The sequence below is a fragment of the Cylindrospermum stagnale PCC 7417 genome (assembly GCF_000317535.1).
GTDB lineage: Bacteria > Cyanobacteriota > Cyanobacteriia > Cyanobacteriales > Nostocaceae > Cylindrospermum > Cylindrospermum stagnale.
The window spans coordinates 2,235,515-2,350,857 of sequence record NC_019757.1 but is presented as its reverse complement, the minus strand read 5'-3'; the positions used below and the strand labels follow the sequence as shown (position 1 = coordinate 2,350,857).

Sequence of the window (115,343 nt, the reverse complement as noted above, 5' to 3'; positions counted from 1 at the left end):
AAAGCCAATAAACTAAAGTAGCTTGTAGTAAGGGAATAAAAATTCCTTGAATCGTTAATCCTACACCATCTAGTAGCCAATCTTCACGACTTTTTGCTTTGAGTTGAGTTCGACTAAATTTATCGCTAATTGTCCAAGTAATTAAGCTTAAAAAAGTTACAAAAATTAGAAGCTGTGCGAAGTTTTGCATATTTAATTTCTGATGGTGGGAAAAGAATGTAGAGACGTTTCATGAAGCGCCTCTACAAGAGTTGATGGAAACTGCTGTAATTTTTACCAGATGTCTATTTAGAAGATTACGGTTGAATCCTCAGTGTTAACTGCACTCTACTCGTGAGGGACTGGGAAGGTAGCCAAGCTAAAAGCGATCGCCTAATTGATTTAATTACCGTCTCTTCCTTCACAGAAGAAGCTTGCTCATCTAGCACCAACTGTCTTACCCGTCCCTGAATAACCTGGAACTCAAACACCAAATCACCACCGAAACCAGTAGGTAGTTGAATTAATTGCAAGTATTGAGTCAGCAGAGTCATCACCTGCTGATCCAATCCCGTCACGCTCAAAACCTGTAGACGAGGGACAGAAGATTCTTCTTTCCGTAAGCCTGTTAACTCTTCCAACTCAGCATCTATTTCATCAGACATTAGCAAATTTAGAACTTGACTGCGATCGCCATAACTAACCGTTTCTTCAGAAACTGATAACAACTCTTCAAGTTCACTAAACTCATCAACATCTACAAATCCGATTTCTGGCTCTGATGCTGGAATACTGCGTTCCATCACCAATTCTTGCATTTCTTCAAACCGTGGCTTCGGTTGTGCTGGAGCAGGTGCAGACATCGGGAATGGTGGGGGTGCAGATTGTTTCTTCGCTTGCGGACTTAACATTTGCTGGTTTAACATCGCACCCCCAGGAGCAGCCTGAGCAAAAGCAACATTCCCAAAAATGCCCTCATGGCTGATACCTTCAGGCATTTCCACCGGCACTTGCACAGATACAGAATCCTGGCTGGGATTGACTCTGACATCATCACTGACGGCAACAAAGGCGGTATATTGCGATAACAGTTGATAAGTGAGAGCCGTATCCGTCACAGCTGCCACACCTGACTTTGTATCACCACTCACCATTTGATTCATCAAATCTTTGATGCGGGAACGTCCCCAAAGTTGGGCAATAGCCGGGTTACCTCTTTCCTGAAAGTCCAGGTTAAAACTGTGTTGATAGCGCCTACCACCCGCAGCAATGCCAGTGATGTGCAACTTTCCAGAATGCCTGTCTGGCTTACGTCCAAATAGCACTAAGGGCTGCTCGGCAAACAAATCTGGTGGTGTAGAGGGATACATGATTGGGGATTCGCCATCACCTTCCCATTGCAATTGAATATTAGCAAAAACTGGATTATTGATTTGGCGGAAAAATTTTTCTACCACCTCATCTACAGGTTCATCGTGGCGAATAATCCGAGCAATACCCCGTCCTAATTCCGCAATGCGATTGAGCAAGAAACGATTCACCGAACTACCTGCACCAAAGCTATGAAGGCGGGTTCCTGGCTGGAGACGCTGTTTAACTTCTGCTAAAATTTGGTTTTCGTTACCGATATAGCCATCAGTCAGCAGCACAATACTCCGCAAGCGTCCCGAATTTGTGACAGGAAAGTTTAATACAGTGCGAATACCGCCTAACATTTCCGTCCCACCACCTGCATTTAACCGATTGATATAATTGATTGCTAATGCGCGATTTTGGGAAGTGTTGGGGAGGGGAACCGGTGAAAGTTGCTGTGTGGTATCGGCAAAATCAATAATGCTGAAGGTGTCTTGGGGATTGAGTCCATTGATAAAACGGCGCATCAATTCCTGACATTGCATCAATGGTGCGCCACCCTGAGAACCGGATGTATCAATGAGAAAGACCACATCTTTAGGGACAACCTGTTCTGGGCGGTACTGGAGGGCGGGAATCAGGTACAGGGCGAAATGTCCACCCCGTTCATCGGCTTGGGTAAGGGTGGTTGTTTGGAGATTATTACTAGCGACTTGGTAGCGTAAAATCAAGTCTTTGTTGGGTATTGTGTGTCCACCTCCTAGTTTTACCTGCACTAGCTGTTCTTCACGGATGATTTGGATTTGGTGAGAGGGTGAGCTAATATCCTGAATTTCAACTCCGGCATTAATTTCAAGGGTTACATTAATATCATGGCGCGATCGCATCCCGGCTGGGAGAATGGGACTATTCAAGCGGGAAGCATCTGGGACTAAATCAGTATCTTGATTTAAAGTCATGGGTGCAATGGCTGAACCACCCCCAACTGCATTATCCTCAATGGTAATCCCTGGAATGTAACGGGGGCCAACAACCATCGGGAAGACAAATTCGTAATTCCCACCCTCAAATTTTAGGCTGTCACTGTAGCGAATGATGACATCAATTTGCTCACCTGGTTTGATGTTTGCTAGGGATTGGGTGAAGATGTTGTCTCGTTCTTGTTCGAGGAGTCCGGCTGTGCGTCCTTGCTTTCTGGCTTGTTCATAGATAGCTAAAGCTTCTTGGCGTTTTTTGATGCTGCCTTGAATTGTGCGATCGCCAATCCGAATCAGCATATCATCAACTGCGGCTTCATCGGGTAAGGGGAAGATATAAACGGCTTCTAGGGTTGTCGTAAAGGGATTTTCAAAGCTTTGGGTAACTTCTACCCGTGAGATGTTACCAGCGATTTTGGCTTTTACTTCCGTGTGTTTGAGGGGAAAAGCGATCTGTTGGTTGGAGTTTTGCAGATATAAGCCACTGGGTTGCTGTTCTAGAGTTTGAGTCATCGTCTTTACCTGGCGCTTTTGTTTGCTGTCTCTAGCGTAGGCGTGTTTTTCTGGGAGATATGCTCAGTTTTGTGCTCAGTTATTGGCTCAGTGGGAAATACTACTGTTCACTAGAAGATATACTGAAATAGTGTTGGCTATAGTTCACTGCTTAGTCTAGATAAGAGGTTATATGTCTGAAGACGCTCTCATAGAAGAAATAGACGAGTTAGAAGCAGATGAAAATTCTGTAGCAACTGAAACTCTCAAGGAGCAGTTATTACAGCGTTGCAAGGATGCTCAAATTGAAACTAAAGTGAGAGAGGATTTATTAGATGGTGAAAAAGTTCTATCGATTGGTATTCCAAATGGTAGGGAAAAACGTTGGGTTAATTGCTATAGAAAAGAAAAAATAGAACTATTACTAAATAGTGAATTTGAAAAATATGTTTTTATTGGAGATTATCATGCAATCTGTTCTTACTCTGACGGAATCATAGAATCAATGATTCGTGGGATTGGTTTGCTTAACCCTTCTCTATCAAATCGCCTATTAAATATCCAATATTCTCCTTTGTTAGGTACAGATTTATCAGAAGACGAAAATGGTAACGTTGAGTTAGTTCCTGATGACGATAATTTATCTGTAAGAATTATTATTGGCTCACCCTCAAGGGAAATGATGGTAATTTCGCGAGGATATTTTGAGCGATATAATTCAATGAGTTTAAAAGTTACAGGTTTAAATGTAAAACAACATGATCAGGCACTTTTGCTTTTAAATAAAATTTCAAATTCTTTGTTTTTCCAGATTGATATTCAAGAAGGTATCCCATTAACTCTCTTAAAATTTAGACGAATGAATAGAGTAAGAAGGAAACGTAGTAAAGAAGAAAGTACATTTATTCAATTTCCTAAAACAGAATTTGATGAAGCTCCAATATCCTTATATTGGTACGCAAGAGGTGCTATTGGAATGCCTCTACTACAGTTTTTAGCTTATTATCAAGTAATTGAATATTATTTCCCTATTTATTCACAAGAAGAGGTTAGGAAAAAGATTAGAGCCATTCTAAAAGACCCAACTTTTCGTGCTGATAAGGATACAGACATTGGTCGTATTTTATCTAGCACTAGTGGTCAGAGTAGGGGATATGGCAATGAAATTACTCAACTTAGAGCAACATTAAATGCGTGCATTAATCCTACTGAGCTTAAAGAATTTATTACAGATACAGAAGATAGAAAAAACTTTTTTTCTTCCAAACAAAAGGGGCTTACTGAGCGAAAAATTCCATTGTCTGATAAAGATGCAGATATTCGTAATCATGTTGCCGACCTTATTTATGATATCCGGTGTAAAATAGTTCACACAAAGGGTGAAGGACATGAAGGAGAAGTGGATTTTTTACTTCCTTTCTCAAAGGAAGTAGAGCTTTTATTTCATGATATTGAATTAATCCAGTACATTTCTCGTTCTGTTCTAATAGCAGCAAGCGTTCCTTTGCAAATTTAAACTTGCTAAGTTAAGCAGGTGGGCAGAAAAAAATATAAGATAGACCTAACCCCCAACCCCTTCCCTACGAGGGAAGGGGAGTATGATTAAAGCCTCTCCCCTTGCAGGGGAGAAGTCTGGAGAGAGGTTTTTTATTTAATTTAGCGCATCTACTTAGCATTTTCTTATTGCATTCCTATCCTAATTCTGAAGAAAGGAGTTGAAAGATGAACGCTCATAAGATAGAACTTGTGTTAACTGAAGATGGAACACTGACGCTACAGGGTTTACCCTTTCATGCAGGGGATGCTGTGGAAGTGATTATTCTGGAAGCTAAAATTTCAGATAACCAAGTAGCACTTAAACCCCAATCAGAGACAAATCCTTATCCTTTGCACGACACACAGCCATACCGTTATGAAAATCCAACAGAACCTGTAGCGTTGGAAGATTGGGAAGTTTTGCAATGATTGTACTTGATACTCATATCTGGGTTTGGTGGGTTCAGAACGATTCGCGACTGACCCAAAAACAGCAACAATGGCTACGAGATTACGAATCTGACGGTTTAGGTATCAGCATTCTCTCTTGCTGGGAAGTAGCGAAATTGGTAGAAAAAAACCGACTGATTTTGCCTGTAGATATTGATAAATGGCTAGAAATTGCTTTATCTTATCCGGGAGTACAACTATTAAATTTGTCCTTGCCGATTATAGTTGATTCAACTCAATTAAATGGATTTCATAGCGACCCATTTGATCAAATGATTGTGGCTACTGCCAGGTTTTATAATTGTCTTTTGTTAACTGCCGATGCGAAAATACTTAATTATCCTGATGTGCAAACGCTAAAGTAGTTAAATGTAAGACTATAAGCTTTCCATGATTTATACTTTGTGCTTTTCATCAAACTGGGAAAATTGAAACAACATTTTGGTCAATAACATGAATTTGAAGTACATCAAAGAAAAATTATTCCCAGTCATTAAAGTAGTATCTATAGTGGGGATAACAAGTGCTATTTGCTTGGAAATATGGGATATTCAATCATTAACAACAAACAATCACCTACCTAGTATCTTAAATCCAGTTTTGATAATTGCTCGCTTGGCGCTGGCGGCTCATTTTGTTGAAGGAGTAATTGCGGCTTGTTATGCACCTGCTAAAAATCAGAAGCCAATCAAATATGGAGTTTATACTTTTTTCGTCGGTCTATTTGGTTTGTTAGAATTGTTTGACAATCATTCCCAGATCCCCGACTTATCTAAGCAGTCGGAATCTGAGCCATAGATGTTATGTCAAACTCGCTGAAGGCATCTGATTCAGGACTAGCAATTGTAGACAAATCCCGTCAACGTCTGGGTTGGACTAAAACCAGCACGGCTCGTTGGTGGCAAGATGCCCACACCTCTAGAGCTACTTTACGCCGATTTTGGCAGGGTGAACGCATTCAGCGAGAAATCTTCATCGCTATCTGTCAAGCTGTTGGGATTGGAAACTGGGAAGAAATCGCACAATCACCTGATGCAGACTTAGGATTTATTGCAGACATCCCCACACCTCAGCTAGACTGGAATGAAGCGCCCGATGTCGAAAGCTTCTATGGACGCAATCAGGAATTAGCACAGTTAGAGGAATGGATCACCAGCCAAAACTGTAAATTAGTCACCATTAACGGTATCGCTGGTATTGGCAAAACCTCCCTAGCACTGGCTTTAGTAGACCGGATGCAGTCAAAATTTGATTGCTTGATTTGGAAATCTCTGCAAACTTCTCCATCCCTCATTTCTCTGCTGAATAGTTTGATAAATTCCTTTGACCAAACCGTTGTGCAAAATATTCAACAAGGTACGGCACAACTCATACAGCAGTTACAAAAACGTCGCTGTCTGTTGGTATTGGATGGGCTAGAGGCTATTTTGTCACAACCAGACAACTTAAGCTATAGTCAATTTATTCAACAATTAAGTCGGGAAAAACATCAAAGTTGCATTCTCGTCACTAGCCGGGAACAACCAAACAGCATTGAAATTAACACAAAAACAGTTTGCTGTTTAAATCTCAAGGGTTTACAAAAATCAGCAGCTGTAGAACTATGGCAATCGAGGGGATTTACAGGTAAAGAACTGGGATTATCGGCTTTAATTCAACTTTATCGCGGTAATCCCTTGGCGCTGAAACTGGTAACGCCATTGATTCAGTCTGTATTTGGGGGGAATATTGCGGCATTTCTGAATCAGCATACTCTAGTTGTAGGCGATCGCTTGCGTGTGCTCCTACAACAGCAATTTGAGCAACTTTCTGGCTTAGAGCAAGATATTCTCTACTGGTTGGCAATTTGGCAAGAACCTGTCTCATTCTCTCGATTGCAAACCCATTTGCTGATATCCGTTGACCCAGCTATGGTTTTAGAGGGCATTATGGCCTTAGAAAGGCGATCGCTTTTAGAAAAATGGATCAGCGATTATGAACCCTCATTCACGTTGCAACCCCTGGTTATGAAAGTGGTGACAGATGAATTAGTTGAAAACACTGCTGAAGAAATTCATCAAGTTGTGCAGAATAATGATCTTCGTCATTTTCAGATATTGCGAACCCATTGGTTGCTACGACCGGGTACTGACGATATTGCAGGCGATCGCATTCTAACTCAACTTTGGAAAAAGCTCTGGCGCTTTTATGGTGCAACTCTGCCACAAATCCTGAATCAGATTTTGTTGTTGTTAAAGGGTCAATCTCCTTTAGCAATGGGTTACATCGGCAGCAATTTAGCGATCCTCTCAGGAATAGACTTGGTATGACCTCTATCTGGACTCTTTGGGGTTTTGAAAGACTTTTGGGTATTAAACCCAAAATGTGACTTTAACTGACTGATTTGGCAATAATCGCGGATCTTCTCCACGAGAGATTGCGGCTCTAATTGATTCTACAAATAGATGAATAGTGTCAGCAGGTGTATGAGAAAATTGTGTCCCGTATTTAGCGATCGCATCACCCTGAATCTTCAGAATCTCAATGTCTTGCTGGATAATGTGTTGAGCCGTCCACCACACTAACGGACGTGCTAATTTGTTCCAAATACCGTAGTTATAAGTGACATCGGTATAAACCAGGGTTGAGTTATCGGTTTCGGGGATGGATTGACTGGTAATGAACAAGTGACGATTTTGTGCCATTTTATATTCCACAGAGGTAATATTTGGCAGATAAAAGCGATCGCAATGTTGAATCTCAAAACCTGGGGAATTGAGAAACCGGGTATACCATCCTAGATTACTGGTTTCGTTGTGATACTCCACCAAAACCGCACCATTACAACGTTCTACCGTCATTTCTAACTTTTGTTGGTGAGAGGTACGGAAAACACCAGGATGAACAAAAGCCGTATGGGGAATATCAATAAAGTTCTCTGCACAATTGGTAACGTTATTCGCAAAACGGTTAATTACTCGCACCGTCTCCCATCCTCGTTCTTGATAGTGAGGCATTGCAAAAGGTTCTAAGTCAACACTTGGGGTTTCAGCTAACCGCACATATACATAACCATCCTGTTCTCTGGTTGGGTAATGCTTTGCTTGACGTTGTTGGGAAGGTTTAAAGGAATCTCCTTCAGAAGGAACAGCAATAACGGTACCATTGCGATCGTATATCCAACCATGATAAGGGCATTGTAAAGCGCCGTCGCAGACTTTACCTGCTGATAGACGGCTACTGCGGTGCAAACAGCGATCGCGCAACGCTACAGCTTGTCCATCCTCACCCCGAAAGATCGCTAACCATTCTCCTAATAGCGATCGCGCCAGTACCTTGTTAGGTTGTAGGTGGTCGCTCAGCGCAACAATATACCAAAAATCTGCAAACTGCATAGTAGATATAGTGGTTCTCTATGGATTAGGGATTTCCAAATAATAAATTACTCCATAAAAATCAAGAGTCAAGAATTAATCGGTAAGGATACTGCATAAATCACGATTGTCTTACCGATAAATCAATCAGCATGCCGGTTCTTTGCCATTCAGGAAACAACACCCAGAATTTGAGAAAAAGACCGAATTAGCTATAAAGTTGATAGACCTCACTCTCAACGCCTGGATATCAAACAGAGATAGTGATTGTAGATGCTAGCTAACAATACATCCTTTCTATATCTTTTCGATTTTTTGACTGGCTGACCCTGAATCGTGACACACTTGCTGCGAATATCGCTAGTTTGGGCTTCATTTGGGCGTAATTTTAGTCTAAGTCCCAGAAATATGGCAATTTCAGTATCTAAAGAGTATTCCTACAAAATCGCTCCTATGATTGATCAAGTGGTTAACGAGTTTTGTCACTGGCCTCTCGGTCATGGTATGGTTCACAGGGTGGAGTCAGAATTTTCTTGGATAAAAGCCAAAGAGTCTGCGGATCAAGTTGTATTTCAAAACATGGGGAAATACCTGAGTGATATTGAAATAAAAGTACTTCAGGGTTCCTGGGACGGGAAAACTTATGATGAACTAGCCAAAATTTACGGCTATAGTGCTGAGTATCTTAATAAAGATGTTGGCAACAAATTATGGAACAAGCTTTCAGAGGCATTAAGAGAAAAGGTTAGTAAGAAGAATTTTAAGGAAGCGCTTCTGAGAGCATGGGAGGAACAACAGAATACATCTGCTAGCACCAATGCACCATTACCAGCATCCCCATCTGTGACAGAGTTACCATTTCCAGAGGGGTCAGTAGCTCTGGATTCTCATTTCTATATAGAGCATTCCGGCATCGAGTCTTTCTGCTACGAGACTATTTTGAAGCCAGGTTCCCTAATTCGGATTAAAGCTCCAAAGCTCATGGGCAAAACCTCATTAATGACCAGGATTCTCGCTCATGCTGCTAACCAAAATTGTCAAACAGTGTATTTGGATTTGAGCAATGTAGATCGAGCAATTTTAACGAATTTGGATAAATTTCTCCGCTGGCTCTGTCTGATGGTTGGTCGGCAGTTAAGGTTAAAAAACAAATTAAATGATTATTGGGATACTGATATTTTGGGCAGCAATGATAACTGCACAGTCTACTTTGAGGAGTATTTATTGGCAGAAATAGACTGTCCACTGGTCTTAGGGTTGGATGAAGTGGATCGGGTTTTTCCCTATACCGAAGTGATTGAAGACTTTTTGGGGATGCTGCGAAGCTGGCATGAGAAGGGGAAGATTTCTGAGACCTGGAAACAACTGCGGCTGGTGATGGCACACTCTACCGAAGTTTATATCCCGTTGGACATCAATCAATCTCCGTTCAACGCCGGGGTACCAGTGGAGTTACTGGAGTTTGATGTTAAGCAGATACAAGATTTAGTTCGCCTTCATGGACTGAATTTTCAGGATACCCAGTTAGAGGAATTAATCAAGATGGTAGGGGGACATCCTTATCTACTGCGGTTGGCAATATATGATGTTAGCTCTCTTAAGGTGACGCTGAAGCAACTATTGCAAGAGGCTCCCACAGAAGCGGGAATTTATAGCAATCATTTGCGGCGACACTTAGAAACGTTGCAAAAATCTCCAGAACTGGCTTTGGCGTTAAAAAAGGTTGTTACGTCACCGGAGCCGATTGAATTAGATTCCATGCAGATTTATAAGTTGCACAGTATGGGACTGGTGCGGCGTCAAAATAATTATGTTGTACCCCGCTGCAATTTGTATAAAGAGTATTTTTCCAGGGTTTTAAGTTGAAGATCAAGTCGAGATATTTCCAAGAACTAAGAGGATGTTTTAAAAGTATTGGGCGAATATAATTCGCTACCACACAAGCAAAGTCCGCCTGCGCGGACTCAGTTTAATAAAAAAATAATTGTCGAATGGCACTAAGAGGATGTTTGAAAAGTTTTAGGCGAATATAATTCGCTACTATACAAACAAAGTCCGCCTGCGCGGAAAGACTGAAAAATCAAGGGTTTCAAACCCACGGAGGTGGGTTTTGTCTGTGTAGCCGCGAATTATATTCGCCCATTTAAGTAATAAATTAGACTTTTCAAACAACCTCTAAGATGCCATAGGCTAAGGCATAGTGAATTATTGATGTTGCAGTACTTTCTGCGATAATACACCCTAGGTTTGGACAAAATTGTCAGAATTTCAAAAACCCAATTTATCGTTGTTAATAGCTTGAAGCTGCTGCCAATTTACTCTGGAAGCACCATACAAAACAAAGTTATTTAATAACCCATAGGCACTACCGCAGTTATAACCTTTTTCTTTGGTATTAACTTGATCAGCTACGACACATTTCTTATCTGCTAGCTGATTAACAGCGACGAAGATATCTACTCCATCTGGAAGAGAGGCTTTGTAAGTTTGTAACTTTTCTTGATCGAACGCATCCAGAATGCTTCCTTTTGCATCTCGTGGCGGTAGTGACCACTCTTTTGGATTATTGCTACCTCCTAACTGAATGGCTTCAGCATAAGCCCCATCATAGGCTCCGTTATGTGTTGCGTATCGATTCCATGTGTTATTACGCTCTTCCCCAACAAAGGGGTTAGAAGTATAACCAGCTAGCCAATATTGCGACATAAATTTTAGAAAAGCTTTTGGTTCTACAGCAAGAGAACCTGTACCTGGACTTATACCTGAGCCTGCATAAGGAAAAGGTACTTGTTTCAAATTCCACGACCAATTAATTAAGCCAGTTTTTTTATTTTGCCAACTAGTAAAATCGCAGACTTTTCCTGTCCATACGCAGTGGGGGCGCTTAGTATCCCATGTAGTTCCATAGTATGATTTCCCATTCCAATCGCGTTTTTTTGGTTCGCGATCACCAGGCAAATTTGGTACTAATGAAGTAATAAAAACTCCTTCTGTAGCTGTAGTTTGTACATTTAGCTGAGTTTGAAAAAATATGTCCAAAGCAGAACCTTTATGCGTTTCTGGCTTACCTACTTCAGCACCATACCTTTTAGATCCCATCAGCCGTTCCAAAATAATAGTAGGAAAAGCCGGACTAGTATTGGAGTAGCTATATTTTGTGCCTGGAGAATAGCGCAGACAACGCCCTGCCATTACCAACATATACTCTGATAATGTGGGGTCAGAAATAAAGTAGCTTTGATTTAAGCTTAGTTGATTTTTAGCAGAATTAACGTTTTGATTTCCCCATTCTTGTCTGACTATCTTTTCTTGATTTTCAAAATCTGCTTTCGTTTTTAAGTTGCGAATAACTGGTATGTTAGGAACTATCTCGTCCTCAAAAGATGGGGCGCTGCGTTGCAATCCAGCACGATGAGATAAAAAATTACCTAGTGTAACAGATTGCCACTGTTTATCAGCGTAGCCTGATTTTAAATCAGCACAGAGCGTTTCTTTTTCCTTGTCACCACCATATTTAAAGCTATCTTTTATCGCTACAGGATATTTGACTTTACCCGAAAAGACTTCATACAAATTCTTGGGAATAATTGCGACAGGATAAGATTTATTTGTTCCAGGAATTAAGGGCGGATAATGTTGTGGATCAAATAATTTCAACCCTTCAATTTGCTCATCAGTTAATTCCAGACCACCTTCATCTTTGGCAACCTTTTTTAATGCCCAACGTACCATTGCAAAGGTCGCGGTTTTGCTAATACTACCAACCCGCATAGGTGTATTTGGCTGTACTTGATAAGCCAGAGGAGCTTTCAGATCATCTCCACAAGCTGGGTTCCAATTATCTGTTGGTCTGCCATTCATTCGACCTAGACCCCAAATCCCTACGGGTTTACCTTTAACAGCAACACCCAGTACTGCTGCACCGACACAACGATGGTGCATAAATTCAGTCAGAGATTGCAAAATTGGGTCAAGTTGAGGAGCACCAGAACCTGTGATGGGAATGTTGTTTGGATCTTGAAAATTAGGCTGTGAAAATGCAGGCGCTGAAGGTAGAAATGAACTGGTTGTAATTAAGCTTAAAGCAAATAGGGAGCGGATAGGTGAGTTAGCTTTACGCATTGAACGAGTTAAGAACTTATGCTGTACCATAAATTTGAGACCTACAAAATTTTTGTATATCAGTTAGTACGTAGGAATGAATGGAAATATGCAGTAGGAATAAATCAGTAAAAAAGACAAAGCGATCGCTCTTAGTTCTTTGTAGACTGAGAGAGCGATCGCGCAAACCTATAGTGATAGTGCTGGACGCGATCTGCGCTTGGCAGCAGCGCTTCGCTATCGCGTAGCGTGTCGTAGGCATTAGCTAGAAATGATAATTCCTCTTTTTTGACTCTCCAGAGCGATCAACACGCTGGCAATCACGCTGTTTCAATGTCTCCCCACCGCTTCGTTTCAGATTTTTTTGATGTGTCAAGCACCTTGTTGGCGCTAATAACGTTGGATACCATCCGAGTTCCTGTTGCCGACGGCAGAATCTTGACGCCGACACCACCGACACCGCCGTTCTTCTCAAAGCGGTTATTCATCAACATTGCAGCGTGAGAACCCAGCAAAGCACCACCAATTCCGCTTCCCTCAAAGCGACAACCGGATATCAAATAATCGTTTCCCCACCCCATATTGTTTTCAGGTGGTGGAACCGGGTCATTATCTTTGCCAAAGATTAGAAGACCCCAACATTTTGCTTGATTCAGGATACAGTCGCGAATTCTCCAGTGGAAAGCGTTTCTGTGCATCACAATGTTGAAGTCGTTTTGAAAGATGCTGCTACGGTCAATATATACTGAGAAAGCGAACAAACCAGGACGACTGCCATAGATTCCGGCAAAGAAGCCTGTGATACTGACATCTCGGATGAAGACTTTGTTAGCACGCGAGACATCAATACCGATATTAACTCCACCCCCGAGGCATGCGATCGCTAGATCGCGGATAGTAATATTGGTAGCAGCTTGATCCAAACGAATTGCAGAAACGCCGTCAGGAAGATTATTGAATATGAGTTGACCTTCTCCGTCGATGCCAACGCCTGCAAGAGTAAATCGAGAGGGAATTACCAGTGGTTCAGAGAGGTGGCAAACCTTATCGATAATTAGTGTAGCATTGCTGTATTCGGTGTTTGCTACTGCTTTGAGGAAGCAAGGCAGATTCTTGCAGCCACCAATTAAATCTTCAATTTCACTGAGGAAGTAGAAGCGGGTGTTAATGGGCTTCTTCCCCTTTTCTTCGAGTTGCTGATTGTACTTTTCGAGCTTATCAATGGCTTCGGGACAACCTGGATCGGGATTGGCCGTAATATCTGTAATGTCTGGCCCTTTAAAGAGCGCGAATTTATTTAATTTACAGATTCCGCTATAAAGCGGTAAATCCTTATCAGTGGGTTTAAAAGGGGATGATTCCGTCATCTGTTTCTAGCCTTCTTAGTTGACATTAATTTCTTTTGATTGCAAACTCATCTGTATATTTATTTATTGACCAGGTGTGGCAATGAGCAAACCAATTTAACTTGCTTGCCCCTTAAACTAATCAATAGCTATTGCCGAGAATTTTCCTGTGTAACTTTGGCAAACTTTTCAATCCGAGAACTGATATTTTCTATTTGCCTGACTGAGATTTGTAATGTTTCTTGAGCAGCTTTAATTCCTAAATAAACTCCCGAATCTAAAACTCGGCTCAACTCTGTTTCGGCTCTCTGTTTATTTTCTTGGCTGCGATCGGGAAACTCTTTGGCAATTGATAAAATTATTCCTCCAAGTACCGAGTTGATAATTACATCAAAAACTAAATCAGGAGCCGACTCTGAATTACCCCACCAAGGAGAGACGATATCCTCTATTTCAGTAAGATAAGGAATGAGCCACTGAAGTACTTGCTCTTCAGAAGAAATATTATTCAAGGAATATCTTGCTACATGACCCAGGTATAGTATTCCCTCACGACTCAAGCCTTTTTCAACAGTTCTGGGCGATAATTCCTCTACTAGCGGATAACTCCAACGTATTCCCCATAAGGCTGTTGCAAGTATTGATTTTTGGATTTTTTTAGGAGCCAACCAAACACCAATATTTCGCCAGTAGGTTTTGATATCGTTGTAAACTTTTTTGTCTTTATCAGAAGCATTAAAGCCTATGATATTGATGTTAACGAAGTGATGCCAAGTTGCATCCACCGCAACTCTTCCGACATTAACTTTATGTCCGTCATAAGCTCCCAAGACACCAAAAATTTTGGCTTTTGTTGGCAGACTGGAGTATTCATCCTTGTGACCTCCAATAACTATTGCTTCCGCAATCACTTCTGGTTTTAGGGGTTTACCAGTCTTTGGCAAAATAGGATACTCGGTTATGGTATATCCATCAAAGGGAAAAGTTTTCGTTAAATCCTCATCAACATAGCATTCACCCTCGTGCATATGATCCGGAAGAACTTTGATTACACCGCGAACTTTGGAGAGCAAAGGATGAGGATAGCGTTTTATGAAAATCCCCTCTTTATTCCAATATATAGTTTTGTACATTTTGGGAATAATTTGCTGGGGAATATCATCCGATTGGTCATCAAATTGATATCCGAAATCGTTTCCTTCCCTCAAGGTGTCATGTCTTTTAGAAAAACCTTCACCTTCATCAAGCTCTCCCATTCCAACTGGCGGAGCCACAGGTTCTCCATATAGCCCCTCTTTGGGGAAATACCATTTCCGCATACTTCTGACGCGAGGTATACGGGCGCATAGTCCATTTCCTATATCTTCATGATCTCCTGTAGCAAAAACTCCTCCGCCATTATCCATAAACTGAGAAATAATTCTCAGTTCTTTGTCATTCAAAGATAATGTGCTAGATGTTCGGGACATTCCAAAAAACCAGATTTCATCATAATATTCAGGCTTAAAGTTATCGTCAAATACAAAAGCCTCCTTGTTATCAGCTCCGTTAGCATCCTTAATTCGATGAACTTTAGTTATCTTGAAATCGACATACAAACCAAGATTTACAGAATTAATTTCGAGAGCTTTAATAAATTCTGACAAACCAAAATCACCTTCGCCAAAATCGATTGTGAACTGTGAGTTTTTATCTCCAACTATTAAAACTCTAATCACTGTGGGCGGTAAAGTGTAAGTGTCAATCATTTGACTATCCTTGATTAAGTTATTGGTGTAAAAACGAGAAAATGTTTTGAAAGAAGTAGAAGGTTCCATTCCGGCAATAACTAGGCAAGGGAGAAAGACTCTACAGCATTATTAGAGTCGTCTCCCTAACAGACATTAAGGGATTGAAATGAAGAGAGAAACATCTACATGATAATTGAAGGGGCTAAATTTTTAATTAGCCTTGTTCAAGGTGAGTTTCACAGATGTCTTATCAACCATTTCACAAGAAAGCTTGTTATTATTTTGATGTTTGCATTTGAAAAACCAACTGGTTTTCTTGTCTTTTCGCTTGAATTCCAAAGTTGCATTATTAGGACTCAAAGAAGCAACTACAGTACCACTGTCAAGAATAGAATTATTTTCTCCTATAAATTTCCAGGTTCCTTGCTGGCTTGCTCCCGGGTTTATAACCATTTCGACATCGGTTGATGTATCACCAGTTTGAGAATAAAGATACCCTTTCCATTTACCAACAATCGAAGGTGGGGACGTAATTACGTCCTTAATTTGATGGTGATTAGCCTGTAATGATCGTAAGGAGTTGGCAGAAACTTGACAAGTATAGCCCAAAATTGCCATTGTGGAGGAAAAAGATACCGTCATCAATGTGGCAAGGAAGATGTATTTTACAGGCTGTACAACTGGCTTCGGAATAGCCGTTTCTTGACCCTGAATCGTGGCTTTATCGGTGAGTTTAGTCATAGGATCACGCTCTTCGCACGAAACTTTAAAATTATGCTTAGTTATCTTTTCGTCCATAAGAAACCTCCTCAAAAATTCAGAGCAGTTTTGAAAGTTATTAACGCTTAAATGTTTGTGCTTTTTACTGCACATTCGCTTTCTTTTACCAGTTTCTTGCTAAAACATTGGAGTAACAATGGGGAAAAATCAGGTTTTAACCGAAATAATAAATATCTTGAGTTTCAGAATTTATAGGAGAAAATCAGGTTTTCTGCCTAACCTCTAGACGATCAGAGCGGTTATCGCATAATCAAGCCTAGATATTGGTGCTGGCAATGAGCGGAGAGTATCCAGCAGATAGGGTCAAGTCGCTTTGCTCCAATTAAAAAAAGGTCAATAAAAGACAAAGCGATCGCTTTCATTTCTTTTTAGACTGAAAGAGCGATCGCGGTTTCGACCATTTTGCAGCGGGGGGAGTGAATAATTACTATGCAGAGATGAACACCTGATTGGGGTTGAGATTAGTAATATTTTGGTCTTGCACAACACCAATCAAATCACCCCTGTAGAAGATACCAGTGTCTTGGGCATTGCTACCTTCCCAGTTCGCAAGCCCAAGCGAGTAAGCGTCTGTGAAAATGCCTTGTATCTGGATTTTGTCGCTTTGAGTTAAGCTAAAGTCGGTGATTGTGGCGTAGCTATTTCCGAGGTAGTAAACGCTATTTGCGTCACCCAACGCGAACGTATCCTTTTCAATGCCACCCGTGAGGATGTCGAATTCATTTTGCCCAAAGCCGAAACCAGTAAGTTGATCGTTACCACTCCCGCCCAAGAGACGATCGCTGCCCGTACCGCCAAGTAGAGTATCGTCTAAATCACCACCAATCAGCTGATCGTTACCATAGCCGCCAACTAGATAGTCGTAGCCAAAGCCGCCAACTAGATAGTCATTACCAGCGCCACCATCAAGAACGTCGTTATCATAGCCGCCAACTAGAGTGTCGTCGCCAAAGCCGCCATATAAAGTGTCATTACCGGCGCCACCATTAAGAACGTCTTTACCATAGCCGCCAACTAGAGTGTCGTCGCCATAGCCGCCATATAAAGTGTCATTACCGGCGCCACCATTAAGAACGTCTTTACCATAGCCGCCATATAGAGAGTCGTCGCCAAAGCCGCCATATAAAGTGTCATTACCAGCGCCACCATTAAGAACGTCTTTACCAGACCCACCATATAGATAGTCATTTCCACCAAGACCCAACAAGATGTCGTTGCCTGCATAGCCATAGATTGTGTCAGATCCATCCTTTAATAGTGGTGGGCCATTAGGGACTAGAGTGACTTCCAGATTGGTACCAACTAATTTAGGTCGGAATTGACCATTATTGAAGGTATCGTTGTCATTGAAAGGGGTGCCATGAATAATTGCCATTTCAGTTGCTTCTTGTTTTTCAGAATTTGATGCAAGGGTTACAGCTAGTGCCGCTTGCTATTGCGTTTAACCAACTTAACCTCATATACATTAGTTTCTTCCCAAAAAATGAGAGATACAATGGGAATAAAATCAGGTAATTCAATCAACGAAAAACTGTTTTCCTTAACGAGGAGTAGCAAAAAATCGGATTAAATCAGGCGACTTAAACTCCAAATAGGAAAAAATCAGGTTTTCTAGTCAAACTATAGATATTTAAGGCGATTATCGTATAATCAAGCCTAGATTTTGGTGCTGGCAATGAACAGAGAGTATCCAGCTAACTATGAATATCACTTAGGCGGCAGTCTTCCAGTTGATGCGTCAAGCTATGTAATGCGACAAGCAGACTCAGACTTTTACGCTCTTTTGAAAGCAGGTGAGTTTTGTTATGTGCTGAATTCGCGGCAAATGGGCAAGTCTAGCCTGCGGGTACGGACAATGCAAAGACTGCAAGCGGAAGGGGTTATCTGTGCTTTTATTGACCTAACCGGAATTGGTAAGGAAGATGTTACAGCAGAAAAGTGGTATGCCGGACTTGTCCAATCTCTGGTAAGCAGTTGTCAGCTTGGCAAGAAATTTCAATGGCGGACTTGGTGGAAAGAGCAGCGGGAATTATTGTCACCCGTACAGCGTTTGAGTTTGTTTATTGAGGAAGTTTTATTAGGAGAGATTGAACAAAAGATTGTGATTTTTGTCGATGAAATTGACCGAGTTTTGAGCCAGAGTTTTTCCCTAGATGATTTTTTTGCCCTGATTCGGTTTTTCTATAACCGGCGGGTGGATGAGCCAAAATATCAGCGTCTCACATTTGCTCTGTTGGGGGTGGCGACTCCTTCAGACTTAATTGCGGATAAAACCCAAACACCGTTTAATATTGGTAGAGCGATCGCACTCCACGGCTTCCAACTCCACGAAGTCCAACCGTTAACCGATGGTTTGACGGGAAAGGTGAGCAATCCCCAAGAAGCGATCGCCCAAATACTAGACTGGACAGGTGGGCAACCTTTTCTCACCCAAAAGCTGTGCAAGCTGATGGTTGAGGAATCAGCATTGGGAAATTCCCCATCGGTTGAACAGGTAGTAAAGTCGCGAATTATTGAAAATTGGGAATCCCAAGATGAGCCAGAGCATTTGAGGACGATTCGCGATCGCATCCTGAGAAATCAGCAAAAAGCAGGGCAGTTGTTGGGGTTATATCAACAAATTTTGCAATCCCCCCCTTACAAAGAAAGCGAGAATCTAAAGCCCCCCTTTTTAAGGGGGGTTGGGGGGATCTCTGCGGATGGCAGTTCAGAACAAACCGAATTGCGACTGTCAGGTTTAGTGGTGCAGCAGCAGGGAAAATTAAAAGTTTACAACCAGATTTACGAGCAAGTTTTTAATCGGGGGTGGGTAGAGAAACAATTAAAAAAGCTGCGACCTTACTTTGAGGCTTTTAATGCTTGGCTGGCTTCCACTTATCAGGATGAATCGCGGCTGTTGCGAGGTAAAGCATTGCAAGATGCACTTTTGTGGTCAAATAATCAAAGTTTAAGTCCGCTCGATTATCGTTTTTTGGCAGCTAGCCAAGATTTAAATAGGCGAGAAGTTCAACAGGCTTTAGCTGTCCAAGAAGAAGAAAGTCAGATATTAGCGAATGCGAATGAAACTTTGGTTTTGGCTCAACAACAAGCTAAGGTTAAATTAACTCAAGCCAAACGCAGATCTACCCGTATTGTTACTATCGGTTCTGTAGTTTTGCTAATTTCTGTAATCACAGCAATCTTGATACAATTACAAGTAAAAAAAGCTCAACAGGAACTAGCCGAACGACAAGTAGTCCTGCAAACTTTATTTTCTAAAGCAGCTTTGGTTTCAGATCCTTTTGACGCACTGCTGAAAGCATTACAAGCAGCACAGCAGATGAAAAATTTAGCAAAATCAGCGACCAACGATACACAAATGCAGGTAATGAGGGGGCTGCAACAGGCAATTTATCATGTGAGAGAACGCGATCGCGCCCTTGGTCATCGTAGCGGTATCAGAAGTGTGACTTTCAGTCCCGATGGCCAAATTTTTGCTTCTGGAAGTGAAGATGGTACGGTAAAGCTGTGGAATGCTGGATCGGCTAAATTAATCTCAACCCTGACAGGACATACTGGTAGAGTTTGGAGTGTGAGTTTTCATCCTCATAGCAAGATTTTGGCTTCTGGTAGTGAAGACGGTACGGTAAAGTTGTGGGATGTCACGCACAGCACTTTAATTAAAACTATTAATGCTCATCGTAGCTGGGTGAGAACTGTTAGTTTTAGTCCCGATGGTCAAATTCTCGCTTCCTGTAGCTCTGATGGGACTATCAAGTTGTGGAAAACAGCAGATGCAACATTATTAAAAACTCTTAAAGGACATACTCATATCGTTACCCATATTAGTTTGAGTCCCGATAATCAAACTCTCGCTTCAGCAAGTTTTGATACAACCGTGAGGCTGTGGAATATTGGCAATGGAAGCCTCGTAAATACTCTTAAAGATCATAAAACTCATACCAGAAGTGTCAGTTTTAGTCCCGATGGTAAAATCTTAGCTTCTAGCGATGAAGAAGGCATAGTGAAACTGTGGAATGTAGCAGATGGAACTCTACTGCAAAATCTCCCAACTCATCGCAGAGCCGTCTGGAGTGCAATTTTTAGTCCAGATGGCAAAAATCTAGCCACTATCAGTTCCGATAGTACCGTCAAGTTATGGAATTTAGATGATATAAACGACAACACAATCGAACCGCAAATTCTCAAAGGACATCGCGGGAGAATTTGGAGTATCGGTTTTAGTCCTGACGGCAAAACTCTTGTTTCTGGAAGTATGGATAGTGCAATCAAGTTATGGAATTTAGAAGTTAAGGAACCGCAAACGATTAAAGGAAATAGCACTAATGTTCAAGCTGTAAGTTTTAATCCTGATGGTAAGATGCTTGCTTCCGGTAGCGACGACTCTAAAATAAAGCTATGGAATATTAGAAATGGTACTTTACTCCAAACTCTTAACGGTCATCAAGCTCCGGTGGTAAGTGTTAGTTTTAGTCCAGATGGTAAGACATTAGCTTCTGGTAGTAATGACAAAACAGTTAAGTTGTGGAATGTTCAAGATGGTAGATTACTAAAAACCTTCAATGGTCATCGTGCTTGGGTCAGAAAGGTTCGCTTTAGTCCAAATGGGAAAACCTTAGCTTCTGGCAGTTCTGATAGTACGGTAAAACTTTGGAATGTAGCAGATGGTAGGTTGCTGAAAACCTTTAAACAACCTCGCAGTATTGTAGCCGATTTAAATTTTAGTCCAGATGGAAAAACTCTAGCTGTGGCTTGTTCAGATGGCGATATAAAGATATTAAATTTAAAAACAGCTACTTTAACGCAGAGTTTTCCCGCCCATAGCAGTTGGGTAAATACCATTAGTTTTAGTCCAAATGGTAAAATTTTAGCTTCTGGTGGTTCGGATAGTAAAGTCAAACTATGGAATGCAGAAAATGGCAGATTATTGTTTACCCTAGAAGGACATTTATCTAATGTAACTAATATCAGTTTCAGTCCTGATAGCAAGATTTTAGCTTCCTCTAGCGATGACAGTACTGTAAGGGTGTGGAATGTAGAAAATGGTCTGGAAATATCAATTTTAGAAGGACACCTCGGCAGCGTTACTAGCGTTATGTTTAGTCCAGATGGTAAAACACTGGCTTCTGCTGGTCTTGACAATACTATTAAAATGTGGAAATTAGAACTTGGTTTAGATAATTTTATCAGTCAAGGTTGTTTGTGGCTGGAAGATTACTTTACTTCCCATCCTGAAGAAGCTGGAAAATTTAGCAAAATCTGTCCAAGGCGTTTTGGTAGCAATGATGCGGAAACTTCCGCTAATGTCAAAACTGGAGTTTAGTCTAGTTCCCGGTGCGAAACCCGAAACCTTTATGGGGATTGAGGGACTTCCAAAGAATAAATTAGTCAATAAATAATCATCATCATTGTACGAGGGGGCGATCATCTTAATAGTCTTCACAACGGTGAAACTCAGAAAAGAGGTAAATTGCCAAATTTTGGACTCCACCATCCTTTTGCTGTATTAAAGTACGCCACATCCTGATGTTTCTTATCCTTCCAGGAATCTTTAGCCGAACACCGGAGCATAGTTTTGCTCTGTCCATCCTTGATGTAACTGTACTCCTCCAAAGGTTTTTTGCAGACTGGACAGGGATATGCAGTCTTCTTAACTGAAGGCTTTTGAGAATTTTCATCCTGAGATGTTTTAGTTTTGGGTGCTTCCCAAGCTTTGTTAAAGGCGTTCCAAAACAGCACAATGTTTTCACACCCACTGACACATTTGAGGAAGTATTTCCTTCTAACTTTAGTGCTCGGAATTTTGGCTAAAAAGTTTTTACAATCAGGACAGCGAGTTTTAGAAGTTTCATATTTGCTCGCAACCACACTATTAGTTTTCACTGTAGCTGATGAATTGACAACCACAGTTTTAGCTTTGGAAAGCGCTGGTGCAAAGTAATTTTGATTCCAAGTAGTTAGGTAATGTTGCCAAGAGTCTTTTCCTTCAGAGATGGCGTCTAGTGCATCCTCCATCTTGGCAGTGAATTCTGCTTCTAGTAAATCTGGTAAAGCCTTTTGTAAAAACTCATCAACTTCTAACCCCAAGGCTGTAGGTTGAAGATTGTCTTTTTTCAACTCCACATAATTGCGTTTCTTTAAAGTAGAAACTGTCGGAGCATAGGTACTGGGGCGACCAATTCCTTTTCGTTCCATTAGTTGCACCAGTTTGGGTTCGCTGTATCGTGGTGGTGGCTGTGTTTGTTTTTGCTCATGTCCGGCATTCTCCAAAGTGAGCGTTTGTCCCTGTTGCAATGAAGGTAAAACTGCATCCTTGCTAAGATTAGGCCAGTACCGCGCATAACCGTAGAATTCTATCACCTGCCCTCTAGCTTGCCACAAGAGATTGCCTGACTGAGTGATAACTTGAGTTTTACGGAGTTGAGCCGCACGACATTGAGATGCGATCGCTCTTTTCCAAATGATCACATACAGGTTAAACTCATCAGCAGGCAGTTCTTCACGCAATTGGACTGAAGGACGAAAGACATCTGTGGGACGGATAGCTTCGTGTGCTTCCTGAGCCGTTTTACTACTGCGATGCTTGGTAACTTGCTGGGGTACATTCTGCGGATCATTTTGCTCCAACCATTTACGCGCACTGGCACAAAACTCAGGACTCAACATCACCGAGTCTGTTCGCATATATGTGATTAACCCTGCCTCATAAAGCTTTTGGGCAACCTGCATAGTTTTTTCGGGAGCAAATCTCAGCTTGGAACCGGCAGCTTGCTGGAGGGTGGAGGTGGTAAATGGTGGAGGTGGTTGACGATTAACGACTTTTCCTTCAAAGAGAATAACCTGATGAGGATAACGCCGTGCTTCTTCAACTAACTTTGTTGCTTCTGCTTCTGAGAGAACCCGCTTAGATTCTGGTTTTTCGGTGCTATTACTCGCTGCATCATCGTGAGTTTCAGTTTCTTGTTCTGGTGTTTCTGCGCGAGAATTCACCGTTCCTTTGTAGAATGCCCGGAATCCTTCAGCGTAATCTACCCAAACACTCCAGTAATCTTGGGGGACAAAAGCCAGAATTTCTCTTTCTCGCTGACAAATTAGGTGTAATGTGGCGCTTTGGACTCTTCCTACACTCTTTGCACCGTTATTTAGCGCCCAAACTAGGGGGCTGCCTTTGTAACCTACCAGCTTGTCGAGACAATCTCGACATAATCCTGCACCTATTAAATTGGAGTCAAGTTTTCGGGGATTTGCGAGCGCATTCCGCACCGCTGATGCTGTAATCTCGGTGTAAACAACTCGCTTTGGCTCTTTTAAACCTAACGTTTCTTTGAGATGCCATGCGATCGTTTCTCCCTCCCGGTCTGGGTCAGTTGCTAAGACAACTTCATCAACTTGCTTAACCGCAGCCTTGAGTTGTTGAATTGTTTCTTTCGCTCGTTGGTCGCGGGGCACATAATTGCAGCGTACACTATTGCCATCCATGATGAATCCCAGTGAATCATCACCCTCATTACTGAGTTCTCGAATGTGCCCACAACTAGCGCGAACAATCCAATCTGAACCGAGAATTTGACTCAGTTTTTTGACTTTTCCGGGTGATTCAACGACTAGAAGGCGTTTGGGCATGGCACTCGCTTTTTAAATGCTTTATTACAGCAATATGTTTCGGTTAAGGTTATTGATTAATATTATTATCAATAATTGAACGTAAGAATCAACCTTTTAGCTTTACAAAAGTTGAGATGTTTGGTTAACTGAACCGTGTTGCTTTACATATAACAGATTTTGTTAATTCTGGGAGTAGTCGCAATGCTAGTATTACGTCGCCAGCCTAAGAGGATGTCTGAGAAGGATCAGAATTGATCGAGATCCCCCCTTACCCCCCTTAAAAAGGGGGGAAACAGTTCTTCAAGTCCCCCTTTTTAAGGGGAGCCAGCGCGGTCTTGGGGGTCTCCCCCATGAGCGACTGGCGTGGATTTAGGGGGATCTACGGCCGCTTGATACATCACCAAAAAGTTTTCAGACATCCTCTAAGCAACGAACTGAAAGAGCGTAGCAAATAAAGTGGCAAAAAGTAACAATCTCAGCGTCTATCGCCGTATCAAAGCAACCCTAGTAGTTCTAATCGTCTGGGGTTGCGTGAGTTTACTGCACTGGCTACCAGAGACTCAGTGGTTTATGGTGGGTTTAACGGTCATCCTGACTGTGCAAACGGTACGAATGCTGATAGCAAAACCAGCCGCTGCGGTGATTGAGAGTGATGATTATTCACCGCAAGTATCGATTTTAGTTCCTGCTAAAAATGAAAGCGCAGTCTTAGCTGGTCTAGTTTACAGCTTATTTGAATTGAACTATCCAAGGCATAGTCTAGATATCTGGATCATTGATGACGGCAGTACCGATGAAACCCCCCAGATATTGAGGAAATTACAAACACAATTTCCATCCCTACAAATTCATCAACGACAATCAAAAGGCGGTAAATCAGGGGCGCTGAATGCCGTTTTGCCCTTCACCCAAGGAGAGATTATCCTAATCTGCGATGCTGATGCTCAATTAAGAGCTAATTTTCTACAACAAACAGTTCCCCTGTTTCAGAAGAAAGGTATTGGTGCAGTGCAAGTGCGAAAAGCGATTTCTAATGCTAACACCAACTTCTTAACCCGTTGCCAGCAAATGGAAATGTGCTGTGATAGTTTTCTGCAAACCCATCGAATTGCTGTCGGCGGAATGTCTGAACTTCGGGGAAATGGGATGTTAGTTAGTCGCGAATTTCTAGAAAAGTGTAAAGGTTGGAATGAGGACACAGTTACCGATGATTTGGATCTCTGCTTTAAGCTTTATCTAGCAGGTGCTGAAATTGAGTTTGTCACAGTTCCATCAATTCAGGAAGAAGGTGTAACTACCTGGAGAAGTCTTTGGCGTCAACGCTGTCGTTGGGCTGAAGGTGGTTATCAACGTTATCTAGATTATTTTCCGCAAATATTGTCTTTAGGCTGGGCTAAAGAAATAGATTTATTATTATTTTTTCTCTTGCAATTTATCCTCCCTATCGCCCTCATCCCTGACTTAGTTTGGACAATCTTTTATAGCCATCATCCAATTCTTTTACCACTCCAAACACTACTCAGCATCATTCTGACAGTTGCTTTCATTGCCGGACTTTACCAATATCAAAATCTACGAGGATGGTCTTTGTGTTGGGCAACAATTCAAGGTTCGCTCTACATGGTGCATTGGATTCCAGCGATGATTGTGACAACTTTAAGGATGTGTGTGCAAAGAGAGCGATCGCGCTGGATTAAAACCGAGCATCGTGGTGGAAAAAATCATGATTAAAGAATCAGATAATCTTTTAAAGAAACAGAAAAAATACTTTATGTTGATTGGCATAAGTGTTTATGAAAGCCAAGCAATTGAATATAAGCTGAAAAGTCTTAGTAAATTTATCCCTCTTACACCTGATAATATATTTGCTGACATTACCAAAGATGATTTTTTGGCGAGAGGAAATATTTTAGAAAAAAAAACCCTCGGTTTTATTTTCAATAGTTTAAAAGAAAGGGGAATGTCATTAGATGAGAATGCAGAACTTTTAATTAATAAATTTGTACATGATAGAAATACTGTTATTCATCACCTTGTAAAATTACCAGGTTTTAATCTGAATACAGAGGAAGGTATAGAAAAAGGAATACATTTTTTAAATGAATATAGAAAAACAATACAAGACATCAATGATATTTTTGATCCCATTTTAATTAATTTACATATTTTATTACTTGAGAATGTCGATATTATAGATGAACCAAAAAAATATCAAGAAAGCTTAAATAAGCTACGTTCACTCTTGAATGAGTCATTAACAAGAGCAGGTGGCTCTCTTGAAATAGAGTTTCATAATAATCTTGATGAACATTTTAGTTACCTAGACACAAATTCTTTTAATAAGAATCATTTTTCTACATTGAAACCTCAAGATAAGAAAAAAAAGTTATGGCAAAATACAAAAATACTTAGGGCATTGAGTCGTATTGGAGTAGATATAGCAAATCAAGATGGATGGATATCTTTATCTATTTGTGAACAACGGCTAAAAACAGAATATCCTGAAATAAAACCTGATAATTATGGATTTAAGACTTTCCTGGAAATAATCAAAATATCTAATATGTTTAAAGTTAAAAAATCTAAATGCAAAAAACAGAATAAATATAAATTTTATTTTCGATTTCATCAAGAAAAAAATGATATTTGCCGATAATTATCACAATGGATAATCATGCAGGATTTACTGATTAAAAACGGGTTAATTTTCGATGGTTTAGGCTCTGCACCTGTGCGTGGAGATATTGGCATTCAAAATTGGGTCTTAGCAACTTTTGGTGATCTTGGTTGGGGTAAGGCAGCTATGCTGACGGCTGGTTAATTTTCAACAACAATCATAGCTGCTCAAAAACTTTATACAAGGGTGGAACTCCCTACTGTGTTCTATCGTCACTGAATTCAAGGAAATATCTACCAGTATCATTGTTACCATATATGCCTAGTTCCATCAGTAGTTCTGGCAAAACCGCCGATAAAGCATACGCTTCTTCTAAAGTTGCAGGCGCACCAAATTATCAACTAGTCCCCCTGTTGACAGTGGGTGATGAAATACCGCTATTAACCGCTACATTTAGCAACACCGAAGCCCCTCAAGTTGATGCCACAAAGAAATTTGCCTTTACTGGCATTCCCGATGGCACAGGAGTAACAAAAGTTACTATTAGTGGCAAAATTTACAACTATGTGTGGATTAACCACGAACTAAGTGCTTCTATATCAACTGATATTTCCACTACAGCTACTGCTGAAAAAATCACTGGTGCTAGAGTTTCTCTGCTGGTTTTTGATGAAAACTGGAATGCGATCGGCGGTAAGAACCTGATCGATAAGATAGTAGATGCAACGGGCACTTATACCTTAGATACTTCTACTGGTACATACAAAAATGCCAGTGGAGTTGCCATATCTAGTGCCTTTAGCAGCTTTTCCTCTGCCTATCTCGCCGAGTCTGGTTTCGTAAATGCTGCTGGGCAAGAAGTTCCTATCTACTTTGTTCCTGAAAAAGAGGGTGACACCAGCTGCGGTTGGGTGGTGACACCAGATGGCACAGCTACAGCACTTGATGCTTTGGGTAGTTTTGCCAAGGAAAACGTGGTTGCAGCCTCCCAATATCGGGCGATTGGCTCTAACAAAACCGTCTTGTTCTCTACAGAATTTTCTGAAGACGGTGAACTATATATGTGGGTGGGGGAACAAACCATAGATGACCCCAATGGCTTTAAGAATGGGGATTTGTATGTTCTGAAAGTCGATGGTGCAGAGTTTGAGGGAGAAATCACCACCGAAGGTGTCGAAAAAACAGCAACCTGGACATTAGTTGAGAAATCACAAGTTTCTGACAAAGTTGCTCTTAGTAGCTTTGTCAATAGCACGGGTAAGTCAACCAGCTTCCAACAACTAGGAGACTTTACAGAAGATCCAAATAGCCCAGGAACCTTCTATTTCGTCAGCACTGGCACTAAAAACAAAAAGAACAGTCAGGGGTCAGAAAAGGGAACCACAGAAAATCCTACGGAAGCGGATAACCCCTACGGTAAACTTTACCGCTTTACCTTAGATGCTTCTGACCCCACAGGTCAGATCAAGAACTTTGAACTGTTGTTGACAGGCGGGCCTAATAAAGGCGTCGGCTACGGCAACATTACAATTGACAAATCGGGCAAGATCCTAATTCAAGAAAACGAAACCTTCTTTGGTGCCGACCAGATTAATAAAGAAAACCGGGAAGCTTCTGTATTTTCTTTCAACACCACTACCAAAGCAATTACACGTCTATTTGAACTGAACGAAAGCGCCGCTGGTAGTGTGTTCAACAATGCAGATACCAAGGGTGAGTGGGAAACTTCCGGTATTATCGAAATTAGCGCCAATGCTGTCAAAGGTCGCAGTTCCTACCTGTTTAATGTGCAGGCTCACACGGTAGTAAATGGTACAGATTCCACAACTGCTCTCAATGGGAACCATGCTGAAGGTGGTCAGCTAGTTCTGGCATTACCAGTTGCTTACAGCCGTAACGAGAAAAATGTCTTATCGGTAAATGATTTCGATGATGACGACGATGATGATGATGATGACGATGACAATGATGACGATAAAGGTTCCAAAGGGCAGACTTTCAAGTTTAAGTTAAAATCTCGCGCTAAGTCTCAAGGTGGCGTGCATGAGTATGGTGTCTGTGAGGTTGATGATGATGAAGGGGGTATTGACGACGACAAAGATGATAAGACACCTAATCTGAAACCAGGACAAGCAGGCTATGAGAAAGCAGCCCTTTCCCGAAAGAAGGTGATTTTCTCCACCTTAGCAGATGGACTTGGTGGTGATGGTGTCCGTGAAGTGACTTTTGAGAAGAATAGTCGCCTGGTTTTCTACGAAATTAAAAATTTCAGTAAAAGTACCCAGCAGGTAGTTTTTGGGTCTGGTAGTAGTTCAGAACTTACCGTCATCGATATACAGCAGCAAGAGTCTTTTGCCTCTTCGTTTCAGTGGTCTGATGGTAGCGTTTTTGAATCTGTAACAACCACTGATGCTCCTACGAAAGGTACTAACCAAACAAACAACGCAGCGCTACTCGATCTTACAAGTTTCTCAGGTAGTATATCTGTTAATCTCACTCTCAATCGCGAAGCTGCTTTCAATAACTTTGCCAGTTTTTGTGTGGTTGATGATGCTGATGGCACGATTAACGGTAACACACCAGGTGCAAGCAACTTTGATCGTCAAAAGTACATTAGCGATGCCTTGAGTGTACGGCGTGTGAGTATAGATCTGACTGTAACCAATCTTCAGACAAGTAACATTTCTGGTAGTTTAGAAGGCGGGAAGTTTTTTGCTCCGTTTTTTGTTGCTAATGGCACTTTGTCTCAAGGACTAAGTGGTGGTGCTGCTGTCTATTTCTCCTATGGTGCTGCAAATGCAGATGGACAGTCTCACATTGTCAACTTAGGGAACAATATGTTTGGTTGTGAAGACCTAACTGGTTCTGCTAATGACTTTGATTATAACGATTGTGTGATTCAAGCAGGTTTGTCCTAAGCAGGTTTCCTCAACTATCCAGTAAGATAATTGCAGAGAGTAGGTGTAGCGACCTGCAATACTAATCGCTCAAACCTGCAATCAAGACCTAAGCAAACCAAGGATTATTTGCAACTATAATTGGGTCTTGGCAACCTTTGGTGAGCACCAAAAGTTGCCAAGACCCTCAAAATGGATGGATTGTTGCGATCGCCAAGTTAGGAGAGGTTAGCCGTAGGTTGATAATATTCAATCACCAGCGATGGGCTACGCCCCGCCCGAAGCGATTGCGCGGAGCGCAGCGCCAAAGGCGATCGCAATCTCTGACTTACAAATTAAGGTGGCTGAACTCCAACGAGCTAGGGCACAGCTTGCAGATACTACACGGGAAAAAGTAGCAGTTTCACTCGTGAAGTTTGATGAAGCGAGAACTGATTTTCAGGTAGCCCAGATTGTGGGGGCGAGAGCAGTAGATCAGTTTAAAGTGTTTGAATTGCGCTACATTCGCGGCAATGGCGATACTGAGGGATATTTATTGAAGCAGTCACAGCTTGATAATACAAAAGCCAATACCTACAGCGCTTGGGCAAAAATGAGGCGATAGCGAAGCGCTGCTGCGAAGCGCAGATCGCTATTTGAAATTAAGTTACTGGTGCTGGGTGTCAAGAATGCAGAGTCATAGACGTTGAGCCGGAATGTGTCCCATTTTGCCGTTACCTCAATAGAAACCACATAGTAGAGACATTTGATGAAACATTTCTACTATGTGGTTTCCCTAAATGATATTAGAAGCTACACCAAGGTAGTTGTAAATTTATTCTATTTGAGATAAAGTTTTTAGTGCTGTCGGTCAAAAACGCCGAACTGTGATTTAACACCATTAACAATCACCTTCAACTTTCCAGACTTATAGCCCTGATAAATAGTAGCTCTGTTTAAGTTGGTATAGTCAGCCCTGTAAACATCCCTGTATAGGTTCCAGTCTACATATCTGCCATCTCTCCATACCTTGGGAGTTGCGCCGGTGTACTGAAGTTTCACCCGATTCTTAAGGGAAACATACTCAGCCACTTCTCCATTGGTTTTTAACTGGGAATTTACCAAGGTAGTTAGTTTGAAATTATCATAGTTACCCTCGCCGACCTCCAAAGCAAACCCAGCTATACCTTCACCCTTGATAGTGGAAAGGACTAAATCATCTGGGTAATTTGGTGCAGGGGTAAAATTGCCAAACTTTAGGTTGATGGGTGCGATGGCTAAATAAGTCTTCTCCAATTTAATAAATAGTTTTCCCCTAAGAATCTCAACCACCGCCGATTTAGGTAAGAAAAACTGCACATCACCCGTGCCCAACCAAACTGCTAAATTCTGATATTGAGCTATAGAGTGGGGTTTTGACGACGACGGAATAAAGTAATCAACACCCCGGCGAGAATTGTAAGCCATCATTTTAAACCCGCTCCAATCAACGGCGCTACCTTCTGCCAAGGTTCCCAACTGGTAAGAGTTGGTAAAATACATAGTTTCGTGAAATGCTGGCGGTTTGTCCTCTTTCCAGTTGAGATAGTCAGGTTTAGAGTTGAGCAGTTCTAGGGGCTTGGTAAATTCCTTTCTTGCCAGTGCCACTGCGGCGGCGGGAGGACGATAGCTACTCATAATCAGATGCACCAAGTCAGGATTTTGACTTGCATCTTTCACCGGGGAATCACCAAAATACAAGCCCAACGCCTGAGATGCACCACTGCACCATACACAATTACCTTTGCCATAGTCTCGTTTACTTGGCCCACCAAATCCGCCGCGCCAATACTTTAATGCCCCGGTGGTGGTGAACCAGTCTAACGCAGACTTGGCAAGTTGCTTTACTTCTGGGTCTTTGGCGTAATCATACAAATTTACATAGGTGGTTAAACCATGCCCAAGGTAGGTTTCTGAGTCCCACTCCCCTTGTCCCGTTTGGTAGAGCGATCGCACCTTCTGGTAAATTCTATCTTTGTATATTTGCCGTGTACGCTCGTTTCTGGTTTCCTCTGCAAGTAAGTAAACTGTAACTTCCCGCATCGCCTTGAGGTTGTCAGTGTCCCGACAATCAACCCAGGTATCGCAGTTATCGGTTGAGTTTTCCCAAAACTTGCGGGGTTGATCAAAATGTTGAGTAAGGGGGTCAACTTTAGTAAATAACCTCATTGCTTCCCTCATTCTTGACTTGTAACCAGGACTGAGAAACTGTCCAAAGCCAAAGTATTTCCTAACTTGCCCCTTGAGTGTGAATCCAGAGTAGAAGTCTATTCCCAGCGTGTGGGAATGTAATTCAGCTTGTTTATCCTCAGACTCTAAAAAAGCGATTGCCTCCGGCACGCTGTTCGCGAATGCTGCGCTGACCTCCGATAACGCATCCCCTTGATTTCCCCTAAGAAAATCTATCATTGCTCTAGGGTAACTCTGCTTTTCATACTCATAAGCCGTTGAGCCGTATTTACCAGTAGGAAACTTTTCTAAGTGTTCTTTTGACCGCTGCTGAAATTCCGCTTCTAGTTGTGGACTCCATGCTAAAACTGTCTCTTGGGATAAAAGCAGGGTTAGAAGTATGAGAAATCTTTTCATAATCAAACAAACTTAATGCAGGGTAAGAGCATCTCAAAGCAATGCCCCAACACTTGCAAGGTAATAGAAGGTAGTTTAATCGTCGGTGGGGTAAGAATAATGTTGGATTCACTGATTCAAAACGGGTTAATTTTCGATGGTTTAGGCTCTGCACCTGTGCTAGGAGATATTGACATTAAAAATGGCCGGATTGTAGCGATCGCCAAGTAAGCAGAGGTTAGCCGTAGGTTGATAATATTCAATCACAAGCGATGGGCTACGCCCCGCTCTCCAGCGATTGAGAGGAGCGCAGCGCCAAAGGCGATCGCAATTCTGAAACAATCACAGCCAACCCTTATTCTGGTTGAGCTACCATCAATTTAAGATCAAAACTATACAAAAGAGCGAGATGAGTCTTAACCTTAACCTGCCGCCAGAACTAGAAAACGAACTTCACACCGAAGCCTCTCAACTCAATTTACCCTTATCCGAGTACATTTTGCGTATTTTATTTACAAGACAAGTTGTAGATAATCTGCCCAAAACCGGAGCAGAACTTGTTACATACTGGCAAAACGAAGGTGTGATCAATTCACGCCATGATATCACTGATAGTCAAACCTATGCTCGTGAGTTGCGTCATCAAGCTGAAACACGGGAGCGGTCAATGTAGGTGGATTTGATGTACTTATTAGACACAGATATTCTGCGCTTGTGCTGTCGGGAGAGGAGCAACGCTTTGTACTTTCAACATCAAGCATTACCGGGTTATACCTGGTCTTACTACAGTACAACCTTACACTCGCTGAATTTAGCATCAAAGAAATTATTTAGAAGTCATAAGGTTAAAATAAACACACTTTATTTTTGATAAAGTGCTTGAGCATCTCAAAGCAATGCCCCAAAACTTGCAAGGTAATAGAAGATAGTTTAATCGTCGGTGGGGTAAGAATAATGTTGGATTCACTGATTCAAAATGGGTTAATTTTCGATGGTTTAGGCTCTGCACCTGTGCGCGGAGATATTGGCATTCAAAATGGCCGGATTGTGGCTATAGCACCCTCCTTAACTATCCCAGCGCGTGAAGTAGTTGATGCTTCTGGTTTGTGGGTCACGCCAGGATTTATTGATATTCACACTCACTACGATTTAGAGTTAGAAATTGCACCGGGACTAAGCGAATCAGTTCGTCATGGTGTTACCAGCGTTGTCATTGGCAATTGCAGCTTGTCTGTTGCCATTGGTGAACCCCAAATGCTGGCAGATATTTTTCAGAGAGTCGAGACGCTTTCTCATCGACTGATTGCAAAATGGCTGCAACAGTCGGTTTCCTGGCATACACCAGCAGAATATTTACACCATTTGCAACAGTTACCCCTTGGCCCCAATGTTGCCCCCATGTTTGGACACAGTGCCTTACGCGCTTATGTGATGGGATTAGAACGCAGCTTAACAGTTCAGCCGACTAAATTTGAGCTAAAAATTATGCAGCGAATAGCAGCAGATGCTTTAGATGCTGGCTTTATTGGCATTTCTATTGATATGTTTCCCTGGCATCGGATGAGTGGACAATGGCAGGGCTGCACAATTCCTTCTCAACACGCGAAATTGAAAGAATATGCCGTTTTAGCTGATATCTGTCGGCAACGGGATCTAGTTTTTCAAGTCACTCCCAATTTACAACGGCTGGCTTCCTTTCTGGACATTCTGCGGATGGGGTTAGGCATTGGACAACAACCACTGCGGCTGACGGTTCTCTCAGCTTTGGATGCTGTACACGATCGCAAATTATGGCGCATTTTTTCCCCTCTCCTCTTCATCTGGAACCGGATTCTCGGCGGTAATGTTCGCTTTCAAACGCTGACTGAACCCTTCACCATTTACTCTGATGGCCCCGTCACTCCCTTATTTGAAGAATTCCCCACAGGGGCACAACTTAATGGCTGTCAGTCACGGCAGGAACGCCAACAACTATGGGAATCGGCAATTTTTCGTCATCAATTTCGTCAAGAATGGCTGACTGGGCGTAAATCATTCCATCGTCAGTTAAATTTGATGGAAGTCGTTCACTCTCCTGAAGCGAATTGGCAGGGTTTGAGTTTTGCCGAAATTGCTCGTCGAAAGCAACAAGAACCAGTAGATTTATTTATCTATGCGTTGCAGAACTACGACACTGATTTGCGTTGGGTGGCTACAGGGGCAAACGATCGCCTAAAACCCCGTTTAGCTTTTATGCAACACCCGTATATTTTGCCGGGTTTTACTGATGCTGGCGCTCACGTCCGTAACCTGGGCTACTATGATGGAGCTTTGTCTTTGCTTAAACAAGCAGTTACCACCAAGTTCCTTTCACCTGAAGCCGCAATTTCTCGCGTTACGGGAGAACCTGCACAATGGTTTCGTCTTGATACAGGAGTTCTCAAAGTCGGTGCTAAAGCAGATATAGTTTTACTCAATCCCCATGCTTTAAATCAGCCAATCAGCCCCCAAGTGGAAATATCAGATCCAGTTCTAGACGGTGAACCTCGGATGGTGAAGCGTGGCTCAGATGAAATCGTGGAAGCGGTTTATATTAATGGGGTTCAGGTTGTTTGTGGGGGTAAAGTTAGCGATCGCTTGGGGCGGGAAAAATTGGGAACTGTTTTGTTTCCTTGTTGAATTATCTCACGCTCCAGACGCAGAGGCGCAAAGAAAAGTTTTATTAAATTCTATCCAACCACTGTTTTGGATTGCGTTTTGCATGGAAGCAAGCAAGTACAAAAACCGTATCTTGCTCAAAAACGTAGAGAATTATGTATGGGAATCGGCGTATTAATAATCTTCTTACCTGTTTGTGGATGATTTGGTAAGCAAGGGGATTTCGTCCAATTCCCGACAGACAAGCATCGACTGCACGGACAAATTCAGAACCTAAACCTGGATTTTGGGATTCATACCACTCAAAAGCATCCTGAATATCGTATTCTGCTTCTGGCTGAATAATCAGGTTATAGTTCATCGAGAGAAGCCTAACCGTTTTTTTACTTCTTCCCAACTAGAACCATTTGCGGGGTTTTTCTTGTAATTTTCTAACCGTCGATCTAATTCTTGTTGTTGCACTTGACTCAAGGGAAGTTCCTCTTGCTGTTCTAAGATGCTGTCCCATAAATCTTCAGCAAGTTGGATACGTTCTGCAATGCTGAGTTCAGAAATGTCAAATTTTAATAGAGGATGGAGACTCATGAGTAGAGAGTTAGGGTTAAGCTTTCACCCATTTTACAACATTGCGGCATTTGAATGTTGGGGGTAAAATTTCTGGCTATTAGTGAGTAATACACTGAAAAGCCTGTATTTACCTATAATATATAACTAAATACCTTATCAAGACTATCTTGGAGACGTTTACAATGTCAGTTCATTTTGTCCACACAGGTATTCAAGATTATCAATCATCAAGCCAATGGAACGCTATAGGTTTTGTAGATATCCAAAATGGCTTAGAAATAGATATCTCAAGAATTGATAGAAATAATCCGAGCCATTATATCACTCAATTTTTTGGTACTCCTGATCCTAATTTTGATCTACAGTGGGACTCAAACCCCTCAAAAAGTCCTTTGTTAATTCTTATAACTCATTACGATCCTCTCCGAAAAGTCAGACAATCACTTTCATTTACTGACAAGCAGATAAGACAGTTTTTGGAGGAGAATAGTGGATTACCTCCACAATACGAAGAGCAAGTTATATCATTTGAGGATGAGCTTAGAATTTTCAGCAATGAATTTAATTTGGATGCCTGTAAAATGGCAAATGAGTCAGATGTGATTGTCTGTTGTTGGGGAGAATTTATCGAATCTCAATATCAAGAAAAACATATTTTTCAAGGAACTAGTCGAGGAGCCGTGTTTATAAACTCATATAAGGAGCGCACTGAAGTTCACGGTACGTTTTCCTGGTACTAAGGCTTGTCCATTGTCTCGTGGGTTACCAGCAAGGGCATTACTACAAAATCTTTGCTGGAGCATTACATGAAGTGCGATACCTACACAGAGGGGAAGCGATCACTTGATTAAGAACAGGTATCACTTTGCTATATCAGGACTTACGCAAAATCATGAAGAAACGTAGACCGGAGGGCGTGCCGCAGGCTACCGCAAAGGACACGTATCGCTAAAGCGAAAGCTCCGCTAACGCGCAGCGTCTCGAAGAGAAGGAATAAGGGTTTGAGAGAGTTCTTGCGTAAGTCCTATATATTAGATTGTGCCTGACCAATCACCACTCCTAAATGACTTGTAAAATTTAAATAGCGAAAAATTCCTCCATTCCTATGAATGAAAAACTCCAGACCGAAAAAGACAAGCTACAGGCAAGCACTAATATAGAGATAAATAAAGAAACAGAAACCGAAAAAGTTCTATGCTCTCATTGTCAGCGCACTGCTACGAACGGTATTAAATGTCAAGGTATTTGTGTGGCTGACAATGACTATTAAGGTATGACTTCTATCGCTCCTGAACATTAGACCTATCCGAAAATTTACAAAATGGTAATTGCCTTAATTACAAAAAATGGGTAGCATTAGGGTATAACCTTAGTTATACCAATCTATGAAAACGGCGATTTCAATTCCTGACCCTCTATTTGAGGCTGCTGAAGAATTTGCAAAACGCATGGGGTTATCCCGTAGTCAGCTTTATGCTGTGGCACTTCAAGAATACTTGCAAGAGCATAAACGGGATCAGATTACTAAACAGTTAGATGTTGTATATGCCGATGAAGACAGCAGTCTTGATCCATTGTTTGTAAGGTTACAAGCCCATACGATATCTGAGGAAAATTGGTGATGCAGCGAGGTGAAATTTGGTGGGCAGACCTACCCACGCCTGTTGCTTCCGAACCAGGATATCGTAGACCAGTTCTCATCATTCAGTCAGATGAGTTTAATCGTAGTCTAATTCGGACTGTGATTGCTGCTGTACTCACAACTAATCTTCGGCTGGCTGAAGCTCCAGGCAACATTTTGGTGACAACAGATGAAACTGGTTTACCCCAAGATTCGGTTGTAAATGTTTCCCAAGTGATTACTGTGGACAAGTCGTTTTTGATGGAGCAAGTAAGCCAAATAAGCGATCGCTTAATGGTACTTGTTGATGAAGGTCTTCGCTTAGTTCTTGCGCTATAAGTCTTGAGTTCTACGGCCTAACGTTATCTGTAGAGGTGTAATTCTCAGGCTATCTGCATTGTCTATTGATGTTGTTGAGTTAAGATTCTACATTTTCTAATAATAAAGGTTTGCAGTTTATGACGTGGAAAAACTGGGTATCTCGTCCCCCTGCCTTTACAGTGAGTGTTGTTGCTGGTTTAGTTGGGTTAATCACCCTTGGATGTGCAAGCTTTGCGAATGATAGTGAGCAGCAACCAACTCAAGGTGAAAACAACTCAACTATCGCTACTCCCGCTGAAAATGTTTCAGCCAATAAAGGCGAAAACAACTCAACTATCACTACTCCCGCTGAAGCTATTTCTGCAAATGCCCCTGAAGAGATGCCTCTTGAAAAAGATATGGCATACATGGAAGCGCGGCAACTCCTGAGACAACAAGGTTGGCGGCCAAATTTACAAGGTGAATCGCCTAATCTTCGGGATAGTTCTGTCAAAGAGCTATTTGAATTGGGATATGAAGAGATTAAAGATTGCTCTGGGACAGGAGAGGGCCCTTGTCTATTTGAGTTTATCAATGAAAAAGGAGAACTGTTAGTTGTAGTTGCTACGACAAGGGGAGATGAAAATGCAAAACGTTTCGTTAAGAGTTGGTGGATTGAGAAAGAAACAAACATTACTCAACAAAGCTCATCCAACAAAATTACAGCGGGTTTATATTGGCTAGGAGGCACAGATCAGGGTTTAGAAGTCGCAGGAAATCGGTATCGATATTATGATGAAGGTGGGACAAAACCGTGGAAATCCATTTCTGATTTGAAGTACATCACCAATGGTGTTGTATTTGATGGAGAAACTTATTGGTGTTTATCTACCCTTGCGCCTCAAAATGGAGCAACAGCGTGTTCTGCTAAGGGATGGACACAAGAAACACTGCCATTTGTAGGAACTAAGTACTTTAATTTTTTAGGTGGAAGTGGAACTGGTAGAACAATTACGATCAAGGATGATGGCAGTACTATAGTAAAAATTCTTGGCACAGTAAGTACCTCAGTTATATATGAAGGAAAATATTCAAATCCGCTCATATTTGACGAGGGAGATGGCTTACTTATTAAAGGCGATAAAATATACGAATTAAAAACTGATGGACAAGTCGCTAAAGGCTGTAAAGGGGAAGGAACACTATGTGAGTCTGTTCTCTACTCGCCTTAGGATTTTTCGTTAGTTGTCATAATCTGCATTATAGTCAAGAGACTGGCTTAAAATTTGAATACCTCATATCCTTTCACACATCTTCTTATGAGTGAAATCAATTCTAATCCTCAACGAAGGTTGAGAAATCAGATTAATAATCAAATTTTGGATCATCCTTTTACAGACTACTGGGATATTTTTATTCTTAAACACCAACATCCAATTAATATTATTTTGCACATTCTGGGAATATTATTTTTTTACGGTTTGCTCTTTTCTGCTTGGAAGTTACAAAATTTTTGGTTACTCTTAGGCTTACCGCTAACTCAATTGGTGGGATTAAGCGGACATTTTTTATTTGAGCGTAGCCATATTGATTTACAGGATGCTGTATTTTCTTGGAGAGCTTCTTACTGTTTAGGTAAAATGTTATTCAGGGTTTTGATGGGTAAATATCAAGATGATATTTGCCAACGACAAGAAAGATTAAATAATTATCTGTCTAACAATTATGCAAATATTCAATAACTGGAATGTAGTTGCTAAGGGTTGGTATATTGCCTGTCCCAGTAGTGTATTAGCTAAAAAAACAGCAAAATCCGTGGAAGTCTGCGGTCAAAAAATTGCCATTTTTAGAGGTGAAGATGGGCAAGTGCGGGCAATGGAAGCTTACTGCCCTCATTTGGGAACAGATTTGGGAATTGGACAGGTTGACGGTAATTGGCTTCGTTGTGCTTTTCATCAATGGGCATTTGATGAAACAGGGATTTGTCAAAATATTCCCTGTCAATCAGAAATTCCGGCTCAAGCTAAATTACAAACTTACGCAACAGAGGAAAAGTATGGATTTATCTGGATTTATCCTGATGCTGAAGCACCAGAGGGAGTGGCTGATTTTGATGAATTGAAGGGGAAAGAAATTGTTACACAAGCTGATACTGCATTTGAAAGAAGTTGCCATCATCACATCTGTATGATGAATGGAATTGATGCTCAACATTTAAAAACGATTCATCATTTAGATATTAAAATGGATCTGTCGCTATATCGCAGCGAATTAGGTACACAAATTGACTTTACGATGCGGGGAAATTTCCCTCAAACAACTTTTCGAGAACGGTTAGGTCAAAAATTTCTTGGTTCTACATATCAGTATTCCATGCGGTATGCTCATGGTTGCATTGGTTTGTTAACAATGATGAAAAATGTGCGGCTTTTTCCGCCATTGCACATGATGTATGCTTACACTCCGATTGCACCGGGAAGAACGCGAATTCAACCAATTTATGTGACTGAAAAACGCCAAGGAATCGGGGGATATCTGCTCAGTAATTTTTTGCTGTTCTGTACTCAATTAGCTTACTATATGCTCAGAGATGAGGATGGGAAGATTTACGACAATATTCGATTTAATCCGCAGTTGCTCCTGAAAATTGATCAGCCATTGGCGCAATATATGGAGTATGTGAACCAGCTAGAAGCGTCTGGATGGTCAACCGCAGCGGGAAATTCAAAATTCAAAATTCAAAATTATAATTGCCATAAATCTTAGTTCGTAGTAAGGACTTTAGTCCTTAGATATTTACAGATATTTTCAGGTAAATAAACCACCGCTTAGAACTTAAAAACCCTTGAGAGATAAGTCAGGTGGTAGAGAAGTTGCATACAAAGTCTCGGAAATGTTGGGTTTCGTTCCTCAACCCAACCTACGTAGACATTGAGTTTTAGGCTTAACTGAAATGCTATAAGCACTGAAGTGCTTACTACGAACCTATCAAATTGAACCTAAAAATTATCTTAGTAAATTAACCATTCTGGAATCTGTCACATTACTTTGTAATTTCACCAATTTGCTCGATAAAGTGTTAGCTAATAACATTCCACTAAGCAAAATTAAGTATTTTCCGAACAATGAAGAGTTCGCTGGTTTCTGTTCAAAAGCTGCACCCAAGCGATCGCACCGCAATGTATGTGCTGCTGCAAAATCACTTTAAAGGTTTAAGCTGGGACGGGTTTCTCACGGATCTGGAGCGCAAAAACTGGGTTTTGTTGTTGAGAGATCAAACATCCAATGCTCTCAAAGGGTTTTCAACCATGATGTTGTGCCAGACGACTTTTTCGGGAGAGCGAATTAGTGTGGTGTATTCAGGCGACACTATCGTTGATCCTAGCGCTTGGTCGAGTACAACGCTTCCCCGTGCCTGGATTGGCGCTGTCAATTTTCTTCGCCAACACTACGCTGAAAATAAACTGTACTGGCTGCTGATTTGCTCTGGCTTTCGCACCTATCGCTTTCTTCCCACTTTTTGGCAAGAGTTCTACCCCCGCTACGATGCAACAATACCCGTGGATGTGGCAAATCTAATGGCGAGTGTGGCAGGAGAATACTATGGTGAGTTTTACCATGAAGCAACTGGTATTGTCCGCTTTCAACAACCCCAAATTCTCCGGGAGGGTTTAATTGAAATCCCCACGGGAAGACAGACTAACCCCCATATCCAGTTTTTCGAGGAAAAAAATCCAGGCTATCGGCTAGGGGATGAATTGGTTTGTTTAACTGAAATCCGATCTGAAAATCTGACCCGCGCTGGACAACGGATGTGGCAGTCAGAATCGCTGCTAGAATTTGTCCAAGATTCTGTTCTTATTTAACTTTTATGCTTTCTACTAGCCCAGACTCAACTTTTAACAATTCCTCGCAATTTGTTGAGGGATGGTATTGGGCATTACCAGCGAGAAAATTAAAAGTTGGCAAGGTGAAAGCTGTCACCCTGTTGGGTAGAAACCTGGCTATTTATCGGGGAGTCAGTGGTCAGGTGGTGGCGATGGATGCTTATTGCCCTCACATGGGCGCTCATTTAGCAGAGGGTAAGGTAGATGGCGATCGCATTCGCTGCTTTTTCCATAATTGGCAATATGATGCACAAGGCATTTGTGTAGACGTTCCTTCTTTAGGAAAACCTCTACCTGTGTGTGTTAAAACCTGGTCAACGGCAGAACAGTACGGCATGATTTGGGTTTGGGTGGGTCAAGAAAAGCCAAGGAAGCTGCCTTTTGTGCCGGAACTGGAACAGGTAGATTGCGATTATCTATTGGGGACTCGGTTTGTGAAAAACTGTCATCCCAATGTGTTGTTGATTAATGCCATCGATGCTCACCACTTCAATACGGTACATAATCTGCCTTTGGAGATTGTATTTGATTCGCAAAACCTCAACTCCAACGCTATTACTTTCAGTAATACTACCAGGGGAGGTGATGATTCCGGGTTAATTCGCCTGATTCGTCCCCTATACGGCAATGAAGTTACTTATAGTATGTGTTACTGGTACGGCAGCACTGGCACTGTGACGCTGGGGCCGGATTTTCTGCACTTTTATATTATATTTGCGCTGCGAATGATCGAAGGTGGCAAAACTGAAGGGCAAACAATCCTCGTTACTCCTAAGCGATTTGGATGTTTAGGATGGGGTGTAAATCGTGGGTTGCTGTGGCTAACGCAGCAGGTTGGCAATTACTTTGCTAAAGGTGATACGCAGGTATTTCAGACAATTAAGTTTGATCTGAAGACTCCCACGAAAGCAGATCAGTCTATTGTGCAATTTATCCAGCACGTTAATTGCCAAAAAGCTTTGGTTTGGGGAACTTGGAAAGCTGATGAAAAACAATAAAATTGCTGGACTTGATTTACCACATACAGACCCTGATGATCGATTGCGACGTATACTGACAGCAGCATTGCCGAATCAGGGCGCTAATGTTTTGCAGCCTGAATTGAATTATTGGGAGGCGGAATTTTTCAATTTGCATCAAGTCAAAATTTTTCAAGATGCGATCGCATCTGAAAAATCTGCCATCCTTCACCTTGTCAATCGCAGTCTGTTGGAGGAATCATATTTTATTGAAAAAGCAGGCGTTGGCTATATGGCAAAAATGGTGTTGTTAGCAGAAACAGTTGAGGAAAGAATGCTCTACGGACTGTTTACGGCTGATGAAGCTACCCACCTCAGCCAAATCAGCCATTTTTTGCCAGACTTGGAAGTAACTAGCCGCGATGAGCCATTTCTGCGCTTACTGGCAGAAGTGGTTGAAAGTGCAGACAAAACAGTGTTGTTGTTTGTGCTTCAGGTGGTTTTAGAAGGATGGGGTTTGAGCCATTACCGACGTTTAGGGAAGGAATGCCGACATCCAGTTTTGGCAGAGCTTTTCGCCAGTTTTTTGCAGGCTGAAGCTCGTCATCACGGCACGGGAACGACGTTATTTAACCGAATTCCAGTTTCAGCTTCTAGTCAAGCAGCAATACTCGATGTGTTGGCACAGTTTTTGTTGATGGTGCAGGTGGGGCCGCAAAATGTACTGACATCTATCGAACGGGTGAAAGGAGATTTATCGCGATCGCAAAAAATCCAGATTTTAGTAGAGTTGAATACAGAGACTCACAGTGGAACGCGATTACAAATATTGCGATCGCTAATGACAGGAGCATCCGCTATGGCGATCGTCCAAGCCTTAGACGAACGAGGAGCCTTTGAACCACTTCCCCCTCATCAATGTCTGCATTAAATTTAATCTAAAAACCCTGTTATATGAACCAACTGTTAGACACTCCAACCATCTATCGCAAATTACAAATTAATCACACCCGCAACAAGCAACAAGACCACACCGCTTTGATGGATGAAGCAGTTACCAACTTTCGCTATGAGGATTGTCAAAACGAGTATTGGAACCCAGAAGAGTTTTCGCTACTGTACGGCACACCTTTGTGGGAACAGTCTAGCGAACATCAGCGGGTAATTTTGAACCAGCTTTACTGGGTAGCTTACTACTCACAAATTGTTTCGGCGGAAATTGCCACGATTTTTTTCAATCAAACGAGTGCAGCAGGGCTTTACGCTCAAGAAGACTTCCGCTTAATCTGCGATACATTGGATCTAGAATCTGCCCAAGAGCGATCGCACATTAACGCCTTCCGCACAATTGCCAAACAAGTAGAACAAGCGTTGTTTGGGCAGTTAATTTTTACCTACCCCATGCGTGGCCCCTTTACCGAAACAATGGTTTGTGCTGACACCAATACTCTAAAAACTTGGTGGAAAAAGATTCAACTTCAATATTTCGGGCTGATTTCTGCAAACAACACCTTTTTAGCTTGTCAGTATTTTACAGTCCGAGGAGTGCGGACGCTGAATGGCAAGTTAGTGCAGCACAAACTCAGCAACTATTATCAAAAACATCCCCAAAAAGATGCTGCTCCCATTCCCGCCAAAATCTCCTACTATCACTTTCTAGATGAAAGTTTTCACTTCAATAGTTCGACAATTGTCTCCCACGACGTTATCACCTGCCTTGCACCACCAACTGCCTTTGAGCGAATGGTCGCTAATTTAGGCTTGTGGGGATGTCAGCGTGACCACCTCCACTTTTCAGCGGCGATTAACGGGATTTTCTGGTATGACCCAGCATTGTATAGCAAGATTTATCAAGTGTTGCGATCGCCTATTTTTGAAATGAATGATAGAGATGCTAAACAAATGATGGGGCGTTGTTTTACAGAAGAGTCCGAAGGCTTGCAACGCAGTTATTTAACCCATCAGGAAGCGATGCAATCTTATAAAGTTTATATTGAAAAACTCGGTTATCTTTGGCAACGAAATCGAGAAATGTCCCTGATGGCATCCAATTCAATTCCCCGATATTTGGCAACTCAAAAAAGTGCTTTTCAACGCTTTGAGCAGCAACACAATGAGGATTTTTGCCATGTCTGACCTGTGTACAATCTCCTTTCCAGCGACCGATTATCCCCCCCTCACTTTGCAACCACATCAAAATTTATCTGAGCATCTGACAATTCAGAATTCACCTGTACTGTTTGGTTGTCGTACAGGCATTTGTGGAACTTGCTTAGTTGAAGTTTTTGGTGAAATTTCTCCCCCCCAGCTAGATGAACAAGAAATGCTGGAAACATTAGCCCCTCAACAACCGAATGCTCGGTTAGCCTGTCAATTAAACTGCACTAAAAATATAGAAATTCGCAGACTAGAAAAATGAATACAAGAAGTATAGCAATCCTAAATTAGATGTGTGCCTCTTGCAGAGGAGCTGCGCTAACGCGGAGCGTGCCGGTTTTACACATTTTGGTTTTCCTCCACCAACCTACTTAGCAAAATTACTGTTAGTCTATTGAACTTTTATTGAGCCAATTTCAATTTAGCTTCCTGACGTATGTTCTGTTGATGAGTCGCACAAGTTAGTACATCATTAATATACTGATTCATAATTCCATAGTCTCGCTCTACATACCCTTCATAGTTCAAAATGTTTTCAAGGAATTTCTTGGCATCTGGCTTTTGATTCACAGCAAACAATAAGTTAGACATTTCATTAAGCACACGCAAGTTGGTCGGTTGTTGCTTTAATGCCTTACTTAAAAATTTTTGTTTTTCGCTATTTTCGTAATCAGGATAACCAGCTAATACAAGATTGGTATAGGGATGATTAGGGTTCAAGAGTAGTACTTTTTTAAATTCTAGGATGGACTTATCTAGATCGTTAAGAACCACTGAATAAATATATCCTAACCAAAAATGAGCATTTATATTATCAGGATATTTAGTTACCAAAGACTGAAAAATAGATGGTGCTTTCTCATAATATCCATCAATATCCTGTTCATTCAAGAAATATATATAGCCAAGTTGTGTCTGCCAAAACATAGATTCAACTCCAGTATTTAAAACTTGGAGACAAAAATCTTCTGCCTTGTCATATTCCTCAGCACTAACAAGTCTCTCTAATTCTGAATAATTAACTGTGCTATACATTTATTAATCCTTTAAGTAGAAGCTGATTCAGGCTAGATACTAAAAGAGTGTGGTTTGATTTGACTCTCTAAACTCTTTTTGGGAAGCGGGATTTCCGGAACTGTTGTTTTGCACCCTTTCGTACACCATATCTTGCCTGGCTTTTTACTTAAAGGTAGGAAATATTTATGTCATCTCGTCAGTATATGGCCTATTTAATTTGTTGTATTTTTATCTGATGAAAGTTAAAAAAGCTTGACATTTAAATTAATTACATCAACATATGACTCTTATAAAAAGACTACCCCAGTGGGTGGCTATAGCTAACCTTTTCTAGATAAAAATTTGTTTGGCTAATAGTTTGTTGTGAATTTTTAATTAACTGTTTACATAATCTATAAATTTCTTCAAAATTACCTTTAATTTTATGATCTGCTGTATTCAGTGGATTTTCAATATCTGCTTTAGGGACTTCCAATTAAAAAAATATCAAACTAATTACTGTGGGGGAGCCACTGCTCGGCTAGAGTTCCCCGACTTGTAAGCGTTGCTCCTCTGTTCGAGGCAACAAGTGGTGTTGGGCTTCTAGCCCGCCCAGTTTATTGGACGGGCGGGTTATGTCTAGAACGAAATAGAGGAAGAAAACAAACCTATCCCTCTGAATAATTATTTCTTAGCAATTATCCACACTGCATGAATAATTCCAGGAATGTAACCGAAAAGCGTTAAAACTATATTGATCCAAAAATCAAGACCAAAACCTACTTGTAAAAATACGCCTAGAGGCGGTACAAATACTGCACACAAAATTCTCACTAAATCCATTTGTCCCTCCTGTAAATTGCGAACAAAGCTGCTTTTTTAGCAGGCTTTACTTCTCAAAATTAACATCACATTTTTGAATTGCGATTTCGGAAAAGATACGGGAAACCGCACTCATTAACCACCGCTTTTTTTGGCTTTGTAACCAATTTTGGTCAAAATTTCGACAATTTTCTGCTTGTGGTCGCCCTGAATTTCAATTTCATTATCTTTAACCGTCCCACCTGACCCACACTGAGTTTTTAGCTGTTTTACCAAGTCTGCTAAAGTTTCCGGTTTAACTTGAAACCCGCTAATCACCGTCACGGTTTTGCCTTTGCGTCCTTTGCGGGAAGCTTCGACTTTCAGGTTTTGTTGTTGCGGGGGTAATTCTTGAATTGGTCGTTCTAGGGCACGTTCTAGGGCGGGTGAGCTACCGTTACCAAACTCTTGGTAAACAAAGCGTTTGTCAGATTTGGGATTGGAAGAAGACATAAATTTGAGTGCAACAAAAATTACAGGTAGGGGTCAGAGTTGGGGAAGGTGCCATCGCTTCCTATTCGGCCGTAAAATTTATAATTAACCGTGTTCTGTTATTTTATTTTAGCCAATCTGTGACTACTACTCCTCTCTCACCCAATACTCAATCAACTGCTGCTGTTCCCGATACACTGGGACGCTTTGGCCGCTTTGGCGGTAAGTATGTGCCTGAAACCCTGATGCCTGCTTTAGCTGAACTAGAGACGGCTTATCAGCAATACCGGAATGAACCAGGTTTTCAAGCTGAACTGCAACAGTTGTTACGCGATTATGTCGGACGTGCCTCACCGTTGTATTTTGCTGAACGTCTGACCGCTAACTATGCCCGCCCTGATGGCACTGGAGCGCAAATTTACCTAAAGCGCGAAGACTTAAATCACACTGGCGCTCACAAAATCAATAATGCTTTAGGTCAGGCATTGTTGGCGAAGCGCATGGGTAAACAGCGGATTATTGCTGAAACTGGCGCTGGACAACATGGCGTGGCTACAGCCACTGTTTGCGCTCGTTTCGGTCTGGATTGCGTTATTTATATGGGCGTTCATGATATGGAACGCCAAGCTCTAAATGTTTTCAGAATGCGGCTTTTGGGGGCAGAGGTGCGTCCGGTGGCTGCGGGAACAGGAACCTTGAAAGATGCGACTTCTGAGGCTATCCGCGATTGGGTGACGAATGTAGAAACAACTCACTACATCCTAGGTTCAGTTGCTGGGCCCCATCCTTACCCGATGATGGTACGTGATTTCCATGCGGTAATTGGGCAAGAAACTCGTGTCCAAGCACAAGAAAAATGGGGCGGTTTACCGGATATTCTCTTGGCTTGTGTCGGCGGCGGTTCCAATGCGATGGGACTATTTTATGAGTTTGTCCGTGAGTCATCTGTGCGGTTAATTGGGATTGAGGCGGCGGGTGAAGGTGTAAATACCACAAAACATGCTGCTACCTTGACAAAAGGACGAATTGGTGTATTGCACGGGGCGATGAGCTATCTGTTGCAAGACGATGATGGGCAAATCATTGAGGCGCACTCGATTAGTGCTGGGTTAGATTATCCTGGTGTGGGGCCAGAACACAGCTATATGAAGGATGCGGGTCGGGCGGAATATTATAGCGTCACGGATGCAGAGGCTTTGGCGGCGTTCCAACTGCTCTCAAAGTTGGAGGGAATTATCCCCGCACTGGAAACTTCACATGCGATCGCTTATTTAGAAACCCTCTGCCCTCAACTCGCCGGCAGCCCTCGAATTGTCATTAACTGCTCTGGACGCGGTGATAAGGATGTGCAAACTGTAGCCAAGTTTTTGATTCCTGAATAAATCTGTCTCCAAATTCAGCTTTTACTGAAAACTATAGTGTGACAAATCAGGTAACTATTTCGCTCTCTTGTTAACTACAAGCCTGATAACGGGAGAGCGTCACAGCAAGAGTCTAGTTGCATTCGGCGGGTATATATTAACAGTAATAAAACAGGTGGTAACATTATTTAAATGTAATTAATGCCACCACTTAACAACGAGTAATAAAAATCATCTCACTAATGATAGAAGGCAATCACCAACCAACTAGACAACTTTTCTGAAAAATAGTGCATTTAAAAGTTAACTGGTAATTTTGGGATCTAGAGCGGCCTTAGTAGAGATTTACAAGCTATAGCCAATTTGTTTAAGTGAAAGTAGTGTGGTTAGATGAATTTGCAAGTTTACTTTCAGCCACAATCAGGCTGGCTATAAGTAATGAAACTGAAAAATCTTTATAGCGTCGCTTTCGGCACTCTTTTTTTCGCCGGTGGAGCGTTCGCTATTTCCACACCAGGTCTAACTGCTGTACCAAAAACTTCTTTGGTATCAAAATTTAGCTACGAAATAGCACAATCTCCAGTCAATACTGCTGCAATTGAAGCATCAGTTTTCCAGCAAATTAATCAATACCGAGCATCTCTTGGACTACCAGCGCTGACTCGTAATTCTGCTATCGACAGTCAAGCCAGAAATCACAGCCAGAATATGGCCAAGGGTACAGTCCCATTTGGACACAACGGATTTCAACAGCGAGTTCAAGCGATCGCTATTCCTTACAGCGCAGTTGCCGAAAATATCGCCTACAATCAGGGATCTAGTGACCCCGCTACCCAAGCTGTTAAAAGCTGGCTCAATAGTCCCGGACATTTAGCCAACATCAAAGGCAATTACAACCTCACCGGCATTGGTGTAGCTAGCAATAGCCAAGGGAAAATTTACTTCACGCAAATATTCCTGCGCTCAAGATAAGCTTTTGGGAAATTTATTGATTAGTAATCTAGTGTTCTTGGCATCTGTCAATGGATACTATTTTTTTGGGAAAGTTTTAATTAATAATGTAGTGTGCATAACATTTAATCATGGATATGAGAAAATTTCGGAATTAATCAGGGAATTTTGGGATTTTCAGTCCAAGCGATCGCCACTTGGATGAGACTGACTGATTAAGTGTTGGAAATCGGACAGTTTCTCAGTCCATAAATACTTAATATTATCCTGGTATATATTCTTGGAATCAGAAGATAGAGTATATGTCTCATCACTTTCTACACTACCTAAGACTCCATGTTACGACAAACTGCTTTTGGCATCGCTTTAAGTACGCTTGTCCTTGCTAGTGGATTAATGACTGCTCCTGTTCCAGGGAATCCTTCTCAAAAAAAAGCCGATCCTCGTCAGCCGTCGTCAATTCCTGCAAGTCAGGTGGCAACATCTAATCTTACTTTTCAAACTACTACTCTAGAAAAATCAGTTTTTGAGCAAATTAATCAATATCGGGTTTCTCAGGGGTTGCCAAAGTTGACAATAAATGCAAATATCACGCGACAAGCAAGAATTCATAGCGAAAATATGGCTAAGGGTAAAGTTCCGTTTAGCCATCAGGGGTTTGCACGGCGAGTTAATGCTATCCCTCTGATTTACAACAGTGCGGCAGAAAATGTCGCTTTCAACCTGGGATATAGTAATCCCGCTAACCAAGCTGTGATTGGTTGGTTACGCAGTCCCGGACATTTGAAGAATATCCAAGGCAAATTTAACTTGACTGGGATTGGTGTTGCCGCTAATCAGCAAGGCGAAGTCTACCTCACGCAAATTTTCTTGCACACTAGATAGATGTAATTACTGTTTTTTTTGCACAATGATAATGTAGTGTCTGATAGGACTTTTTTCTAGTAGACACTACATTTATTTTTGAGCAATTCATGACATTACCAGATTTTCAAGTAAGCGATCGCGATTTGAGTGACGCTGCCCTGACACAGTATTTAGAAGCCGAGGCGATCGCAGTTGATACGGAAACTATGGGATTATTGCCACAACGCGATCGCTTGTGTCTTGTCCAGTTGTGTAACCCAGAGGGCAACGTGACGGCAATTCGCATAGCCAAAGGGCAAACCACAGCGCCAAACTTAAAAAAACTCTTAGAAGCAGCCCAGATCCACAAAGTCTTTCACTTTGCGCGGTTTGACATCGCCACCTTGCGCCACAATTTGGGAATTCAGGTTCAGCCGATTTTTTGCACCAAGATTGCTAGCAAGTTAGCCCGAACCTACACCAATCGCCACGGACTTAAGGAGGTGGTACAAGAATTGGAACAAGTAGAACTAGATAAAAGCGCTCAAAGTTCTGATTGGGGAAACGCCACTAACTTATCCGACACGCAACTGAATTACGCCGCCAATGATGTGCGCTACTTACTCAGCGTACGGCGAAAGTTGACAGCAATGCTTCAAAGAGAACAACGCTGGGAACTCGCTCAAGAATGCTTTCAAGTTTTGCCGACAATAGTTTCCTTAGATTTATTGCAATTCAAGGACTTATTTGAACATTGAGCAATCAGCCAAAAGCTTGCTTCATTAGTTTACAGTTCCTCGCCAATAACTACTAACCTCTAGTTATACTTCTTTTTGCTGGGTTTCTAAGTGATTTTGAATCCGGGATATGACATTGTAGTCATCTGCACCTGGGGGAGTTGTCGATTCAATAATGCCTTCTGTTGGTCCACCGATGGCCTTCCATGCACCAAGACCACCTTTGAGTTCAGATACATGCACAAACCCAGCGGAACGGAGCAATTGGGCTGCTCGGCTAGTTTGGTCGTCACTTGTGCCGTAAACATAAATATCACGGCTTTTATCTAAAGATGATGCTGCACGATCTACCAATTGATCTATTGGCATGGGCATTGCTCCCATAATATGTCCCTCGTTAAAAATCATGCGATCGCGCACATCCAGAATTGTAAAAGCTGGTTCGCCCCATTCCAGACGAGACTTTAGTACATGAACATTCGCCTGCGGTTCTATTGGTGGCTGCGGAGGAATGATGCCGCCGACTAAATTGCTATTCATAGTTTTTCAGCCCTAATTACACTGATAGTAATTTACTGAATTATCTAAATTAAATTTCTCTTACTTTGGGATGAATATTACCAAAATCTCTCTCCAGATATACTTACTTGGTAAAACATTTGATGCTAGTTAATCAATAGCAAGTAAATTGAACTAACAAGTCAAATCAAAATATTGGATTTATGTTTTAATAAATTTAAATATCGCTAGTTCTCAGATTTAAAGAATTGTTTAACTTAATTAGGAGAATAAATAATAGATTTTTCCCAATGTTCAACAACCTGTTTTGCCTATAGATAGTTATTTTCTCAATTTTGGCGATAGCGATCTGCACCAAACCAGCAGATCGCTATTCACAACTTTCCCTCAACCTCCTACACGGCTCTAAGTTTGTTGGGCTAATTGCTATTTTCGTCTGTCTCTGTAATTTTACGGTGATTAAGCGTATAATGTTTAAGTTTTACTAAAAAAGTTATAAAAAATCCGAGAATTTTACATGACTTACACAATTTATAAGCATTATGATATTTAAAGTTTCCATAAACTTCAGAGAAAATTAAGTGTATACAAGTAGTACAGCAGCGTTTGCCCTCAGATCAGGTGAGCGTAAATACACTGCCAAGAGAAACACGTAGAACGAAACTGTCGCAACAGCAAATCGCCAAATTAACAATAGACTGCATTATGGATACGCTAACCGCTATTAATCCCAAGATACTGATCGTCGATGACGACTTCAGTGTCCGCAATCTCATCTATCGTTTTTTAGGTCGGAAATATCAAATAGAATCGGCTGCGGATGGTAAAACTGCTTTGGCGTTGTTCGATCAATTTAACCCAGCCTTAGTAATTCTGGATTGGAATTTGCCAGATGCTAACGGCTATAACCTCTGTCAGGAAATGCAGAGTCGCACAAATGTTTTAGTCATGATCCTGACTAGCCGGAATGATGAAGCTGATAAAATTAGAATTCTCGCCGCAGGTGCTGATGACTTCATGACTAAACCCTTTAGTTTGGCAGAAGTGGAAGTCAGAGTAGAAGCACTTTTGAGGCGCATCCGCTATATTAACCCCAGTGCATCACAACGCCTCACCTTTAAGCAGCTAGCAATTAACCCAGAGGGTAGAGAGGTGACACTTAACGATAAACCTTTAGCTTTAACAGCTCTGGAATTTAATATTTTACATTTTTTAGCCAGCCATCCTGGTCAAGCTTGGAGTCGTCCCCAGTTAATCCAAAAAATCTGGGGTTGTGAATATGTGGGAGATGGACGGGTGGTTGATGTGCATATTGGTCAGCTTCGCAAGAAAATGGAAATTGATTCCAGCATCCCAGAGTATATTAAAACTGTTCGGGGTTATGGTTACAAGTTTGAGCCACCGGAAGCTGTCCCGGTTTAAACTCTTGATCAAAGCTGAGTTGAACAAGTGAATTAGCAAGCGTGTTTTTATTGAGGCTTGACATGATTAATTGTGATAGTTTGGGATGTTGAAACCAAACACACTCAGGGAATTTGTGTCTGCTCAAGCCTCAGATAAAAGTGTGAATATTTCTTCTTTAGAGAAATATCAACAAAGCCAAAATATACTCAGCTTAACTGAGGTTTCCCCCATAGGTAAAACTTGGGAAAAGCATAGAAATAATGCTGATCAAGTTTCTGAATATTACGCTAAATCTGGCGATGATGCTTTTAATGAGTATGCTTGGAGGTTGAGAACCTGTTCTGATTGGCTAGAATTTCGCTTAGTTCCAGCGGAATCAACAGATATTCTCAATTTCAAACTCGCAAATGCGCGATTTTGTCGGGTGCGACACTGTCCGGTTTGTCAGTGGAGACGTTCTCTGATGTGGAAAGCAAAGGCTTATAAAGTGCTTCCCCAGGTTGTAACAGATTATCCTAAATACCGTTGGTTGTTTATCACTTTGACGGTGAGGAATTGCAAAATTTCAGAACTTAGGGAAAACTTGAATGAGATAAATAAAGCTTTTAAGCGTTTGACTGAGTTGAAAGCATGGCCCGCTAAAGGTTGGGTGAAGTCGATAGAAGTCACCAAGGGTAAAGATGGAGTATCAGCACATCCACATTTACACATTTTAGCGATGGTTCAGCCTTCATATTTCAGTCATGGCTATCTTTCTCAAGCCAGATGGGTATCATTATGGCAGCAATGCTTAAGGATTGATTACCAGCCGGTGATGGATGTGAGGGCTGTAGCCAAAAACCATGATCCACAAAAGCTAATTCCCGAAATTCTCAAATATCAGGTAAAAGAGTCTGATTTGCTGGGTGATAGGGAATGGTTTCTAGAGTTAACCCGTCAACTACATAAAACGAGAGCGATCGCAGTTGGGGGAATACTCAGGCATTATATGCGGGAATTAGAGGAGAAAAACCAAGACCTCATTGGCGAAAATGAAGAGACGGATGAGGTTGAAGGGGGTAGTTTGTCTTTCCGATGGGATAGAAGGTTACAGAAGTACAAAATAGAGTGATAACTAAGATTAGTCAAGATACTCACTATCGGGAAGGTGTGGTGGTTTCAGCCCCTTAAAGAATGTAGAAGCTTGTCTAAGAAGATACAGGGTGTAAGCAGCATGACGGTGGTGAGGATAGGAATGTGCAAAGCGGAGGTACTCAGAAACGGGAGCAATAAACAAAACAAGCAGTCCAGTCTCATAAGGAATAACACGATAAATGTGAACAGACTTATACCAACGGAGAAAATTAGGCTTTTTGGTAAAAGAGCAGGGAACAAAGATGCGCCCAACAGGAACACCGGGAACTTCATGGAGATTAATCAAAAATTCTGGCATTTGAATACCTCATTAGATTTGAAAAAGTCGGATTATTTCAGTTCAGAACCCATCACATCACAACTACTTAGGCGATAGCCTATGCAGACTCATAACAGCCCGAAGAGTATCTAATAAAAGTCTTATTCTTGTATTAGGCATCAACGAGTCAACAAACAGAAATTCGCATCAAAACCTATCGCCGGTAGGCGGCTTAGAGTCATCACAGAGAAAAGAGTATCCAAGAAAAATCTCGTTTATACATGATGAGAAGAAGAGAAAGACAAAAATAAATAACTCCCAGTAAGCTACTGATGAGAGCCAATGGGAGTTACTTAACTTGAAGCCAGGAAATAGCTTCGATGAGAATTAATAAAATCACACTAAAATAAACAGAAAAATATATATAGCAGCCCTAAATCATTTGTGAGATTTGCAATTTGTTCCTCTTCTCATATTTTGCAACAATAAAATTGTTGGGTTTCGTCCCTCAACCCAACCTACATCAATTTTTTTCTTTTCCTTGGCGTCCTTGGCGTCTTGGCGGTTCGTTTAAAAAACTTACACAGCTAACCTACGATTAACCAACTCAGCTGCTAGCGCGATCGCTTCCTTCATACTCGTAGAATCAGCAAGACCCTTACCAGCAATATCAAACGCCGTCCCGTGATCAGGAGAAGTCCGCACAAAAGGTAACCCAATCGAAGTATTCACCGCTCGATCAAAAGCCATCAACTTCACTGGAATTAAGCCTTGGTCGTGGTAAAGTGCCAGATAAGCATCAGCAGGATTATCAACCCGACCATTCCCATACCAAGCAAGACCTGGTTTAACCCACATCGTATCTGGGGGAATCGGCCCCTCTAGCTGCATATTTGGACGCTGACGCCGTTCTGACTCTATCCAGGGAATTAACCAATCTATTTCTTCGGTTCCCAGTTGTCCCAATTCACCGCTGTGGGGATTCAAGCCGGCGATCGCAATTCTGCCATTTTCGATGCCAAAATCTTGCGCTAAACACTCCACCAGCAAATCTAGCTTTTTGGTCATCAACTGCGGTGTTAATGTATCAGATACTTGACGTAAAGGGATATGTGTGGTAGCAAGTAAAGCGCGGAGTGTCCAACCGGTAAACGGCGATCGCGCCACAAACAACATGCCAAAACGGTCAACACCAGACTTTTGAGCTAAAAGTTCCGTTTGTCCAGGATAATTGTGCCCTGCGGCTTTCCAAGCAGATTTAGCAATGGGGCCTGTGACAATCCCATCAAATTCACCCGCGAGTGTTTTGGCGATCGCGCATTCCATATAGGCAAAACTCGCCGCACCACTCGCCCCATTACCCATCCCAATCCTAATTTCAGCGAAAGTAGGCAGATCAACAACTGACAACTCGGCTGGATTTGCCAAAGGCACTACATTCTCAGTTAAATTTAACTTGTGATAAGTCTGTGTCAGCAACTCCCGGCTACCCACCACAACCACGTCACAGTATTGACTAACTTCTGCGTCTGCTAAAGCCTTCAAAATCACCTCTGGCCCAATCCCAGCGGGGTCACCCAGCGTCAACGCCAAACGTGGACGAAAATTTCTCATATTTCCTGGCTTTAGTTGATACATATATATTTATTTCCTCATTATGGGAAATTTATCCCCACATCCCCCAATAGTAGGGATTGCTCCCCCAGTTAGTAGGGATAACTTGCTAAACTGGTTTAGAATTATTCACACAGGTCTAATCTAGCAGTAGCAGTTGTAAAACTTCTGGTAGACCTAGTTTACACAAACCATTCGTTAAGGAGAATCACACCAATGGGCGGCGAAATATTAAATGCAGCTCTGTTGTCCTTCGGTTTAATCTTCGTGGGTTGGGCCCTAGGTGCTTTGCTACTGAAAATTCAGGGCGCAGAAGAATAATCCCCCTCGTACCCTGCACTCAATTCGCGAGAGGCTTTCCTCTTTCTAGGAAAATAGCTTGTCCGGATGCCGGACAACGCTTTTTCCACCAGTCCCCTAAAATCATGCCAGTTTCTTAAAATAAACGTAAAGTTTTGTTTGTACGGGCAATTCTGTTAAGATTCTTTTCATAAAACATTAAGATTTATAAAGACCCTCATGACAATATTAATCGTCGGTGCCACTGGCACCTTAGGAAGACAAGTGGCTCGTCGCGCTATCGATGAGGGGTATAAGGTACGTTGTCTAGTTCGGAGTACCAAAAAAGCTGCTTTTCTCAAAGAATGGGGTGCGGAACTGGTATCAGGAGATTTGTGTTATCCCCAAACCCTAGCGGGAGCATTAGAAGGCGTCACCGCAGTCATTGACGCTGCAACATCCCGTGCTACGGATTCACTAACTATTAAACAGGTGGACTGGGACGGTAAAGTAGCATTAATTCAAGCAGCCAAGACTGCGGGTGTAGAGCGTTTTATCTTCTTTTCCATCCTCGATGCCCAGAAATACCCAGAAGTACCGCTCATGGAAATTAAGCGGTGTACAGAACTTTTTCTGACTGAGTCCGGCTTGAACTACACGATTTTCCGGCTGGCTGGTTTTATGCAAGGGTTAATTGGTCAATATGGGATTCCCATATTAGAAAACCAGCCGGTTTGGGTAACTGGTGATTCTTCTCCCGTTGCTTACATGGATACTCAGGATGTCGCTAAATTTGCTATTCGCGCTTTAAGTGTGCCAGAAACATCCAAGCAAGCCTTCCCTCTAGTGGGAACTCGTGCTTGGAGTGCAGAAGAAATCATTAGCCTGTGCGAACGCTTATCTGGGAAAGATGCCAGAGTTACACGGATGCCAATAAATTTACTGCGTACTGTGCAGCGCATCCTGCGGTTCTTTCAGTGGGGCTGGAACGTGGCAGATAGACTGGCCTTTACAGAAGTTTTAGCAAGTGGTAGAGCCTTAAATGCCTCAATGGATGAAGTCTACACAGTCTTTGGGTTAGAGAAAGAACAAACCGCCACCCTAGAAACTTACTTGCAAGAGTACTTCAGCCGAATTATGAAAAAGCTGAAGGAGTTAGACTACCAGAAAAATAAAGCCAAAAAGCAGAAAGCCAAAAAGACTCCGTTTAAACAGTCTTCGTAGTTAAATAGAGTTAATAAATCCTTCACTGATGATAATTGTCAAAAATGTGTAAGGATTACAGAATAAAAAGCATCGCCTAAATTTGGATATTTGAGTGTGCCGAAAGTAGGCATTATCTACAATGACGTGAAACCGGTAGCGAGTCGTGTCGCTATCGAGTTAAAAGACAAGCTAACCGCTGTCGGTTGGAATGTATGTATTACATCGAGTATTGGTGGGATACTGGGCTACGCTAATCCAGACAGCCCTGTATGCCACACACCAATTGAAGGTTTGACGCCCCCCGGTTTTGATTCAGACATGGAATTTGCCGTGGTCTTAGGGGGAGACGGCACTGTTTTAGCAGCGTCGCGTCAGGTTGCACCCTGTGGTATTCCACTGCTAACAGTGAATACTGGTCACATGGGATTTTTGACGGAAGCTTACCTGAACCAATTGCCCCAAGCCCTAGAACAGGTGATGGCGGGTAAGTATGAAGTTGAAGAACGCGCCATGCTCACCGTCAAAGTACTTCGGGGCGAGTCAGTACTATGGGAAGCTCTGTGCTTGAATGAAATGGTGTTGCATCGGGAACCATTGACCTCGATGTGCCATTTTGAAATTGCTGTCGGGCGTCATGCAGCAGTAGATATTGCTGCGGATGGTGTAATTATTTCTACGCCAACAGGTTCTACAGCTTATTCATTGAGTGCTGGTGGCCCAGTTGTTACCCCTGGTGTACCAGCGTTGCAGCTAGTGCCGATTTGTCCTCATTCCCTAGCTTCTAGGGCTTTGGTATTTCCCGATAGTGAACCAGTAAACATCTACCCAGTCAATGTCCCCAGGATGGTGATGGTGGTGGATGGCAATGGCGGGTGCTATATCTTCCCTGAAGATCGGGTATATTTGGAGCGATCGCCATATAGTGCCCGGTTCATTCGTCTGCAATCGCCGGAGTTTTACCGAATTTTGCGCGAAAAATTAGGTTGGGGTCTGCCACACATCGCTAAACCTACTTCGGTAGAATTACCTTAGTCACTGGTCATCGGTCATTACTCATTGGTCAAATAAATCTTGATTTTTGCCTTTTGCCTAGCGTGCCTTTTTGGTGATTTCCTTCCAGAATTAACGGTTGAGCAATGGTATTTGGAGTGTAGTTATTAAAATTGCATATCTGGAATTTTGATGGCTGACGCTTGAACGTGTTAAAACAGCCATGTCAGGGTGTAAAAACAGGAATGCTCCATTTACGAAAAATTCGGAAATTGCATCTCTAACTCATGTACAGACTTTTTCAAGAACGTCTGTACAACCCAAAATTCCTCATCCAATAGCCCAAATTAATATGACAGTTGCTCACAGTCCCTGTGTTTTAGTGATTGAAACCGACGATAACTTAGCAAATCAGCTTTCTTTCGATTTGCAAGAAGCTGGCTATGATGCGATTTTGGCTCATGATGCGACAAGCGGTTTGCAATATTGCCACGATCGCCAACCTGCTTTAATTGTTGTAGACCGAATGCTGTCAGGAGAATCAGGACTCTCGTTGTGCAAAAATCTCCGAAGCACAGGAATGCGCGAGCCTATGCTGGTGTTAATGGCACGGGATACGGTTGATGACCGTGTAGCTTGTCTAGAAGCAGGGGCTGATGATTACATCCTCAAGCCTTACCGTTCAGAAGACTTCTTGAAGTTGATTCGCCTCTACTTAAAACCCGATATCGATACCACTGAGCAATTACGCTTTGGTGATTTGATTTTAGACATCGCTACCCGCCGCGCCATACACAACGGACGGCCAATCGACTTGACAATGAAAGAATTTGAACTCTTAAAGTTTTTAATGGAACATCCCCGTGAAGTATTAACCCGCGAACAAATTCTTGAAAACGTTTGGGGTTACGACTTTATGGGTGAGTCGAATGTGATTGAAGTGTACATTCGCTACTTGCGCCTGAAAATCGAAGATGAAGGTCAAAAGCGCCTGATTCAAACGGTGCGCGGCGTAGGTTACGTCTTAAGAGAAAGCTAAAAGTCACGGTTAATGGTAGAAGTTTTCCTCCTTCCACCCCTGACAGGGGTGGAATTGTTCATGTGGCTGGTAATTGGTAATAAAAGTTAATTACCTCTTAGACAATCCCCTATTTCTGGGTTTTCGTGCTTAGATTGGCTAAAATCGAAGTTTAAATTCCAAAATTTAAAATCATATGCTTCGTTGGTTAAGTTTTTTCTCAATATTGCTCAGTGTTTTGCTCATGGGCTGTTCTCCACCAACCACCGCTAAACCTGCCATCACCTCACCGAACTTGCCAACTCAAGCACCAGTAGCCGCCGGTCAAATGTTGCCAATTTCTGCTACAGCCACTATTCCCAACGGGACAAAAATTCAGTTAGAAGTGGCACAAACACCGCAACAACAAGCAATGGGGTTGATGTATCGACCAGCTTTGCCCGATGACCGAGGAATGTTGTTTGCCTTCCCTTCTCCACAACGGGTGAACTTTTGGATGAAGAATGTACCTGTGCCCCTGGATATGGTTTTTCTCCAAAACGGGGTAGTGAAGTATATTCAGGCTTCGGCACCTCCCTGCGCTAGCGAACCCTGTGCTACTTATGGGCCCAATGTACCAATCAATACGGTAATTGAATTGCGGTCTGGACGTGCTGCCGAATTAGGTTTGAAGGTCGGCGATAGTGTCAAAATTGAGTTATTAGGCTCCGGCAGTTCGCGGAGCTAGAGGCTTGAATGGTGAGTTTGTGAAGAGTTGACAAAATCTCTATAAAGATTTATTTGTAATAAAAATATCACGTATTGTGGTAAAACAATCACTTATAAGGCTAGTATTTAGCCTTAGTCCTCATAAGAACAAAGCTCTACTGTTTCCAGGGTAGAGTCGCTGTTTTGAAGATTGGTTGCAAAAATCCTCCTTTTGGCGTACGTGTAAATAGTCGTTGATAGGGGAGTATAAGCTATGGAATCTTTGTTACTGAATGTGTAATTAAATTAGGCATCGAAAGTAAACAGGGATGAAGCTAATTTAACAAGAAAAATGTGCTTTTGAAGATCAGAGCAGACAAGGAGAGAAGGCAGCTTCTATTGCCCAAAACCTTTAAGGGAAGGCTTTTTTAGAGGCATAACCAACAAAGGTACTGCTCGGTTTATTTGCTACCAGCCCAGTGACACATAAAATACTGGCTACAGACTACTGAGAAAGGGTGAACCGATATATGATAATACACTCTACCCAAGGAGGTGAGAAACAAATGGCACCATCAAGATATTCTCGACTAATTCATTTTTTGCAGGAAGATTTGGCAATTTCTGCGGCGTCCCTTTCCGTGGCGCTGCGCCATCGCGAACAAGATCCAGGTTCTTTAGCTATAATTCTTTGGCAGTATGGATTGATTACTCTAGATCAGTTAGGACAAATCTATGATTGGCTGGAGACGGCATAGTTATGAGTGGCTCTTTCAGGAGAATTGAGGTATGTCAAATCGACTCTACCTTCTGCAAAGGTTGATAGATCAGAAAACTGACTCTGGCGGATTCTACGCATTTTCATTCAAATCAAAAGAGCGAGTTGTTAAGTCTACTCGCTCTTTTAATATTCTTGAGGAATTTACAATATTGAAGAAGCTATTAGAGGATGTTTGAAAAGTGAGGGGCTATTGTGATAAAGCTCACAAGGCTAATCGCGGAAATTAGTAAGCATCAGCCATTTGGTCACGCAAATGTATATATCTACACTATTTGAACCTACACTAGCGCAGAAATGCTTGAAAGTTGCCTCTATTTGTGTGCATGAATATAGTCCACAAAGTAAAATCTCGGACTAAGCCAGAATCTTAGACAACCGTAAGCTCCTAGACCTAGTAGCGCGATCGCAATTAAGGGTAAACCCAGCCGAAGTTTTAATCCATCGGGAAGGAGAGCAACAGCGCAAACAGTAATCACAAAGTAGATTAAAAGCGCTGCTTGCAAGCGTTGCACAATCAAAAGTGCTTCTCGACAGCTATGACAATGCTGGGTGTGTTGTTTGTAGCGATCAAGGATTTGTTGGCGATCGCTATTGATATTACGTGTTGGTGGAACATTGATTCCAACTTCGCTCCAAGGTAGTTGTCCGTGACAATAGCGATCAAACCAATTCCTAAACTCTATTACTAAACGGTCTGCACTTGTAGGTAGCTGATAGGCAGTTTTCCAGCTTTCAGTAGATTGTGTTTGTTGGAGAAAATATTCTTGCTGCTGTAGAAGAACCATATCTCCATCGAGAACCAGATTGCGTTCGCTGAGGTGACCCCACCAACGGGGTGTGAAATAATGGAGTGTTTTGGCAAAGTTACGGGTAAAATGAACGACAATTCTGGACTTACCTGGAGATACAGGTATACAGTAGGTGACAAGCCCCACTTGTTTGCCATCATTGCCTAAACCAATCGCATACTCCAAGCGACAAGGTGGTTCAAAAGTGATTGTTCTTTGTAAACCTTCTTCTGTAGTCGCTTCAATCAAATTAGGTGTTGATTGCACAATTTTGAGCGGGATTGGTCTTGCTTGTTTGCGTAGACGCAAAGCGGCTTGTCGTTAGACATCGCCCTGCACGCGGTGATGAGAAAAAGGAACATGGCTAGGATCTGCCACATTTTCTACAAGAGTTTGCCAATCATATTCTAAATCCCGTACAAAAGAAGACCAAACAAACCCTTTGCTTGCATCTACTTGGGATGACAAAGGTAATGGTGTATCGATAGCTTGTTGGCTTGATTTGGCATCTGGCCAAACCCAAAGTAAATCCTGTTGCTGACGAGTTGGTAGTGCTACAGCGCACAGATTTTTTTGATTTTTGCTTGCAAGTTCTGGATTTTCTGCTTGGGGAATATGAGTACAAATTCCTTGGCGATCGCAAATACAGCGGTTCCCGGTCGAATGCAATACAATCGAGGGCGGGGAAACCCCGCCCCTACAGGCTTGGTGATGAAAAATGTACCTGATAACAGGAGGAAGTGCTGTAACTGATTTAGCGCCCAACCGTTTAGCGAAGATAGTGTAGTTGGTGTTACTTTTTACGTAATTATTCGCAATTGCATTACTATTTATTACTAATACACCCTACAGTGGTTTTATATTTAATTCAGCCCACCTACTTAATAACTAGGAAGAATCTAGAATCCCCTGCCTTTCGGAGTGAGTAAGTGAGCGAAGTAAAACTTACCCAGGCAGGGGATTGTCAAGAATACTCAGGACTGACTCAATACTCTAGCTGCTGCTGCTACACCACCTCCAGGGGTGAAGCCTTCATAGCCAAGTTCTAAAAGGACTACTTCTAGGGATGCTATGCAGCTTAGGATATCGCGATCGCTCACAAAACCCAAGTGACCAATGCGGAAAATCTTGTTTGACAAATGGTCTTGACCGCCGGCGAGGGCAATATCAAAGCGTTTTTTCATCAACGACCGAATCTTATCTGATTCGATTCCTTGGGGTGCGACAGCGGTAATTGCTGGACTGGCGGCATCATCTGCGGCAAACAAGGGCAAATTCATCCCTTGAATCCCGGCGCGGGTAGCATTCTTAAGTCGCTGGTGGCGAGTAAATATTGACTCCAAACCTTCAGCTTTCATCATGCCTAAGGTGGTGTGCAGCGCTACGATCAAGTTGACTGGTGGTGTAAAGGGGGTAGTATTTTTTGGTGTGGCTTTGCGGTATTTGCCTAAATCTAGATAATATTTCGGCAACTTTGCAGTTTTGTAAGCTTCCCAAGCTTTGGGGCTGACAGAAACAAAGCCCAATCCAGGGGGTATCATGTAGCCTTTTTGGGAACCAGAGGCGACGACATCTAAACCCCAAGCATCCACAGGCACGTTAAACGCACCCAAGCTAGTGACAGCGTCAACAATTATTAGGGCTTCACCGTGGGCTTTGACGTGGCGGTTGATTGCTTCCAGGTCATTGATCACACCTGTTGAGGTTTCGCTGTGGGTGATGATCACGGCTTTGATTTGCTTATCTTTATCAGCTGCTAGTTTTTCGGCGAACTGCGCTGGGTCTAAGGGTTTTCCCCATTCAGCCGTCACTGTTTCGACATTCAAACCAAAGGCTTCACCAACTTCTACCCAGCGTTCACCAAACTTACCGTTAGAACCAACTAAAATGCGATCGCCTGGAGAGAGAAAATTAATTATCCCAGCTTCCACAGCACCGGTACCGCTGACATTCAGCATCTGTACATCATGTTGAGTTTGGTGCAACCATTTGAGGTTTTCTGTCACCTCCGCCATTATGTTGCTAAATTCACTGGTGCGGTGTCCAATCGGGTGTTTGGCTAATGCCAGTAGGGCAGCTTCTGGCACCGGAGTGGGGCCAGGAATCATTAGCATCAGCTTATTGTCCATGTTATGTGTGTCCTAATTTCAAATAAAAGTCAAAATTGCGGGGGGATGTTTTATTTAGGCTAGTAGGTAGCAGACATCAAATTTATTAACCAGTCTGTTTAAAGTTCTGAAAAAGTGCCTATCTAGAATCTCACAAATTGGAACACAGGTACAATTAGTTAGCAAATTGTATCAACATCCGTGTTTGTCGGCACTATCTGAAGACGCAAACTTCCCCCACCAGATAAAATTATAAATTTTTCACGACTTTAATTTCCCCTAGATTCAGGAATTGCCGACTAGATTCGTCTTTGATGGGTAAGTCCTAATTTCTGGCTCGGTGATAATCCGTATAAATATTATCTATATAAACAGTATATTTAGCTAAGTAATGAAACAATCAAAGCAACTTTAGCCAACGTTGGTTGAGTTGCTGATTGCCACTCACGGGAACGCAGATGCCGTTGAACCCCTGACAAAAAGGTGCAAAATCAATCGGGGGTAATGACTTTTTCTGCCTTGTGATGGTTAATCGACCAACGATGGTCAACTGTCATGGAGGAACCCTGGCAAATTTCTTCTAGTCGCTTTTGTTGCACCGCAGCTTTTCGCATGGTGATAATTAGCTGATTCACCTGATGCCGTAAATCTGGATTTTGACCTACTGCTAACATGGTTTGTCTTTCTAAGAGTTGAAGTATAAGTTCGTAGTGGATAGGTGAAGGTAAAGGGATTTGCTCCATGAAGTTAAGAAAGAGATTTCAAAGAAAGGGGATTTTGTCTTAGTCAGAGTTTATCTCCTGCCAAATGAATTGTCACACAGGAAAAAAATTATTGCTGATAGCGGGGCTTAAGCAGGGGAAGAAGATTTGCCGAAGAGATTAGTAATCCCTACGCTGGGGTCTGGTTGTTTTACTAAGGATTCACCAATAAGTACAGCGGATGCACCTGCTTTGTCTACTAAATTGATATCTTCTGGGTGATGCAGTCCTGACTCACTAACTACTAAAATGTTGCGTTCTTGCAACTGTTTATTCCTATCGGCGAGTAGTTGACAAGTAGTTTGCAAGTCAACTGAGAAATCTTCTAAGTTGCGATTATTGATTCCCACTAAAGAGACACCATCTAAGGCTAATACTCGGTCAAGTTCTGCCAAGCTGTGGACTTCAATCAACGAAGCCATGTTTAGTTTGTTGGCAATTTTGACGAAGTACTGCAAATCTTGATCGCTGAGGATGGCTGCAATTAACAAAACGGCATCTGCACCATGAATTCGCGCCCAATACATCTGGTAAGGATAGATGACAAAATCTTTACACAGTAGGGGCAAATCTACGGCAGCGCGAACTAGGGATAAGTTTTCAAAGCTACCTTGAAAGAATTTGACATCTGTCAGTACGGAGAGACAACTGGCGCCACCTTGTTGGTAGGATAAAGCGATCGCTACTGGGTCAAAATCTGGGCGGAAAATCCCTTTGCTGGGAGAAGCTTTTTTCACTTCTGCAATCAGCGCTGGTTTGGTTTTACCTGGACGTAGAGCCGCCACAAAATCACGGGTTGGTGGTGCTGAGGGTAACTTTTTCTGTAATTCATGCAAAGGCAGCTTTTCCCGCATTTGGGCAACTTCTATTTCTTTTTGCCACACAATTTCTTCCAAAATATTTCTGGGTGCTGAATCTGGCAGGGCAATCTGATAGCGCAATATGGAAACATCAATAGCTTGGCTCGGCGAACGACGACGGATTTGCATAATTTAGTTATTAGTTATTAGTTATTAGTCATTAGTCATTAGTCAGCAGTCAAGAGTCAAGAGTCAAGAGTCATTTGTCAGGGTTTTATTAACTAAGGACAAATGACTAATGACTAATGACTAACTAGCGAAAGCACGTTTATAAGCTTCGTCTAGCACTTCTGAAAGTGTCGGGTGAGCGTGAACCAAATTGGCGAGGTGGTGAACAGCTAGACGGTTGGCAATTGCTGCTGAGGCTTCGTGAATTAAGTCTGAGGCGTGGAGTCCAAAAATGTGGACGCCCAAGACTTCGCCTGTGTCTTTGCGGTAAATTACCTTAGCTATACCGTCGGCTTCATTTTCTGCCAGGGCCTTGGAATTACCTTTGAAGTAACTCTTACTGGTGGCAATTTCAAATCCCTCGGCTAAACCCAACTCCTTGGCTGCTGTTTCTGTTAAGCCTACATAACTGATTTCTGGGTGGGTAAAGGCGGCGGCTGGAATGCTGCGATAGTCTATTTGTCGTTCCCGCCCGATGATATTGTCTACGGCAACGATGCCTTGGGCCGAGGCGGCGTGAGCTAGCATCATTTTGCCATTAGCATCGCCAATTGCCCAGAGATGGGGTACGATTTCACCTGCTGACAGCACTGCCATGCTGTCGTTAACAGGGATATAATTCCGACGGTCAAGTTCTACGCCCACAGAATCTAAACCAAGATTTTGGGTAGCGGGGATGCGTCCTGTGGCGACTAGGCAAGCATCCACTTCCAAAACTTCGACATCTTCTTTGGTTTGGAAATTTGCCAACTCGATTACCACTGGTGAACCGGGAATAATTCGTTTGGCGTAGATCCCGACTTTGGTTTCGATGTCGCGGGAGGTAATCAGCACCCGTTCGGCAAGTTTGGCAATATCGCGGTCAAATCCTGGCATTAACTGATCTAGGGCTTCAATCATCGTGATTTCACAGCCCAAAGCTGAGTAAATATCAGAAAATTCCAAGCCGATGTAACCACTGCCAATAATTGCTACCCAGTTTGGTAGAGATTCCAACTTTACACCTTGGTCGCTGGTGAAGACAGTTTTGCCGTCTACTTCAATTCCTGGGGGAACGAAGGGGACAGAACCGGGTGAAAGGATTATGTCTTTGGCTGTAATGGTTTTTTCTTTGTTGTCTGTAGTGATGGTGACTTTTTGGGACCCAGCTACTTTCCCCCAACCCCGGATAATATCGACTCCCAAACGTTTGAGGCTGTTGGTTAAGTCGCCTTGAATTTTTGAGACGAGATTGCCTGCATGATTGGCGATCGCTTGGCGATCAAATTCCACACTACCGACTTGAATTCCTAGCGACTTGAGGTGGTGGGCATTGCGTAACTCCCGCACACGTCCAGATGCCGCCAGCAGTGCTTTAGAAGGAATGCAGCCCCGATTAACACAGGTTCCCCCCATGTCTGCTGCTTCAATAATCGCTGTTTTCAGTCCGCAGCTTACAGCGTGTAAAGCTGCGCCATGGCCGCCTACGCCAGCGCCTATAATCACTAAATCGTAATCAAATCCAGGACTCACGTTAGTTTCCCCGTGTGCTTCGCCTATCTATTGTCAACTTGACCAGCAATGAAGTGCAACTGCTTTGAAATATCTACCCAAAACTACCAGTAGCTAGATATATCTAGACAAAAGGTAATTTTGGCGATTTCTTTCCCCTTTACATGGTCGCGACTGCGATACCATCTAGGTACAGATCATTACGGCTGTTGCGACAACTTTGGTCACATGAGCAACGCACTGCCTGTGCAAGTTACGGGCTAAGTAATCAAAGTTTTATAAGTCTCAACCCTTCATTTTTCATGTTAACTGCGGCATTTTCATCTCGATTTTGGAAATAACCACAGTTTTCACACTCATAAATTCTATCAGCCAGCGTTAAATTTTGCTCGTGGTTACACTTAGAGTATCGCTTAGATGTGGGCTACCACCGACTAATAATAGCTATTTGAGAGCTATGTAACTTGTATTTATACTTAGTTGACTTGTACATTTATATGCATTTAGAACAGCAATAGCTCGTACTAATTGACGATGATTGAGTCTACCTTTGATGTTTAAATCTTGAACCTTATATTAAAGTTTATGTAGTTGTTTTAATTTATTCGTCGGAAAACATTAAATCTCTCTGACAGCGATTAGCTTCAGACGCAAGCTAAATCAAAAATTCATCCACAGGATACAGGCGATCGCTCCATGTCTATGCTCAACTTCAGTGAATTTACCATCCGGCGTCATGCCAATACTAAATCTTTCCAGCGGGGTGAGGCTTATTATGAGGGGGGCGCTGTTGTTACAGTCACCCAACGCGGTAATTTGCTTTCCTCTGAAGTTGAGGGTAGCGAAGCTAAACCCTATCACGTCTGCTTAAATTTGGCTGACGATGGGTTGAAATTAGGAAGTTGTACCTGTGACTACAATTTTGAAGGGTGGTGTCAACATATTGTGGCGACGATGCTTGTTTGTGTCCGCCAGCCAGAACTCATTGAGCAACGTCCTTCTCTAGAACAATTACTGGATTGTCTGGATCATATCCAAACCCAAAGGCTGCTGCAAGAGTTGGTAGCAGAACATCCACCATTAATTGAGGCGATCGACCAGCACGTCAGTTGGATGATCGATCCCACTCCCAAAAAACAACCCACACAACCCCGTCCGACTGTTAACCCGGCCCCCTTTCGCCAGCAGGTACGCCAGATTATCCGGGATGCGGTGCGCGACTTAGAAGATGGCTGTGAGGAAGACCCAATCAGCGAAGAATTGCTGAGTTTGGTGCAAACGGCTGTAGATTGTAGTGAACGGGGGGAAGGTGATCATGCGATCGCTATTTTGGCAGCAATTACTTCTACCTGTGTAGAAAATTGGGATGATGTCGCCCAGTACGGTGCTGAAAATCACGAAATTGCCCAAGAATTGAATGCAGCTTGGTGTGAGGCTATTCTCACCGCCGCACTCACAAAGGAAGAAAAAATTGATCTTCAGGTAGAATTAGAAACATGGCAAGATGAGTGGAATGCCGATTTTGCCATGAGTTTAGAGGCTCTGCGTCAAGATTGGGATGACCCGGATCTGGTGCAGGTTCTGTTGGGAAATTTCACCACCAAGGGAGTTTGGAGAGAAGAAGTTCCTGATTACGCTGACGATTTGGCCCTAATTCGCTTAAAAATTCTTGAAGGTCAAGAACGTTATCAGGAATACCTGAATTTAGCCCAAGCAGAAGGGCAAGTTCAGCAATATCTGACAATGTTGGGGCGCTTAGGTAAGGTTGAGGAAGCGATGGCAGCAGCTAAAACCCAAATGACTGTAATGGAGGAAGCTTTTACCTTAGCAAAAACCTTAGCAGAACAGGGTGCATTCACCGAGGCGTTAGAAATTGCCCAGACTGGATTAAATTTACCGGGAAATTGTCAGTACGATTTGGGCATTTGGACAGGTGATTTAGCCCAGGAGTTGGGAGATAATGCAGCAGCTTTATTAGCTATTAAGGGGGCTTTTGCCGCTGACCCTTCATTTGCAATTTACCAACAGATTAGAGACTTGGCAGGGGTTGATTGGGACGGTGTGAAACCAGATTTGTTAAGGATTATCCGCACCTCTGGAGGTTGGGGAACGGAAGCCGCAAAGGTGGATATATTTTTAGATGAGGGGTTAATCGAGGATGCGATCGCGATCGTCACTGAACTCCGTTCAATTCATGGTGATTTGATCCACCGAGTTATGAAAGCAGCCATCCCCCACAATCCTCGCTGGGTAATTGCTAATGCCCGTCGCCGTGCCGAGTCAATTATGGATGCGGGTAAGGCAGAATATTATGATGAAGCAGTAGAGTGGCTGAAGAAAGCCCGCGCTGCCTATTTGGAATCTGGTTCGCAAGCTGAATGGTCAAGCTATCGGGCGCAGTTGATCGAGATTCACAGCCGCAAGCGGAAATTAATGGGGTTGTTCACAGAACGGGGTATGGATTAAACTGGCTTTCCCCTATTGAATATCCGATTCTGGCGGCTCTAATTGATATTCCCGCGAAAGTTCAACATGAGAAACTCCTTCAACTCTAGAAAGAGTTTCTACTTTGTCTAAGTCACATGAACCAGTTAGAATTCCCAGTTTGTCCAATACCTGTTGAACATTCATTCCAGCAGAGTGTAGGTTATCGGCAACTTCCAGAATCTTATTCATGTGGTTTTCATCAACCGAAATTGATAAATTAACCTTTGACATAAAAACAATTACCTACCACTTCATCGGGTAGAGCCGTGATGGCTATAAGCTGAGTTTAGCATTCTTAAAATGTAATGCCCAACCATCCCAAGGTAATTTAGGATGGTTGTAGCAGAGGATTCAGGGCAAGAATAAGTTCAGACAGACCGTCTAAGGTGCTTGAACAAGGCCAGCACCAACATCCACCGCCGGAAGTGGTAGTCTGAGAGCGTGCTGAGTTAGCAAACTCCAGAGAGCGCGGCCGGTAGATCCTGTGGCTTCGGCATAAAGAGCAGCTATACCGGCAACATGGGGGGTAGCCATACTCGTACCATTCAGCCTTCTGTACCTCGTGGGCATCAGATAGCTTGAGTAAACATCGATCCCCGGAGCTGCAATGTCGACCTGACCACCATTTGGATTAAGTTCGCCATTGGAAAAGCTAGCAACCTGAAGTTCAGAGTCGAGGGCACCTACAGCCATGATTGATAGACAGTTTGCTGGGTGGCCAACTGGTTGAACTACCCCTAAACGACGATCGCTTTCGTTACCAGCCGCAGCAATAATTAACGTCCCATTCCTCAGGGCACGATCAGCCACAACCTCGAACAGTCCGGATGGCTGCTGTCCAGGTAATACAGGCGATCCAAGGGACATTGAGACGATTTGGCAGCCATTGGCGATCGCCCAATTAATACCCGCCAAAATTCCGCCATCAGTCCCACGTCCCTGGTTGTTTAACACTTTGCCTGCAAAAATTTCTGTTTCGTAACCAATGCCATAACGAGGGAGGACGGCAGGGACGAGGGAACCAGATGCTGTACCGATACAGTGGGTTCCATGTCCATGATTATCTTGCACCTCTTCGTTTGGTATGAACGATCTTGTGTTGATATTGCGTCCTACAAAATCAGGGTGAGTCAAGTCTAAACCTGTATCGAGAACCGCAACCTTAATACCACGTCCACTAAATCTGGAATTCACTACATTTGTGGCTTGCAGTCCCCATGTCGCAGATACTTCGTTACTTATCTGTATACCGAGTAAGGGCCGAATTTTTTGAGCACCATTAGCTTGTTCTTGAAGTTTCTCTAGGGCGTTATTGACACCATCTCGGTATCCTGCAATGTACCCTGTATCCACCTCTATTACGGGTGCAGCGTAGACGACTCTTTCCCGTTCAATCACAGCAATTGGGCTACTTTCATCACTCGCTGCATAGAGTGACTGCCACTGTTCTGGGTCGAGAGAACAAACAGCAACGCCTAGATTGTCAAACGCTACAAGATCTGTTTGTGCTAACTGTTCTGCGGTAACGCTACTTTTCTCGAAATCGGTAGATCTAGCGACACTTTTAATTCCAGTCTGGTCGCGCAGAGCGCTGATTCCAGAATCGAGTGCCTGTTCACGGAACAATACTAAATACTTTCCTGTGGTCTCTGGCTCAGTAATTGCTGGGATCGAGCTTACCATATTTTTTTCTCCTCTAGTCCTCTAGCGGTTTATTTAGCTGCAAAGGTGTTGTCAAATCTGCAATCTGTTAATTAACCCCATCAGAAACCGAATTGCCATAGCTATTCAAAGTCCATAACCAGGAATTTTTGCCATCATAAATCAAGGAGTTTCAACTCAAATTTTAATCTTGAATTCTGGCTGTATAGAGACGACGTTGGGGAATTTTTCTGACTATCAACCTTCCCGTTATATGCACTTTTTTTTAAGCTCTTAGTTCAGTTACATTATGTTGTGATTCCAGCATAATGTGAACTTTCTATTTCTAATTTAAATCAATTTTTGCGGACTAGAAGCAATCGAACCTCTTTCCTGAGGTATAAACTTGTTTATAGATATTGTGATGACTGCCAGAACATTGGCTAGCAAGCGCTCTGACATCTTATCCCGGCTAAATAAATCAACAACAAATAATAGCAGCAGCCTTCAAATGGCGTATTTCTAAAGTAGTAATTTTGTACGTTGCGTAAGTCCTAAAATGTTAATTTGGAATGTTGACCCGCTGATGTGGGGATAAATTGACCTTTTTGCGGCAAAATCAAAAATATCCAAAGTTGAACAAATTCAACTCTCAAAGGCTATAGTTAGCACTAAAGTAAAAACCATCATCCTGTGCATTTGTACCCCGGTCATCCAAATCAACCAAGGGTAAACCATAATCTAGCCGGAGGTTAAGTTTTGGTATTGGTTGATATAGTAATCCCATTCCCAAACCAGCTAAAAACTTTTGTCTTTGTAAACTGTTGGGGTTATCACTCTGATTCCAGATGTATCCCATATCAAAAAAGGGTGCAATTTGTAGAACTGGATTTCCGGAAGCGTCTCTTTGTAATGTCATCCGGTCTTCGAGACTAAATTTGAAGCCGTTGTCACCAGCACGGACATTTTGGCGAAAACCACGTAGAGATTGACCACCACCAAGAACAAACTGCTGGGAAGGTAACAAAGCATTGGGTGTGAGTTGGATGTCTGCTTGGGCGATTAATAGATGATCTTTATTTAGGCGTTGTACTCGCTGGACTTGCGCTAACCAGCTAAAAAAGCGACCATCAGGAACGGGGTTAGAGTTGATGGTGGCGTCAAATACGCCTGTTCCCAAACTAAATAGCGATCGCAATCCCCAAGCCCCGTTAGCATCCCGACGGACATAATCTTGTCCAAATTTAATCACGCGAGTCCGACTGTTACCTTCAGCATCAGGGCCAAATCCGAAGGGTGTCGGCCCAGCAAAGGTAAAGGTTTGACCGTTTTGGACAGCAAAGCCAAGAGAGAGGGAAAATTCTTCACGAGGCGATCGCATCAGTGGTTGTCGATAACTAACTTCATATAGCTGAGACTCACCACTAATCCCAAACTGCTTAAAAGCTGGATCAATAACTTCATTATTATTAATTGAGGTTCTCAGTTGTAAAGTGCCATTCATCGCATTTAGCGGCACTCGATAACTGAAATCGTAAATACTTGAGCCTCCTTGAGTTGTGCGATAATAAGATATCGCCAATTCATCACCCAAACCTGTAAGGTTGCGTTGGGCAGCACTGACACCCAATCTTTCAGAACCAACGCTAGGTGGAGAATAGTTATCAATACTTAATGTGCCACTAAATGGGTTAGCCTCGACGACGCGAACCACGAGAATACTTTGACCAAAACTACTGCCAGGACGCAAGCTAGCTTCTACATTCGATAGTAGGGGGTCAGCCCGTAATAACCTTAACTGATCTTCTAGTTTACCCGTAGCTAGAGGCTTACCAGCACCCAAGGCAATGCGCGATCGCACATAATTAGGATTTAATCTGCGGGTACCTTCGATTTCAATTTTTTCTAAACTGCCTTCAATCACCTGAATTTTCACAATTCCATTGGTAATTGTTTGGTCTACTAAAACCGCTCTAGAAGTGATAAAACCCCGGTCAAGGTAAAGTTGAGTAATAGCATCTGCCACTTTGGTGAGTTCATCCAAGGTGACAGAACGCCCTTCTACTGTCTTAGTGATGGCATTCAGTGCTTCTGATTTAAAAAATGTACTGCCTGTTACCTGAATTTTCTCTACCTGAATAATCCGAGAATCATTTGCGGGTGGGCGTTCTGGGGTAGGAGTTGGTTGCAGTGGTGGTTGTTCTGGTGCTAGGGGTGCTGGGATGAATACCGGTTGGGGAAAGCGATTTTGATTGCTATCTCCTTGTGGGTTTGGCGCTTGTGCTAGTGTTGGCAAGGCAACAGCAAACAGACATGAAGTAGATATTAATAGATAGGTAAACAGAGGCAAGATTTGGTTTACTCCCTGTGGGCGGTGATGGTTTTTTAGCAAACAATCTAATTTTGAAAATTGCTCAGTCATTGGTTTTAAAAGTAAAATTTATATAATTCATATTATTTTGCGTTCTCAATGCAAATTGGTTGCTATAACAGTCCTATCTGATTTAGAAAAATTCTTTTTTTTACTAACCGCAGAGGTGAGCCAGCGCGGTCTTGGGGGTTTCCACGCCACATGCTGCCTCTTTCAGAGGAGCTTCGCTAACAAGTCGGCGGAGCCGCCCAACGCAGTGGCTCCCCATGAGCGACTGGCGAACCCGAAGGGCGCAGAGGACACAGAGAAAATTAGGAAAAAGATATTTTCACAAATGATTTGAATTTGCTATAGGATTGCTGTTGGCTTTTTGAAGCAACGACCTACACATAAATCTACACCTCTGCTTACCCATTACCTATTACCCATTACCCATTACCTATTTATCTTGCTTCACCAATTAAATTAAATCCTGCCCAATATTTAGGATTTGGATTTTGTTTCATTGTTGCTAACATTGCGTTTCGTAAAGCTTGGGCTTTATCAGGGTTTTGCTTTAACTGGCGATAAAATTCAGTCATAAATAAGTCTGTTGGCGCATCGGGAACAGTCCATTGAGAAATGATTATACTTGGAATGCCAGCACTAATCAAAGCTAAAGATAAACCCAACACCCCCGCGCCGGTACTTTTACCATTACCAGTCTCGCCTGCGCTGAGAACGACTAGCCCAGCGCGTAAACGCTTTCCTTTGGGTTGGGTGTATAAGTTAAGGATGTCACTGCTAGTAAGGATTCCATCGTCTTCACCAGCACTAGAGAGGGCGATCGCACCCGGTATACCTTTTCGGTTAACATCGTCTAATAAGCCATAAGTTGCTAAATGAATTGTTTTCGCTTTGGGCAACAAAGGCAAAATAGCAGTTTTTGTCGCCTGATTACCAATTAAAGCCGTAGTTTTGAAGAAATCAGCAATTACTAAAGCTTCCTTTTCAGAATTTACCAGTGGTGGTAAAGGCTGCGGCGTTGCACCAATTGCCTGGGAAATTTTGGGCATGATCGGATTACCAACCACAATCACTTTACTACCACCAGTTTTATTTCTTTTTTCTTTAGTTAAATTGAGAATCTGAATTGCTGGTACAGTGGAAATTGTGTGTTTTTCAATCAAATATTTGCCGTAGATATCAACCAAAGCTGGAAAGGGAATTAGTAATAATTCATCTTGAAGAATAAAAATAATCCGTTCTTTGGGATTTTCTGGCAACAGGTCGGCAATTGGTTTAATTAATAGCTGATTTAGTTGGAGTAATGGTTTAGCATCTTTTTGTGGCTGAATGCCTTGAGTTTTCGCACCCAAAAATGTGGGAATACTAGCAATAACATCTGTCAGGGAGTTAATCGGGGAAATTGTATTTTCTAACTTGGGGTTAATTTGGCGAAATGTGACTTTACCTGTAGGCTGAATCACCCATACATAAACCCCATCATCGGGAATAATTGCATATTTAATCAGAGTGGCTTTTTGCTGTTTAGCAATTTCTTGGATTTGTTTAATTGTTGGTGGCGCAATTTGCTTAGGCGCAACTTTTAAACCAGTTCCTGCTGATTCAGAAGCCAAGCGCATTCCTAGCAAATTTAAAAATGCCATCGTTCTGCCTTGTTCAGCTATTTCTAAAGCTGATTCCGGCTGCTTTTGGCTGATGAGGACTTGTTGCAGTAATTGGTATGTGTTAGCTTGTTCAGCGGCGTAATTATCTGTAATACCCAAGTTAGAACGCAGATTTTGCCAAACTTTAATATTTTCATTCAAAGTCGTTTCAGCATCAGCAGTTTTCCCGGATTTAAAGAGAGCAAATGCCAAGTTATTTAAAGCCGTTCCTTCTGCAAAGGTATCTTTCGCCGCTTTGGCGGTTGTCAATTGCTGTTGATAAAGTGCGATCGCTTTTTCATGCTGTGCTGAAGCTGAATAAGCACGTCCTAACTGTTTAATTAAATAAGTTTGGTTAACTTTGTCAGGAGATTTTGATGCTAGTGCTAGCTGTTGTTGATAAAAAGCAACGGCCTGATTGGCATCTCCTTGGACTGCGTAAGTTGCGGCTAACTCTTGTAAAATGATACCTTCCCTAGAGTTATCGCCTAACTTGCGTGCCAGTGACAACTCTTGCTGATAAAAACTAATCGCCTGAGGATATTGCCCCAATTTGCGGGAAACCACGGCGAGATTTTTGAAAGCATCAACCTGGAGAAGAAGATCACGATTTTTTTGGGCGATAGCTAGCTGTTGTTGATAAAAAGCAATTGCCTTTTCGTCTTCTCCCTCCACCTCAAGATTCAAACCAGCATTCCCCAAAAACGCAGCTTCCCCTACCGGATTGCCAATTTCCTTTCTGAGTACTGCTGCTTGTTCTCTAAATTCCTTCGCTAGTTTTTCCTCACCGATATTTAAGTAACCATTACCGAGACGATCTAAAATCTTGGCTTCACTTGTTCGATCATCCAACTCCCTCACCATGTACAAGCTTTGTCGATAGAGAGAAATCGCCTGTTGATATTGGCCGAGAGTGAAGTGAGTTTCGCCTATTTTAAAAAGAGTATTGGCTTCACCTGCGCGATCGCCAATTTCTTGATAAATTTGCAGCGACTCGCGTAAAGATGCTAAAGCCGCCGAGAATTGTCCATTAGTTAATTGCCTACTTCCCAGATTTAGCAATAATTCAGCCCGATATTGAAGCGCTGGCAAAGTTTGATTAGGTATTGGTGCAGCTAGCAATGAAGGTAAAGTCAAAGCCACCGTAACCAAACAAAAAGTAACCGATACAATATAAGATTTTAATTTTTGATTCTTGAGAGTAGACATATTTAAACTAATCATAAAATATTTGACTTTAGGTCAATACAGTTCAGTGAGGCTTTTCTTCCTTCTCTTCCTTTGCGTCCTTTGCGGTAGCCTGCGGCACGCCGCTCCGCGTCTACGTTAAACAAATTGACTTTTACAATGAGTTAAGCTTTAACTAAACCGTATTGGATTTCAGGTAGATTAGGCCCACCCGACTAACTTGTATGGAATGTTTTTAATCAAATCCAGGTGGTAGTTCCAAAGGTGAAAGTGTTCCTGGTTCAGAAAGTGCAGGTGAATTAGGGCTAGGAGTAGCAGCAGGCGAATCTGTAGGGGGAGAAGCATTTGTGGGAGAACCATTTGGGGGAGAACCATTTGGAGAATTTGCCCCACCACCAGCGGGTGATCCAGCTTGGCCCAATGTCGGCGGAATTGCCGGCAGATCGTTTGTTGGCTTCACCCCATTAGCGTTTGGCGGTACCGTTAAGCCCGGTGTTTCAGCAGGTGTAGGCGGAAGAACAGTTTCGATAGTCACCGCCCGACTGATTTTTTCGCCAGTAGCACTGGTTACTTGTAGGGTGATTGTTTCGCTACTAGGTTGGTCACTAATTGGGTAAGCTATAGTGCCTGTTTGGGTGACATTTCCCGGTGCAGGTAGCAACTCAACTTTAAGATTGCTACTACCTTCTACTTTCCAGGATAAATTGATCGATTTGATCGGTTTAAGCTGGTTGATGAGAATCGAATATTTAGGTAATGGGTTTTTGCCATCTATTTTGAATTCTACAATTTGGCTAGGCAGGGGTTGAACTTTAATTACATCTGTTTTTTGAGATGCTGTTGGTTTATCAGCAGCAGTTTTTGCGAATAATTGCAATTCAAAGATGTAGTCGCCAGCCCCACGATTATTGGTAGGTACATTGCGACAATTTAGTTTATCTGGATCTTGAGAACAAAAAGCTGCCAGTTCTTTAGGAACGCCTTGATTGAGGTTATAAGTTTGGAGTTCGCTATTAACTACTCCATCGGGTGATCGCCCAATTACCCGCAGTTCTTTGATTTTGCCTAAGTCACTAATTCGCCAATTCAAGCGAATTGTATCTGGGCTAATTGATTTTATAGTGGCTTTTTTCTTGGCTGGTGCTTCTTGGTAGATGGGTTGTGCCGATGAAAAATCGAGAATTTGTGGCGGTGGGACAGGGGCAATTGTGATAGTAGTCGTTTTGATCACATCCGCTGCTGCTTCTGGCCTGTTTTTGGCAAATGCTTTGAGTTCAAAAACGTAATCGCCAGCTTTGTAGGCATCTGTAGGCACATTTGAACAGGTGAGGAGTGTGGCGATTTGACAGAATTGTTGGAGTTCATCGGGAACTCTACCGTTGAAGTTATAAACTCTTGGTTGCACCGCAGCACTGCCGTTGGCCGATGAACTGGTGAGGGTCAAACTTTGCAATTGCCTGGGGTTGCGGATTTGCCAATTAAGACGAATAAAGTCGCCATTGGCTTGTTGATATAAGGAGTCGTCCGAGTTAAAGTTGCTGATTCTGGGTGATGCTGGCGATCGCCACAACCACCAAATCAGAAAGGCGATCGCGGCGACAGTTCCTAAAACCGTCAACAATACCAGCAAAAACTGCCACCAAGGGCGAGGTTCCCAGATTAAAGTGCCTGTAAAGGTAGTATTCGGCAGTGGTAATTGCTGTTTATCTTCGATTTCAATCCGAAAATTCAGCAACCTCCCCGCCCCTAAAATCGGCCGCCGCCACCACCGAGTAGGAGTAACTGTGACTCGCGAATTAGTTCTTTCTCCTGGTAATAAGCGCAGTACAGGGGGAGAAACTTCATAAGTACAGATTTTGTCTTCATCAGCAGTCACGGGGATACAAACAACTTCCCGCACAGTGTTTCCCGAATTAGTCAACTTGACTTCATACACACCATGTAGGCGTCTGACTCTACCCACAACTGTCAGCAGTTCAACATTCAGCAGATAGAATGGCAGGATCTCTAGATACACCACATCTAACAGCACCAGGTCTGGATCGTTGGCGCAGTGTAAGCGGATGCTGGGATAGTAAAGGCTGGCATAAGCCCCGATTGGCGGGTTAATCAGCAGTATAATTTCCCCTTTTTCACCAGGGTTGAGATCCAAACCGATATTTGGCGTCACCAGTCCCACCAGATCCATACCTTCTGGATAGCGCACAGTAAACCAACTGGCTTCCAAATCTAGACAACTCAGGCGAAATCGGTCTACTCTGTCGGAACGGTTGTGGACATTGACATTAACTTGAAGAATGCCTCCTGGTGGAATTTGGGCTGGCGATCGCGAACTTGTGGGTGGTAAAACCGTAAATGTCGGATCACTAACCCGAACAACGGTTTCAATCGCCGGCATCACCTGAATTCGCGCATTATGGCGAATCGGCGTATCTTCTGGGTAATGGGACGGCGCATCAACGACTATTAAATAGTTATATGTTTGCGGAATTGCCTCTAAAGGCACTTCAAATTCAAATAAAACTTCACTGATCGAGTTTGGCCCTAAGGCTAACCGTTGATGGGGTGCCTTACACCATTCAATCAACTGATAGGATAATTCATCGATAAAAACATCAATTAATGCACTCTGGGCGCCTTTATTGGTCACCGTGACATAAATTTCAAAATTAGCACCTGCCTTGACAGGGATATCCCCAGAGGGATTAAAAATTATCGCTAGGGGACTGCCTGGGGCCAGGGTTTGTTGCAGGTTCTGTTGCTGAATACCACGTTTTGCAGCTAGGTTAATCCGGTAGTTGACCTCGCCATCTGCTAAGATTTGTTGGACAAAACCTTGATCAATTAACTCATCCAACAAAGCCAGGGTAGCTTGTTCCTCTTGGTCTATTTGAGCCGCCGCTTGGGCGAGAGTTACTCCCTCAGGCGATCGCTTCATGATCCACTGAACTATTTTGCGTTGTTGAGTCGGCAGTGTCAGCACCTCTGCCATACTCAAACCTGGTTTTGAATCTGTGATTCTTGAATCTGTAGTCACGCTTATTCCCCCATGTAGTGCTGAGTTTTATAGTGTTGAGAAAGCAAAGGTGTAATTAGTTTTGAGTCGAAATGATTTTTTCCTTTCTAAAACTCAGTATTTGACCCACTATTTAGCTAAAAGTTCTGACAGGTTTTTTCAATTATTCATCAACTCAAATCCAATTTACTTTAACTTCTGCAAAACTTGTTGATCTCAGATTCTATTAACTTAAAACTAGCCTCAATCACTATTGAATACACTGGGATTTTCTGTCTGTTTCCATAAAATCTAAGCTCACTTTCTTCCGATCATCTCCACTTAGCACTAAAATCCTTTTTTTAACTATTTTGATATCAACACTATTAAATTTATATGCCGTAGAACGTACTGGTTTACCTGTAGGTAATGCACGCTTACCTTCTTTGGTCAAGGGCCATAATATCACCCGACCATCATCACCCCCACTTACCAAATAGCAACCATCACCACTGATAGCAACCGAACGCACAGCCTTACCGCCGTGGCCATCAATCCATTGATCAATAACTGTACACTCACCTTTATTTTCTAGGCATGGTTGCATATCCCATAAAGTAATTCGCCCTTGGTTATCGGCTGTTGCCAACAGATTGGGTTTGTATTCAGGACTAGCCAAACTAAAAATATAATCTTCTTGACTACCTGCCGGCTTGTAGGGCATTTTAAAAGTTTTATCTTTCTGCCAATTCCATACTTCTAAGTTGTTGTACCTCTGTCCAATCACCAAATTTTCCCTTTCTTTTCCCACCAGTGCCAAACTATAAATAGCAAAATTAAATTTCTTAATTTTTTCAGGCCGATTAAACTTTACAGATTCATTTGCACTGGTAGCGCTAGTTAACAGAGCATCATTAATATTCCATTGCAAAACTAAACCGCTGCCGTGACCGCTGAATAGATATTGAGAACTTGGGCTAAACTTTAAATCAAAAACACGGTCATCTTTATTCAAAGAAAAAGTAGCTTTAGGCTTTTTGCTAGGAGAAATTACGTCCCAAAGTTGGATTTCTCCATTTTCTAAACCCGCTGCCACTACATCATTATCTACAGGTTTATAGCGGACAACACGCACAGATTTACTGATATTTTTTGCCAGAGTTGCATCATGTTGATTGACCAATGGATTGCTAAAGCCGCGAGTATTCCATCTGATGATGCTTTGGTCTTGAGAGCCACTCACAGCTTTATCACCCACGCCATTCAGTTGCACAGAAGTGACAGAACGCTGATGTCCAAAAAATGGGTTATCGGGGTTGAGCCACGACAATTGCCAGAGGAGAAATGCCAGTAGAATTCCTAGCAGTAACTGTAGCCAGGGATGCAATACAGGATGGATAGTGAGTTTGATGAGATGCTTTTCATTGGTGATATTAATCCGCTGATCTGGTGCTATCGCCTGGACGATAAATGAGAGTTTTTGAGCTAGACCAAACCAGGAACGACGCTTGCTCACCAATATCTGCAATTGTTTCATCTCACCTGGATTCAGGTCTACCATTTCTGGCTGAATATCCAGAAAACATTTCGACTGTTCCTCGTCGGCTTTTCTGACATCAACGCGCATCTGCCGAGTTAAATTGCTAGCATTCTGATACTCAACTTGGTAAGTTGCCGAGTTAGTCCGCAACTGAGGTAACCAGGGACGAGATGCAGGAATCTGCTGTTTTTCTGGAAAGCAGCGGAAATCGATAAATCCCGCTGGCAGTATTTTAATTACCCCTTCTGGACTACGAGATGAGGAACCATTAGTATGTGTAGCTTCAATTATGAAAGGATATGGCTTGTTAATGGTTTCTTGTGGAACTGGTAGTTGACAGAAAAAAGTTGTTTCTACCTGAGCACCGGAAGCAACACGTAACCGTCGTTCGCCATCTAGCAGCCACTTCGATGCCTCCCCAATCAAGCGAAGTGAGACATCAGCAGAAATTTGACTGGGATTGAAGACACGGACTGGTATTTCAATGAGTGCTTCTGGTTGAGTCGTAAATTCTCGCACAGGTAAATCAATCTGCATGGGTACAGACCCGATTCCTGGCTCTATTACCAATCGCAGCAATTGTCTGTCCTCATCTCGCAGTTCCAGCGATAAGATGCGGACTATCAGGTTCATTTTGCCGACGAAACCAGCAACAGGTGTATCAATAATCGTGATCGAAAACTTTGTGCTGTCTCCGGGTGGGATTTTCGCACTCACGGCAGGGGAAATATTGTACCAGTTAGCACCCAGATTCTCGCTACTACCTGCCGCTATGATATCCAATTGAAAAGAAGCAAATTGATTGCTCTCATTCACAACAGCCACTTCAAAAGAGGCTGGTGAACTACCTGGTTTAAATGTGAGTACTTGTGTGGAAATATTGGCATTGATCAGTTTGACGGCCATAGCTGAGTGCTGAGTGCTTCCTTTGTGAGTGGTAGGTATTTGGTTTGACTTAAAGATCTAACTTATTTAAGACACTTTTTAAAGCGTCCGGTTTGGTGGGTGGTTTTGCTGAAATCTGCTGCTGGCGCAACTGGGTCATGTGTCGCCTAGACCAAGCAAAATGTAGAATGTTAATTCCTAGTTCCTGTGCCGAGCGAATTGTCTCTCGTGGTAGAGAAAGGTTGTGATCTAGTCCCCAAGCGGCTGATAAGTCACCGATAACTAAGACAATGCCGCCTGCAATTAATATTTGAATTGGCTTTTGGTTCAAGATGGGGAGGGCAGCGAACAAAAATGGCTGCTGCCGCATTGGGTAATTGCGGTCTAGCTTTCGCAAATCCTCTAAAGGAGTTTCTAATCGTTCGGTGATATCGACGATGCTTTCTAGCCGGTCTACAGCATCGGTGGGGGATTCTACCAATAAAACTCCGCCAGCGTCTAAATAGCTTTTGAGGTTTGTGAGTTCTTGTGGGTCAAGAGATATTGGCTGACGACCTGTGGTGAATAACAGGTCGTAGTTAATGGCGATAGTGGGATCTTTGAGGGGAAAGGCTATTTGATCAATTTGCTCTTCTCCCTGGAAATTGTGGCTAAGGCTGCCTACGGATTGAATTAGGTAAGAGAGATTGGCAAAACTGTTTGGCTCTTCTGCTTGGGTGGTTTGGAGATGGGCCGCGCGAACAATGGTGCTGGGTCGCGATCGCGCAATTTGCCGATAACGGAAGTCTAAAGTATTCAGTTCGGGGAAAAACACATCTTTGGGATTTTCTAAGGAGACTAATCCCGGTTGCAGCAAAATCCGACACAATTCCACCTCCATTGCATTGGGTGGAAATGTGTTTTCATAAATCCGAAAGGTTTCTGGTTCAAACTCTTGTACTTGTTTACGTTGCAGGTTGTCTGGCTCTACATAACTCACCACTATGTAAATCAGACGCGGTTTTTCTTCGGTAATGTCAGCTGCCAAGTGGAAGTCTATCGCTTGGGGAACGATAATCGGGTTGCCAACTAAATCAATTGCTATCCCTGGCTGGATTTGCAACCATCGTTGATCGTTGTATTGTGAGGGGATATCTTTTGGTGCGGGAATTAAACTTACACCCAAACCGTAAACGATTCCCGGCTGGTTAAGGGACTGATAATGAATATTTTGGCGCTGACGGTGGTAATTGTGCGATCGCAGCCAACGTTCGGCATTAATCAACAAACCATCTTGAATTTGCAAGCGCTCTAAAGGTTTAATCTGTGGTGCTGGAAACATAATTAATTCAAACTTAAAAATTCAAAAAAAACAACACAACTATTGACTATCGACTAATGGTGCTTCTATATAAAGTTCATAGGTGCAGAAAGCAGGTTTTTCTTGATCAATAATGTGGCGGACTAATTGTTCATCTACCTGGTTTGGGTAGTCAGGGCGCAGGCGGACAATAAAATGATAGGGACGTCCACCGCCAATCATGGCATCTTCACCTATCCTTGTGTCGCCGAGAACAAAGCCTTGACCGCTGATTTCTTCAATGCCAATGTGCTTATGAGCTTCTGAGGGTAGATGTTCGTCTAGATTTAAGTTTGTATAAAGATGGATGTATAGCCGTAAACCCCGGCGCGTTCCCCGCCAGCGGTAAAGCTCAACAGCTGAACGAATCAGATAGCGTTGCCGTTCTACAGTCCAACGACTGTCCATTGGCCAAGCTACCCAGTAAGCCAGAAAAGGCAGCATTGATTGAGGTGCAGTTATCGGGTCTAGGTAAGCCCAGAGGTTATCTAGGGTATGAACTGCTGGTTCAAAAGCCTGCTCGAAAATTTTCAAGAAGCGACCAATAAAGTCTACTTCTCGATAGAGGCTGGGCAAAAAATCCAGATATAAGCTGCGGGGACGAATATACAGATTTAAGCCGGCTGTTTCAATTAATAACCTGCCGCCATTTTCTTCTACGTGGTAGACAAGCAGGCGGCAGTTATAATCTAGTACCAATGACTGACCTGGGGGCAAAGACCCTTGATTTTCAAAGAAATCAACTGGAATTTGGAAGTAGAGGGCGACATCCATTCGCGATCGCGGTGCCAGATCATAACCTTCCATGCCGATGCGATACCAATCAGAGGGAAAATTGCCCTCAATTTGGACATTTAATCGCAGATTTCGACTTCCCAGGTTTTCTAGCTGCAAAACTATTTCACTAGGTTCTCTGGGGTAAACCACCACGTCACACCCAGATATGACTGAGTGCTGAGTGCTGAGTGCTGAACGCTGAGAATCGGCTGCACCTGTACTGACTGCTGACGGCTGCACCGCGTCCGGTATTTGCATCGGCGTGAGTTTAAGGTGTAGGGTTTGACTAGCCATAAAAGGTCATTGGATGAGATTGACAACGTGACCGGAGCGCAGGCGATTGTTCTGCCAGGAACAAATGAGTCCTAGAGGTCCAGGATCAATAACTGGGTTTTGTGGCAGCGATCGCAACCAGGTTTGTCCTACATAGCGCAATTCAAAGAGCTGCACTACTCCCAAATAGCGCACAGCCGGAAATTTCTGGAACAAATTCACAATATCTGAAGGATACAAAGGACGACCAAAGGGCCAGCCTTTACCATCCCAACCACCAGTAATCGGGTTGAGAAACCGATATAAGGCGACGCGCAATTTCCAGAGAATTTCTGGTTGGGCAATCGGATTGTTATACTCTGACTCCAGAGCAACTTCTGTTTGCACCGCCACGCCTACGTATTCGGGTGCTTGCAGTCGGACTTGCACTCCTAATAATCGTCGTTCGTCTAAATAAGCCATAATCTGGTCGCGGAGTTGCGAATTCAGGTTAAATAGTTCTGGTTCGATGCCTTCGCCGCGACCGATCATTTCTGTATTTGCTGCGGGTACAACTAGTAACCTAACTGTCCCCGCTTCCTTAGTAGATGTTGATGGCAAACAACGAACACGGGCCACCCCACCACCTCCAGCATGTAAAGTCAGGACTTCAAAGTCTTCTGGTGTGACGGCGCGATCGCGCGTCCGGAGCATTGCTGGTACTCTCAATACAGCATCTTCCAAGGATTCGGCATCGGCTCCGTTTCTGGCAGCCGTGTGATTTAACACTTTGGCAACATAGGGAATTGCTGTTTTTGCCACCCTAATTGCTTCTTTCTGCACATTACCTTTGCACCCGCCACCGCTGCGGTAACCAACCATCCGAATCATTGAGCCTCTCGGCGGTACAGCCCCATATTGCCGCTCTAATTCATCATTGATGGCTGGGTTTGGCAATGTATTGAGTTTTCCTGTTTGCGTGATCGCCCGAAACTGAGTTTGCTGCTGGAGTTGGCCAGCTTCGCGAATCAGCGGTCCAAACTGCACTATCCCTGTGCGCGAATCAATCACGTAATGTAAATCTTGGGAACTTGATTCGGCAAAATCTTTGACTTCTTGCCATCTTTGCGGTAGGGCACTAGGTGGTGAAACGAGAATATATTCATCTTCCCGGCGGTTCAAAACAGGAACTCCCTGCAACTGAAAAGTCTGACCGGGTAGACCGTCACTTTCCCCCAAAATTTCATCGCGAATTACTTCACTTTGGCTGGCTCCCACAGTCCCACCAATTGATCTGACAGCCAAACCAACTATTCGGGGAGAATTGCTGTATCCGGGTTTATTGACAAAGGTGGCGGTGTGGACGCAACGCAACCAGCGCCCTTGGTAGGCAGTAAAGGTAGTCACAGGCCAGCTTTGGGGAAGATGCAGCACCACATCTGCACCTTGTAAAGGATTACCTCCGAGGGCCGCCAATTCGCTAAAACTGAAGCCTCTGGTGCTGTCATCCGATTCTGTGAGGAGAACTGATTCCCAGTAGACGCCGTTCCAAGCTTCCCAGAGCCGGGGTGGAGCATCAGGATTAATACCTGTACTTGTTGCCGCTTCCCCTTGAAATTTCAACGCTAAAACATTGCCATCACACTGGCAATTCCCATCGATAACTAAATAAAAGCTGTTTCCTGGTTGGGGTTGCTCGTCAAAAAATGCTAACTCTCTACCGTACCACTCACCATCAGAGCGCGTAGTCCACAAGTTGGTAAAGCGATCGCGCAATATTTGCGGTTTATCTTCTACAGTCTGGGAAGTCAGAAAATGGCGAATGTAGGGTTTGTCAATGATTAGCTGACGATCAGTGGCAAAAGTTATTGCTTCCTCGGTTTCGGTTCGTACCGTTGCTATCTCCACCCCCGCCGGAATCGTGTAGCTAGTGGGTAAAGCCGCACTCAAATAAAAAGTAATATCTGACACTGCGGGCGCAGGGGCCAGCAACCGTACCCCCAGCAATTCCAAAAAAGTCACATAATTGCGCTGTGGTACTTGGTTGAACCGCAGCAACATTTGGTCAGTTAACCAGGCAAATAACTCAATCAGCGTCATGCCCGGATCACTGGGGTTATAATTCGTCCACTCTGGACAGTAGCGAGGAATCCGCAGGATGCACTCTTCTACTAAATCTTGAAATGTGCGATCGTCTAGATTTGACTTTGGTAATTTCGGTAAAAAATCAAATTCCATAATTATTGCCTGTAAAGCAGTACTGAGAAAATGTCAAAGGCAAAAACTACAAGGTAAAAGCAATATTTATTTGTGAGTATGATTAATTTTTAAACTTTCTTTGGTGTTTAGCTTTTGCAATGTTCGGCTTGACTTTTAACCTTCCAGTTCTGAACCGTTGATATAAAAGGGATAGACTATACTTCGAGTATCGTAACCTTCCTTGGGATGATATTCGATAATAATATCTACCCGCCCCCGCTGCGGATCGGGATCAGCAAGCACCGAGTCCAAGACAATGCGCGGCTCCCACATGGTCAAAGCTTCTTGGACATGCAGGCGCAAAAGCAATAGAGTTTGGGTATTCATAGGTGCAAAGGTTAACTCAGACAGCCGCGAACCAAAATTAGGTCGATATACCCGCTCCCCTAAATTGGTACGCAGAATCAGCTTTATTGACTCTTCTATATTCCGCTCGGCTCTGCTGAGTTGTAAACTTCCCTGTACATTCATCCGTAATGGAAAAGACCAGCCCGTACCCATGTAGCCAGCCTGCTGACTATTATTGACTTCTGGCATAGTAAATATAAAGTGAATTTTTAGTCTAGAGGAGCGATCGCTACTTTACGCTCATCTGTAAAACTAATACCATTCGCCAAAAGTCGAGTTCAACGGCATTTGATGAGGATGATTACCGCACGAAATTGATATTACGTTGCCATCAGCACAGAGTAATTTATCCCCCAATTAACACAGTTGGCGCCCCTATTGCCACCATCGTAGTTAAGGGCACCCCTGTAACGGTGTTAACTCCAGCCACCTGAGATGTTACACGTGCCGCCGGTCGTCCACCAATCAAGACCGTAGCAGAACCCATGACAATGTTTCCAGTCACCACAGGCCCCACCACAAGGTCACCCACACAAGCTGCCGGCAATCCCGCAATCAGTACATTTGGCACTCCCATTGCAGTGATTGGATCGCCTGTAACAGTGATATCAGAAAGTCGTGCAGCTGGAAACATCTTCAATCTTCCTTTTGAATGCAGATTATTGACTTTAGCAATTTAGACGGACTACACCACCAGTTATTCCTACAGTTGCTCCTCCAGTCACGCTAACCGTACTAGAATTCAGACTCAAAGAAGCTGTAGATTGCACACTAATAGTGCCACTAGATTGAATACTGAGCGTTCCAGCCGTTCTAATAGTAATTCCGCTAGGTGTTAATTCTATACTACTAGAGCCTACAGTCAAGCTAATCTTTTGGGTTCCTGTCAGGGCTATTTCACCAGCACTAATACTACTTTTGTTTGTAGTTCCACTCGTCCCAGCTTTAACTGTAATGTCACCCGTTGAAGTTAAGCTGATAGTCTTATTGCTATCATCAGAGCGGAATTTATGTCCCCCAGTAGTTTCTAATTCAGCAAACTTCTGGCTATCATTCAAACGCAAATTGTGACCATCGGTGGTATTAAGATAAACACCTTTTTTAGTGCCTTTATCCTCCTCCACAAACTGTAATTTATGCCCAACACGGGTTTTAAAAGTCCGCTGGCGGACTTTGCCTCCAACGATAGTGTCATCAACTTTTTCTGGTGGCGCATCTGTACCATTCCAGACACCACCAATTACATAGGGGCGATGGATATCGCCATGTTCAAAAGCTACCAAAACCTCATCATTGACTTCTGGCAAACAGTCAAACCCCCTACCAGGCCCGGCTCCTGCGCTCACTACTCTCGCCCAGTTGCTTTCATGCTTCTCGGTTAGGGTAGGAAACTTGACTCTGACACGTCCCCAGCCTTTAGGGTCTTTATTATTACTCACAATTCCCACTAACAAAGTTTGCCCCGGTTGCAGATGAGTTTGGGGAGATAAAGTAGCTAACAAGTCTCCAGCACGTAAGCCGCGGACACTAAATTCTGTAATATATTTTCTTTCATGGAAAAAGTGACGAGTTTCCGTGACGTAGTAATCACCGCTATAAGTGCCCATACCCGTGAGCTTCACTACTCGCCCTGGCCTGATTTTGGGATTACCCTCACCTTTAGCATCAGCATTAACAAATTCGCCCCCAAGTTCATCACATAGAGACTGAGCTATTTTTTCAGCTTCCTTAGCACTAAAAACTGGCTGATCTACAACGATCATCTTTGGCTTAGTACTAAATTTAGTACTATTTTCACTACCTATCCCATTATCTGTTTTGGTGATTACCTTCTCTTTTGTTGCCGTCGAGACAATTGGCCGCTTTTGAGCATAGTCCCAACCCCGCACTTCAACAGAACTCACCTGTTCAGAACTGGTAACTCGGACGCGGAAGCTATGTATATCTTTTAACCACTCGAGAGTCAACTCTTGGTCTGTTTTGGGTTCGCGGAAGTTAAGTTTGCCATCTTGAACATACAGTTCAAAACCAACGCGGGCCGCCCTTTCCCGCAAAAATTCCATATTCGTCTGATTTTCTTGAAAGACGTAATCATGGACAATGGTAGTAGAGGTAATAGTGCCAGTAGCAATGCCCACTTCACCAATAACTTGCTTAATAATATCGCTATCAGTGATGTTTTGGAACGAACGGTTATTACGTCCTCGGTGTAGGCGGTGAGAAATATCATAACCACGAATGATGATGGGAGCCTGAGACTTTTCAGTAAACTCAGTTTCTATGGCTGTAATTTCCCCTTCTAATACATAGCCCGTCTCCTCGTCATCAAAATCGGCGTTTCCTGTGGTACTGGAGGTAAAACCAATTTTGATCTTCTTACCAATAGCAAATGATTTCTGGTGTTTCCAAGCTTTTTCCTCTGAGCGTCCGGGAAAGAAATCGTTGTTGATTATCAGAGTAAACATTCCCGGTAGGTGAAGACTCTCTTCCACGGAGATTTGCAAAATGTCATTGAGCAAATCTTTAGAAGCATCGGCGCCCTCAATTTGCAAAAGCGGTTCGGGTATGTAACTGCCAGCCATACAGATTATGAGGAGTTAATTTCCCATAGCGTATTAGGGCATTTAATTGTAGACTATCCCCCAAAAGTCGAATTAATTCTAATTTTACTTCTTGGAGGGGCGTTTATTGCCTTGACGATCTACTTTAGCAGGAGTCCCCACGCTTCCTTTAGGAGTAGAGTCATCTGCTTCTTTTAAAGTCAAGTTGACTTTCGCTCGCACTGGTGTTCCATCAGGCAAAAACATAGTCAGACTGTAGTCGAGGCTTTGTACAAAACAACGTAGACTCTCAGTTCCGCCCCAAATAAATAGATAAATTGGTGGACGCTCCCCTGCGTGTTCTCCCGATTTAGCAAAGCGAACAGATTCTTTAAATATTTCTAGATTTGCGGTGAGGTTTCCTTGACTTTCATAAGTATCAAGTATGATGTTACTGATCGTTAGGGTGCAAGGTGCTGGATTTGCAAAGCTGAGTTTGGTGATTCCGTCTTCAGTGCGGGCGCCTTCTGAAGGGTTCAGGTTTGATTGTCGCGAAAATTTCAGTTCATTCGGGTTGAACTGGAAGATTATTGGTGATGCGCCCCCCTCTACACAAAGAAGTTTGGCTTTTTGTAAATTTGACATGGCTGTTTCCTTTCGCTGGGAATGTATTGTTAGTAATGGATATAGCTTGACTTAAACTTATTTATTTTACAATTTTTAACTTTGTAATTCTACCAAGGTAAGCGACCTGAATAACTTTTACCTCGTCGCTCTCCCTCTATATACAACCTTTGCTGGAGCTTTTGGTAAATTTCTCGTGCTAAAACTTCCATATTTTTCTTTTCGTCTTCTGATAACTCATTAGTTTCTTTATTAGCCTCATTGGTCATGCTTACTTGGTTATTATTATCCTCTTCTTTCTGTATTGATGGAGAATTGGAAGAACTATTCTTTGCCTGAATAACTTTACTAGAATTACTAGATCTTTGGACATTAACTGCTGTTGACGATTGACTGTTTTGCAACAAAGATGTCAGTCCATCATCCCAATTGTTTTCCTTTAAACGTGGTTGTACAACTATTGATTGGCTATTGTCAACTGCTGTATTTTCGCCGAGTAATTCAGAGATATTCGACCATGAGTCTGGCACATTTTTAGCAGGAGATTTTTGGATGAGGCTAGGGGGAGAGGGTGACATGGAAACAGTTTTTGGTGTATCCTGTGGCGTTATCTTCTCTGCAAAATCGGATGTAATAAAATTGGACTGTTGAGATAGTGGACTGATAACTGATATATTTTTCAGCGCTGTAGGTAATTGAGGAATTTCAGTATTCCGACTCGGATTTTGTGTTTCTTGACTCGGTTGAATACCAGTCGCCGTACTCTCAAGTTTTGGTTGAATAACTGCTGGTGCTGAAGATGCGTTTTCAATTTCTGGACTTGGTGAAAAACCTTCCGTTTCCAGTTTTGGTTGAATAACTGCTGGTGCTGAAGATGCGTTTTCAATTTCTGGACTTGGTGAAAAACCTTCCGTTTCCAGTTTTGGTTGAATAACTGATGGTATTGAAGATTCAGTTATAGTGTTTTCACTTTCTGAACTTGGGGAAAAACCTTCTGTTTCCAGCTTTGGTTGAATAACTGATGGTGCTGAAGATGCGTTTTCACTTTCTGAACTTGGGGAAAAACCTTCCGTTTCCAGCTTTGGTTGAATAACTGATGGTATTGAAGATTCAGTTATAGTGTTTTCACTTTCTGAACTTGGGGAAAAACCTTCCGTTTCCAGCTTTGGTTGAATAACTGATGATATTGAAGATTCAGTTATAGTGTTTTCACTTTCTGAACTTGGGGAAAAATCTTCCGTTTCCAGCTTTGGTTGAATAACTGATGATATTGAAGATTCAGTTATAGTGTTTTCAATTTCTGGACTTGGGGAAAAACCTTCTGTTTCTAGCTTTGGTTGAATAACTGCTGGTGTTGAAGATTCAGTTATGGGGTTTTCAGTTTCTTGACTTGTGGAAGAAACTTCACTTTCCAGCTCTGGTTGAATAACTGACGGTGTTGAAGATGTGTTATCAATTTCTGGACTTGGGGAAAAACTTTCCGTTTCCAGCTTTGGTTGAATAACTGACGGTGTTGAAGATGTGTTATCAATTTCTCGACTTGGGGAAAAACCTTCTGTTTCTAGCTTTGGTTGAATAACTGCTGGTGTTGAAGATTCAGTTATGGGGTTTTCAGTTTCTTGACTTGTGGAAGAAACTTCACTTTCCAGCTTTGGTTGGATAACTGCTGGTGCTAAAGATTCAGTTATGGTGTTTTCACTTTCTGAACTTTCTGAAAAACTTTCCGTTTCCAGCTTTGGTTGAATAACTGACGGTGTTGAAGATGTGTTATCAATTTCTCGACTTGGGGAAAAATCTTCCGTTTCCAGTTTTGGTTGGATAACTGATGGTGCTGAAGCTGTGTTACTAATTTCTGAATTTGGGGAAAAACTTTCCGTTTCCAGCTTTGGTTGAATAACTGATGGTACTGAAGATGTGTTATCAATTTCTGGACTTGGGGAAAAACCTTCCGTTTCCAGCTTTGGTTGAATAACTGATGGTGCTGAAGATGTGTTATCAATTTCTGGGCTTGGGGAAAAATCTTCCGTTTCCAGTTTTGGTTGGATAACTGATGGTGCTGAAGCTGTGTTATCAATTTCTGGGCTTGGGGAAAAATCTTCCGTTTCCAGTTTTGGTTGGATAACTGATGGTGCTGAAGCTGTGTTACTAATTTCTGAACTTGGGGAAAAACTTTCCGTTTCCAGCTTTGGTTGAATAACTGATGGTATTGAAGATTCAGTTATGGGGTTTTCACTTTCTGAATTTGCTGAAAAACCTTCCGTTTCCAGCTTTGGTTGAATAACTGCGGGTGCTGAAGATGTGTTATCAATTTCTGGACTTGGTGAAAACCCTTCAGTTTCCAGTTTCGGTTGGATATCTGATGCTGCTGAAGATGCGTTCTCAATTTCTGGACTTGCTGAAAAAGTTTCCGTTTCCAGTTTTGGTTGAATAACTGCTGGTGTTGAAGATTCAGTTATCGTGGTTTCAATTTCTGAACTTGCTGAAAAAGGTTCAGTGTCCAGTTTCGGTTGAATAACTGATGCTGCTGAAGATGCGTTCTCAATTTCTGGACTTGGGGAAAAACCTTCTGTTTCTAGCTTTGGTTGAATAACTGCTGGTGCTAAAGATGTATTATCAATTTCTGAACTTGGGGAAGAACTTTCCGTTTCCAGTTTCGGTTGGATATCTGATGCTGCTAAAGATGTGGTTTCAATTTCTGGACTTGGTAAAAACCCTTCAGTTTCCAGCTTTGGTTGAATAACTGCTGGTGCTAAAGATGTATTATCAATTTCTGAACTTGGGGAAGAACTTTCCGTTTCCAGTTTCGGTTGAATAACTGCTGGTGTTGAAGATTCAGTTATCGTGGTTTCAATTTCTGAACTTGCTGAAAAAGGTTCAGTTTCCAGTTTCGGTTGAATAACTGATGCTGCTGAAGATGCGTTCTCAATTTCTGAACTTGGGGAAGAACTTTCCGTTTCCAGTTTCGGTTGAATAACTGCTGGTGTTGAAGATTCAGTTATCGTGGTTTCAATTTCTGAACTTGCTGAAAAAGGTTCAGTTTCCAGTTTCGGTTGAATAACTGATGCTGCTGAAGATGCGTTCTCAATTTCTGAACTTGGGGAAGAACTTTCCGTTTCCAGTTTTGGTTGAATAACTGCTGGTGTTGAAGATTCAGTTATCGTGTTTTCAATTTCTGAACTTGCTGAAAAAGGTTCAGTTTCCAGTTTCGGTTGAATAACTGATGCTGCTGAAGATGCGTTCTCAATTTCTGGACTTGGGGAAAAACTTTCCGTTTCCAGCTTTGGTTGAATAACTGATGCTGCTGAAGATGCGATCGATTTACCTAAATGCGGTGATTTGTATTCAGTAAAAAAGGGTGAATTCTGAAATGAATTATCAATTGGTGTGTAATCGGTTGATTCTGGAGGCAGAAAAGCTGATGGATCAAAATTTGATAATGGTTTAGATCCTAATGGTGACAAAAATTTTGGACTGAGTAATTCCTGTCCCAAAGGTTGATGAATATCCAGAGTATCTGCCATATACTTTATTATTTACTAGAAGTATCCTGAGGCTTTGCGTGTTGAAAGAGGCGTTGCACCACCAGACCTTGTTTTATCAACAACTTTTAATCCTTCGTAGGTTAAAGTCAATTCTTCAATCGCAACTGTAGTGGAATCTGCGCTTAAGCTTGGTGCTTTCCAGCCAGTAGGAACGGCAGCAAGTAACGTCCAACACTGCATTGTTTCTCCTGCTTGGTTAAAAACCAAAATATTGACATTACGGCGTTCTGGTTTACCGCTCAGAGTCTTATTAATCCAATTCCAGAAAGTTAAGTCGTCGGTAATACCGCGCTTGAGCGTTACGTCTGAAAATTCTGCTGGATTTAAAAGGACTTTTTGTTGATCATTGACACCACCTTCTAAAATTTTTTCAGTTTTAATAGTGACACCCAAACCTTGACACTCGGTGAAACTAGCCGCAACGGTACTCTCTATTTCTACATAAAAACGATTTGCTGTAACGTAATTTAATTCGCGACTTGAACTAGCCATAATTCCACTTCCTCTAATTTTTACTCCGTTCTTTTTGGTGGCGCAAATCTTCAAGCATCAATTCATAAACTTTATCACTGAGGACTGATAGCAGTTGCCGATCGCGCATCACTTTACCTGCTAACTTTGCAACTGCTTGAGATTTGTCTTGATTTTCATTAGTAGTTGGCATAATTAAGACCTATAAATAGATACTAACATATCTAAAAATTCGACTTACTGACTATTAGCCAAAAGTCTAATTTAAAAGATCCTCTACTCATGCACTAGAAAAGCTTTCCAGTCTGCTTTGTTACTTTTGAGTTTTTTGTAGTGGTACTAAACCTGCTTTCTCTAAAAGGCGCTGTACTTCTGCTGTTCTCAGCATATCGGCAAATTTCTGACCGATAGGGGGGCGGCTGTTATCTCCTGGATAAAGTACGATGATCGGATATCCTAGTGGATAGCTCCCTGTTCTAAACACTTGGATGTTAGGTTTGTAGCTTCCTTTTTCACCACATAAATCTGTATTGGGGTCTATTGAATTACCCTTGTCGTTGACTAAAGTCTGTACTTCAGCTTTATTACCATCTACCACAGCCAGAGGATAAGCAGAACACTGACCAAAAACCTGGCTGAATGTGGCAAATCCAATGCTGCCAATATCATCTTTCTCGAAGTCTTCTAGTACTTGCTGTAGCATGTTTAAGGTAGGAAGAGTGGTAATGGCTCCAGTGGAACTTGTAATAAGTGTATTTTGCTGTTGATTTTGGGTCTGCAAATTTTTAAAGGCTGCGATCGCACTTTCTTGTTTCAGTACTCGTTGTTCAAAAATTTGTAATGCTTCTTGTTCAGGTGGTATATAAAGTTTGACTGGTAAATTAGGTAAGTTAGCGCCTTTTATTTGACTCCAATTTGTAATTTTGCCTGTGTATAAATCTCGTAGTTGCTCAAAGCTAATCTTTCCATTTAATGCATTTGGCAGACTTCTTTCACGTTTTGAGTAGCTAAAAGCCACAAATACAACTAAACCGTCATAGGCAACTTCTTTGTATCGTAATTGTGGCGTTAATTGATTAACTAAATTAGTGACAGCAAAGTCTATTTTTCCCGATTCGACTTCAGAAATTGCTTTGGCGAGTGAATCATCTGGTTGATAATTTAGTTGTAATTTAGGCTGACTTTTTTCGAGTGTTTCTTCCAGGGTTTGGTTCTGGAATGTCAAATTGCGTTGCCGTTGTATATAACTCCAGATTCCGCCTGTTTCACCGGTGTAGGTATATCTTCCAGGGGGCACAGCAGACACGTCTTTCAAACAGCAAATTACTACGTCATCCGATGAAGTTTCCTGCTTTTGAGATTTTTGGATGAGAAACCATATTAGTGCCCCCAGTAATACTAAGCCCAGAGTTCCTAAAAGTAGTAATGGTGGGCGGCGTAATTTAGTTTTGTCTTCTTCAATTTCTCCTGTAATTACTAACATGTCATTCGGCGGAGGTGGAGGTAGTTGTAATAGTGCTTGCCGCGCTTCTTCGCTGTTAGCAAAAGGTGTTTCTAGCTCTAATAGTCGCCGAATGAAAGTTTTAAGTGCAGGTTCTACTGGTTTCCAATGCTGCTCATATTTGGGGTTTAGAGGCTGGTTGCTAACTGGATCTACTGTGCCTCCTGCTAATAGGTAAAAGGCAACATATCCCAAATCTACTAAGTCCTGGGAAATGATCGGAATGGCTATTCTAGCGGTTGGCAGATCAAACAAACGTTCCCAAAGTGCTAAATCACTCACATGGATAAAAAATTCTGTGGTGTCTGCCATAATCAGCAGGCTATCGAGACTGATATTACCGTGTGCTATTTTCTGCTTTATTTGACCGGAAGGGAGACTAAATTTTTGAGTGTGCAGAAATTCTAGGGTTTGCAGCACTTGGTTAAGAACACGGCGCACTTCTGCCTCTGTCATTGGGCCATTACTGGTGAGGTAGGCGCGGAGAGTGGGATATCCATCTTGATGACCATTGGTAACAAGATAGCAGCATTCTTTGACTGGATCGGCGATCGCATCCCAAGGTGAATTTAACCGAATATCCTGAATTCTGCCATCGGCTAAAGTCAATCCAGCTACACTTTCAAAGACTTGTTTCCGGCTTCTTGTCTCTTCCAGGCTAAAAGGGTTAGGCAGCAGATATTCTTTAATTACTACTGGCTGTTGATCTGCAACCTGAATTCCTCGGTACAAACGCCCCATTCCCCGTTGTCCGAGAAAACTATCTACACGATATCTACCCCGATATCCCCGAACCTCGATCCTTGGGGGCAAAATAGTCGGAAAACCGCATTTTAGACAATTCGTGGCTGTGGGATCTTGCTCTAATGTTTTCTGTGTCCATTCACAGCCTAAGGTGTTCCCGTAGACGCAGTGATACTTTCTGTAAATGGGATCAACTCCCAGATAAACTGGTGGTTGAAGCGTGATGGCGGTGGGAATAGACTCAGGTACTACATCTGCTGGGTTTTGTTCTTTCTGGAAAAATCTTTTAGGTAGTCTGGCTTTGATAGTTTCGGTGAGGGGAGCAGCTTTTTCTTGAACTACCGGGACAACCCAACTCCATCTCTCTAGCCAGCGTAATGGCGTAGGTAACTTAATTTGGGCGCGAAGTTTGCTTTGAGCCTGTTGACTGATAGCTTCACGCTCCCAGGCTTCTTTAGCTATCTGTTTACCAGTGTCCTTAACCACAACTGAAACCTTTGGCGATCGCTTTTATTGCCGCATCCTACACTGATTTTTTGCCCTAGGGCATTAGACTTTACGCTAAAAGGTGTTTGTTCAAAGCCTCAGAAGATTGAGCACCCCGCAAAATTACGCTGTAATTCGGTAAATTCATGCAGATTTTCCCAAAATCGCCGTTGCCCTAGATTGCGTCCTTAGCGATCGCTACACCTCTTTCTCGCATATATGTGGCAAACATTGCCCCCTTTTTCCTTATTTCCTCGTCCTCAGAGTCAAGTAAATTTCCGATCAGACATCCACATCATGAGTCACTAAGTTGTCATCTGCAAAAACATCATCGGGAAAAGTATCAAATTGACTTACAAGCGTGTCAATAAACTGCATAAAGAACTGAGGAACTAATTTAATCTTGTCTTGAGTGACATTATAGATAGTCTCAATCATGTATCTATATCTATCAGCAGCTTCTGTATTTTCCTCACCCTCAGCCGCAACAATCCAGCAAATAAAAGCAAACTGAAATTCAGCCAAAAATGCCGAAATATTGCCACCATGAGTTTTATCTAGGATCTCTTCAAAAGGCGAGAAATTATGACCTATTGCTAATTCTCTATTTACTTCCGATTGATTGTTTTCGCCAAGCTGATTTATTTCCTCAGAGTGCAGTACAGGTAGAGATTGCTGTGCATTAATATGATTAACTAACTTTTCCCAAGTTTCCCAAGTTTCAAAAGGGTAAGGTTTTAAGGCTTGTGCCATTGCATTGCTTAGAGCCAATCTTTGAAAATGGGCTGTGCTTTCTGGTGTATCGTCCTCAAATCGCCCGTTAATTTCATTCAAAACCTTGACGACAGGACTATTTTCCTCAACATCGCACCAAAAACCAGCATGAATATATTCTGTTTCCACACTGATGTAGTGTTTTCCGAGAGGAACCATCTGGAAGCCACGAAAACCACCTTCAATAGGATAGGTGAATAGGTCTGGAGGTGGCGACCAAAGCGCGTCCTTTCCCACCTTCATGATGATTGTGTTTATAGTGCATCAGTTTGTACCCAATGTTCATTAGGACTGATGACATTTGTTGTTGTCTACCGAGGGTGACGGCACCACCTCCCTGCATTCCTTTCACGACATGGATGGCGGCTCCGGCTGTATAGTAAGCTTCGTTTGCATAGACTAACGCTTTACCCTGCTCAACTTCAAAATCGTTCATGTTCTTCGCCAGTTCAGTCTGCAAGCCTTGTAAATGTTCTTCTTCTTCTTCATTTACAGGTTCTTGATTACTCTCTCCTAACCACTCAGATTTGTCATTCTGCTGTTCTTTACTACCGGATTCTAACCACCCAGTTATGTCTTCCGCCAGTTTTTTACGCTCTATAGATCACGGATCTTATCTAGCTGGTCTTCATAAAGCTGATCTTATTGATCATGCGCTAAAGCAAATTTTAACTTCTCTATTTCTGCATCACGTTCTTGGGGATCTTGGTGATATTGGACAGGAATTCTCTTGATTTTACTAATATAAAAAGCGGCATAATCCTTAATACGGAATTGATAGGAATTACCAAGCATCGCTTCTTGGCTGCCATTGTATAACATACTTTGATCATTATTATCTAACAGTTTTACTAATACAGGAACTGCTTCTATCCCGATCATTACAAATCTGATACCTACAGGGCCTTCATCGTTATGTTCATATAGAAATCCCCACGAATTAGCCATCTCTGTGTAATTATTTAGTAATGCTTGTGCATATATTTCTGCTACTGTTTCCGAGCCGACATCTGGAACGAAAATAAAATGTTTTTCAAATAATACCTCACAAGCTAGAAAGCGTGCCTTCATGGGTGCGTTCACATCTTTAATCAGATGCTCCAATTTTTGGAGGCTGTTAGGTGCATTCCAAATGCTTTCAATAATATCATCACGTACTAAGTAATTAAAAAAATCTCCGTAAAAACCGTTTACTAGTTTTTCGGCTAGATCGTTTGAGTCTAAAGTAGTCATATGATCAGTACTCGATATCTGTAATTTGGTTTTAGCTAGATGTATAGTTGAAGTCCGATAAGATGATCCTGAGATTAGTAATGTACTAGCTAATAACAATGAAAATATCATCATGGACTTTATTTTTGAGCAAAACATTATCAGGGTGATTATCACTGTATTCATTATTCTTTTACCAAATGCTCACTACCTGAGTTGAATGTAGTACCAGGTTTGTTAATATATTTTGTATTTAAAAACTGGAGTTATTTCTTTTTTTATCCCACCTCAGCTATAAATTTTACTTACTTAGGGATAGGTAAGTTAACTGTTTCTTTGCCATCTCCTTTATCTCGTAGATCATCTGCTTTAACAAAACCAGTTGCTCATTTATTTGTTCCTTCACTGATCACTTCAATTGAAACATAAATAATGTTGTTTGCAGCAGCGGTTTGCTTCTGAATTGCCTCTGTCTTAGTATCAATTGTAAATTTTTCTTTGAGACTACCATCATACACTTTTGTTCCGTCAGCTTTAGGCACTAATGTCCCTCTAGTTTTGCCTGCGTTCCATTTTTTTGCGGCAGCAATGAAGTTTTTGGACGGTTTCCCCATAGATACAATATCAAAATCGACTAGAGAAACTTTTCCTGATGCATCTTTTTTCCATCCCCATTTTACAGAACCATAATAGGTATCCTTCTGTTTACCATCTATAGCTAAAGCCGTGGTTTCAAACTCTTTACTTGAATTATTTCCTCCGTCTACAGTAGGTTTATCCTTGAGAATGGCTTTAGTCCAACCGGAGTCGCCTTTTTCAGCGTGTTGCCCCCAAAAATCAGTGGTTTTATATGCTGCTAATTTATTTTTATCCGCATCCGAAGTAGGTTCTGGCAAGGTAGCATATAAAGGATTACGCGCATTAGAAACGCGATCAATCCTATAACCTTCAGGTGTCATTTTAGTGGCTGCATTAGGGTCTATGGCCTGAATATTTCCTCCTTGTATGTTTTTTATATCTTGGGTTAATCCAACCTTGATCGCATCAGCTTTATCATTCGGTGTAAACTCTAATTCAAAATCAACTTTTTTGTTGCCCTCGATAAATTCGTATTTTTTGTCCTCAAAGGTTCCATAATCGCTCTTCTTCGGAGCTAGCTGCACTAAATCGGTTTGGGTTTGCTGATGAACCCCAAACTCCAATTCTTCCTTCATCAACTCATTTTCTCCCAGCGAAGTGGCAGACTTTTTTCCTATTTCCTGGGGCTGCACCCGTTGTACTGTGCTACCATTCTGCTGCACCACATCCTGAGCCATTTGATCACCCTCTTGCTCATACTTATCACCTGGCTGACCGATTGTGAGCTTCATCTGCAATCGTGGTGTCCTGGCTGGGGACGGACGGGGTCTAAGTTTTGAGAAATCTATCAAGCCACCTTGATCCTGCTTTGTCTCTTCTTGTTGAGTCTCTGACTCAGGCGTTTGTTCTTGTTGGGGCGCCACTTCTTCAGCTTTGGGCTGGACGACAAAGCCACGCGGTGCGAACTGACTCGGCGCAGGTTTATCTGATGAGTTGGCCGAATTTTTGGTGCTTCTGTGCTGTCCGCTATACATTCACTCGATCTTCCAAGAGTTTTCGTACCAGTATCAAATCTTTGCCGACAAGCCCCAAGACTTTAGGTGTCATGATTTTGGCACTATGTTCTTGGCAGTTGTTAGTGATCGCGATGATTTTTTACAGAAAGAATAAATTTGCTACTCTTTATCTTTGCAATCTGGTTACAAATGCGATCTGCACCAAAGCACCAGCACTACGCGCCGTCGCGCAGTGTGGCTGGTCGCACAGCAGAAATATAGAGCGATCGCCACTGTTGTTGATAGCATAATTAGTACGGGGTTAGTGGTTGCTCTCCAAAACCCAGGTAATCGCGATCCAAAAGCGCGATCGTAGATAGCCAAATTATGTGAAAACAGCACTTCTAAATCATTCAACCTACTTAATAAATGGTGGGACTTCTTCGTAGATGTCTGCCTTGTATGCTTCTATCGATGTAGGAGGAAAAATTTCTATAAAACTTACACTTTGACTATCCGCAGAAAAAGCTACTCCTTTGTCTGGATAAACATAGTGATTAAAGCGCTTTCCCGCCCTAGATCGTAGCCTTATACCCCGTCCTCCAAGCTTCTCTTCCAAGACTTTTGGATCTAGTTGTTCCACTTGTTCATGATCGCCTACATACAGCATTACCAACTTTCCATCTCGGAAATAGAAATATCCAAAATGAGCATTTGGATTATGGAAGAGAGTCAATTGAGTCAATTTTTCATATCCGACATTCTGCTCAGTATTTTCTTCTGAAATGGAAAGGCGAGTGCGAATTTCCTCCATTGACAGATTCCTGAAAGCAAGAAAATCATCCAAATCGAAAGTATTATTTGTCATATTAAAACTTGCCTTGATGATATTTGACTGATAGGAAGGGTAAGCAGTAGTTTTGCCAATGCAGCCGCTTAACGTAACTACTAGAAGAATTGGTATAGACAAAAATATTTTTTGTTTATTTAGCAATATGTTTCTATGGCTTCTTATTGTTTTTTGTCCAATCCTTGACCGTTTTTTTGATGAATTCATAACGCTTGGGACACTTTGTTTTTAATGTTTTATTTTCTACAAAGTAATACATCACTGCTTCCGATAAATCTTCGCTGGCATTTGTCTCGCCATATACAGTAATCGGAGCTTCAGCCCCCGCCTTACCACTTTTTGAATTTTTATTAGTCCAGTAGTCAAGGGCTGCAACATAATCATTCAGAGCGTAACTCAGCAGTCCATGAGCAATTTCATGAACAGCAGTGCCTTTAAGCTGTTTATCGTTGTCATTGAAGTCTGCTTTGTCATCTGTACCAGCGCGAAACATACTGAAATTTTTGGAACTTCCGAAGTATTCGCCAACAGTGGTATTGTCTAAAACACCAGAAGCATCGTTAGCATCAATAGCCTGATCTATCTTGCTGGCTGAGGTAATTTCCTGATCTTTACCTGCACGAGAAGATGCTTTTCGTCTTGTACCCAAAATAGGAGCAAAGTGTTGAAGTGCTTTTTCTAAAGCTTTAAGTTCCTTCAACTCCCATTCTTTAGTACTTAGACTATTTTTTACACTGTCTGGAACTTGGTCATAGTCTAGTTTAATCGCGTTAACACCTGACTGTGAGGAAATGTCAATTCCGTACTTATCTTTGATAGCTTTAATAATCCGATTTGCTTCCTTTTCTTCTTTGTCGTTGGCAACATTTACCTTTTCCGTGCCAATTGTGACCAGCTTGCACTGAACAAGATTGTTGGGAGATTGCGTTTGAATATCTATCTTGTCGCCAGGCTGACCGATAGCAAGCTTCATCTGAATTCTGGGTGGTTTTGGTGGTGTTGGACGATGAGCAAATAGCGCTCCATCGATGAAACTCTTACCAACTTCCTTTGATTTTTCCCCTTGAGTTTGTTCTTCTGGTTTTTGTTCTGGTTGAGGCTTGATTTCCTCGGCTTTCGGGTGGACGACAAAGCCACGCGGTGCAAACCGACTCGGCCCTGGTTTGTCTGAGGAATTTGCAGAAGTTTTAACTTTTTTGTACTGTCCGCTATACATGATCTCAATCCTCTAAGTTTGATTCTGCCAGAGTGGAAAGTCTCGCGGCTTCTCGTTCACTTTCTATTGTGTCTATTATTACACTCATTTAGAAGTAAAAATTTGGCATTTTCTAGACGTACACACAGCGTTTAAATGTGTAATTAGTACATATTTACAATTTGTAAAAAAGTGCTATTGTTAAACCCAGCCTTTGACCTCTGTATCTGTCATTGGTCGTTCCAGCTTGGCATACTCGCTCTTAGCCGCCTGTAAAATATGCTTCATCTCTACAGGCTCCCCAGCGTCAGCTGCTAGAAAAGCTGCATTCAGGGCAATGTTGCGAATATTACCACCAGATACATTTAACTTCGCTAATTTATTGGCATCTAAGCCTTGGGTTGGGGTGGCTTTGGGGAAGATGCGCTGCCAAATCTCGGCCCGTTGGTTGATATCGGGGAAGGGGAACTGAACGATAAACCGAATCCGGCGCATAAAAGCCTGATCGAGTGAATTTTTTAAGTTGGTGGTGAGTATTGCTAAACCCCGATAAGCTTCCATGCGTTGCAGCAAGTAGCCGACTTCAATGTTGGCATGGCGATCATGACTGTCTTTGACTTCGCTACGCTTACCAAATAGGGCATCTGCTTCATCAAAGAGCAAAATTGCTCCCCCAACTTCTGCTGCATCAAATACTTGGCGCAAGTTTTTCTCTGTCTCGCCAATATACTTACTAACCACCTGACTTAAATCGATGCGGTACAAGTCTAAGCGTAGTTCGTCGGCGATGACTTCTGCTGCCATTGTTTTACCGGTGCCGCTGGCTCCGGCAAATAAGGCGCTGATGCCTAAACCGCGCCCGCCTTTGTTGCCAAATCCCCATTTTTCATATACTTTCGCCCGTTGGCGAACATGGGCAGCAATATCTCGTAATACTTGGCGCTGTGCCTCTGGCAATACTAAATCATCCCAGGTGGAACCGGCTTCTATTGGTTGGGCTAAGTCATTTAAACGCGGACGTGCTTGAGAACGGCAGGTATCCCAAAGGATGGTGCTGAGTTCTGAGTTGTCACTGTTTTCGATTTTTGACTTTCCTCTAGCTTCGGCCCAGACTGTATGAATTGTCGCGGCATTCAGGCTGAAGTGAGAGACTAAGGTTTCGACGTTGCCGTTGAGGCTGGTGGCTGTTTCGCCGAGTACATTTTGCCAAATCTGCCGTTGTTCTGGAGCGCTGGGTTTGTGGACTTCGATGTTGATTAGGGGACGTTGGAGCGATCGCCTTCTGTCACGGCTGGTAATAATTAAAGCACTAGAGATATTGTCGATTAATTGTGCGATCGCTTGATCTCTAGCTGGATCTATGATCCTGACTTCGTCGCAATCTAGCAACAAAGCGCTATTAGTCAATATTGCTTCCCGTTCCCACAGGCGCAATAAGTCATTAATCTCGCTATTGCGAAGGCTGAAAATTGCCCCAGCGGACATGATGTATAAATTGAGATTGAGATCTTTGCAAGCTGTGGATGCGATCGCTCTTTTACTCCCAACTTCGTCCCCACACAACTGCACCACTGGAAATCCTGCTCCTTCTGGGGCTTGTATCCACGTCGTTGCTACTTGTTTAGCTAGCTGCCAATGGGATGGTACATGAGTTTCACTTGTCGCCGCCAACGGTTCAACAATCCCCCGCAACCGCTCATCTAGATGCTTGTCACCCAGGATCAGATAATGCAACACTCGTTCATTAATCCGCAGCGGACTTAAAGTCAGGGCAGCCCCTTCACTGATTTCAATTAACTGCCATCGCCGCAAAGGTGCAGTGGGTGCCAAAGCGCCCCAATAAGCCCCCGGTAATATCATCCCTAAACTAAAAGTTGGATAGGGCTGTTTTGGATGATTACCTCTGGCGTTGGCGCATAAAGGCCCCCAACTCGCATCTAATTCCATGCCCGCACACAGCAGCAGCACACCTCGCTCAAAATCTGACAAATCGAAGGTATCGCAAAGTGTGATCAGTGCTGGCGGTGCCAGGTGGGGTAATGGAGTCATCAGTTGGGGTGACTTTTTATTAACATCCTCCTCTGCCAACGCATTACGTACTACAGCCAGGGCGCTGCTCAAGTAACCCTGGTTTGCTTCGTACCATTCAAAATTGTCGGTTGTCAGTTGTAAGTTATTAGTTAATATTTGACTTTTCATATAAATTTTGGCACTAATTGGCACTAATTTAAATTAGGAAAAATGTAGAAACATTGCCGACAACATTTCTACATTTGCTGATCATGAAATCACCAAAATAGGTGCAATATACTGCTCGAACGTCGAACTTTGGCGATCTGTATCAACTGTCAGCAAACTTTCTGCACCGTCTACAGCCAAACGGACTAGATAGGTTCCTGGCAAACAATCGGTAATTGCGAAGGTAATTAAGTGGGAATTGGCGCGTCTATTCTTAGTTTGGTCGAAGCTGTAACCTGACCATTGTGAAACTGAAAGTTCAGTCAAGATCAAAGTTACTCGTTGCCCTGGATCAATTGCGAAATCGACTTCTACAGTGACATCAGCTGATCGCGTGTCATCATCTTTACTCTGTTGATTAGACAAACTGATCGCTTGAATTGTCGGGCGCAACATAATCGGCATTACATTAGAGGTGACCTGTTGACGAGGGTGAATTACCTGTAAACTCTGGACACCTGCCCGCAGGGATTCTATCGGTATTGACGAGAGATTTAGAGTAATCTGCTTATCGGTTACTGTTTCGGCGACTATTTTCACATTCCCGATGCTTACTTCAGTAATATCTGCGCTTAACTTGTCGCCCTGAATTAGCAATGTGCTGGTAGCAAGAATCAAGGATACTGGCGCTTGCGGGGCTTTCCAGAGTTTGGATAGTTCTTCTAGTACCTTGATTTGCGCGATCGCTGGTTGGTATGGTGTAACATGGCGCTGAAGATTTTTGACAGGTAAGGGTTTTTTGGGGATATCACCACCGTCAATCAAGACCACACTCGCTTTATAAGCTATCGATAATGAGTAAGGAGTCTGAAAAAGTGTAGACCAAATTTTAGATATTTCTTCGATATTCAGGTCAGTGGGAGTAATCGTAATCGCTTCTACTTGCGCGTCGAGGTCAGAACCTACTAAAAACGTAAAAGTTGAGTCTGCTACTGTGTCCCGAATCGTCTGCTGGTTAATAATTGATTTACTATTCAAGGTGCGAATGACGCTACCCATCAGCCGTTGTGGTTCTAACTCCACCTCATTTCCATAGGTAGTCAACAAGTAGTAGAGATCCAAACCTGTTTGCAATCGTTTAACAAATTTTTCTTCCGAGTAGCGTTGACGTAAATCAGCACTGCGCCAAGCAGGATTAAGTAAAATGTCGTAAAGAAAAATGTTAATTCCTGCTTCTGGTGATCCACTATTTAAGCGATCAGGTCTGAGAGTTGTTACCCTCGCGCCATCCACTTCTCCTTGTACACTGGCCTGCAAAGTTCTTTGTAGAGTCGCAGTTGCAGTGGCAATAGCTAAATAATTACTCATTTGTTATTAGTCATTAGTCATTAGTCATTATTCATTAGTCATTAGTCATTAGTCATTAGTCATTAGTCATTAGTCATTAGTCATTAGTCATTTGCCTATTGCCTATTACCTATTGCCTCTAGGGGCAAACTAAACCCAACTTTAAAGCTTTAACAATTGCCTGGGTGCGGCTAGTTACGCCTAATTTTTCAAATATTGCTGTTAAATGAGCTTTGACGGTGGCAACTGTAATATAAAGATGTCCGGCTATTTGTTCATTAGAAGCTCCTTGGACTAACCAGTTTAATACTTCTCGCTCTCGTTCGGTTAAGTGAATGCCATTACCAGAGTTGAGGGAGTGACCAGTGTAATAGTGAAACAAACGAAAAAAGCCAGTAGCTACTTCTGGGGGTAAATATACTTTGTTATCCATTACAGTGGAGATAGCTTGACATAATTGGGTAGCCAATTGGTCTTTAAAAACGTAACCCCAAGCGCCAGCTTGCATGGCTCGAAATACCCATTCATCTTGCTGGTGTGCTGACAAGATTAGCACTTTACCGTGATAAGACAATTCTCCGAGGCGGAGTAGGGCAGTAATTCCATCATCTGGAGGCAGTTCTAAGTCCAGTAAAATCAAAGCGGGATGTTGTTCAGCAGTTAACTTCAATGCTTGCTCAACGGAAGCTGCCTCACCCACAATATCTAAGTCTACACCACTGCTATTGTTGTAAAAGTTTAATAAAGTGCGTATTCCTTGCCGAAAGTGGGGTTCGTCATCTACAAGCAGAATTGAGATTAGCTCTTTTTTCCCGTTCATGGTTATGGTTATTTCCCTGATTCATCAAAGAGAGTGGAATGACTAATTTCCACTTCTTGCTCGTTTCTTGTTTTACATCAGTACCTTATTATTTGTTATCGCGGTAGGGTAAAGGAGAATTGAGCGCCACCTTCAGGGAGATTTTCTGCCCACAAGTTGCCTTGATGGTCAAGAATAATTTTTTGAGCGATCGCTAACCCTAACCCAGTGCCCCCCAGACGCCGAGAATAATAAGGTTTAAATATTAGCTTCAAGTCGTCTTCGGAAATTCCGGAACCGCGATCGCAAATTTCTACCAAAACTTCATGACTATAAATATGCCAATTGCAGCTCACCGTCCCACCTTCTGGGCTAAAATGAACAGCATTAGTCAATAAATTGTCAAAAACCTGTTTCATCTGCCAGCTATCAACTGTCACAACCACAGGCTTATCGGGACAGCATATTTGTAATTTTTTTTTCTCCAGCCAGGGTTGCAGACCTTTAATGCTCTCAGCAATAATTGTTGACAAGTCATACTGCTTAATTTGTAATCTTGCCCGTTGCCCATAGTAGAGCAAATCGGTCAACTTAGAACTGAGTTCATCTGCTGTTTTGCGAATTAGGGTTGCTTGTTCTTGCAAAATGCCAGATGGCAAGGCCAAGCGGAGATTTTCAGCATAAAGATTAATTAGTGCCAAAGGATTCCGCAGTTGATGTTCTGCCCGTCCCAGTGCTTGGGATAAAGAAGCAATTTCTGCCAGATTGTGCGATCGCTCTTTATACATAGCTAAATACTGACTCAGGATCTGAGCATTGCCCAGTAGCAACTGTTGCTGTCCAGGCGAGAGCGGTTCATCAGTACATATAAAAATATATTCTGCTGCTTTTAAACTCTGCTCACCCACACAACAAACATAGGCATGATGTTTGGTTAAGCGGAATTCAGTGATTTTGAGCAACGGTAAATCGGCAGACAACCATTGTTCTTGATGCAGATATAAAAGATCGAGGTGAGATTCCCTAGAGCTAAAGCGATTTGTCCTCCGAGATGTTTGAGCATCTGCTGTATATTCAGTAACTAATTGACGTCCTCCTGTATCCAGGTCTTGATATACAGTCCAAACAGCCCCAGTCGATAGTAAGGTTGCTAACTGTTGAACAATCAGTTTACACATCTTGTTAACATCAGCTGCCGATAACTTGCTTGGCGAATTGTTCGGGGAGGAAGGTAGATGGATGTGAGCCGTTAACTTTTGAGTAGCAACCTTCATCTTTTTCTCTCCGGCATACTCGAAAAGTAAGAAGCGTTGCAAATGCTACAAGTCCTTAGAGATTTTTCACCTCTGGCACTTGTGCTTCTTACTGTATAAATACTGACTGATTCAGTTTATACTCACAAACTTGTCATTTAACCAATTTAAAACAATTATTTAGAATATCGACCAAAGTCTAATAACCACTCGACTACTGGATCTCTAAGCTATAAACAACTACCTACAAGTGGCAAATCAATAGAAATAAAAGCCTGACTCAAAGGTTTATTTAGTTCTCTAGACCCTCCGCTTTTCTATAGGGCAGGTAGCAAAGTAGTTACCCTATGTTACCTGCATCAGCAACTCTGATAGGGACGCTCCCACCTCCGTAAACCAGTATGATGGCATCAAATATACCCATTCAGACTGATTGGGGGCACATTTAAGGAACCCTGCTGTTGTGTCTTATGATCTCAGCTGCTACCCAAACTTTAGCAGAAATATTAGCTGGCGGGATTTCCCTGGTCAGTACAGAGCAAATTGATTTCCACCACCCTGGTGTAGGACAGAATGTTAACCCCAGGCTGAACTTGTACTGTTACAACATCCGGGAAAATGTTTATATACGGCAATCCTATTGTCAGCATTCTGCAAAGCAGGGAATACCGCCCCTACCATCACCTAGGTGGTTTGATGTGTCATTCTTGGTAAGCGCCTGGGACAACACCTGTTTGGGCGAACAGCGTCTGCTGTCAGAGGCATTGATACTACTTTTGCATCACCAATCGTTACGAGAGGAGATGCTGGCCCCAGTACTACGCGGTCATGGCGAATTGTCGATGACCGTTTCTGCTGTCCATCCTATCGATGCTGCCGCTTTGTGGAGTGCGCTGGGTGTCCCATTACGTCCAGCTTTGTATGTGACGCTGACAATCCCCTTCAACCTACAAAGCTATCCTTTGACCAAGACTAATCAAGAAATGTTGATTAAAACCAACAGTTAAGTTATTGGTTCAGAGGATTAAAAACTAAGGATTAAGGACTGTTATTAAGTAAATAAAGGAAAATCACCCACTATGCCTAGATTAGATTACTTTGCTCCTGGTGTCTACGTCGAAGAAGTAGATAGAGGTAGCCGCCCAATAGAGGGTGTAAGTACGAATATTGCTGGGTTTATCGGCTTTACAGAAGATGTGCGTGGTGATGCCGAAATATTTAAACCGATGTTGGTGACATCATGGAATGAGTACCTGGAATACTTTGCCAAACAAGGTTCCGATGGCTATACAGATTTTGATGCTTATCTACCCTTTGCTGTCAACGGTTGGTTTCTTAACGGTGGTGGGCGTTGTTGGGTAGCTAGTATTGGTACAAAACTCCCAGGTACAGCCCTACCGCCAGCAGAAGAAACTGCTCTGAAGATTCGTACTACTGGCAATCGTCCCTCTTTGCAGTTTGCTCTGAAGCCGGCAGAAGATGAAGATGCCAATGACCAACCAGCAGCAGCGGGACGAATTAATATTTCGATCATCGAAAGTGAACCTCTACCACCAGGAAGCCCGGAAGCTGAACCACCTTTAAATACTGGTGAATTCTTCAAAGTTATTGTCAGCCGGGATGGAGAAGTTCTGGAACAGTACGATCACTTGTCGATGAACCCAGAAGTTGAAGCCCAAGTAGGGACTTATGCTGTAACTGCGCTTCAGGATTCTCCGTTTTTGAATGTGGCTGACTTGGGTACACCAGGACAACCTCTATCTCGCCGTCCAGCAAATGGGATGTACGAGGTGACCCCACCACCAGTGGTATCTACCCCAGACCGTTTCCCACGGGATGTCCAAGGGGTAAGAGACGATCGCACAGGTCTGCAAGGTATTTTTGAAATTGACGAAATTACCATGCTTTCCTTCCCCGATTTGATGCGGGCATATCAAAGTGGCATCCTCAACCTGGATCAGGTGCATGGGATTATGGAAGCCCTTGTTAGCATGTGTGAAGGCAATGCGCCTGGCCGGATGGTGGCTTTAGACCCACCACCTTGCAAGGGTGGTGGTGCGCCAGTACCCCCCAGCCAGATGAAGCCCCAGCACGTTGCTCAGTGGTTGAGTGCGTTTAATCGGCGATCGCAATTTGCCGCCCTCTACTACCCTTGGATCAAAGTCCCCAACCCCCGCAACGGTGGTAGACCAATTATGGTTCCGCCTTCTGGTCACATGCTAGGAGTCTGGTGTCGGACAGATGAAACCAGAGGAGTTTATAAAGCACCAGCTAACGATACACCCAGAGGTGTAATTGGTTTGGCCTATGAAACCAACTTGCGTGAACAAGAACTGCTGAACCCCTTGGGAATCAACTGTATCCGCACCTTTCCCAACCGAGGTATTCGTATTTGGGGCGCTCGAACTTTGGTAGAACCAGATAACGTCCAATGGCGTTACATCAGCGTTCGTCGCTTGATGAGCTACATTGAGAAATCTGTAGAACTGGGAACTCAATGGGTTGTGTTTGAGCCTAACGATCAAGATTTGTGGGCCCGTGTCACCCGTACCGTAACCAGTTTCTTAGAAAGACTCTGGCGGGAAGGTGCTTTATTCGGAGGTACTGCGGCTGAAGCCTTTTACGTCAAGTGCGACGCCAGCATCAACACTCACGAAACTATGATGTTGGGTCGTTTGTACATCGAAGTTGGTGTTTGTCCCGTTAGACCTGCCGAATTTGTGATCTTCCGCTTTAGTCAGTGGTCACCTAACCAGTAATAAGTTCAAAGTACAGACGCGAATAACATTGCGTCTGTACAAGGATAAATTTTAAATATTCCTAGCTTGTACTGCTAGATTTTGACTTTTCTCATCTGAAATTTAGCCTTTTAAAGGATTAAAAATATGGCTCAGTTAACACCGATTCCTAATAGTAGGTATTACGTGGAATTTGACGGTTTGACGAATAAGTTGATTAAGAGTGTTACAGAAGTAAGTTTTGCCGGTCAAACCGCTGGTCATGAAAAACCTCTAGCATCAACTAAAGGTGGCAAAACACTTTGGCAAACTACCTCTGGGGGTTTTGAAGAAAATCCCAACGTCACTATTGAGGTATATGTCGTTGAAGGGGACATGGACTTTTATAACTGGATGAAAGGTAGCATGCCCAAAAGTGAAGGTGGGGATGGGAAGTGGAACAGTAACCGGAAAAATGGTTCCATCGTTGCCTACGATAGTGAAGATACAGAAGTAATACGCTGGAATTTAGCTAACGCTTGGATTAAGTCTTATAAGGTGTCAGATTTTACTGCTGAAAGTAAAGACTTAGCCGTCGAAACTTTTGAGATTGTCTGCGAACAAATCAACCGGATTGTATAACAGAAAAAATTGCTCAGAGTTTTCCGTAAATAAATAGGTGGTATTCAATGGCTAAAGATGAGATTCTTTCTTGTTCCAAGTTTTATTTCAACTTAGATGGCTTGGACGATCTGATTGTCAAGAAAGTGAGTGGGGTAGGTAACACTCTCCAAACTGCTGGTGATAAAAAGTCCTTTGGTGTCTCCAAGGGAGGAAAAAGCGCGATTCAAGCAACAGTTACAGGGGTAACTAACGGTAAAGTAACTGTCGAGTTTGTCGCTACTGTTCAAGACAAAAGGTTAGTTGAATGGTATAGTCAGTCTCACTCTGAGCCAATTGCTGGGGGAGGCACACAAACTAAAGGGGTACGTAAAACTGGCTCGATTATACTTTATAATCAAGGGGGTGAGGAAGCAGCTCGTTGGAATTTGACAGGGATCATGCCCCAAAGTTATAAATCTTCTAAATTGGCTGCCGGTGAAGAAGGACTATCTACAGAAACAGTAGAGTTTGCCTATGAGTCATTACATCGTATCAAGTAAAACTGATCAAGTGAAAGTTGCCCTATCTGACTGAATTGATAGGTGATTTATCAAAAGTAGAAAATAAAAAGGTGAAAGCAAGATACAGATAATAGCTATTCTGTTTTTTGTCTTTTACCTTTTGTCTTTATTTTGAGGCTAGAAACACTATGGCAAATGGAAATGAAGTTCCTGAAATTCTCACTAATTCCAGATTTTACCTAGAACTAAAACTTGATGGTAGCCAGGAACCAATAGACGGCTATTTTATGGAATGTCAAGGCTTTAAACGTACCCATGATGTCATCGAAATAGCTGAGGTTACACCCCAGAAAATGGGCGCATCTAAATCTGGTTTAGTAGTCCGGACTAAACTACCTGGTAATGTCAAAAACAATAATCTCATCCTGCGTCGGGGGATGACTATTTCCATGACTATGTGGAACTGGTTTAAAGCTGTGGAACAAGGTAATTGGGCTAAACAACGCCGAGATGGTTCTTTGACCATTTATAACCAAGCTTCTTTAGAAGTTGCCAGATTTGAGTTCAAACGGGGATGGCCTAGTAGTTATAAAATTACTGATATGAATGCTTCAGCTAATGAATTTGAAGTTGAAGAAGTGGAAGTAGTGATTGAAGATTTAATCAGGCTAAAATAACGTCGGATGTTGCAAACTGAATTTGAGTTTACTTTACCCTTTGGGTATAAAGATGATGACGGCAATTTGCATCGTAAAGGTGTGATGCGTTTATCAAAGGCGATGGATGAAATTGTCCCCTTGCGTGACCCCCGCGTGAAATCCAATCCAGCTTATGCTACGGTAATCATTTTATCTCGTGTGATTACTTGTTTGGGTGCATTGGAGGAAATCACGCCTGCAATAGTGGAAAACTTTTTTGCTGGCGATTTAAGTTTTTTGCAGCAATTGTATCGCCAAATCAATGGATTGGAGGAAGAAGTTAAAATTAATAAACTGGAGGCAGAAGATAAATAGTAAAAATGCCAAGGATAAATCTAAAAAACATGTTGCAGTAAAAATTGTAGAAGCGTGATTTATTGGCTTTACTTTATATTTAGAGAATAAATATTATATGCATAGTGAAAATATACTTCAGACAGAATTTAACTTTACCCTTCCCAAAGGATTAGTAGACGCTGAGGCAAATGTGCATCGTCAAGGGGTGATGCGTCTAGCTACTGCAAAGGATGAAATTATTATCCAAAAAAACCGCGATGCTCAGGATAGTTCAGGCTATAAAGTGCTGGTGATGCTATCACGGGTAATTACGCGATTGGGTGATTTAACAGAAATTACTCCCGATTTATTGGAAAATCTTTTTTCGCGGGATCTTGCCTATTTACGAGAATTTTATAATCGGATTAATCAGCAAGGTGAAGCTTACATTCCTGTGCAATGCCCCCAATGCAGTAGTAACTTTCAAGTGGAGTTAGCTTTAGCGGGGGAATAATCGGCTACCCTTCTGATGCGCTGAGTGAAGAGGTAGCCTGTATTGCTTATCATTTCCATTGGAGTTTGGCAGATATTTTAAGTTTAGAACATCCCGACCGACGGCGCTGGGTCGGGGAAATTGGTAAGATTATACAACAAGAATAATCGATTTATCATTACAAAATTAATACTGGAGCGGGTGTTAGCATTTGGATTACCAGTGCAGCGTTTGCTAAAACTTTTGATGGCAAAGTATCAGTCAGGTTCCTCTGTGTAAGATGCCTTAGCAGCCGCAGTAAAAGTTGCTAAAACTGTAGGATATTTTGCTGTATGAGGAGCAGCTATGGAAATTTTACTTGACGGTAAAGCAATTTTTACTGAATATGACTTTCATCGTCAGATTGCTCAACTACTTGACTTTGGCGAATACTATGGAAATAATCTTGATGCCCTTTGGGATGTTCTAACTACAGTTGTAGAACGTCCAGTTAATTTAATTTGGTATAATTCAGCAATTTCTCATAAAAATCTAGGTGGAGAAACTTTTCAAAAAATTGTTAAGGCTTTACAAAGTGTGCAGGCATCGGATCAAAAAATGGGATGGGATACACGGTTTGAGTTTGAACTTTGTTAGCAATCACCAGCATGGATGGCAGAAACAATAAGTACCAACACGGTTAAAGAATGAATCTAGAAACCTGTTTCATATGCAACCGGCCAGTTATCGAATTTAAGGTATTTACTGAGGGTAGATCGAAATATTTTTGCAGATTTGTAATTTGTAACTATCTACCTTTACTCGGTGTTGTTGGCAATTTTGGTAATTTAGGCTTTTGTCGCTCTAACTGTTCTTGTAACCTTTGCTCGGCTATGGTTTTATTTGCTATAGCTAAAGAGTTCCCAGAGTCGACTTTTAACGTTTCATCAAAAGCGGCGATCGCATCTTGCAGTCTACCCAATCTCAACAAGGCTATGCCTTTACCAGCTAAAATATTAGCATTGTTGGGAGCCAGGATATTGGCGCGATTGTAAGCGGTAACTGCTTCTTTATATCTTGCTAAATCTAATAAAACTACACCTCGGTTATACCACCCTTGAGATAATTGAGGATTGATGCCAATAGCACGATCAGCAGATGCCAGAGCTTCTTTATTTCTGGATAAATGCCACAAAACTACACTACGGTTAGCCCAGATATTTGCTACCTGGGAATTATCAGTTAAATTACCAATGTTCTCCAGTGCTTTGTCATAAGCTGCTAGTGCTTCTCGATAACGTTCTAATGTGCGGAGAATTCTACCTTTGTTGAACCAGGCTTGAGCATATTTAGGATTAATTTTAGTGGCGCGATTGCTACTAGCCATTGCGTCTGAATATCTACCTAAATACCACAGCATGGCAGCACGATTATTCCAGATTTCAGCACTGTTCACACTGAGCGCTATTGCCCTATCAATAGAGGTTAATCCTTCTTCATATTTCCCCAATCCTGCTAGGGCTATTCCCCGTTCTTGCCAAGCTAGAGACGGACTGGCATCACCCCATTTATTATCACCTTCTAAAGCTTTCTCACAAACTTCTAGGGCTTTTTGGTATGTTTCTTTTGTACCTATTTTGTTGAGGTTGGCACCTTGGTTTGCTAGGGCTAGAGAATAGTTTGGACTGAGTTTTACAGCAAATTCATAAGAGATGCTTGCTTGATCTATTTTTCCTAATAAAGATAAGGCGTTACCATGTTCAATCCAGATATCAGCATCTTTAGAATTAATCGCAATTGCTTGATCAAAAGAGGTAATTGATTCCTCAATTTGTCTATTTTTTTTCTGTGCTAAACCCTTGTTGTACCATGCTATTGCTGGAGTGATATTACCCCAATTGCTATTAGTTTTTAGTGCCAAGTCACAAGCGGCGATGGCTTCGGCAAATCTGCCCAATTTAGATAGAGCTTGGCAGTTGTCTACTAATGTTAAAGCGTTCTGGGGGTTAATTTCTAGGGCGCGATTAAATGAGGCGATCGCTTCGCTAAACTGTCCTAAATTACTTTGTGCTATGCCTTTATTGTACCATGCGACTACGGCGGTACTTTCTCCCCAATTTCCATCTGAGCGGAGAGCTAAATCGCAAGCAGCTACTGCTTCGGCGTATTTGCCCAAGTTAAATAATGCTTGGCATCTGTTGGCTAAAGCTAAGGAATATTTCGGCTTGAGGCGCAAGGCTCGTTCAGCAGACACTAATGCTTCGGAATAATTGGCATCTCCTAAGAGTACCTCAGTTCGCTCTATCCAAATATCTGGATTTTCTGGCTTAATCGCGATCGCTTCGTTACAAGCTGGAATCGCCTCTTTATATTTCTTTTCATCTCCTAGCAGCTTACACAAACCCGCCCAGTAATCAAAATCTTTTATTTCTAATTTCTCTTCAGCTAAAGAAATTTTTGTTTGTCCAAAATTAATAATTAAAAATCCTAAGATTAGCAGCCGACTCAAACCACTTATTGTTAATTTACAACTAAAAATTCCCGTCTTTAACCACGGATAGGCTGTAGAGGTGAGAATGTATCTAGCTGATTTCTGCTGTTTCTTTGTCCTCATCAATAAATGTCTCATAATAAATTATTTTTTTTAACTTCGTAACTTTTTTACAAATAACAGAGCAGAAAATCAACAGCAATTAAATATACCAAAATTATCTTGTTTTTGTCTAGGTTGCAAATATTTACAAATGTTAACTTTAGCATTTCATACCCAAGGGATAAATGTAGCAAACCACCTAAGAATGTAAAGGCATTTTTTCAGTGTAGCTATTGTAAAGGCGGTGCATTCCCATTTATGCAAATATCCATGAATGAGTTTGAAAAAAACATAGTTTAAACGCATAATATACTTTTGAGCTAACCGTAAATTTTATCGTAATTGTTATGATGCCAATAATTTCCCTTGTCATCACAGTTTATAACCGAGAACTTTATCTCCGTGCAGCTATTGAAAGCATTTTAGCTCAAACTAGGGGTGATTTTGAACTACTAATTTGGGAT

The 115,343-nt window shown here is 42.4% G+C and carries 100 protein-coding genes and 3 pseudogenes (2 of these 103 running past the window's edge); 50 read left to right on the top strand and 53 right to left on the bottom strand.

Features of this window, described 5'->3' with window-relative positions:
- Positions 1-190 carry the beginning of a sterol desaturase family protein gene (locus CYLST_RS09540; RefSeq protein ID WP_015207509.1) on the bottom strand. Its footprint begins 557 nt before the window's first position, so the window shows 190 of its 747 coding nt (coding positions 1-190); its start codon is at positions 188-190; its stop codon lies beyond the left edge, outside the window.
- Positions 191-296: 106 nt separating this feature from the next.
- Positions 297-2,822: a VIT domain-containing protein gene (locus tag CYLST_RS09535; protein WP_015207508.1), complete on the bottom strand. Its 2,526-nt coding sequence runs from the start codon at positions 2,820-2,822 to the stop codon at positions 297-299.
- A gap of 172 nt (positions 2,823-2,994) precedes the next feature.
- Here CYLST_RS09535 and CYLST_RS09530 point away from each other — a divergent pair, with 172 nt between their 5' ends.
- The 5 genes from CYLST_RS09530 to CYLST_RS09510 all read left to right on the top strand — a co-directional run bounded on the left by CYLST_RS09530 (position 2,995) and on the right by CYLST_RS09510 (position 7,096).
- Positions 2,995-4,317, top strand: coding sequence for a hypothetical protein (locus tag CYLST_RS09530; RefSeq protein ID WP_015207507.1), 1,323 nt, complete (start codon positions 2,995-2,997; stop codon positions 4,315-4,317).
- A 206-nt stretch (positions 4,318-4,523) separates the two neighbouring features.
- On the top strand, positions 4,524-4,766 hold the full coding sequence (locus CYLST_RS09525) for a hypothetical protein (protein WP_015207506.1): 243 nt from the start codon (positions 4,524-4,526) through the stop codon (positions 4,764-4,766).
- Positions 4,763-5,152, top strand: a complete 390-nt coding sequence (locus tag CYLST_RS09520; RefSeq protein WP_015207505.1) for a type II toxin-antitoxin system VapC family toxin — start codon at positions 4,763-4,765, stop codon at positions 5,150-5,152. The genes CYLST_RS09525 and CYLST_RS09520 overlap by 4 nt, the downstream gene beginning before the upstream one ends.
- Before the next feature lie 88 nt (positions 5,153-5,240).
- Positions 5,241-5,585, top strand: a complete 345-nt coding sequence (locus CYLST_RS09515; protein ID WP_015207504.1) for a hypothetical protein — start codon at positions 5,241-5,243, stop codon at positions 5,583-5,585.
- A gap of 5 nt (positions 5,586-5,590) precedes the next feature.
- The gene (locus CYLST_RS09510; RefSeq protein WP_015207503.1) at positions 5,591-7,096 is read left to right on the top strand and encodes an NB-ARC domain-containing protein; all 1,506 of its coding nucleotides are present in this window, start codon (positions 5,591-5,593) and stop codon (positions 7,094-7,096) included.
- A 42-nt stretch (positions 7,097-7,138) separates the two neighbouring features.
- Here CYLST_RS09510 and CYLST_RS09505 read toward each other — a convergent pair whose 3' ends face one another.
- The gene (locus tag CYLST_RS09505; protein WP_015207502.1) at positions 7,139-8,161 is read right to left on the bottom strand and encodes an aromatic ring-hydroxylating dioxygenase subunit alpha; all 1,023 of its coding nucleotides are present in this window, start codon (positions 8,159-8,161) and stop codon (positions 7,139-7,141) included.
- Positions 8,162-8,288: 127 nt separating this feature from the next.
- On the opposite strand from CYLST_RS09505, the pseudogene CYLST_RS36760 reads away from it, so the two are divergent.
- Positions 8,289-8,418, top strand: a pseudogene (locus CYLST_RS36760) (IS701 family transposase); the annotation flags it as partial.
- 226 nt (positions 8,419-8,644) lie between these two features.
- Complete coding sequence (locus CYLST_RS09500) at positions 8,645-10,006, top strand: AAA-like domain-containing protein (protein WP_041233548.1); 1,362 nt, start codon at positions 8,645-8,647, stop codon at positions 10,004-10,006.
- A 402-nt stretch (positions 10,007-10,408) separates the two neighbouring features.
- Here CYLST_RS09500 and CYLST_RS09495 read toward each other — a convergent pair whose 3' ends face one another.
- The 6 genes from CYLST_RS09495 to CYLST_RS09475 all read right to left on the bottom strand — a co-directional run bounded on the left by CYLST_RS09495 (position 10,409) and on the right by CYLST_RS09475 (position 17,472).
- Positions 10,409-12,292, bottom strand: a complete 1,884-nt coding sequence (locus CYLST_RS09495) for a serine hydrolase (RefSeq protein WP_015207500.1) — start codon at positions 12,290-12,292, stop codon at positions 10,409-10,411.
- The gene (locus CYLST_RS35150) at positions 12,279-12,503 is read right to left on the bottom strand and encodes a hypothetical protein (protein ID WP_172642153.1); all 225 of its coding nucleotides are present in this window, start codon (positions 12,501-12,503) and stop codon (positions 12,279-12,281) included. The genes CYLST_RS09495 and CYLST_RS35150 overlap by 14 nt, the downstream gene beginning before the upstream one ends.
- 58 nt (positions 12,504-12,561) lie before the next feature.
- On the bottom strand, positions 12,562-13,608 hold the full coding sequence (locus CYLST_RS09490; protein ID WP_015207499.1) for a right-handed parallel beta-helix repeat-containing protein: 1,047 nt from the start codon (positions 13,606-13,608) through the stop codon (positions 12,562-12,564).
- 128 nt (positions 13,609-13,736) lie between these two features.
- A complete protein-coding gene (locus tag CYLST_RS09485; protein ID WP_015207498.1) occupies positions 13,737-15,335 on the bottom strand; it encodes a hypothetical protein in 1,599 nt (532 codons plus the stop codon).
- A gap of 192 nt (positions 15,336-15,527) precedes the next feature.
- Positions 15,528-16,115 carry a hypothetical protein gene (locus tag CYLST_RS32240; RefSeq protein WP_015207497.1) on the bottom strand — a complete coding sequence of 196 codons (588 nt, stop codon included), beginning with the start codon at positions 16,113-16,115 and terminating at the stop codon, positions 15,528-15,530.
- Between the two features lie 409 nt (positions 16,116-16,524).
- Entirely contained in the window at positions 16,525-17,472 is a 948-nt protein-coding gene (locus CYLST_RS09475; protein ID WP_015207496.1) for a calcium-binding protein, read from the bottom strand.
- Positions 17,473-17,772: 300 nt separating this feature from the next.
- Here CYLST_RS09475 and CYLST_RS09470 point away from each other — a divergent pair, with 300 nt between their 5' ends.
- Positions 17,773-21,420 carry a WD40 domain-containing protein gene (locus CYLST_RS09470; RefSeq protein WP_015207495.1) on the top strand — a complete coding sequence of 1,216 codons (3,648 nt, stop codon included), beginning with the start codon at positions 17,773-17,775 and terminating at the stop codon, positions 21,418-21,420.
- A 131-nt stretch (positions 21,421-21,551) separates the two neighbouring features.
- Here CYLST_RS09470 and topA read toward each other — a convergent pair whose 3' ends face one another.
- The gene (gene topA / locus CYLST_RS09465; RefSeq protein WP_015207494.1) at positions 21,552-23,720 is read right to left on the bottom strand and encodes a type I DNA topoisomerase; all 2,169 of its coding nucleotides are present in this window, start codon (positions 23,718-23,720) and stop codon (positions 21,552-21,554) included.
- Positions 23,721-24,158: 438 nt separating this feature from the next.
- On the opposite strand from topA, the gene CYLST_RS09460 reads away from it, so the two are divergent.
- The 5 genes from CYLST_RS09460 to CYLST_RS09445 all read left to right on the top strand — a co-directional run bounded on the left by CYLST_RS09460 (position 24,159) and on the right by CYLST_RS09445 (position 29,820).
- On the top strand, positions 24,159-25,433 hold the full coding sequence (locus tag CYLST_RS09460) for a glycosyltransferase family 2 protein (protein WP_015207493.1): 1,275 nt from the start codon (positions 24,159-24,161) through the stop codon (positions 25,431-25,433).
- Positions 25,426-26,358 (top strand): OST-HTH/LOTUS domain-containing protein, encoded by a 933-nt coding sequence (locus CYLST_RS09455; protein WP_015207492.1) that lies wholly within the window; start codon positions 25,426-25,428, stop codon positions 26,356-26,358. Before CYLST_RS09460 ends, CYLST_RS09455 begins: the two co-directional genes overlap by 8 nt.
- 18 nt (positions 26,359-26,376) lie before the next feature.
- Positions 26,377-26,523 carry a hypothetical protein gene (locus CYLST_RS34335; protein WP_015207491.1) on the top strand — a complete coding sequence of 49 codons (147 nt, stop codon included), beginning with the start codon at positions 26,377-26,379 and terminating at the stop codon, positions 26,521-26,523.
- Between the two features lie 113 nt (positions 26,524-26,636).
- The gene (locus tag CYLST_RS32235; RefSeq protein ID WP_015207490.1) at positions 26,637-29,237 is read left to right on the top strand and encodes a DUF4114 domain-containing protein; all 2,601 of its coding nucleotides are present in this window, start codon (positions 26,637-26,639) and stop codon (positions 29,235-29,237) included.
- Between the two features lie 241 nt (positions 29,238-29,478).
- Positions 29,479-29,820: a hypothetical protein gene (locus CYLST_RS09445; protein WP_015207489.1), complete on the top strand. Its 342-nt coding sequence runs from the start codon at positions 29,479-29,481 to the stop codon at positions 29,818-29,820.
- A 233-nt stretch (positions 29,821-30,053) separates the two neighbouring features.
- On the opposite strand, the gene CYLST_RS09440 is transcribed toward CYLST_RS09445, so the two are convergent.
- The gene (locus CYLST_RS09440) at positions 30,054-31,820 is read right to left on the bottom strand and encodes a hypothetical protein (RefSeq protein WP_015207488.1); all 1,767 of its coding nucleotides are present in this window, start codon (positions 31,818-31,820) and stop codon (positions 30,054-30,056) included.
- A gap of 388 nt (positions 31,821-32,208) precedes the next feature.
- Here CYLST_RS09440 and CYLST_RS09430 point away from each other — a divergent pair, with 388 nt between their 5' ends.
- On the top strand, positions 32,209-32,472 hold the full coding sequence (locus CYLST_RS09430) for a hypothetical protein (RefSeq protein WP_015207486.1): 264 nt from the start codon (positions 32,209-32,211) through the stop codon (positions 32,470-32,472).
- A gap of 281 nt (positions 32,473-32,753) precedes the next feature.
- On the top strand, positions 32,754-34,457 hold the full coding sequence (locus CYLST_RS09425; RefSeq protein ID WP_015207485.1) for an N-acyl-D-amino-acid deacylase family protein: 1,704 nt from the start codon (positions 32,754-32,756) through the stop codon (positions 34,455-34,457).
- A 43-nt stretch (positions 34,458-34,500) separates the two neighbouring features.
- On the opposite strand, the gene CYLST_RS09420 is transcribed toward CYLST_RS09425, so the two are convergent.
- Positions 34,501-34,797, bottom strand: a complete 297-nt coding sequence (locus tag CYLST_RS09420) for a type II toxin-antitoxin system RelE/ParE family toxin (protein ID WP_015207484.1) — start codon at positions 34,795-34,797, stop codon at positions 34,501-34,503.
- A complete protein-coding gene (locus tag CYLST_RS09415; RefSeq protein ID WP_015207483.1) occupies positions 34,794-35,021 on the bottom strand; it encodes an addiction module protein in 228 nt (75 codons plus the stop codon). The genes CYLST_RS09420 and CYLST_RS09415 overlap by 4 nt, the downstream gene beginning before the upstream one ends.
- Positions 35,022-35,185: 164 nt before the next feature.
- Between CYLST_RS09415 and CYLST_RS09410 the strand changes: the two genes are divergently transcribed.
- The 11 genes from CYLST_RS09410 to CYLST_RS09360 all read left to right on the top strand — a co-directional run bounded on the left by CYLST_RS09410 (position 35,186) and on the right by CYLST_RS09360 (position 44,189).
- Entirely contained in the window at positions 35,186-35,743 is a 558-nt protein-coding gene (locus CYLST_RS09410; protein ID WP_015207482.1) for a hypothetical protein, read from the top strand.
- A 645-nt stretch (positions 35,744-36,388) separates the two neighbouring features.
- A complete protein-coding gene (locus tag CYLST_RS09405) occupies positions 36,389-36,625 on the top strand; it encodes a CopG family ribbon-helix-helix protein (protein ID WP_015207480.1) in 237 nt (78 codons plus the stop codon).
- Entirely contained in the window at positions 36,625-36,963 is a 339-nt protein-coding gene (locus tag CYLST_RS09400; protein WP_015207479.1) for a type II toxin-antitoxin system PemK/MazF family toxin, read from the top strand. The genes CYLST_RS09405 and CYLST_RS09400 overlap by 1 nt, the downstream gene beginning before the upstream one ends.
- 119 nt (positions 36,964-37,082) lie before the next feature.
- The gene (locus CYLST_RS09395; RefSeq protein ID WP_015207478.1) at positions 37,083-38,156 is read left to right on the top strand and encodes a hypothetical protein; all 1,074 of its coding nucleotides are present in this window, start codon (positions 37,083-37,085) and stop codon (positions 38,154-38,156) included.
- Between the two features lie 87 nt (positions 38,157-38,243).
- Entirely contained in the window at positions 38,244-38,666 is a 423-nt protein-coding gene (locus CYLST_RS09390) for an Mpo1-like protein (RefSeq protein ID WP_015207477.1), read from the top strand.
- Positions 38,650-39,690 carry an aromatic ring-hydroxylating oxygenase subunit alpha gene (locus CYLST_RS09385; protein WP_015207476.1) on the top strand — a complete coding sequence of 347 codons (1,041 nt, stop codon included), beginning with the start codon at positions 38,650-38,652 and terminating at the stop codon, positions 39,688-39,690. The genes CYLST_RS09390 and CYLST_RS09385 overlap by 17 nt, the downstream gene beginning before the upstream one ends.
- A 359-nt stretch (positions 39,691-40,049) precedes the next feature.
- Complete coding sequence (locus CYLST_RS09380) at positions 40,050-40,790, top strand: hypothetical protein (protein ID WP_015207475.1); 741 nt, start codon at positions 40,050-40,052, stop codon at positions 40,788-40,790.
- A 5-nt stretch (positions 40,791-40,795) separates the two neighbouring features.
- Positions 40,796-41,809, top strand: a complete 1,014-nt coding sequence (locus CYLST_RS09375; RefSeq protein WP_015207474.1) for an aromatic ring-hydroxylating dioxygenase subunit alpha — start codon at positions 40,796-40,798, stop codon at positions 41,807-41,809.
- Positions 41,796-42,701 carry a ferritin-like domain-containing protein gene (locus tag CYLST_RS09370; protein WP_015207473.1) on the top strand — a complete coding sequence of 302 codons (906 nt, stop codon included), beginning with the start codon at positions 41,796-41,798 and terminating at the stop codon, positions 42,699-42,701. The genes CYLST_RS09375 and CYLST_RS09370 overlap by 14 nt, the downstream gene beginning before the upstream one ends.
- A 23-nt stretch (positions 42,702-42,724) precedes the next feature.
- Entirely contained in the window at positions 42,725-43,906 is a 1,182-nt protein-coding gene (locus CYLST_RS09365) for a hypothetical protein (protein ID WP_015207472.1), read from the top strand.
- On the top strand, positions 43,899-44,189 hold the full coding sequence (locus CYLST_RS09360; RefSeq protein WP_015207471.1) for a 2Fe-2S iron-sulfur cluster-binding protein: 291 nt from the start codon (positions 43,899-43,901) through the stop codon (positions 44,187-44,189). The genes CYLST_RS09365 and CYLST_RS09360 overlap by 8 nt, the downstream gene beginning before the upstream one ends.
- Positions 44,190-44,329: 140 nt before the next feature.
- Here the strand turns inward: CYLST_RS09360 and CYLST_RS09355 are convergent, their stop codons facing one another.
- The 3 genes from CYLST_RS09355 to CYLST_RS09345 all read right to left on the bottom strand — a co-directional run bounded on the left by CYLST_RS09355 (position 44,330) and on the right by CYLST_RS09345 (position 46,237).
- Positions 44,330-44,962 carry a tetratricopeptide repeat protein gene (locus CYLST_RS09355; RefSeq protein WP_015207470.1) on the bottom strand — a complete coding sequence of 211 codons (633 nt, stop codon included), beginning with the start codon at positions 44,960-44,962 and terminating at the stop codon, positions 44,330-44,332.
- 645 nt (positions 44,963-45,607) lie between these two features.
- Entirely contained in the window at positions 45,608-45,766 is a 159-nt protein-coding gene (locus CYLST_RS33260) for a YqaE/Pmp3 family membrane protein (RefSeq protein ID WP_015207469.1), read from the bottom strand.
- Positions 45,767-45,880: 114 nt separating this feature from the next.
- Entirely contained in the window at positions 45,881-46,237 is a 357-nt protein-coding gene (locus tag CYLST_RS09345; RefSeq protein WP_015207468.1) for a translation initiation factor, read from the bottom strand.
- A 119-nt stretch (positions 46,238-46,356) separates the two neighbouring features.
- On the opposite strand from CYLST_RS09345, the gene trpB reads away from it, so the two are divergent.
- The 4 genes from trpB (at position 46,357) to CYLST_RS09325 (ending at position 50,132) form a co-directional block, all read left to right on the top strand.
- Complete coding sequence (trpB, locus tag CYLST_RS09340) at positions 46,357-47,598, top strand: tryptophan synthase subunit beta (protein ID WP_041233543.1); 1,242 nt, start codon at positions 46,357-46,359, stop codon at positions 47,596-47,598.
- Positions 47,599-48,015: 417 nt separating this feature from the next.
- A complete protein-coding gene (locus tag CYLST_RS09335; protein ID WP_015207466.1) occupies positions 48,016-48,549 on the top strand; it encodes a CAP domain-containing protein in 534 nt (177 codons plus the stop codon).
- 315 nt (positions 48,550-48,864) lie between these two features.
- Positions 48,865-49,413, top strand: coding sequence for a CAP domain-containing protein (locus tag CYLST_RS09330; protein WP_015207465.1), 549 nt, complete (start codon positions 48,865-48,867; stop codon positions 49,411-49,413).
- An 89-nt stretch (positions 49,414-49,502) separates the two neighbouring features.
- Positions 49,503-50,132, top strand: coding sequence for a ribonuclease H-like domain-containing protein (locus CYLST_RS09325; protein ID WP_015207464.1), 630 nt, complete (start codon positions 49,503-49,505; stop codon positions 50,130-50,132).
- 63 nt (positions 50,133-50,195) lie between these two features.
- Here CYLST_RS09325 and CYLST_RS09320 read toward each other — a convergent pair whose 3' ends face one another.
- Positions 50,196-50,651, bottom strand: coding sequence for a rhodanese-like domain-containing protein (locus CYLST_RS09320; RefSeq protein WP_015207463.1), 456 nt, complete (start codon positions 50,649-50,651; stop codon positions 50,196-50,198).
- Between the two features lie 684 nt (positions 50,652-51,335).
- On the opposite strand from CYLST_RS09320, the gene CYLST_RS09315 reads away from it, so the two are divergent.
- Together CYLST_RS09315 and CYLST_RS09310 are read left to right on the top strand one after the other, a co-directional pair.
- A complete protein-coding gene (locus tag CYLST_RS09315) occupies positions 51,336-52,052 on the top strand; it encodes a response regulator transcription factor (protein ID WP_015207462.1) in 717 nt (238 codons plus the stop codon).
- An 85-nt stretch (positions 52,053-52,137) separates the two neighbouring features.
- Positions 52,138-53,145: a protein rep gene (locus CYLST_RS09310; protein WP_015207461.1), complete on the top strand. Its 1,008-nt coding sequence runs from the start codon at positions 52,138-52,140 to the stop codon at positions 53,143-53,145.
- A gap of 9 nt (positions 53,146-53,154) precedes the next feature.
- Here CYLST_RS09310 and CYLST_RS33255 read toward each other — a convergent pair whose 3' ends face one another.
- Positions 53,155-53,466 carry a hypothetical protein gene (locus tag CYLST_RS33255; protein ID WP_015207460.1) on the bottom strand — a complete coding sequence of 104 codons (312 nt, stop codon included), beginning with the start codon at positions 53,464-53,466 and terminating at the stop codon, positions 53,155-53,157.
- A gap of 540 nt (positions 53,467-54,006) precedes the next feature.
- Positions 54,007-55,065 (bottom strand): 4-hydroxythreonine-4-phosphate dehydrogenase PdxA, encoded by a 1,059-nt coding sequence (pdxA, locus tag CYLST_RS09300; protein ID WP_015207459.1) that lies wholly within the window; start codon positions 55,063-55,065, stop codon positions 54,007-54,009.
- Positions 55,066-55,257: 192 nt separating this feature from the next.
- Here pdxA and petM point away from each other — a divergent pair, with 192 nt between their 5' ends.
- The 6 genes from petM (at position 55,258) to CYLST_RS09270 (ending at position 59,979) form a co-directional block, all read left to right on the top strand.
- Entirely contained in the window at positions 55,258-55,362 is a 105-nt protein-coding gene (gene petM, locus CYLST_RS09295) for a cytochrome b6-f complex subunit PetM (protein ID WP_006199111.1), read from the top strand.
- Between the two features lie 198 nt (positions 55,363-55,560).
- Positions 55,561-56,544 (top strand): SDR family oxidoreductase, encoded by a 984-nt coding sequence (locus tag CYLST_RS09290; protein ID WP_015207458.1) that lies wholly within the window; start codon positions 55,561-55,563, stop codon positions 56,542-56,544.
- Positions 56,545-56,640: 96 nt separating this feature from the next.
- On the top strand, positions 56,641-57,558 hold the full coding sequence (locus CYLST_RS09285; protein ID WP_015207457.1) for an NAD(+) kinase: 918 nt from the start codon (positions 56,641-56,643) through the stop codon (positions 57,556-57,558).
- A gap of 310 nt (positions 57,559-57,868) precedes the next feature.
- Positions 57,869-58,555: a response regulator transcription factor NblR gene (nblR, locus tag CYLST_RS09280; protein ID WP_041233036.1), complete on the top strand. Its 687-nt coding sequence runs from the start codon at positions 57,869-57,871 to the stop codon at positions 58,553-58,555.
- A gap of 175 nt (positions 58,556-58,730) precedes the next feature.
- On the top strand, positions 58,731-59,261 hold the full coding sequence (locus CYLST_RS09275; RefSeq protein ID WP_015207455.1) for a DUF192 domain-containing protein: 531 nt from the start codon (positions 58,731-58,733) through the stop codon (positions 59,259-59,261).
- Between the two features lie 490 nt (positions 59,262-59,751).
- Positions 59,752-59,979, top strand: coding sequence for a DUF2949 domain-containing protein (locus tag CYLST_RS09270; RefSeq protein ID WP_041233035.1), 228 nt, complete (start codon positions 59,752-59,754; stop codon positions 59,977-59,979).
- Positions 59,980-60,313: 334 nt separating this feature from the next.
- On the opposite strand, the pseudogene CYLST_RS09265 reads toward CYLST_RS09270, so the two are convergent.
- The 6 genes and pseudogenes from CYLST_RS09265 to CYLST_RS36755 all read right to left on the bottom strand — a co-directional run.
- Positions 60,314-61,429, bottom strand: a pseudogene (locus CYLST_RS09265) (Rieske 2Fe-2S domain-containing protein); the annotation flags it as partial.
- A 335-nt stretch (positions 61,430-61,764) separates the two neighbouring features.
- The gene (locus CYLST_RS09260) at positions 61,765-62,919 is read right to left on the bottom strand and encodes a pyridoxal-phosphate-dependent aminotransferase family protein (RefSeq protein ID WP_015207452.1); all 1,155 of its coding nucleotides are present in this window, start codon (positions 62,917-62,919) and stop codon (positions 61,765-61,767) included.
- Positions 62,920-63,389: 470 nt separating this feature from the next.
- Positions 63,390-63,641 carry a DUF5340 domain-containing protein gene (locus tag CYLST_RS09255; protein WP_015207451.1) on the bottom strand — a complete coding sequence of 84 codons (252 nt, stop codon included), beginning with the start codon at positions 63,639-63,641 and terminating at the stop codon, positions 63,390-63,392.
- Positions 63,642-63,748: 107 nt separating this feature from the next.
- On the bottom strand, positions 63,749-64,648 hold the full coding sequence (gene trpC, locus CYLST_RS09250; RefSeq protein WP_015207450.1) for an indole-3-glycerol phosphate synthase TrpC: 900 nt from the start codon (positions 64,646-64,648) through the stop codon (positions 63,749-63,751).
- Positions 64,649-64,768: 120 nt separating this feature from the next.
- Positions 64,769-66,199, bottom strand: a complete 1,431-nt coding sequence (gene lpdA / locus CYLST_RS09245; protein ID WP_015207449.1) for a dihydrolipoyl dehydrogenase — start codon at positions 66,197-66,199, stop codon at positions 64,769-64,771.
- 247 nt (positions 66,200-66,446) lie between these two features.
- A pseudogene (locus CYLST_RS36755) lies at positions 66,447-66,587 on the bottom strand (zinc ribbon domain-containing protein); the annotation flags it as partial.
- A 287-nt stretch (positions 66,588-66,874) separates the two neighbouring features.
- Between CYLST_RS36755 and CYLST_RS09240 the strand changes: the two are divergent.
- Positions 66,875-68,644, top strand: coding sequence for an SWIM zinc finger family protein (locus CYLST_RS09240; protein WP_015207448.1), 1,770 nt, complete (start codon positions 66,875-66,877; stop codon positions 68,642-68,644).
- A gap of 12 nt (positions 68,645-68,656) precedes the next feature.
- On the opposite strand, the gene CYLST_RS09235 is transcribed toward CYLST_RS09240, so the two are convergent.
- The 21 genes from CYLST_RS09235 to CYLST_RS35835 all read right to left on the bottom strand — a co-directional run bounded on the left by CYLST_RS09235 (position 68,657) and on the right by CYLST_RS35835 (position 99,416).
- Positions 68,657-68,896, bottom strand: coding sequence for a hypothetical protein (locus CYLST_RS09235; RefSeq protein ID WP_015207447.1), 240 nt, complete (start codon positions 68,894-68,896; stop codon positions 68,657-68,659).
- A gap of 150 nt (positions 68,897-69,046) precedes the next feature.
- On the bottom strand, positions 69,047-70,348 hold the full coding sequence (locus CYLST_RS09230) for a S8 family peptidase (RefSeq protein WP_015207446.1): 1,302 nt from the start codon (positions 70,346-70,348) through the stop codon (positions 69,047-69,049).
- 610 nt (positions 70,349-70,958) lie between these two features.
- On the bottom strand, positions 70,959-72,728 hold the full coding sequence (locus tag CYLST_RS09225) for a ShlB/FhaC/HecB family hemolysin secretion/activation protein (protein ID WP_015207445.1): 1,770 nt from the start codon (positions 72,726-72,728) through the stop codon (positions 70,959-70,961).
- A 392-nt stretch (positions 72,729-73,120) separates the two neighbouring features.
- Entirely contained in the window at positions 73,121-75,550 is a 2,430-nt protein-coding gene (locus tag CYLST_RS09215; protein ID WP_015207444.1) for a CHAT domain-containing protein, read from the bottom strand.
- Between the two features lie 199 nt (positions 75,551-75,749).
- Positions 75,750-78,551: a hypothetical protein gene (locus CYLST_RS09210; protein ID WP_245587482.1), complete on the bottom strand. Its 2,802-nt coding sequence runs from the start codon at positions 78,549-78,551 to the stop codon at positions 75,750-75,752.
- 229 nt (positions 78,552-78,780) lie between these two features.
- A complete protein-coding gene (locus CYLST_RS09205) occupies positions 78,781-80,955 on the bottom strand; it encodes a WD40 repeat domain-containing protein (RefSeq protein ID WP_015207442.1) in 2,175 nt (724 codons plus the stop codon).
- Between the two features lie 49 nt (positions 80,956-81,004).
- Positions 81,005-82,255, bottom strand: a complete 1,251-nt coding sequence (locus CYLST_RS09200) for a DUF4159 domain-containing protein (RefSeq protein ID WP_015207441.1) — start codon at positions 82,253-82,255, stop codon at positions 81,005-81,007.
- A 39-nt stretch (positions 82,256-82,294) separates the two neighbouring features.
- On the bottom strand, positions 82,295-83,344 hold the full coding sequence (locus CYLST_RS09195) for a phage tail protein (protein ID WP_015207440.1): 1,050 nt from the start codon (positions 83,342-83,344) through the stop codon (positions 82,295-82,297).
- 6 nt (positions 83,345-83,350) lie between these two features.
- Entirely contained in the window at positions 83,351-85,540 is a 2,190-nt protein-coding gene (locus tag CYLST_RS09190; RefSeq protein ID WP_015207439.1) for a putative baseplate assembly protein, read from the bottom strand.
- A 135-nt stretch (positions 85,541-85,675) separates the two neighbouring features.
- A complete protein-coding gene (locus CYLST_RS09185; RefSeq protein ID WP_015207438.1) occupies positions 85,676-86,098 on the bottom strand; it encodes a GPW/gp25 family protein in 423 nt (140 codons plus the stop codon).
- 157 nt (positions 86,099-86,255) lie between these two features.
- Complete coding sequence (locus CYLST_RS09180; RefSeq protein WP_015207437.1) at positions 86,256-86,543, bottom strand: PAAR domain-containing protein; 288 nt, start codon at positions 86,541-86,543, stop codon at positions 86,256-86,258.
- 34 nt (positions 86,544-86,577) lie between these two features.
- Entirely contained in the window at positions 86,578-88,491 is a 1,914-nt protein-coding gene (locus tag CYLST_RS09175; protein ID WP_015207436.1) for a VgrG-related protein, read from the bottom strand.
- 84 nt (positions 88,492-88,575) lie between these two features.
- On the bottom strand, positions 88,576-89,094 hold the full coding sequence (locus CYLST_RS09170; protein ID WP_015207435.1) for a CIS tube protein: 519 nt from the start codon (positions 89,092-89,094) through the stop codon (positions 88,576-88,578).
- Positions 89,095-89,183: 89 nt separating this feature from the next.
- The gene (locus CYLST_RS09165; RefSeq protein WP_015207434.1) at positions 89,184-92,594 is read right to left on the bottom strand and encodes a hypothetical protein; all 3,411 of its coding nucleotides are present in this window, start codon (positions 92,592-92,594) and stop codon (positions 89,184-89,186) included.
- Positions 92,595-92,609: 15 nt separating this feature from the next.
- Positions 92,610-93,107 (bottom strand): phage tail protein, encoded by a 498-nt coding sequence (locus tag CYLST_RS09160; protein ID WP_015207433.1) that lies wholly within the window; start codon positions 93,105-93,107, stop codon positions 92,610-92,612.
- Positions 93,108-93,120: 13 nt separating this feature from the next.
- Positions 93,121-93,279 carry a hypothetical protein gene (locus CYLST_RS34330; protein ID WP_157162553.1) on the bottom strand — a complete coding sequence of 53 codons (159 nt, stop codon included), beginning with the start codon at positions 93,277-93,279 and terminating at the stop codon, positions 93,121-93,123.
- A gap of 120 nt (positions 93,280-93,399) precedes the next feature.
- Positions 93,400-95,817, bottom strand: a complete 2,418-nt coding sequence (locus tag CYLST_RS09155; RefSeq protein ID WP_015207432.1) for a substrate-binding domain-containing protein — start codon at positions 95,815-95,817, stop codon at positions 93,400-93,402.
- A gap of 282 nt (positions 95,818-96,099) precedes the next feature.
- Positions 96,100-96,750: an AAR2 splicing factor family protein gene (locus CYLST_RS09150; RefSeq protein ID WP_041233033.1), complete on the bottom strand. Its 651-nt coding sequence runs from the start codon at positions 96,748-96,750 to the stop codon at positions 96,100-96,102.
- 22 nt (positions 96,751-96,772) lie between these two features.
- On the bottom strand, positions 96,773-97,027 hold the full coding sequence (locus tag CYLST_RS35145) for a hypothetical protein (protein ID WP_015207430.1): 255 nt from the start codon (positions 97,025-97,027) through the stop codon (positions 96,773-96,775).
- Between the two features lie 206 nt (positions 97,028-97,233).
- Positions 97,234-97,824: a hypothetical protein gene (locus CYLST_RS09140; protein WP_157162552.1), complete on the bottom strand. Its 591-nt coding sequence runs from the start codon at positions 97,822-97,824 to the stop codon at positions 97,234-97,236.
- A 365-nt stretch (positions 97,825-98,189) separates the two neighbouring features.
- Positions 98,190-99,416, bottom strand: coding sequence for a hypothetical protein (locus CYLST_RS35835; protein WP_015207428.1), 1,227 nt, complete (start codon positions 99,414-99,416; stop codon positions 98,190-98,192).
- A 154-nt stretch (positions 99,417-99,570) separates the two neighbouring features.
- On the opposite strand from CYLST_RS35835, the gene CYLST_RS34325 reads away from it, so the two are divergent.
- Positions 99,571-99,753: a hypothetical protein gene (locus tag CYLST_RS34325; protein WP_157162551.1), complete on the top strand. Its 183-nt coding sequence runs from the start codon at positions 99,571-99,573 to the stop codon at positions 99,751-99,753.
- 42 nt (positions 99,754-99,795) lie between these two features.
- On the opposite strand, the gene CYLST_RS09130 is transcribed toward CYLST_RS34325, so the two are convergent.
- From CYLST_RS09130 to CYLST_RS09105, 6 genes are all read right to left on the bottom strand, one after another.
- A complete protein-coding gene (locus CYLST_RS09130) occupies positions 99,796-100,245 on the bottom strand; it encodes a hypothetical protein (RefSeq protein WP_041233032.1) in 450 nt (149 codons plus the stop codon).
- 133 nt (positions 100,246-100,378) lie between these two features.
- Complete coding sequence (locus CYLST_RS09125; protein WP_015207426.1) at positions 100,379-101,443, bottom strand: hypothetical protein; 1,065 nt, start codon at positions 101,441-101,443, stop codon at positions 100,379-100,381.
- A 180-nt stretch (positions 101,444-101,623) separates the two neighbouring features.
- A complete protein-coding gene (locus CYLST_RS09120; RefSeq protein ID WP_015207425.1) occupies positions 101,624-103,621 on the bottom strand; it encodes an ATP-binding protein in 1,998 nt (665 codons plus the stop codon).
- 81 nt (positions 103,622-103,702) lie between these two features.
- Positions 103,703-104,968 carry a Pvc16 family protein gene (locus CYLST_RS09115; RefSeq protein ID WP_015207424.1) on the bottom strand — a complete coding sequence of 422 codons (1,266 nt, stop codon included), beginning with the start codon at positions 104,966-104,968 and terminating at the stop codon, positions 103,703-103,705.
- Positions 104,969-105,086: 118 nt separating this feature from the next.
- Positions 105,087-105,767: a response regulator gene (locus CYLST_RS09110; RefSeq protein ID WP_015207423.1), complete on the bottom strand. Its 681-nt coding sequence runs from the start codon at positions 105,765-105,767 to the stop codon at positions 105,087-105,089.
- Positions 105,768-105,862: 95 nt separating this feature from the next.
- Entirely contained in the window at positions 105,863-107,020 is a 1,158-nt protein-coding gene (locus CYLST_RS09105) for a sensor histidine kinase (RefSeq protein WP_041233031.1), read from the bottom strand.
- 449 nt (positions 107,021-107,469) lie between these two features.
- On the opposite strand from CYLST_RS09105, the gene CYLST_RS09100 reads away from it, so the two are divergent.
- The 9 genes from CYLST_RS09100 to CYLST_RS09065 all read left to right on the top strand — a co-directional run bounded on the left by CYLST_RS09100 (position 107,470) and on the right by CYLST_RS09065 (position 112,943).
- Positions 107,470-108,006 (top strand): Pvc16 family protein, encoded by a 537-nt coding sequence (locus CYLST_RS09100; RefSeq protein WP_015207421.1) that lies wholly within the window; start codon positions 107,470-107,472, stop codon positions 108,004-108,006.
- Between the two features lie 72 nt (positions 108,007-108,078).
- Entirely contained in the window at positions 108,079-109,758 is a 1,680-nt protein-coding gene (locus CYLST_RS09095) for a phage tail sheath family protein (protein ID WP_015207420.1), read from the top strand.
- Between the two features lie 126 nt (positions 109,759-109,884).
- Entirely contained in the window at positions 109,885-110,358 is a 474-nt protein-coding gene (locus tag CYLST_RS09090; RefSeq protein WP_015207419.1) for a phage tail protein, read from the top strand.
- Between the two features lie 47 nt (positions 110,359-110,405).
- Complete coding sequence (locus CYLST_RS09085; protein WP_015207418.1) at positions 110,406-110,879, top strand: phage tail protein; 474 nt, start codon at positions 110,406-110,408, stop codon at positions 110,877-110,879.
- 149 nt (positions 110,880-111,028) lie between these two features.
- Positions 111,029-111,517, top strand: a complete 489-nt coding sequence (locus CYLST_RS09080) for a phage tail protein (protein ID WP_015207417.1) — start codon at positions 111,029-111,031, stop codon at positions 111,515-111,517.
- Between the two features lie 6 nt (positions 111,518-111,523).
- Entirely contained in the window at positions 111,524-111,853 is a 330-nt protein-coding gene (locus CYLST_RS09075; RefSeq protein ID WP_015207416.1) for a hypothetical protein, read from the top strand.
- A 97-nt stretch (positions 111,854-111,950) separates the two neighbouring features.
- Entirely contained in the window at positions 111,951-112,328 is a 378-nt protein-coding gene (locus CYLST_RS09070; RefSeq protein ID WP_015207415.1) for a hypothetical protein, read from the top strand.
- Complete coding sequence (locus CYLST_RS36750; RefSeq protein ID WP_015207414.1) at positions 112,325-112,474, top strand: DUF6760 family protein; 150 nt, start codon at positions 112,325-112,327, stop codon at positions 112,472-112,474. The genes CYLST_RS09070 and CYLST_RS36750 overlap by 4 nt, the downstream gene beginning before the upstream one ends.
- Positions 112,475-112,652: 178 nt before the next feature.
- A complete protein-coding gene (locus tag CYLST_RS09065) occupies positions 112,653-112,943 on the top strand; it encodes a barstar family protein (protein ID WP_015207413.1) in 291 nt (96 codons plus the stop codon).
- Between the two features lie 151 nt (positions 112,944-113,094).
- Here the strand turns inward: CYLST_RS09065 and CYLST_RS09060 are convergent, their stop codons facing one another.
- On the bottom strand, positions 113,095-114,900 hold the full coding sequence (locus CYLST_RS09060) for a tetratricopeptide repeat protein (RefSeq protein WP_015207412.1): 1,806 nt from the start codon (positions 114,898-114,900) through the stop codon (positions 113,095-113,097).
- Between the two features lie 326 nt (positions 114,901-115,226).
- Here CYLST_RS09060 and CYLST_RS09055 point away from each other — a divergent pair, with 326 nt between their 5' ends.
- Positions 115,227-115,343, top strand: partial view of a CHAT domain-containing protein gene (locus CYLST_RS09055; protein ID WP_015207411.1) — the 5' portion only. 5,508 nt of this gene lie beyond the right edge of the window; the window shows 117 of its 5,625 coding nt (coding positions 1-117); its start codon is at positions 115,227-115,229; the stop codon falls past the right edge of the window.

What these genes read in the sequence shown, in the direction of transcription:
- CYLST_RS34330 (WP_157162553.1), bottom strand. Translation starts at nt 93,279, where the DNA reads ATGCCAACTACTAATGAAAATCAAGACAAATCTCAAGCAGTTGCAAAG.
- CYLST_RS09085 (WP_015207418.1), top strand. Translation starts at nt 110,406, where the DNA reads ATGGCTAAAGATGAGATTCTTTCTTGTTCCAAGTTTTATTTCAACTTA.
- CYLST_RS09420 (WP_015207484.1), bottom strand. Translation starts at nt 34,797, where the DNA reads ATGAACTATAACCTGATTATTCAGCCAGAAGCAGAATACGATATTCAG.
- CYLST_RS09335 (WP_015207466.1), top strand. Translation starts at nt 48,016, where the DNA reads ATGAAACTGAAAAATCTTTATAGCGTCGCTTTCGGCACTCTTTTTTTC.
- trpC (WP_015207450.1), bottom strand. Translation starts at nt 64,648, where the DNA reads ATGCAAATCCGTCGTCGTTCGCCGAGCCAAGCTATTGATGTTTCCATA.
- CYLST_RS09365 (WP_015207472.1), top strand. Translation starts at nt 42,725, where the DNA reads ATGAACCAACTGTTAGACACTCCAACCATCTATCGCAAATTACAAATT.
- CYLST_RS09235 (WP_015207447.1), bottom strand. Translation starts at nt 68,896, where the DNA reads ATGTCAAAGGTTAATTTATCAATTTCGGTTGATGAAAACCACATGAAT.
- CYLST_RS09395 (WP_015207478.1), top strand. Translation starts at nt 37,083, where the DNA reads ATGACGTGGAAAAACTGGGTATCTCGTCCCCCTGCCTTTACAGTGAGT.
- CYLST_RS33255 (WP_015207460.1), bottom strand. Translation starts at nt 53,466, where the DNA reads ATGCCAGAATTTTTGATTAATCTCCATGAAGTTCCCGGTGTTCCTGTT.
- CYLST_RS09390 (WP_015207477.1), top strand. Translation starts at nt 38,244, where the DNA reads ATGAGTGAAATCAATTCTAATCCTCAACGAAGGTTGAGAAATCAGATT.
- CYLST_RS09150 (WP_041233033.1), bottom strand. Translation starts at nt 96,750, where the DNA reads ATGGTTCCTCTCGGAAAACACTACATCAGTGTGGAAACAGAATATATT.
- CYLST_RS09360 (WP_015207471.1), top strand. Translation starts at nt 43,899, where the DNA reads ATGTCTGACCTGTGTACAATCTCCTTTCCAGCGACCGATTATCCCCCC.
- petM (WP_006199111.1), top strand. Translation starts at nt 55,258, where the DNA reads ATGGGCGGCGAAATATTAAATGCAGCTCTGTTGTCCTTCGGTTTAATC.
- CYLST_RS09445 (WP_015207489.1), top strand. Translation starts at nt 29,479, where the DNA reads ATGGGCTACGCCCCGCCCGAAGCGATTGCGCGGAGCGCAGCGCCAAAG.
- CYLST_RS09470 (WP_015207495.1), top strand. Translation starts at nt 17,773, where the DNA reads ATGAACAGAGAGTATCCAGCTAACTATGAATATCACTTAGGCGGCAGT.
- topA (WP_015207494.1), bottom strand. Translation starts at nt 23,720, where the DNA reads ATGCCCAAACGCCTTCTAGTCGTTGAATCACCCGGAAAAGTCAAAAAA.
- CYLST_RS09090 (WP_015207419.1), top strand. Translation starts at nt 109,885, where the DNA reads ATGGCTCAGTTAACACCGATTCCTAATAGTAGGTATTACGTGGAATTT.
- CYLST_RS09495 (WP_015207500.1), bottom strand. Translation starts at nt 12,292, where the DNA reads ATGGTACAGCATAAGTTCTTAACTCGTTCAATGCGTAAAGCTAACTCA.
- CYLST_RS09500 (WP_041233548.1), top strand. Translation starts at nt 8,645, where the DNA reads ATGGTTCACAGGGTGGAGTCAGAATTTTCTTGGATAAAAGCCAAAGAG.
- CYLST_RS09130 (WP_041233032.1), bottom strand. Translation starts at nt 100,245, where the DNA reads ATGACAAATAATACTTTCGATTTGGATGATTTTCTTGCTTTCAGGAAT.
- CYLST_RS09255 (WP_015207451.1), bottom strand. Translation starts at nt 63,641, where the DNA reads ATGGAGCAAATCCCTTTACCTTCACCTATCCACTACGAACTTATACTT.
- CYLST_RS09075 (WP_015207416.1), top strand. Translation starts at nt 111,524, where the DNA reads ATGTTGCAAACTGAATTTGAGTTTACTTTACCCTTTGGGTATAAAGAT.
- CYLST_RS35150 (WP_172642153.1), bottom strand. Translation starts at nt 12,503, where the DNA reads ATGCCTACGACACGCTACGCGATAGCGAAGCGCTGCTGCCAAGCGCAG.
- CYLST_RS09230 (WP_015207446.1), bottom strand. Translation starts at nt 70,348, where the DNA reads ATGGTAAGCTCGATCCCAGCAATTACTGAGCCAGAGACCACAGGAAAG.
- CYLST_RS09275 (WP_015207455.1), top strand. Translation starts at nt 58,731, where the DNA reads ATGCTTCGTTGGTTAAGTTTTTTCTCAATATTGCTCAGTGTTTTGCTC.
- CYLST_RS09215 (WP_015207444.1), bottom strand. Translation starts at nt 75,550, where the DNA reads ATGATTAGTTTAAATATGTCTACTCTCAAGAATCAAAAATTAAAATCT.
- CYLST_RS09170 (WP_015207435.1), bottom strand. Translation starts at nt 89,094, where the DNA reads ATGTCAAATTTACAAAAAGCCAAACTTCTTTGTGTAGAGGGGGGCGCA.
- CYLST_RS09200 (WP_015207441.1), bottom strand. Translation starts at nt 82,255, where the DNA reads ATGTTTCCAGCACCACAGATTAAACCTTTAGAGCGCTTGCAAATTCAA.
- CYLST_RS33260 (WP_015207469.1), bottom strand. Translation starts at nt 45,766, where the DNA reads ATGGATTTAGTGAGAATTTTGTGTGCAGTATTTGTACCGCCTCTAGGC.
- CYLST_RS09140 (WP_157162552.1), bottom strand. Translation starts at nt 97,824, where the DNA reads ATGACTACTTTAGACTCAAACGATCTAGCCGAAAAACTAGTAAACGGT.
- CYLST_RS09190 (WP_015207439.1), bottom strand. Translation starts at nt 85,540, where the DNA reads ATGGAATTTGATTTTTTACCGAAATTACCAAAGTCAAATCTAGACGAT.
- CYLST_RS09355 (WP_015207470.1), bottom strand. Translation starts at nt 44,962, where the DNA reads ATGTATAGCACAGTTAATTATTCAGAATTAGAGAGACTTGTTAGTGCT.
- CYLST_RS09455 (WP_015207492.1), top strand. Translation starts at nt 25,426, where the DNA reads ATGATTAAAGAATCAGATAATCTTTTAAAGAAACAGAAAAAATACTTT.
- CYLST_RS09525 (WP_015207506.1), top strand. Translation starts at nt 4,524, where the DNA reads ATGAACGCTCATAAGATAGAACTTGTGTTAACTGAAGATGGAACACTG.
- CYLST_RS09080 (WP_015207417.1), top strand. Translation starts at nt 111,029, where the DNA reads ATGGCAAATGGAAATGAAGTTCCTGAAATTCTCACTAATTCCAGATTT.
- CYLST_RS09515 (WP_015207504.1), top strand. Translation starts at nt 5,241, where the DNA reads ATGAATTTGAAGTACATCAAAGAAAAATTATTCCCAGTCATTAAAGTA.
- CYLST_RS09530 (WP_015207507.1), top strand. Translation starts at nt 2,995, where the DNA reads ATGTCTGAAGACGCTCTCATAGAAGAAATAGACGAGTTAGAAGCAGAT.
- CYLST_RS09310 (WP_015207461.1), top strand. Translation starts at nt 52,138, where the DNA reads ATGTTGAAACCAAACACACTCAGGGAATTTGTGTCTGCTCAAGCCTCA.
- CYLST_RS09380 (WP_015207475.1), top strand. Translation starts at nt 40,050, where the DNA reads ATGAAGAGTTCGCTGGTTTCTGTTCAAAAGCTGCACCCAAGCGATCGC.
- nblR (WP_041233036.1), top strand. Translation starts at nt 57,869, where the DNA reads ATGACAGTTGCTCACAGTCCCTGTGTTTTAGTGATTGAAACCGACGAT.
- CYLST_RS09400 (WP_015207479.1), top strand. Translation starts at nt 36,625, where the DNA reads ATGCAGCGAGGTGAAATTTGGTGGGCAGACCTACCCACGCCTGTTGCT.
- CYLST_RS09110 (WP_015207423.1), bottom strand. Translation starts at nt 105,767, where the DNA reads ATGAACGGGAAAAAAGAGCTAATCTCAATTCTGCTTGTAGATGACGAA.
- CYLST_RS09415 (WP_015207483.1), bottom strand. Translation starts at nt 35,021, where the DNA reads ATGAGTCTCCATCCTCTATTAAAATTTGACATTTCTGAACTCAGCATT.
- CYLST_RS09475 (WP_015207496.1), bottom strand. Translation starts at nt 17,472, where the DNA reads ATGGCAATTATTCATGGCACCCCTTTCAATGACAACGATACCTTCAAT.
- CYLST_RS32240 (WP_015207497.1), bottom strand. Translation starts at nt 16,115, where the DNA reads ATGGACGAAAAGATAACTAAGCATAATTTTAAAGTTTCGTGCGAAGAG.
- CYLST_RS35835 (WP_015207428.1), bottom strand. Translation starts at nt 99,416, where the DNA reads ATGTATAGCGGACAGCACAGAAGCACCAAAAATTCGGCCAACTCATCA.
- CYLST_RS09320 (WP_015207463.1), bottom strand. Translation starts at nt 50,651, where the DNA reads ATGAATAGCAATTTAGTCGGCGGCATCATTCCTCCGCAGCCACCAATA.
- CYLST_RS09490 (WP_015207499.1), bottom strand. Translation starts at nt 13,608, where the DNA reads ATGACGGAATCATCCCCTTTTAAACCCACTGATAAGGATTTACCGCTT.
- CYLST_RS09195 (WP_015207440.1), bottom strand. Translation starts at nt 83,344, where the DNA reads ATGGCTAGTCAAACCCTACACCTTAAACTCACGCCGATGCAAATACCG.
- CYLST_RS09270 (WP_041233035.1), top strand. Translation starts at nt 59,752, where the DNA reads ATGATAATACACTCTACCCAAGGAGGTGAGAAACAAATGGCACCATCA.
- CYLST_RS09065 (WP_015207413.1), top strand. Translation starts at nt 112,653, where the DNA reads ATGGAAATTTTACTTGACGGTAAAGCAATTTTTACTGAATATGACTTT.
- CYLST_RS09370 (WP_015207473.1), top strand. Translation starts at nt 41,796, where the DNA reads ATGAAAAACAATAAAATTGCTGGACTTGATTTACCACATACAGACCCT.
- CYLST_RS34335 (WP_015207491.1), top strand. Translation starts at nt 26,377, where the DNA reads ATGCAGGATTTACTGATTAAAAACGGGTTAATTTTCGATGGTTTAGGC.
- CYLST_RS09325 (WP_015207464.1), top strand. Translation starts at nt 49,503, where the DNA reads ATGACATTACCAGATTTTCAAGTAAGCGATCGCGATTTGAGTGACGCT.
- CYLST_RS09160 (WP_015207433.1), bottom strand. Translation starts at nt 93,107, where the DNA reads ATGGCTAGTTCAAGTCGCGAATTAAATTACGTTACAGCAAATCGTTTT.
- CYLST_RS09345 (WP_015207468.1), bottom strand. Translation starts at nt 46,237, where the DNA reads ATGTCTTCTTCCAATCCCAAATCTGACAAACGCTTTGTTTACCAAGAG.
- CYLST_RS09505 (WP_015207502.1), bottom strand. Translation starts at nt 8,161, where the DNA reads ATGCAGTTTGCAGATTTTTGGTATATTGTTGCGCTGAGCGACCACCTA.
- CYLST_RS09070 (WP_015207415.1), top strand. Translation starts at nt 111,951, where the DNA reads ATGCATAGTGAAAATATACTTCAGACAGAATTTAACTTTACCCTTCCC.
- CYLST_RS09060 (WP_015207412.1), bottom strand. Translation starts at nt 114,900, where the DNA reads ATGAGGACAAAGAAACAGCAGAAATCAGCTAGATACATTCTCACCTCT.
- CYLST_RS09520 (WP_015207505.1), top strand. Translation starts at nt 4,763, where the DNA reads ATGATTGTACTTGATACTCATATCTGGGTTTGGTGGGTTCAGAACGAT.
- CYLST_RS09180 (WP_015207437.1), bottom strand. Translation starts at nt 86,543, where the DNA reads ATGTTTCCAGCTGCACGACTTTCTGATATCACTGTTACAGGCGATCCA.
- CYLST_RS09430 (WP_015207486.1), top strand. Translation starts at nt 32,209, where the DNA reads ATGAGTCTTAACCTTAACCTGCCGCCAGAACTAGAAAACGAACTTCAC.
- CYLST_RS09095 (WP_015207420.1), top strand. Translation starts at nt 108,079, where the DNA reads ATGCCTAGATTAGATTACTTTGCTCCTGGTGTCTACGTCGAAGAAGTA.
- CYLST_RS09165 (WP_015207434.1), bottom strand. Translation starts at nt 92,594, where the DNA reads ATGGCAGATACTCTGGATATTCATCAACCTTTGGGACAGGAATTACTC.
- CYLST_RS09125 (WP_015207426.1), bottom strand. Translation starts at nt 101,443, where the DNA reads ATGTATAGCGGACAGTACAAAAAAGTTAAAACTTCTGCAAATTCCTCA.
- CYLST_RS09375 (WP_015207474.1), top strand. Translation starts at nt 40,796, where the DNA reads ATGCTTTCTACTAGCCCAGACTCAACTTTTAACAATTCCTCGCAATTT.
- CYLST_RS09485 (WP_015207498.1), bottom strand. Translation starts at nt 15,335, where the DNA reads ATGATTGACACTTACACTTTACCGCCCACAGTGATTAGAGTTTTAATA.
- CYLST_RS09330 (WP_015207465.1), top strand. Translation starts at nt 48,865, where the DNA reads ATGTTACGACAAACTGCTTTTGGCATCGCTTTAAGTACGCTTGTCCTT.
- CYLST_RS09260 (WP_015207452.1), bottom strand. Translation starts at nt 62,919, where the DNA reads ATGGACAATAAGCTGATGCTAATGATTCCTGGCCCCACTCCGGTGCCA.
- CYLST_RS09120 (WP_015207425.1), bottom strand. Translation starts at nt 103,621, where the DNA reads ATGAAAAGTCAAATATTAACTAATAACTTACAACTGACAACCGACAAT.
- CYLST_RS09290 (WP_015207458.1), top strand. Translation starts at nt 55,561, where the DNA reads ATGACAATATTAATCGTCGGTGCCACTGGCACCTTAGGAAGACAAGTG.
- CYLST_RS09440 (WP_015207488.1), bottom strand. Translation starts at nt 31,820, where the DNA reads ATGAAAAGATTTCTCATACTTCTAACCCTGCTTTTATCCCAAGAGACA.
- CYLST_RS09425 (WP_015207485.1), top strand. Translation starts at nt 32,754, where the DNA reads ATGTTGGATTCACTGATTCAAAATGGGTTAATTTTCGATGGTTTAGGC.
- CYLST_RS09315 (WP_015207462.1), top strand. Translation starts at nt 51,336, where the DNA reads ATGGATACGCTAACCGCTATTAATCCCAAGATACTGATCGTCGATGAC.
- CYLST_RS09205 (WP_015207442.1), bottom strand. Translation starts at nt 80,955, where the DNA reads ATGGCCGTCAAACTGATCAATGCCAATATTTCCACACAAGTACTCACA.
- CYLST_RS09185 (WP_015207438.1), bottom strand. Translation starts at nt 86,098, where the DNA reads ATGCCAGAAGTCAATAATAGTCAGCAGGCTGGCTACATGGGTACGGGC.
- CYLST_RS09385 (WP_015207476.1), top strand. Translation starts at nt 38,650, where the DNA reads ATGCAAATATTCAATAACTGGAATGTAGTTGCTAAGGGTTGGTATATT.
- CYLST_RS09225 (WP_015207445.1), bottom strand. Translation starts at nt 72,728, where the DNA reads ATGACTGAGCAATTTTCAAAATTAGATTGTTTGCTAAAAAACCATCAC.
- CYLST_RS09100 (WP_015207421.1), top strand. Translation starts at nt 107,470, where the DNA reads ATGATCTCAGCTGCTACCCAAACTTTAGCAGAAATATTAGCTGGCGGG.
- CYLST_RS09105 (WP_041233031.1), bottom strand. Translation starts at nt 107,020, where the DNA reads ATGAAGGTTGCTACTCAAAAGTTAACGGCTCACATCCATCTACCTTCC.
- CYLST_RS09115 (WP_015207424.1), bottom strand. Translation starts at nt 104,968, where the DNA reads ATGAGTAATTATTTAGCTATTGCCACTGCAACTGCGACTCTACAAAGA.
- CYLST_RS09175 (WP_015207436.1), bottom strand. Translation starts at nt 88,491, where the DNA reads ATGGCTGGCAGTTACATACCCGAACCGCTTTTGCAAATTGAGGGCGCC.
- CYLST_RS32235 (WP_015207490.1), top strand. Translation starts at nt 26,637, where the DNA reads ATGCCTAGTTCCATCAGTAGTTCTGGCAAAACCGCCGATAAAGCATAC.
- CYLST_RS09510 (WP_015207503.1), top strand. Translation starts at nt 5,591, where the DNA reads ATGTCAAACTCGCTGAAGGCATCTGATTCAGGACTAGCAATTGTAGAC.
- CYLST_RS09535 (WP_015207508.1), bottom strand. Translation starts at nt 2,822, where the DNA reads ATGACTCAAACTCTAGAACAGCAACCCAGTGGCTTATATCTGCAAAAC.
- pdxA (WP_015207459.1), bottom strand. Translation starts at nt 55,065, where the DNA reads ATGTATCAACTAAAGCCAGGAAATATGAGAAATTTTCGTCCACGTTTG.
- CYLST_RS09410 (WP_015207482.1), top strand. Translation starts at nt 35,186, where the DNA reads ATGTCAGTTCATTTTGTCCACACAGGTATTCAAGATTATCAATCATCA.
- CYLST_RS09240 (WP_015207448.1), top strand. Translation starts at nt 66,875, where the DNA reads ATGTCTATGCTCAACTTCAGTGAATTTACCATCCGGCGTCATGCCAAT.
- CYLST_RS35145 (WP_015207430.1), bottom strand. Translation starts at nt 97,027, where the DNA reads ATGAACGATTTTGAAGTTGAGCAGGGTAAAGCGTTAGTCTATGCAAAC.
- CYLST_RS09405 (WP_015207480.1), top strand. Translation starts at nt 36,389, where the DNA reads ATGAAAACGGCGATTTCAATTCCTGACCCTCTATTTGAGGCTGCTGAA.